Annotated in this window: 109 protein-coding genes, 3 tRNA genes and 1 riboswitch (2 of these 113 only partly in view); of the genes, 55 read left to right on the top strand and 57 right to left on the bottom strand. The window is 55.3% G+C overall.

What is annotated here, in order from left to right:
• The 3 genes from FDK21_RS03390 to FDK21_RS03380 form a co-directional block, all read left to right on the top strand.
• Positions 1 to 539, top strand: the 3' portion of a protein-coding gene (locus tag FDK21_RS03390; RefSeq protein WP_114009172.1) for a TetR/AcrR family transcriptional regulator. The gene continues 64 nt to the left of window position 1, outside the view; the window shows 539 of its 603 coding nt (coding positions 65-603); its start codon lies beyond the left edge, outside the window; its stop codon occupies positions 537 to 539.
• A 180-nt stretch (positions 540 to 719) separates the two neighbouring features.
• Positions 720 to 1925, top strand: a complete 1206-nt coding sequence (locus FDK21_RS03385; protein ID WP_114009173.1) for an efflux RND transporter periplasmic adaptor subunit — start codon at positions 720 to 722, stop codon at positions 1923 to 1925.
• An 11-nt stretch (positions 1926 to 1936) separates the two neighbouring features.
• Positions 1937 to 5041: an efflux RND transporter permease subunit gene (locus tag FDK21_RS03380; RefSeq protein WP_138147510.1), complete on the top strand. Its 3105-nt coding sequence runs from the start codon at positions 1937 to 1939 to the stop codon at positions 5039 to 5041.
• Between the two features lie 79 nt (positions 5042 to 5120).
• Here the strand turns inward: FDK21_RS03380 and FDK21_RS03375 are convergent, their stop codons facing one another.
• Positions 5121 to 6335 (bottom strand): ROK family transcriptional regulator, encoded by a 1215-nt coding sequence (locus FDK21_RS03375; protein ID WP_138147509.1) that lies wholly within the window; start codon positions 6333 to 6335, stop codon positions 5121 to 5123.
• A 651-nt stretch (positions 6336 to 6986) separates the two neighbouring features.
• On the opposite strand from FDK21_RS03375, the gene ptsP reads away from it, so the two are divergent.
• Genes ptsP through FDK21_RS03360 form a run of 3 tightly spaced genes read left to right on the top strand, consistent with a single transcriptional unit; the run spans position 6987 to position 12228 of the window.
• On the top strand, positions 6987 to 9458 hold the full coding sequence (ptsP, locus tag FDK21_RS03370; RefSeq protein WP_138147508.1) for a phosphoenolpyruvate--protein phosphotransferase: 2472 nt from the start codon (positions 6987 to 6989) through the stop codon (positions 9456 to 9458).
• 21 nt (positions 9459 to 9479) lie between these two features.
• Positions 9480 to 10433, top strand: a complete 954-nt coding sequence (pfkB, locus tag FDK21_RS03365; protein WP_138147507.1) for a 1-phosphofructokinase — start codon at positions 9480 to 9482, stop codon at positions 10431 to 10433.
• Between the two features lie 16 nt (positions 10434 to 10449).
• Positions 10450 to 12228, top strand: a complete 1779-nt coding sequence (locus FDK21_RS03360) for a PTS fructose-like transporter subunit IIB (RefSeq protein ID WP_138147506.1) — start codon at positions 10450 to 10452, stop codon at positions 12226 to 12228.
• Positions 12229 to 12318: 90 nt separating this feature from the next.
• Here FDK21_RS03360 and FDK21_RS03355 read toward each other — a convergent pair whose 3' ends face one another.
• From FDK21_RS03355 to FDK21_RS03335, 5 genes are all read right to left on the bottom strand, one after another.
• Positions 12319 to 12744, bottom strand: coding sequence for a universal stress protein (locus FDK21_RS03355; protein WP_138147505.1), 426 nt, complete (start codon positions 12742 to 12744; stop codon positions 12319 to 12321).
• A gap of 9 nt (positions 12745 to 12753) precedes the next feature.
• Positions 12754 to 14049: a TRAP transporter large permease subunit gene (locus FDK21_RS03350; protein ID WP_138147504.1), complete on the bottom strand. Its 1296-nt coding sequence runs from the start codon at positions 14047 to 14049 to the stop codon at positions 12754 to 12756.
• Complete coding sequence (locus FDK21_RS03345; RefSeq protein WP_138147503.1) at positions 14046 to 14573, bottom strand: TRAP transporter small permease; 528 nt, start codon at positions 14571 to 14573, stop codon at positions 14046 to 14048. The genes FDK21_RS03350 and FDK21_RS03345 overlap by 4 nt, the downstream gene beginning before the upstream one ends.
• A 91-nt stretch (positions 14574 to 14664) precedes the next feature.
• Entirely contained in the window at positions 14665 to 15636 is a 972-nt protein-coding gene (locus FDK21_RS03340; RefSeq protein ID WP_114009182.1) for a TRAP transporter substrate-binding protein, read from the bottom strand.
• A gap of 43 nt (positions 15637 to 15679) precedes the next feature.
• Positions 15680 to 16960: an FAD-binding oxidoreductase gene (locus FDK21_RS03335; protein ID WP_138147502.1), complete on the bottom strand. Its 1281-nt coding sequence runs from the start codon at positions 16958 to 16960 to the stop codon at positions 15680 to 15682.
• Positions 16961 to 17269: 309 nt separating this feature from the next.
• On the opposite strand from FDK21_RS03335, the gene FDK21_RS03330 reads away from it, so the two are divergent.
• From FDK21_RS03330 to FDK21_RS03320, 3 genes are all read left to right on the top strand, one after another.
• Positions 17270 to 17995, top strand: coding sequence for an aspartate/glutamate racemase family protein (locus FDK21_RS03330; protein WP_138147501.1), 726 nt, complete (start codon positions 17270 to 17272; stop codon positions 17993 to 17995).
• Between the two features lie 279 nt (positions 17996 to 18274).
• A complete protein-coding gene (locus tag FDK21_RS03325) occupies positions 18275 to 19291 on the top strand; it encodes a TRAP transporter substrate-binding protein (RefSeq protein WP_171021932.1) in 1017 nt (338 codons plus the stop codon).
• A 62-nt stretch (positions 19292 to 19353) separates the two neighbouring features.
• Positions 19354 to 21834 (top strand): EAL domain-containing protein, encoded by a 2481-nt coding sequence (locus tag FDK21_RS03320; protein WP_138147499.1) that lies wholly within the window; start codon positions 19354 to 19356, stop codon positions 21832 to 21834.
• 414 nt (positions 21835 to 22248) lie between these two features.
• On the opposite strand, the gene FDK21_RS03315 is transcribed toward FDK21_RS03320, so the two are convergent.
• The 10 genes from FDK21_RS03315 to FDK21_RS03270 all read right to left on the bottom strand — a co-directional run bounded on the left by FDK21_RS03315 (position 22249) and on the right by FDK21_RS03270 (position 35727).
• Entirely contained in the window at positions 22249 to 23895 is a 1647-nt protein-coding gene (locus FDK21_RS03315) for an ATP-binding protein (RefSeq protein ID WP_171021931.1), read from the bottom strand.
• A gap of 281 nt (positions 23896 to 24176) precedes the next feature.
• Positions 24177 to 24620 (bottom strand): response regulator, encoded by a 444-nt coding sequence (locus tag FDK21_RS03310; protein ID WP_157967616.1) that lies wholly within the window; start codon positions 24618 to 24620, stop codon positions 24177 to 24179.
• Positions 24621 to 24926: 306 nt separating this feature from the next.
• On the bottom strand, positions 24927 to 26081 hold the full coding sequence (locus tag FDK21_RS03305) for a hybrid sensor histidine kinase/response regulator (protein WP_138147498.1): 1155 nt from the start codon (positions 26079 to 26081) through the stop codon (positions 24927 to 24929).
• Positions 26074 to 26538, bottom strand: coding sequence for a response regulator (locus tag FDK21_RS03300; protein ID WP_114009190.1), 465 nt, complete (start codon positions 26536 to 26538; stop codon positions 26074 to 26076). Before FDK21_RS03300 ends, FDK21_RS03305 begins: the two co-directional genes overlap by 8 nt.
• Positions 26535 to 28775 (bottom strand): ATP-binding protein, encoded by a 2241-nt coding sequence (locus tag FDK21_RS03295; protein ID WP_171021930.1) that lies wholly within the window; start codon positions 28773 to 28775, stop codon positions 26535 to 26537. The genes FDK21_RS03300 and FDK21_RS03295 overlap by 4 nt, the downstream gene beginning before the upstream one ends.
• A gap of 637 nt (positions 28776 to 29412) precedes the next feature.
• Positions 29413 to 30183: an FCD domain-containing protein gene (locus tag FDK21_RS03290; protein WP_138147496.1), complete on the bottom strand. Its 771-nt coding sequence runs from the start codon at positions 30181 to 30183 to the stop codon at positions 29413 to 29415.
• Position 30184: 1 nt separating this feature from the next.
• A complete protein-coding gene (locus tag FDK21_RS03285; RefSeq protein ID WP_138147495.1) occupies positions 30185 to 31165 on the bottom strand; it encodes an oligopeptide/dipeptide ABC transporter ATP-binding protein in 981 nt (326 codons plus the stop codon).
• Positions 31158 to 33101, bottom strand: coding sequence for a dipeptide/oligopeptide/nickel ABC transporter permease/ATP-binding protein (locus FDK21_RS03280; protein WP_138147494.1), 1944 nt, complete (start codon positions 33099 to 33101; stop codon positions 31158 to 31160). The genes FDK21_RS03285 and FDK21_RS03280 overlap by 8 nt, the downstream gene beginning before the upstream one ends.
• Positions 33101 to 34045: an ABC transporter permease gene (locus FDK21_RS03275; RefSeq protein WP_138147493.1), complete on the bottom strand. Its 945-nt coding sequence runs from the start codon at positions 34043 to 34045 to the stop codon at positions 33101 to 33103. Before FDK21_RS03275 ends, FDK21_RS03280 begins: the two co-directional genes overlap by 1 nt.
• Before the next feature lie 125 nt (positions 34046 to 34170).
• On the bottom strand, positions 34171 to 35727 hold the full coding sequence (locus FDK21_RS03270; RefSeq protein WP_138147492.1) for an ABC transporter substrate-binding protein: 1557 nt from the start codon (positions 35725 to 35727) through the stop codon (positions 34171 to 34173).
• 156 nt (positions 35728 to 35883) lie between these two features.
• Here FDK21_RS03270 and FDK21_RS03265 point away from each other — a divergent pair, with 156 nt between their 5' ends.
• Together FDK21_RS03265 and FDK21_RS03260 are read left to right on the top strand one after the other, a co-directional pair.
• A complete protein-coding gene (locus tag FDK21_RS03265; RefSeq protein WP_138147491.1) occupies positions 35884 to 37125 on the top strand; it encodes a Zn-dependent hydrolase in 1242 nt (413 codons plus the stop codon).
• 13 nt (positions 37126 to 37138) lie between these two features.
• Positions 37139 to 38083, top strand: coding sequence for an acetamidase/formamidase family protein (locus tag FDK21_RS03260; protein ID WP_138147490.1), 945 nt, complete (start codon positions 37139 to 37141; stop codon positions 38081 to 38083).
• Between the two features lie 56 nt (positions 38084 to 38139).
• Here FDK21_RS03260 and FDK21_RS03255 read toward each other — a convergent pair whose 3' ends face one another.
• The 4 genes from FDK21_RS03255 to FDK21_RS03240 all read right to left on the bottom strand — a co-directional run bounded on the left by FDK21_RS03255 (position 38140) and on the right by FDK21_RS03240 (position 42620).
• Positions 38140 to 38328 (bottom strand): hypothetical protein, encoded by a 189-nt coding sequence (locus FDK21_RS03255; RefSeq protein ID WP_138147489.1) that lies wholly within the window; start codon positions 38326 to 38328, stop codon positions 38140 to 38142.
• Positions 38328 to 41063, bottom strand: coding sequence for a hypothetical protein (locus FDK21_RS03250; protein WP_138147488.1), 2736 nt, complete (start codon positions 41061 to 41063; stop codon positions 38328 to 38330). The genes FDK21_RS03255 and FDK21_RS03250 overlap by 1 nt, the downstream gene beginning before the upstream one ends.
• Before the next feature lie 159 nt (positions 41064 to 41222).
• On the bottom strand, positions 41223 to 41942 hold the full coding sequence (locus tag FDK21_RS03245) for an RDD family protein (RefSeq protein ID WP_138147932.1): 720 nt from the start codon (positions 41940 to 41942) through the stop codon (positions 41223 to 41225).
• A 12-nt stretch (positions 41943 to 41954) separates the two neighbouring features.
• A complete protein-coding gene (locus FDK21_RS03240; RefSeq protein WP_138147487.1) occupies positions 41955 to 42620 on the bottom strand; it encodes a hypothetical protein in 666 nt (221 codons plus the stop codon).
• A 399-nt stretch (positions 42621 to 43019) separates the two neighbouring features.
• Between FDK21_RS03240 and FDK21_RS03235 the strand changes: the two genes are divergently transcribed.
• Positions 43020 to 43928, top strand: coding sequence for an AraC family transcriptional regulator (locus tag FDK21_RS03235; RefSeq protein ID WP_138147486.1), 909 nt, complete (start codon positions 43020 to 43022; stop codon positions 43926 to 43928).
• Positions 43929 to 44036: 108 nt separating this feature from the next.
• Here the strand turns inward: FDK21_RS03235 and FDK21_RS03230 are convergent, their stop codons facing one another.
• Positions 44037 to 44669, bottom strand: coding sequence for a GntR family transcriptional regulator (locus FDK21_RS03230; RefSeq protein WP_171021929.1), 633 nt, complete (start codon positions 44667 to 44669; stop codon positions 44037 to 44039).
• 185 nt (positions 44670 to 44854) lie between these two features.
• Here FDK21_RS03230 and FDK21_RS03225 point away from each other — a divergent pair, with 185 nt between their 5' ends.
• The 6 genes from FDK21_RS03225 to FDK21_RS03200 all read left to right on the top strand — a co-directional run bounded on the left by FDK21_RS03225 (position 44855) and on the right by FDK21_RS03200 (position 50796).
• Positions 44855 to 45850 carry an NAD(P)-dependent oxidoreductase gene (locus tag FDK21_RS03225; RefSeq protein ID WP_171021928.1) on the top strand — a complete coding sequence of 332 codons (996 nt, stop codon included), beginning with the start codon at positions 44855 to 44857 and terminating at the stop codon, positions 45848 to 45850.
• 8 nt (positions 45851 to 45858) lie between these two features.
• Positions 45859 to 46536 carry an RraA family protein gene (locus tag FDK21_RS03220; protein WP_114009209.1) on the top strand — a complete coding sequence of 226 codons (678 nt, stop codon included), beginning with the start codon at positions 45859 to 45861 and terminating at the stop codon, positions 46534 to 46536.
• Positions 46537 to 46601: 65 nt separating this feature from the next.
• Complete coding sequence (locus FDK21_RS03215) at positions 46602 to 47567, top strand: tripartite tricarboxylate transporter substrate binding protein (RefSeq protein WP_114009210.1); 966 nt, start codon at positions 46602 to 46604, stop codon at positions 47565 to 47567.
• A gap of 8 nt (positions 47568 to 47575) precedes the next feature.
• On the top strand, positions 47576 to 48031 hold the full coding sequence (locus tag FDK21_RS03210; RefSeq protein ID WP_171021927.1) for a tripartite tricarboxylate transporter TctB family protein: 456 nt from the start codon (positions 47576 to 47578) through the stop codon (positions 48029 to 48031).
• A gap of 31 nt (positions 48032 to 48062) precedes the next feature.
• Positions 48063 to 49580 carry a tripartite tricarboxylate transporter permease gene (locus tag FDK21_RS03205; RefSeq protein ID WP_171021926.1) on the top strand — a complete coding sequence of 506 codons (1518 nt, stop codon included), beginning with the start codon at positions 48063 to 48065 and terminating at the stop codon, positions 49578 to 49580.
• A 298-nt stretch (positions 49581 to 49878) separates the two neighbouring features.
• Positions 49879 to 50796, top strand: a complete 918-nt coding sequence (locus tag FDK21_RS03200) for a DUF6268 family outer membrane beta-barrel protein (RefSeq protein ID WP_138147482.1) — start codon at positions 49879 to 49881, stop codon at positions 50794 to 50796.
• A gap of 37 nt (positions 50797 to 50833) precedes the next feature.
• Here FDK21_RS03200 and FDK21_RS03195 read toward each other — a convergent pair whose 3' ends face one another.
• Positions 50834 to 51469, bottom strand: coding sequence for a TetR/AcrR family transcriptional regulator (locus FDK21_RS03195; protein WP_171021925.1), 636 nt, complete (start codon positions 51467 to 51469; stop codon positions 50834 to 50836).
• Positions 51470 to 51680: 211 nt separating this feature from the next.
• Between FDK21_RS03195 and FDK21_RS03190 the strand changes: the two genes are divergently transcribed.
• The 3 genes from FDK21_RS03190 (at position 51681) to FDK21_RS03180 (ending at position 53997) form a co-directional block, all read left to right on the top strand.
• Complete coding sequence (locus tag FDK21_RS03190; protein WP_138147481.1) at positions 51681 to 52886, top strand: fumarylacetoacetate hydrolase family protein; 1206 nt, start codon at positions 51681 to 51683, stop codon at positions 52884 to 52886.
• A 189-nt stretch (positions 52887 to 53075) separates the two neighbouring features.
• A complete protein-coding gene (locus tag FDK21_RS03185) occupies positions 53076 to 53585 on the top strand; it encodes a DUF6653 family protein (protein ID WP_138147480.1) in 510 nt (169 codons plus the stop codon).
• A 22-nt stretch (positions 53586 to 53607) separates the two neighbouring features.
• Entirely contained in the window at positions 53608 to 53997 is a 390-nt protein-coding gene (locus FDK21_RS03180; RefSeq protein WP_138147479.1) for a hypothetical protein, read from the top strand.
• On the opposite strand, the gene FDK21_RS03175 is transcribed toward FDK21_RS03180, so the two are convergent.
• The 4 genes from FDK21_RS03175 to dapA all read right to left on the bottom strand — a co-directional run bounded on the left by FDK21_RS03175 (position 53976) and on the right by dapA (position 55830).
• Positions 53976 to 54052: transfer RNA gene (locus FDK21_RS03175), tRNA-Met, on the bottom strand. The two genes, FDK21_RS03180 and FDK21_RS03175, sit on opposite strands and share 22 nt — an antisense overlap.
• Positions 54053 to 54135: 83 nt before the next feature.
• Positions 54136 to 54212, bottom strand: a tRNA-Met gene (locus tag FDK21_RS03170).
• A gap of 240 nt (positions 54213 to 54452) precedes the next feature.
• Positions 54453 to 54935 (bottom strand): SsrA-binding protein SmpB, encoded by a 483-nt coding sequence (gene smpB / locus FDK21_RS03165; protein WP_114009217.1) that lies wholly within the window; start codon positions 54933 to 54935, stop codon positions 54453 to 54455.
• Positions 54936 to 54954: 19 nt separating this feature from the next.
• Positions 54955 to 55830, bottom strand: a complete 876-nt coding sequence (gene dapA, locus FDK21_RS03160) for a 4-hydroxy-tetrahydrodipicolinate synthase (RefSeq protein ID WP_114009218.1) — start codon at positions 55828 to 55830, stop codon at positions 54955 to 54957.
• A 273-nt stretch (positions 55831 to 56103) separates the two neighbouring features.
• On the opposite strand from dapA, the gene FDK21_RS03155 reads away from it, so the two are divergent.
• From FDK21_RS03155 to thiQ, 5 genes are all read left to right on the top strand, one after another.
• Positions 56104 to 58386 carry a lytic transglycosylase domain-containing protein gene (locus FDK21_RS03155; protein WP_114009219.1) on the top strand — a complete coding sequence of 761 codons (2283 nt, stop codon included), beginning with the start codon at positions 56104 to 56106 and terminating at the stop codon, positions 58384 to 58386.
• A gap of 129 nt (positions 58387 to 58515) precedes the next feature.
• Positions 58516 to 59655, top strand: coding sequence for an alpha/beta hydrolase (locus FDK21_RS03150; protein ID WP_171021924.1), 1140 nt, complete (start codon positions 58516 to 58518; stop codon positions 59653 to 59655).
• Between the two features lie 53 nt (positions 59656 to 59708).
• A riboswitch (TPP riboswitch) is annotated at positions 59709 to 59830 on the top strand.
• 152 nt (positions 59831 to 59982) lie between these two features.
• Entirely contained in the window at positions 59983 to 60993 is a 1011-nt protein-coding gene (thiB, locus tag FDK21_RS03145) for a thiamine ABC transporter substrate binding subunit (protein WP_138147477.1), read from the top strand.
• Positions 60965 to 62677, top strand: coding sequence for a thiamine/thiamine pyrophosphate ABC transporter permease ThiP (locus FDK21_RS03140; protein WP_138147476.1), 1713 nt, complete (start codon positions 60965 to 60967; stop codon positions 62675 to 62677). The genes thiB and FDK21_RS03140 overlap by 29 nt, the downstream gene beginning before the upstream one ends.
• The gene (gene thiQ / locus FDK21_RS03135) at positions 62664 to 63359 is read left to right on the top strand and encodes a thiamine ABC transporter ATP-binding protein (protein WP_138147475.1); all 696 of its coding nucleotides are present in this window, start codon (positions 62664 to 62666) and stop codon (positions 63357 to 63359) included. The genes FDK21_RS03140 and thiQ overlap by 14 nt, the downstream gene beginning before the upstream one ends.
• 78 nt (positions 63360 to 63437) lie before the next feature.
• On the opposite strand, the gene FDK21_RS03130 is transcribed toward thiQ, so the two are convergent.
• From FDK21_RS03130 to cutA, 8 genes are all read right to left on the bottom strand, one after another.
• Complete coding sequence (locus tag FDK21_RS03130) at positions 63438 to 64280, bottom strand: dipeptide ABC transporter ATP-binding protein (protein ID WP_114009223.1); 843 nt, start codon at positions 64278 to 64280, stop codon at positions 63438 to 63440.
• Positions 64277 to 65131: an ABC transporter ATP-binding protein gene (locus FDK21_RS03125; RefSeq protein ID WP_138147474.1), complete on the bottom strand. Its 855-nt coding sequence runs from the start codon at positions 65129 to 65131 to the stop codon at positions 64277 to 64279. Before FDK21_RS03125 ends, FDK21_RS03130 begins: the two co-directional genes overlap by 4 nt.
• A gap of 12 nt (positions 65132 to 65143) precedes the next feature.
• Complete coding sequence (locus tag FDK21_RS03120; RefSeq protein WP_138147473.1) at positions 65144 to 66049, bottom strand: ABC transporter permease subunit; 906 nt, start codon at positions 66047 to 66049, stop codon at positions 65144 to 65146.
• Positions 66050 to 66064: 15 nt separating this feature from the next.
• Positions 66065 to 67072: an ABC transporter permease subunit gene (locus FDK21_RS03115; RefSeq protein ID WP_114009226.1), complete on the bottom strand. Its 1008-nt coding sequence runs from the start codon at positions 67070 to 67072 to the stop codon at positions 66065 to 66067.
• Between the two features lie 224 nt (positions 67073 to 67296).
• On the bottom strand, positions 67297 to 68886 hold the full coding sequence (locus tag FDK21_RS03110; protein WP_114009227.1) for an ABC transporter substrate-binding protein: 1590 nt from the start codon (positions 68884 to 68886) through the stop codon (positions 67297 to 67299).
• A 283-nt stretch (positions 68887 to 69169) separates the two neighbouring features.
• Complete coding sequence (locus FDK21_RS03105; protein ID WP_138147472.1) at positions 69170 to 70981, bottom strand: aminopeptidase P family protein; 1812 nt, start codon at positions 70979 to 70981, stop codon at positions 69170 to 69172.
• An 89-nt stretch (positions 70982 to 71070) separates the two neighbouring features.
• Complete coding sequence (locus FDK21_RS03100) at positions 71071 to 72513, bottom strand: aldehyde dehydrogenase family protein (protein WP_138147471.1); 1443 nt, start codon at positions 72511 to 72513, stop codon at positions 71071 to 71073.
• 146 nt (positions 72514 to 72659) lie between these two features.
• Positions 72660 to 72992 (bottom strand): divalent-cation tolerance protein CutA, encoded by a 333-nt coding sequence (gene cutA / locus FDK21_RS03095; protein WP_138147470.1) that lies wholly within the window; start codon positions 72990 to 72992, stop codon positions 72660 to 72662.
• A 92-nt stretch (positions 72993 to 73084) separates the two neighbouring features.
• Between cutA and FDK21_RS03090 the strand changes: the two genes are divergently transcribed.
• From FDK21_RS03090 to FDK21_RS03080, 3 genes are all read left to right on the top strand, one after another.
• The gene (locus FDK21_RS03090) at positions 73085 to 73858 is read left to right on the top strand and encodes an NAD kinase (protein WP_114009231.1); all 774 of its coding nucleotides are present in this window, start codon (positions 73085 to 73087) and stop codon (positions 73856 to 73858) included.
• 156 nt (positions 73859 to 74014) lie between these two features.
• Positions 74015 to 74518 carry a response regulator gene (locus tag FDK21_RS03085; RefSeq protein ID WP_138147469.1) on the top strand — a complete coding sequence of 168 codons (504 nt, stop codon included), beginning with the start codon at positions 74015 to 74017 and terminating at the stop codon, positions 74516 to 74518.
• A gap of 81 nt (positions 74519 to 74599) precedes the next feature.
• On the top strand, positions 74600 to 75151 hold the full coding sequence (locus FDK21_RS03080) for an Hpt domain-containing protein (protein WP_171021923.1): 552 nt from the start codon (positions 74600 to 74602) through the stop codon (positions 75149 to 75151).
• A gap of 42 nt (positions 75152 to 75193) precedes the next feature.
• On the opposite strand, the gene FDK21_RS03075 is transcribed toward FDK21_RS03080, so the two are convergent.
• Positions 75194 to 76348: a DUF2336 domain-containing protein gene (locus FDK21_RS03075; protein WP_138147467.1), complete on the bottom strand. Its 1155-nt coding sequence runs from the start codon at positions 76346 to 76348 to the stop codon at positions 75194 to 75196.
• 259 nt (positions 76349 to 76607) lie between these two features.
• The gene (locus tag FDK21_RS03070) at positions 76608 to 77987 is read right to left on the bottom strand and encodes a hypothetical protein (protein ID WP_138147466.1); all 1380 of its coding nucleotides are present in this window, start codon (positions 77985 to 77987) and stop codon (positions 76608 to 76610) included.
• Positions 77988 to 78188: 201 nt separating this feature from the next.
• Between FDK21_RS03070 and FDK21_RS03065 the strand changes: the two genes are divergently transcribed.
• Both FDK21_RS03065 and FDK21_RS03060 read left to right on the top strand, forming a co-directional pair.
• Complete coding sequence (locus FDK21_RS03065; RefSeq protein WP_114009236.1) at positions 78189 to 78653, top strand: MaoC family dehydratase; 465 nt, start codon at positions 78189 to 78191, stop codon at positions 78651 to 78653.
• A 19-nt stretch (positions 78654 to 78672) separates the two neighbouring features.
• Entirely contained in the window at positions 78673 to 79548 is an 876-nt protein-coding gene (locus FDK21_RS03060) for a CoA ester lyase (protein ID WP_138147465.1), read from the top strand.
• Positions 79549 to 79716: 168 nt separating this feature from the next.
• Here FDK21_RS03060 and FDK21_RS03055 read toward each other — a convergent pair whose 3' ends face one another.
• On the bottom strand, positions 79717 to 80319 hold the full coding sequence (locus FDK21_RS03055) for a flavin reductase family protein (protein WP_138147464.1): 603 nt from the start codon (positions 80317 to 80319) through the stop codon (positions 79717 to 79719).
• Positions 80319 to 80891: a nitroreductase gene (locus FDK21_RS03050; protein WP_138147463.1), complete on the bottom strand. Its 573-nt coding sequence runs from the start codon at positions 80889 to 80891 to the stop codon at positions 80319 to 80321. The genes FDK21_RS03055 and FDK21_RS03050 overlap by 1 nt, the downstream gene beginning before the upstream one ends.
• Positions 80892 to 81221: 330 nt before the next feature.
• On the opposite strand from FDK21_RS03050, the gene FDK21_RS03045 reads away from it, so the two are divergent.
• Positions 81222 to 82442, top strand: a complete 1221-nt coding sequence (locus FDK21_RS03045; RefSeq protein WP_138147462.1) for a hypothetical protein — start codon at positions 81222 to 81224, stop codon at positions 82440 to 82442.
• Entirely contained in the window at positions 82439 to 82924 is a 486-nt protein-coding gene (locus FDK21_RS03040) for a hypothetical protein (protein WP_138147461.1), read from the top strand. Before FDK21_RS03045 ends, FDK21_RS03040 begins: the two co-directional genes overlap by 4 nt.
• Positions 82925 to 83088: 164 nt before the next feature.
• Here the strand turns inward: FDK21_RS03040 and thrS are convergent, their stop codons facing one another.
• From thrS to FDK21_RS03025, 3 genes are all read right to left on the bottom strand, one after another.
• Positions 83089 to 85044 carry a threonine--tRNA ligase gene (gene thrS / locus FDK21_RS03035; protein ID WP_138147460.1) on the bottom strand — a complete coding sequence of 652 codons (1956 nt, stop codon included), beginning with the start codon at positions 85042 to 85044 and terminating at the stop codon, positions 83089 to 83091.
• Between the two features lie 113 nt (positions 85045 to 85157).
• Positions 85158 to 85466: a membrane protein insertion efficiency factor YidD gene (gene yidD, locus FDK21_RS03030; protein WP_138147459.1), complete on the bottom strand. Its 309-nt coding sequence runs from the start codon at positions 85464 to 85466 to the stop codon at positions 85158 to 85160.
• A 28-nt stretch (positions 85467 to 85494) separates the two neighbouring features.
• Positions 85495 to 85935 (bottom strand): iron-sulfur cluster assembly scaffold protein, encoded by a 441-nt coding sequence (locus FDK21_RS03025; RefSeq protein ID WP_114009245.1) that lies wholly within the window; start codon positions 85933 to 85935, stop codon positions 85495 to 85497.
• A gap of 288 nt (positions 85936 to 86223) precedes the next feature.
• Between FDK21_RS03025 and folE the strand changes: the two genes are divergently transcribed.
• The 3 genes from folE to FDK21_RS03010 all read left to right on the top strand — a co-directional run bounded on the left by folE (position 86224) and on the right by FDK21_RS03010 (position 88641).
• The gene (gene folE / locus FDK21_RS03020) at positions 86224 to 86931 is read left to right on the top strand and encodes a GTP cyclohydrolase I FolE (RefSeq protein ID WP_245418409.1); all 708 of its coding nucleotides are present in this window, start codon (positions 86224 to 86226) and stop codon (positions 86929 to 86931) included.
• 134 nt (positions 86932 to 87065) lie between these two features.
• The gene (gene hisI, locus FDK21_RS03015) at positions 87066 to 87515 is read left to right on the top strand and encodes a phosphoribosyl-AMP cyclohydrolase (protein ID WP_138147458.1); all 450 of its coding nucleotides are present in this window, start codon (positions 87066 to 87068) and stop codon (positions 87513 to 87515) included.
• Between the two features lie 127 nt (positions 87516 to 87642).
• A complete protein-coding gene (locus FDK21_RS03010) occupies positions 87643 to 88641 on the top strand; it encodes a patatin-like phospholipase family protein (protein WP_138147457.1) in 999 nt (332 codons plus the stop codon).
• A gap of 138 nt (positions 88642 to 88779) precedes the next feature.
• On the opposite strand, the gene FDK21_RS03005 is transcribed toward FDK21_RS03010, so the two are convergent.
• Entirely contained in the window at positions 88780 to 89208 is a 429-nt protein-coding gene (locus tag FDK21_RS03005; protein WP_114009248.1) for a CBS domain-containing protein, read from the bottom strand.
• A 214-nt stretch (positions 89209 to 89422) separates the two neighbouring features.
• Positions 89423 to 90220: a rhomboid family intramembrane serine protease gene (locus FDK21_RS03000; RefSeq protein ID WP_138147456.1), complete on the bottom strand. Its 798-nt coding sequence runs from the start codon at positions 90218 to 90220 to the stop codon at positions 89423 to 89425.
• 511 nt (positions 90221 to 90731) lie between these two features.
• On the opposite strand from FDK21_RS03000, the gene FDK21_RS02995 reads away from it, so the two are divergent.
• From FDK21_RS02995 to FDK21_RS02985, 3 genes are all read left to right on the top strand, one after another.
• The gene (locus FDK21_RS02995) at positions 90732 to 91418 is read left to right on the top strand and encodes a PAS domain-containing protein (protein WP_114009251.1); all 687 of its coding nucleotides are present in this window, start codon (positions 90732 to 90734) and stop codon (positions 91416 to 91418) included.
• Positions 91419 to 91626: 208 nt separating this feature from the next.
• Positions 91627 to 92235, top strand: a complete 609-nt coding sequence (locus tag FDK21_RS02990; protein WP_114009688.1) for a PilZ domain-containing protein — start codon at positions 91627 to 91629, stop codon at positions 92233 to 92235.
• 630 nt (positions 92236 to 92865) lie between these two features.
• Positions 92866 to 93447, top strand: a complete 582-nt coding sequence (locus tag FDK21_RS02985; protein ID WP_245418410.1) for a transglutaminase-like cysteine peptidase — start codon at positions 92866 to 92868, stop codon at positions 93445 to 93447.
• Positions 93448 to 93587: 140 nt separating this feature from the next.
• Here FDK21_RS02985 and FDK21_RS02980 read toward each other — a convergent pair whose 3' ends face one another.
• Both FDK21_RS02980 and FDK21_RS02975 read right to left on the bottom strand, forming a co-directional pair.
• Positions 93588 to 94115, bottom strand: a complete 528-nt coding sequence (locus tag FDK21_RS02980) for a gamma carbonic anhydrase family protein (RefSeq protein WP_138147455.1) — start codon at positions 94113 to 94115, stop codon at positions 93588 to 93590.
• Positions 94116 to 94246: 131 nt separating this feature from the next.
• Entirely contained in the window at positions 94247 to 94588 is a 342-nt protein-coding gene (locus FDK21_RS02975; RefSeq protein WP_114009253.1) for a hypothetical protein, read from the bottom strand.
• A gap of 204 nt (positions 94589 to 94792) precedes the next feature.
• On the opposite strand from FDK21_RS02975, the gene FDK21_RS02970 reads away from it, so the two are divergent.
• The 5 genes from FDK21_RS02970 to FDK21_RS02950 all read left to right on the top strand — a co-directional run bounded on the left by FDK21_RS02970 (position 94793) and on the right by FDK21_RS02950 (position 97445).
• Positions 94793 to 94978, top strand: coding sequence for a hypothetical protein (locus tag FDK21_RS02970; RefSeq protein WP_138147454.1), 186 nt, complete (start codon positions 94793 to 94795; stop codon positions 94976 to 94978).
• Positions 94979 to 95155: 177 nt separating this feature from the next.
• A complete protein-coding gene (locus tag FDK21_RS02965) occupies positions 95156 to 95413 on the top strand; it encodes a type II toxin-antitoxin system HicA family toxin (RefSeq protein ID WP_138147453.1) in 258 nt (85 codons plus the stop codon).
• Positions 95414 to 95434: 21 nt separating this feature from the next.
• Positions 95435 to 95986, top strand: a complete 552-nt coding sequence (locus FDK21_RS02960) for a type II toxin-antitoxin system HicB family antitoxin (RefSeq protein WP_138147452.1) — start codon at positions 95435 to 95437, stop codon at positions 95984 to 95986.
• Positions 95983 to 96471 carry a hypothetical protein gene (locus FDK21_RS02955; RefSeq protein WP_138147451.1) on the top strand — a complete coding sequence of 163 codons (489 nt, stop codon included), beginning with the start codon at positions 95983 to 95985 and terminating at the stop codon, positions 96469 to 96471. Before FDK21_RS02960 ends, FDK21_RS02955 begins: the two co-directional genes overlap by 4 nt.
• Before the next feature lie 272 nt (positions 96472 to 96743).
• Entirely contained in the window at positions 96744 to 97445 is a 702-nt protein-coding gene (locus FDK21_RS02950) for a hypothetical protein (RefSeq protein WP_138147450.1), read from the top strand.
• Positions 97446 to 97522: 77 nt separating this feature from the next.
• Here FDK21_RS02950 and FDK21_RS02945 read toward each other — a convergent pair whose 3' ends face one another.
• Positions 97523 to 97738, bottom strand: coding sequence for a DUF3126 family protein (locus FDK21_RS02945; protein ID WP_138147449.1), 216 nt, complete (start codon positions 97736 to 97738; stop codon positions 97523 to 97525).
• A 212-nt stretch (positions 97739 to 97950) separates the two neighbouring features.
• Positions 97951 to 98775, bottom strand: a complete 825-nt coding sequence (cysE, locus tag FDK21_RS02940) for a serine O-acetyltransferase (protein ID WP_114009256.1) — start codon at positions 98773 to 98775, stop codon at positions 97951 to 97953.
• Between the two features lie 161 nt (positions 98776 to 98936).
• Here cysE and FDK21_RS02935 point away from each other — a divergent pair, with 161 nt between their 5' ends.
• Entirely contained in the window at positions 98937 to 99737 is an 801-nt protein-coding gene (locus FDK21_RS02935) for an enoyl-CoA hydratase (protein ID WP_138147448.1), read from the top strand.
• Positions 99738 to 99782: 45 nt separating this feature from the next.
• On the opposite strand, the gene FDK21_RS02930 is transcribed toward FDK21_RS02935, so the two are convergent.
• Positions 99783 to 100532 (bottom strand): alpha/beta hydrolase, encoded by a 750-nt coding sequence (locus tag FDK21_RS02930; RefSeq protein ID WP_138147447.1) that lies wholly within the window; start codon positions 100530 to 100532, stop codon positions 99783 to 99785.
• A 243-nt stretch (positions 100533 to 100775) separates the two neighbouring features.
• Between FDK21_RS02930 and FDK21_RS02925 the strand changes: the two genes are divergently transcribed.
• Together FDK21_RS02925 and FDK21_RS02920 are read left to right on the top strand one after the other, a co-directional pair.
• A complete protein-coding gene (locus FDK21_RS02925; RefSeq protein ID WP_114009690.1) occupies positions 100776 to 101009 on the top strand; it encodes a zinc-finger domain-containing protein in 234 nt (77 codons plus the stop codon).
• Positions 101010 to 101135: 126 nt separating this feature from the next.
• Positions 101136 to 102341: an FAD-dependent monooxygenase gene (locus FDK21_RS02920; protein WP_171021922.1), complete on the top strand. Its 1206-nt coding sequence runs from the start codon at positions 101136 to 101138 to the stop codon at positions 102339 to 102341.
• Positions 102342 to 102368: 27 nt separating this feature from the next.
• Here FDK21_RS02920 and FDK21_RS02915 read toward each other — a convergent pair whose 3' ends face one another.
• The 5 genes from FDK21_RS02915 to FDK21_RS02895 form a co-directional block, all read right to left on the bottom strand.
• Positions 102369 to 103085, bottom strand: a complete 717-nt coding sequence (locus FDK21_RS02915) for a YafY family protein (protein WP_138147445.1) — start codon at positions 103083 to 103085, stop codon at positions 102369 to 102371.
• Between the two features lie 57 nt (positions 103086 to 103142).
• Positions 103143 to 103532 (bottom strand): VOC family protein, encoded by a 390-nt coding sequence (locus tag FDK21_RS02910; protein WP_138147444.1) that lies wholly within the window; start codon positions 103530 to 103532, stop codon positions 103143 to 103145.
• Positions 103533 to 103688: 156 nt separating this feature from the next.
• Positions 103689 to 105248, bottom strand: a complete 1560-nt coding sequence (locus FDK21_RS02905) for a S8 family serine peptidase (RefSeq protein ID WP_138147443.1) — start codon at positions 105246 to 105248, stop codon at positions 103689 to 103691.
• 164 nt (positions 105249 to 105412) lie between these two features.
• On the bottom strand, positions 105413 to 106132 hold the full coding sequence (locus FDK21_RS02900; protein WP_138147442.1) for a hypothetical protein: 720 nt from the start codon (positions 106130 to 106132) through the stop codon (positions 105413 to 105415).
• A 17-nt stretch (positions 106133 to 106149) separates the two neighbouring features.
• Positions 106150 to 106719, bottom strand: coding sequence for a sigma-70 family RNA polymerase sigma factor (locus tag FDK21_RS02895; RefSeq protein WP_138147441.1), 570 nt, complete (start codon positions 106717 to 106719; stop codon positions 106150 to 106152).
• Between the two features lie 492 nt (positions 106720 to 107211).
• Here FDK21_RS02895 and FDK21_RS02890 point away from each other — a divergent pair, with 492 nt between their 5' ends.
• The 5 genes from FDK21_RS02890 to FDK21_RS02870 all read left to right on the top strand — a co-directional run bounded on the left by FDK21_RS02890 (position 107212) and on the right by FDK21_RS02870 (position 109543).
• Positions 107212 to 107541 carry a BA14K family protein gene (locus FDK21_RS02890; protein ID WP_210238664.1) on the top strand — a complete coding sequence of 110 codons (330 nt, stop codon included), beginning with the start codon at positions 107212 to 107214 and terminating at the stop codon, positions 107539 to 107541.
• A gap of 215 nt (positions 107542 to 107756) precedes the next feature.
• Positions 107757 to 107981, top strand: coding sequence for a hypothetical protein (locus FDK21_RS02885; RefSeq protein WP_114009266.1), 225 nt, complete (start codon positions 107757 to 107759; stop codon positions 107979 to 107981).
• Positions 107982 to 108095: 114 nt separating this feature from the next.
• Positions 108096 to 108455, top strand: coding sequence for a BA14K family protein (locus tag FDK21_RS02880; protein WP_138147440.1), 360 nt, complete (start codon positions 108096 to 108098; stop codon positions 108453 to 108455).
• 187 nt (positions 108456 to 108642) lie between these two features.
• Positions 108643 to 109050, top strand: a complete 408-nt coding sequence (locus FDK21_RS02875; protein ID WP_114009268.1) for a BA14K family protein — start codon at positions 108643 to 108645, stop codon at positions 109048 to 109050.
• 214 nt (positions 109051 to 109264) lie between these two features.
• Positions 109265 to 109543, top strand: coding sequence for a hypothetical protein (locus FDK21_RS02870; RefSeq protein WP_138147439.1), 279 nt, complete (start codon positions 109265 to 109267; stop codon positions 109541 to 109543).
• 120 nt (positions 109544 to 109663) lie between these two features.
• Here the strand turns inward: FDK21_RS02870 and FDK21_RS02865 are convergent, their stop codons facing one another.
• The 4 genes from FDK21_RS02865 to FDK21_RS02850 form a co-directional block, all read right to left on the bottom strand.
• Entirely contained in the window at positions 109664 to 111520 is a 1857-nt protein-coding gene (locus FDK21_RS02865) for an SLC13 family permease (RefSeq protein WP_138147438.1), read from the bottom strand.
• 241 nt (positions 111521 to 111761) lie between these two features.
• Positions 111762 to 111847, bottom strand: a tRNA-Leu gene (locus FDK21_RS02860).
• A gap of 205 nt (positions 111848 to 112052) precedes the next feature.
• A complete protein-coding gene (gene gpt / locus FDK21_RS02855; RefSeq protein ID WP_114009271.1) occupies positions 112053 to 112559 on the bottom strand; it encodes a xanthine phosphoribosyltransferase in 507 nt (168 codons plus the stop codon).
• 72 nt (positions 112560 to 112631) lie between these two features.
• Positions 112632 to 113396 carry a competence/damage-inducible protein A gene (locus FDK21_RS02850; RefSeq protein ID WP_138147437.1) on the bottom strand — a complete coding sequence of 255 codons (765 nt, stop codon included), beginning with the start codon at positions 113394 to 113396 and terminating at the stop codon, positions 112632 to 112634.
• Between the two features lie 267 nt (positions 113397 to 113663).
• On the opposite strand from FDK21_RS02850, the gene sfsA reads away from it, so the two are divergent.
• The 3 genes from sfsA to radC form a co-directional block, all read left to right on the top strand.
• Complete coding sequence (sfsA, locus tag FDK21_RS02845) at positions 113664 to 114365, top strand: DNA/RNA nuclease SfsA (protein WP_114009273.1); 702 nt, start codon at positions 113664 to 113666, stop codon at positions 114363 to 114365.
• Between the two features lie 98 nt (positions 114366 to 114463).
• A complete protein-coding gene (map, locus tag FDK21_RS02840; protein WP_114009274.1) occupies positions 114464 to 115300 on the top strand; it encodes a type I methionyl aminopeptidase in 837 nt (278 codons plus the stop codon).
• A 9-nt stretch (positions 115301 to 115309) separates the two neighbouring features.
• Positions 115310 to 115343, top strand: partial view of a DNA repair protein RadC gene (radC, locus tag FDK21_RS02835; RefSeq protein ID WP_114009275.1) — the beginning only. It continues 665 nt past the right edge of the window; the window shows 34 of its 699 coding nt (coding positions 1-34); it begins with the start codon at positions 115310 to 115312; its stop codon lies beyond the right edge, outside the window.

Below are 115343 nucleotides of genomic sequence, written 5' to 3'. Positions count from 1 at the left end.
TCGGCTTTGCTGCCGCACGGATCAACCGCATTGCCGAGCTGGCTTCGGTTTCAAAGCGCACCCTGTATAATCACTTTGAAAGCAAGGAAGCTCTGTTCGACGCGATCATCGACAAGCTGCTGGCCGATGCAAGATGCTTCCAAATTGCTGAACATGATCCCGAAACGTCAATCGAAAGCCAACTGCGCAAGACCGCAATGGCCTATTTACCCTTCATCGAAGACAGCAACCATCTGGCATTGGCCCGGGTGGTGACCTCCGAATTCATTCGCAACCCGAAAATGAGCCGCCGCCTGTTTGAGCGCGACCGGGTGCGACAAGGCCCCTTTACCAATCTCATCGCCGAGGCGATGCAGGCCGGAAAACTGAAACAAGCCGATGCGGGCTACGCCGCCACGCAATTTATGGCATCCATCAAGGCCTTTCTTTACTGGCCGCAATTGATGGCGGGCACAGACCTGCCCTCAGACGAGCAAATTAACAAGATCATTGACGACGCCGTGACAATGTTCATGGCCCTCTACAAACCGGACAAATGAAACAGCCTCTCTGATGGAAACAGGCCGTATGATCTCGGCGCTATCCAGCAGAAGCAAGCAACCAAGAACAAATGCAATAGACCGCGGGAACAGCCTCACAAAATGTCTGCTGTCTGGCTCCCAACCAACCACAGCAGCTTGGCCCGGCGTCTACCGAACAACCCTATGCGAGAACAAACAATGGCCCTTTCCTCACAGATACGCCGATTGATTCTTTCCGCCTCCGCCACCTCCATGCTGGCCTTGGCATTCCCAGCACTGGCCCAAGCTCCCGGCGGACAGCGGCCTCCGTCTCCGGTCACCATCCAGACCATCAAACTTGAAGACATTCCGCTCACCGTTACCCTGCCGGGTCGCGTCTCTGCGTCCCGCGAGGCCGAAGTTCGCCCGCAGGTGCAGGGGATTGTTACCAAGCGCCTGTTTGACGAAGACGATCTCGTGGCGGTCGGCGATCCACTCTATCAGATTGACCCGGCCACCTATGAAGCGCAGGTCAGCCGTGCAAAAGCCCAGTTGGCACAGGCCGAAGCCCAATTGGCTCTGGCCAAGGCTGAAGAGGCCCGCCAGAACCAGCTGCTTGAACGCAAATTGGTCAGCACGCAGGCCTTTGAGACCACCATTGCCAGCCGCAAATCGGCTGAAGCTCAGGTTCAGTCCGCTCAGGCCGAGTTGAAAAGCGCCCAGATCAACCTTGATCGCACCGTCATCAAGGCACCGCTCGCAGGCGTCATCGGCTTCTCACAGATCAACGAGGGCGCACTGGTTTCCAGTTCGTCAGCCTCTGCCATGGCCATCATCCGCACCGTCAATCCGGTGCATGTGGATGTAACCCAGTCCGCTGCAGAAATTCTGGCCTTCAGACGCGCCAACAAGGACAAAGACAGCAACAACCGTGAAGCCACCCTCATTCTGGCCGATGGATCAACCTACGAATTGAAGGGCCAGCTGGCCGCCGCCGACACGCAGGTCGATCAGGCGACCGGTGTTCTGACCCTGCGTATGGAATTTGCCAATCCTGATCGCTTGCTGATTCCGGGCATGTATGTCCGCGTCCGCCTGCAACAGGGCATGGTCAAACAGGGTGCGAAAGTGCCGCAAAAGGCTGTCATGCGCGACCGCCGGGGCCAGCCGATGGCTTGGGTCGTCAACAAGGACAATGTCATCGAGCCACGTCCGTTGACCGTCGTACAGGATCAGGGCAACCAATGGATCGTTTCCGAAGGGATTGTGGAAGGTGACCGCCTGATGGTGGATGGCTTTGCCAAAGCCCGTCCGGGTGCCACCGTTGCCCCTCAGGAAGCGGGAGCGGCTCCGGCAGCACCGCAGGCCGGAGCCCCCAAAGGGGCGCCCGAGGCTGATTCCGATGCCAAATCCAAGGCAGAATAAGGGAACCGAACATGGCACGTTTCTTCATTGACCGGCCCGTCTTTGCCTGGGTGATCTCGTTTCTGATCATGGGCATCGGCGTGCTTTCCATCTTCACTCTGCCGATATCGCAATATCCGCAGATCGCCTCGCCATCCGTCCGGGTGTCAGCCACCTATCCCGGCGCCTCCGCCGAGACGGTCGAAAGCACCGTGACCCAGATTCTCGAACAGCAGATGACGGGCCTTGATGGCTTGCGCTATATGTCCTCCAGTTCGTCTGCCAACGGTCAGGCCGAATTGACCATAACATTCGAGACAGGCACCGACCCTGACATTGCGCAGGTTCAGGTCCAGAACAAGGTCTCTCAGGCCGACCCTCTGCTGCCCGATGTCGTAAAGCGACAGGGTGTAAGCGTTCAGAAATCCTCCGCCGGCTTCCTGATGGTCATCGGTCTGATTTCCGAAGACGGCAAACTGGAACAGACAGACCTGTCCGACTATCTCAATTCCAACATTGTCGACGAAATCAGCCGTTTGGAAGGTGTTGGCTCGGTGCGCGTCTTTGGTGCGCCTTACGCCATGCGCATCTGGCTCGACCCGGCCAAGCTCAGAGCCTATGAACTGGCTCCATCGGATGTTCTCAATGCGGTGTCCGCTCAGAACGCCCAGATCACCGCCGGTCAGTTCGGCTCGCGCCCGGCCCCTGCTGGCCAGCAATTGAACGCCACCATCACGGCCCAGTCTCTGCTTCAGACCCCGGAAGATTTCGAACAGATCGTTCTACGAGCTGACGAAGATGGCGGTCTGGTGCTGCTGCGTGATGTTGCACGGGTCGAAATTGGTGCCCAGAATTACAGTGCAATCGCTCGCTACAATGCCCAGCCAGCCTCTGGTATGGCCGTTCAGCTGGCCTCCGGCGCCAACGCCCTGTCCACCGCCCGTCTGGTCAAGGAACGGATCGAAGAACTGTCCCAGTTCTTCCCCGAGGGCGTGACATACACCATTCCATACGACACCACTCCCTTCGTCGAGCTGTCGATCGAGGAAGTGGTCAAAACCTTGTTCGAGGCCATTGGCCTTGTCTTCCTGGTGATGCTGCTCTTCTTGCAGAATCTACGGGCCACCCTCATCCCCACCCTCGCTGTACCTGTCGTTCTGCTCGGCACATTCGGCGTGCTGGCCGCAGCTGGTTTCTCCATCAACGTTCTGACCATGCTGGCCATGGTGCTGGCCATTGGCCTGTTGGTGGATGATGCCATCGTCGTGGTGGAGAATGTGGAACGCATCATGGAAGAGGAAGGCCTATCCCCGCGCGACGCGACGCGCAAATCGATGGGACAGATTTCCGGCGCCCTGATCGGTATCGCGATGGTGCTCTCGGCGGTGTTTGTGCCAATGGCCTTCTTCGGCGGCTCCACCGGCGTCATCTACAAGCAGTTCTCCATCACCATCGTCTCGGCGATGTTCCTCTCGGTCGTGGTCGCCTTGACCCTGACGCCAGCCCTTTGCGCCACCATCCTCAAACCCGTCAAGCATGGTGCCAAGGATCGCGGTCTGACGGGCCTGTTCAACCGCGGCTTCAACGGCCTGACCAATGGTTATGCCAGCGCAGCAGGGCGGGTTGCCCGTCTTCCGGTGCTGTTTGTCATCATCTATCTGGGCCTGTCCAGCGGCATGGGTTGGCTGTTTGACAAAACCCCGACCGGCTTCTTGCCGGACGAGGATCAGGGCATCATGTTTGCCCTCATTCAAGCCCCTTCCGGCTCCACCGCAGAACATACGCTGGGTGTGGTCAAACAAGCCGAACAGCATTTTCTGGCGCAAGACAATGTCCAGTCGCTGTTCTCGGTTGTCGGCTTCTCGTTCGGTGGTTCGGGCCAGAATGCCGGCATGGCCTTCGTCCGGATGAAAGACTGGTCACTGCGTCCCGGTCCGCAAAATAGTGTGCAGGCCGAAGCAGGCAAAGCCTTTGGTGCCCTGATGCGGGTACAGGGGGCGATGGTCTTCCCGATCGTTCCCCCTGCCGTTATCGAGTTGGGCAACGCCTCGGGCTTTGACTTCTATCTGCAGGCTCGCGATGGCCAAAGCCATGAAGAATTGACCAATGCCCGCAACCAGTTGATGGGCATGGTATCCCAAAGCCCGCTGATCGGCTCGATCCGACCCAGCGGTCTGGAAGATGCCGCCCAATACAAGATCGACATCGACTGGCGGCGCGCCGGGGCGATGGGGGTTTCGGCTGCCGACGTATCCAACTTGCTGTCGGTTGCCTGGGCAGGTCGCTATGTCAACGACTTCCTTGATCGTGGCCGCATCAAGCGCGTCATCATTCAGGGTGAAGCCGATGCCCGTGCCACGCCGGAAAGCCTGAAAGACTGGCGTGTCCGCAATGCATCCGGTGGTTTCGTGCCATTCAACAACTTCTCCGATGGCAAATGGAATTTCGGGGCACAGGGGCTCTATCGCTACAATGGTGTGCCCGCTCTGCAGTTACAGGGCGCGCCAAAGCCGGACGTTTCGACCGGTGAGGCCATGGCGGAAGTCGAACGCCTTGCCGCGCAATTGCCACCGGGCTACCGCATTGCCTGGAACGGGCTGTCGCTCGAAGAACGCGAGTCGGGCGATCAGGCTCCACTGCTCTATGCCTTGTCTCTGGCGGTGGTGTTCCTGTCCCTTGCGGCGCTTTATGAGAGCTGGGCCATTCCGATGGCGGTCATTTTGGCCATGCCGCTGGGTGTGCTCGGTGCGTTGATTGCGGCCTATCTGGGCGGTCACGCCAATGACGTCTTCTTCCAGGTGGGTCTGTTGACCACCATCGGCCTCACCGGCAAGAACGCCATTCTGATCGTCGAATTTGCCCGAGACAGGCAACGACTGGGAGACACGGCACTCGCCGCTGCGGTGGAAGCAACCAAGCAGCGCTTCCGCCCGATCATCATGACGTCTCTCGCCTTCTCGCTTGGCGTCCTGCCACTCGTCATCTCGACGGGTGCAGGGGCTGCGGGCCGTCAGGCAATTGGGACGGGCGTGCTCGGCGGCATGATCGCGGCCACCATTCTGGTGGTCCTGTTCACGCCACTCTTCTATGTCCTGATCCGCAAGATCGCTCCCTTCAAGGAAGCCCCTGCGGATTAACAGCGACGCAATTTGGCACGAAAAAGGCCCTCTCCTTGATTGGAGGGGGCCTTTTTCATATCCGGATCAGGCCGAAGCCTCACATATGGGTCAGCAGCATATTCTGGTCGAGCAAATAGCGCACCAGCAGCGGCAGGCTTGCCGCCCCCAACGCCCGAGCCGGTGCACCGAGGCTGCCCTCAAGGATCACCGGTGTTGCAATGCCGCTCCAGCTTTTTTGCTCCTGCGCCAAGCGCACCTTGTCGATCAGCTTCTCGCGGATGTTGGCCGGCATCGTGCCGTCGATGATCACCACCTCGATATCAAGGATCGCGGTCGCATTGGCAATGGCCAACGCCAGATAATGGGCAGCCTTGTCGAGCCACTCTTCCAGCACATCACCCAACTCTGTCCAGTCAAATGAGCTTTGCTGCAACAGGGTCGGATCCAGCCCCCGCTCCTTGAGGATTGCCTCAAGGAAATAGAGCGAGGCATAATCGATCAGCTGTGCCTCTTCTGCTCCAGGTTCTGGCAGTGGCAGAGAGGCCAACGCCCCGGCATTGCGGGTGCGACCGGAATAGATCGAATTGTTGAGCGCTATGCCACCACCAACAAAGGTGCCGACAAAGATATAGAGAAAGTCACTGAACTCGATGCCGCGTCCGAAGGAAATCTCCGCGCCGCACGCCGCCGTCCCGTCATTCTGCGTGAAAGTTGGATATCCGGCGCGCTCCTCAAGCTGCTCGGCGAAATCAAAATCCTTCCAGACCGCCATCGTGCCTTCCGGTGCGCCAATTTTCTCTTCCCAGTCCCACAGATGGAAGGGCATCGCAATGCCGATCCCGGCAATCTTGTCGCGCCCCTCTTCCACGATCGCCTGTACCAGATCCTTGATCCCCTGCACAGCAAAGGCCAGCACCATGTCCGGCATCGGATAGCTATAGGTGATCTGGATTGCCCGAACAGTGGAGCCGACAAAATCTATCAGCACCAAATCGGCACTGCGTCGCCCCACCTTCAAACCAAAGGAATAGGCCCCTTCCGGATTGAGCGCCATCGGCACCGAAGGTTGCCCGACGCGCCCACGCACAGGGTCACCCTTAAGCAACAGGCCGTCCTTTTCCAGCTCGCGAATGATCACCGACACCGCCTGCGCCGAAAGACCGGAGCGTTTGGTAATTTCGGATTTTGCCAAGGCCCCATGGCGTTTGATCAGCGACAGCACGAGCCGTTCATTATAGGCCCTGACCTTGCGCTGGTTGAAGCCCCCTGCGGAGCCGCGGGTTCGGCCTGAACGGGATACCAATTTGACCATTCCTCCCGGCCTCAACCTGTGACGACATCAAACAGATGCCAGTGGGCCGTGTCTTTTTCATTGCAACGTCTCAAGTCTCTGAACGCACCGTCGATCGAACAAAGCATGTGCGATGCCGTCTCGACAGGCTTTTGGATATGATTCCAGCGACTTGAACAAGTCCCCCCAAATGCCCCGTCCGTGCTGAAAGACGACAAGCCGGGGCATGATAGGTCTGGATTTTTCCATAATCCATGAAACAGATCAAATAATTAAATTAAGAAGACTTATTGACCGACATTCTCCGGATAGATTCTCAAACCAGCTGACGCAAAGCGCACTCATTCGAGGCATATTTCTCATCCTGCGGCGAAAATCCCCCTAGCATCTGCGCTTCTACGCACAACAATTAACACTTTTTATGGATTTAATCCTCCGTAAAAACCGCTTTCATGGACGCGACTTATGGAGTTTTCATGACAAACCGACTTCTTTTTCCGTTGTATCGATGAAATTTTGATCAGAATCAAATATCAATTGCCTAATAAATCATATAAGTAGATTTATTATCCCGCCAGCCTGCAGACCTGCAAAACAGATCTTGCAAGGAAAGTGGCAGCGAAGAGGACAGCAGCCAGTAAGGCGCTCTTACGGGAACAATCGGAGGACAGCATGCAGTTCAAGGAATCAGCAATCGAGATCGGCGCCACGGCCGCAACCAAAGCCGAAGCCATCGCCAAGGTTGGTGCATTGCTGGTCAAGTCGGGCAATATCGAGCCGGGCTATATCGAGAGCATGATGGCCCGTGAAGAGGTCGCCAACACCTTCCTTGGCAATGGCATTGCCATCCCCCACGGCATTCCCAAAGACCGCGAGCTGATCCTTGAGACCGGCGTCGCCGTGCTCCAGCTGCCCGAAGGCGTTGAATGGAATGACGGCGGCTTGGCCCATCTGGTGGTCGGCATTGCCGCCAAAAGCGACGAACATCTGACCGTCCTCTCCAATTTGACCGATGTGCTTGGTGACCCCGAAGAAGCAGCCCGCCTTGCCCAGACCAAGGATGCAAGCGAAATCGCCATGCGCCTATCTGGAGGCAACGTCGTCAAAGCCGATGAGCCGACCGAAAGGCCAGAAGATTTCGACGAAGGCTTTGACTATACCATCACCAGCCCGCACGGCCTGCATGCCCGTCCGGCCACGGCCCTGATCGACCTTGCCAAAAGCTTTGACGCCAATATCCGCGTCCGCAACGGCATGAAGGCTGGCGACGCGAAAAGCCTGATCGGCCTTTTAAAGCTCGGCATTGATCACGGCTCAACCATCCGTGTCAGCGCCGAAGGGCCTGATGCCATCAAGGCGCTGGCCGCCATCCAGACCGCCTTTGAAAATGGACTTGAAGACGAAGAAGAAGCCGCAAGCGAAGCCTCCCCCGCTTCTATGGGTCCCCACCCTGTCGCGCAGTATCAAGGCACGGTGATTGCTGGCATTTCCGCCTCCCCCGGCATTGCAATCGGCCCGCTGAAGCATTTTCAGCGTGGGCGCATTGTTGTCGAGGAGAAAGCGGCCAATGACAGTGGTTCCGAGCAGGCTCGCCTTGATGCTGCGCTGACAGCGGCTCGCACCGAACTGTCCGAGCTCTATACCGACATGCTCAACAAATCCGGCGCTGGCAAAGCCGCCATCTTCAAGGCCCAGACCGAATTTCTCGACGATCCGGAAATGATCGCCGAAGTGCGCAAGCTGATCGACATGGGCCACAGTGCCGGTTGGTCCTGGCAGCAGATTTATCAAGAACATGCCGCTTCGCTGGCTGCTATGAAAGAGGAAATCCTCGCCGCCCGCGCGCTCGATCTGCGCGATGTGGGCCGTCGCCTCCTCAAGCTGCTGGCCGACAAGGTGGAAGACGATCCGGATCTGCCAGACAGCCCGGTCATCCTCATCGCCGACGACCTGACCCCGTCTGACACGGCAGGTCTTGACACCAAACTCGTTCTTGGCCTCTGCACGGCCTCGGGCGGTCCAACCTCCCACACTGCCATCATTGCGCGTTCCATGGACATTCCCGCCGTGGTTGGCGCTGGCAAGGACTGCCTGTCCCTTCAGGATGGCAACGACATCATTCTCGATGGCTCTTCGGGACTGCTCGTTGCCGCACCAACTGATGCGGATCACAAGGCCGCTGCAGAGGCCCAACACCTTCATGCCGCCCAGATCGAAGCCGAACGGCTGGCCTGCTACCAGCCAGCCATCATGCAAGATGGCAGCCGGGTGGAAGTGGTTGCCAATATCGGCAGCGTCGACGAGGCCTCTGCCGCCATCGAAGCGGGCGGCGAAGGCGTTGGCCTGCTGCGCACCGAATTCCAGTTCCTCCAGCGGGCGTCAGAGCCGAACGAAGACGAGCAATATGAAGCCCTCTGCGCCATGCTCAAAGCCATGGATGGGCTGCCAATAATTGTCCGCACACTGGATATTGGTGGCGATAAGGATGTGCCTTATCTGCGCATGCCCGAAGAAATGAACCCCTTCCTCGGCGTGCGCGGCATCCGCCTGTGCCTCTTGCAGGAAGAGCTGTTCCGCCGCCAATTGCGTGCCATTTTCCGAGCTTCGGCTCACGGCCCGCTGCGTCTGATGTATCCAATGATCGCGACGATTGACGAGTTACGGGCTGCCAAACGGATCACCGAAGAGGTCCGCATCGAGGTAGGGGCCGAGCCAATCGAAATCGGCATGATGATCGAAATCCCATCTGCCGTGATGATGGCAGAAGAACTGGCCCGTGAGGTCGACTTCTTCTCCATCGGCACCAACGATCTGACCCAATATGCCTTGGCCATGGACCGGATGCATCCGCAATTGGCGAAAATGGCCGACGGGCTCGACCCGGCTGTTCTGCGCCTGATCCGCAAAACCGTCGAAGCCGCAGATGCCGCCGGCATCTGGGTGGGTGCTTGTGGCGGCATTGCGGGCGATCCGCTCGGCGCCGACATCCTCACTGGCCTCGGCGTCAAGGAACTAAGCGTCAGCATCCCTGCGATTGCTGCGGTCAAGGCCCGCATTCGCTCCCGCTCGATGGCAGAAGCCCAATCGATTGCCTATCAGGCCCTAGGCTGCCACAGCGCCGCCGATGTCCGTAAGCTTGGCTGAGGAAAGCGGGAGGATCAAATCATGAGCAAGCATCCAACCATCGCAACCGTCACCCTCAATCCGGCGATTGATCAGACGGTCCAAATCCCAAACTTCGCCGCAGGCGACGTCAACCGCATTGCCGAACAGCAGCTCGATGCGGGCGGCAAGGGCGTTAATGTGGCGAGCTTCCTCTCCCATATGGGCCACGAAATCGCTGCCACGGGCATTTTGGGCGCTGACAATGCGGGCATTTTCGAGCAGCTCTTTGCCCGTCAGGCCATCGCCGATCACTTTGTCCGCCTGCCTGGTCTGACCCGCGTCAATATGAAGATCGTCGACGGGGTGAAACTCGAAATCACCGACATCAACGCGCCGGGCCTTGCCAACAGTCAAGCAGCCCTCGCCGAGCTTGAAGCCCAAATTGAGGCTTTGTGTGCGGCAGGTGTCGAGACCTTTGTGCTGGCTGGCAGTCTGCCTGCCGACCTGCCCGCCACCATCTATCGCGACCTGACCGAACACCTCAAAGCCAAGGGCAAAAAAGTCGCGCTTGACGCCAGCGGCCCGTCCTTCGCGGCGGCTTTGGAAGCCGGACCCGACATCATCAAGCCCAATATCAGCGAATTGGCCGAACTGGTTGGTCGCCCGCTTTCCTCCCCTCAAGAGGTGGTGGCAGCGGCCCGCGAAGCAACCGCAGGCAAGGTTGAACTGATCGCCGTCTCCATGGGCGAGCAAGGCGCCATCTTCATCAACAAGGATGAAGTGCTGCTGGCCCAGCCGCCAAAGGCCAACGTCAAAAGCACGGTCGGAGCAGGCGATGCCATGGTATCCGGCATCATTGATGCCCGGAGCAAGGGCTTTTCCCTCGCGGACCTTGGCCGTCTGGCAACAGGATTTTCTCTGGGAGCGCTCGGCGAAATCGGGCCGCATCTGCCCCCGCGTGACACAATCGAGGCCTTTGCCACGCAAGTGACCATTGAGCCTTTGGATTTTTGAGAGGAGACAAACGACAATGGCAAAGATTGTCGGTGTAACGGCCAATCGCGATAGCGAGCCACACACAAGAATGGCATCAGAAGCCCTGCGCATAGTCGCAGAGGATGCAGGCCATTCCATCAGCATCGAATGTCAGGGCCCGAACGGGGTCACCACCCCGCTCTCACAGGACCAGATCGACAGCGCGGATCTCGCCATCCTCGCCATCGACCAGAGCATTGATCAGACCCGCTTTGAGGGCCTGAAGACCACCATTACGACAACCAGTGCCGCGATCCGGAAGACCGAAGACATCCTCTCGGACGCACTGAAAATTGCCGGATTTCCGGCCCCAAACACGCGTGATTCGAAGCAGGAGGAAGCCGTGTCTACGTCAGAATCATCCAAAAAGCGCATTGTCGCTGTGACGTCATGCCCAACGGGCATCGCCCACACCTTCATGGCCGCTGACGCCCTCAAGAAAAAGGGCGCCGCTGAAGGCTATGACATCAAAGTCGAGACGCAAGGCTCCGTTGGCGCCAAAGACCAGCTGACCGCCGAAGACATCGCGGCCGCTGATCTGGTGATCATCTCTGCCGACACCCATGTCGACGAAAGCCGTTTTGCAGGCAAGCCGATTTATCGCACCTCGGTCGGCGCCTCGGTCAAGGATGCAAGCGCCGTCATCAAGGCAGCCTTTGCAGAAGCCGAAACCGCAGCCCCTGCTGCAGCCGGCAGCGAAGGCTCCATGCAGTCTGTCGCCGAAGCCAAGGCCGCCCTTCAGGCCAAACGCAGCGGCCCTTACAAGCATCTTCTGACCGGCGTGTCCTACATGCTGCCCGTCGTGGTGGCCGGTGGTCTGCTGATCGCCCTGTCCTTCGTCTTCGGCATCGAAGCCTTTAAAGAAGAAGGCACCCTTGCTGCCGCTCTGATGGCCATTGGTGGCGGCGCTGCCTTCAAATTGATGGTTCCGGTTCTGGCTGGCTTCATGGCCTATTCCATCGCCGACCGTCCCGGCCTCACCCCCGGCCTGATCGGTGGCCTGCTGGCCGTCAATCTTGGCGCAGGCTTCCTTGGCGGCATTCTGGCCGGTTTCCTTGCCGGTTATGTGGCCCTTTGGCTCAAAGACAATATCAAGCTGCCATCATCCCTTGAAGGCCTGATGCCAATCCTCATTCTGCCATTGCTCTCCACCGCGATTGTCGGCCTTCTGATGGTCTATGTCATCGGCGAACCGGTTCGTTACATCAACGAAAGCCTGACCGCCATGCTGCAGAGCATGGGTCAGACCAACGCAGTGCTGCTCGGTCTTGTCCTTGGTGCCATGATGGCCTTCGATATGGGTGGCCCGGTCAACAAAGCCGCCTATGCCTTCTCGGTTGGCCTGCTGACCAGCGACACCTTTGCCCCAATGGCTGCCGTCATGGCCGCTGGCATGACCCCTCCTCTGGGTTTGGCTCTGGCCACCGTTGTTGCCAAAAACCGCTTCACCGACGATGAGCGTGAAGCTGGCAAAGCCGCAGCCGTCCTTGGCCTCTCCTTCATCACTGAAGGCGCTATTCCTTACGCTGCAAAAGATCCACTGCGGGTGATCCCATCCATCATGATCGGCTCTGCGGTCACCGGCGCCCTGTCGATGTTCTTTGCCGCAGGCCTGCGTGCACCACACGGCGGAGCCTTCGTTCTGGCGATCCCGAATGCGGTCAGCAACCTGCCCATGTATATCCTCTCGATCGTCATCGGCACACTGATCACCACGGCCCTTCTGATTGCCTTGAAGCGTCCGATCAACGAAGCTGCTGTCCCTGCAGAATAAGTCGAAATCAGCAAACGACAAGCAAGAGAAAAGGCGCTCCGAGCATTCGGGGCGCCTTTTTGTTTGGATCGCAAGAAGCGGTGCGACAGACTAGCGGATGATCAGCAGGCTGCAGGGGGCATAGCGACAAATCTGCGCCGTCACAGGTCCGGTTACCCCAGCCAACGCATCGGGCTTTGAGGCATTGAGCACCAGATAGGCGCATTTCAGCTTCTCAGCCAGCAACAGGATCTGTTGATGCACTCCACCCTTGAGCACATGCTGAACGACTGTATCGCTATCAAGCCCGGCTTCTTTGACCAAATATTTCAGATCCTCTTTGACATGCTTGATCGTGTCCTTGATCACTTCTTCCATCAAATAGGGCTGGACATAGGTGTGAAAGCCATAAGCCAGCACGAAGCAGACATGCAGCTCGGCCCCCTTCAGGCGGGCCATCTCGTCGCCTTCCTTGAGCGCCTTGATGGCGCAATCACGATGCTCCAGATCAATCGCGACCAGAATGGTCCCTGCCATAGTGCCCTCCTATTTCAAAATCTCTGGCAGCCAGAGCGCCAGATCAGGGAACATCACCAGCAACACGACAAACAGGCACATCACGCAGAAGCTCGGGATCGAGGCCTTGGCGATGAAACCGATATCATGCCCGGTCATGCCTTGCAGCACGAACAGATTGAAGCCAATCGGCGGGGTGATCTGGGCCATCTCGACCACGATCATCAAATAGACCCCGAACCACAACATATCAAAGCCCGCCGCCCGCACCATCGGCTCGATCACCGCCATCGTCAGCACGATGGAGGAAATGCCATCAAGGAAGCAGCCAAGCAGAATGTAAAACAAAGTCAGGATGATGATCAGCGACAGAGGCGAAGGCTGCCATGCGGCGATGCCCTCAGCCAGCGCTTTCGGGATGCCCGTAAAGCCCATGGCAAGGGACAGAAAGCCCGACCCCATCAGAATGAACATGATCATCGTCGTCGTCCGCACCGAGCCCAACACAGACTCGCGGAACGTCTTTATCGACAAGGTCCGCTGAAACGCCGCCAGAATGAGCGATCCCAACACCCCAAGGGCTGCGGCTTCGGTTGCGGTAGCGATCCCCCCATAGATCGACCCAATCACAGACAGGATCAGCGCGATCACCGGCAACAGGCCGAGGAAAGCATCCATTTTTTCAGACCAGCTGGTCGACGGATCTTGCTTAACCAGCGAGGGATTGCGCAGACCCCAAAAGGCAATATAGCCCATGAACATCAAGGCCAGAGCCACGCCCGGGATCATTGCCGCCATGAACAGACGCGCAATGCTCTCATTGACCGTCACGCCATAAATGATCATTGAGATGGAAGGCGGGATCAACAGACCCAGCGTGCCAGCCCCGGCCAGCGAGCCGACGATCTGGGTTTCCGGATAGCCACGCTTGCGCAGCTCCGGGATCGCCATTTTACCGACGGTGGCAACGGTCGCAGCCGACGAGCCGGAAATGGCCGCAAAAATCGCCGAGGCCCCGACATTCACATGCAGCAGCCCACCGGGCAGACGCCGCATGAAGGGGGCAATGCCGCGAAACAGGGTTTCCGACAGGTTGGTGCGGAACAGAATTTCCCCCATCCAGATGAACAAAGGCAAGGCTGTCAATGTCCAGGAGGACTGCTCCCCCCAGATGGTCAGCGCCATTGCGTCCCCAATCGGGGCCGAGGTGAACAGAAACATGCCCAGTATGGCGGTGATCAGAAGAGACGCCCCCACCCAGACAGAAGTTCCCAGCAGGAAAAACAGGGCAAACAGGAAGATGGCAATGGAAAGCGCTTCGGTCATACCTCTTGCGGCCCTCCATCAGCCACCCGTTCCGGGTCGATTTCGCGATAGTTGAACAGGGCGATCATCAAGACATGAATGGTGGAAATAGCGAACAGGATCGAGCCGATCACCACAGGGGTCTGCGGGATCCACAACAGGATCGCATCCGCGCCCTCGCTACGCTCCCCATATTCATACGAATCCAGCATCAGACGAACCATGTAATAGGCGAGAAAACAGGCGACCGAGGCAATGACGAAATGCGCCCACAATTCAAAGCCACGCCGAGCGGCCCCGAAAAAGCGCTGGGTCATCAGGGTGACGCGAATATGCCCCTCACTTCGGAAGGTATAGGCCAGCGCCATAAAGGTGCTTGTCGCCATGACATAGCCCGCAACGTCGGACGCACCGCCCGCAAACAGGCCGATCTGTCTGGCAAGGATGCTATAGAGCACCAGACCGCACAGCAGAACGAGCAACAACCCGGCGCCCCATGCACCGATAAGATAGATCCGGTCCAGAAACCGGCTGATCTGAGCCATGATGGAAATCCTGAATTAAGACTGATTTCAGCAAGCCAAGGGCGACTGCAAAGCAAAACGGGAGAGCCAATAGGCCCTCCCATCCATTGTCTTACATGCCTTCATAGGCTTTCAGGATAGCCGCACCGGACTCCCCGGCCCGCTCAAGCCACTGGGCTTTCAACTCACTGCCCGCTTTTTCAAACGCCTTCATCATGTCTGGGCTTGCAGGGGCAACCATCATGCCTTTTTCCTTGAACTGTTCGATATACCAGCTGTCCAGCTCTTCGGATTTGGTCCAGCATTTGGCCTCGGCAGTGGCCGCCGCTTCCTTGACCGCGGCTTTGACGCTATCATCCAGACGCGCCCATGCCTTGCCATTGACGATGACCATGTTGCGCGGCAACCATGCTTTCACATCATAATAATATTTCACATGCTCCCAGAGCTTGCGGTCATAGCCGGTGGCGCCGGACGAAATCATCGACTGCGCAACACCGGTCGCAAAGGCCTGACTCAGTTCAGCCGCTTCAATTTTGGTTGGAGCCATGCCCAGACTCTCGGCAATTTTCGAGGTGGTGGCATTATAGGCACGGAACTTCAGGCCCTCCACATCCGCAGGAACCTTGGCTTCCTTGATGGAATAAAAACCCTGTGGTGGCCATGGGCAAGAATAGAGAAACTCGATACGTGCTTTGGCGAGAGTCTCGACCAGAGCCGGTTTGGAGGCCTCGTAGAGCTTTTTGGAATCAGCAAAAGAGGTCGCAAGGAATGGGATCGAGTCAATCTCATAGAGCGGATTCTCATTGCCCAAAGCCGAAATCAGACGCTCGCCAATCGGCACAAGACCCTTGCGGACGGCACCGAAAATCTCGGAGCCACCAAACAGGGCACCTGATGGATGGGTGGTAATTTCCAGCGCGCCACCGGTTTTCTCAGCCACATCTTTGGCAAACTCAGCAGCAGCCTCGGAATGGAAATTGGTCGCCGAATAAGCCAGTGCCATATCCCATTTTTCCGCTTGGGCAGACGCCCCCATCAGTGCAGTGCAAGCAACAGAAGCAAGAAGAAGTTTGACTTTCATGAAAATGTTCCCCTGATTATTGGAAGGTTATGATTGATGGTGATTATTGTTTTCTTGGACGAATGAACCGCTCTGGACGAAACGGTTCGGATTGCAGTTTATGCTCCCGACCTTCTATCTGGTCGGCTAGGATTCTGGCCGTTCCCGGACCGGTATTGACGCCAATATGCTGGTGGCCAAAGGCAAAATACAAGTCCTTTTGACCGGGAGCTGCCCCGATCACCGGTCGGCAATCGGGCATAGTGGGTCGGCATCCCATCCATGGCTCGTCAAGCTGCCGTTCGCCGAGCGTCACCGCCTGTCTGGCCGAGGCCTCGGCCAGCTCCAGTTGCGCAAAGTTCTTCTCGGCATCAATGTCTGCCAACTCAACGCCGGTGCAAAGCCGCAAGCCGCCGCGCATCGGTGCCAACACATAGCCCGCAGAGACATCATAGATCGGACGGCTCAGCTCTGTCACCTCGTCGGTCCCCTCACCACGCCCGGAACCGGAATAATGCATGTGATAGCCGCGCTCATAGCCCATCGGCACTTGGAAACCAAAGCGCGCCAAAAAGTCCTTCGACCATGGCCCCAGCGCGATCACCAGCTTGTCCGCGGAAAAGTGTTCTCCATCGCTCGCTTTGACGTGCCAACGATCGGCACTCTGTTCGATGGCTGCCAGATTGGCCTTTGCAAGGGTCCCGTCGCGCGTCACAAACAATTTGGCATAGGCCTGCACCAGAGCCGAAGGGTCGCGGATCGAGCGGGTATCGCGGATCCACACCCCTTGCTCGAAAATCGGCTTCAGACCCGGCTCCATCGCCGCGATATCACCCTTCTCCAGCATCTGCATATCAAGGCCAAAGCGCTGATAGGTTTGGCGCAGAAAGGCCGCATTGTTGAAATCCTTCATGCTGCGATAGAGGAACAACCAGCCATCATCTTGCACCAAATGCTGAGCCTCAGCCTCTTTGATCAGACGGGCATGCTCACTTCGGGACAATTCAATCAGATCAAACAAAGCCTTGGCTGTCCGCTCAAACGCCGAGGGTCGGGCATGCAACAAAAAGCGGATCGCCCAGCCGGTATTCTTGAGCATAAAGCCAAGTTTGTAGCGCATCGACGCAGATTGATTGAGCATCAATTTGGGCAATTGCTGCCACAGCATGGGGTTGTTGATCGGAACCAGTGAGGTTCGGGTGATGATGCCCGCATTGCCGTGCGAAGTCTCTAGCCCCGGCTCGCGCCGATCCAGCAGCGTGACCTTCATGCCCCGGCGCTGCAACTCCAACGCGATGGATGTGCCGACCATGCCGGCGCCACAAACAAGAACAGATTCTGTCATCACCGATGCTCCTTGACCAGAACAGTCGCAGGTTTGTGACAAAAACCCAAGATGCAATTTGTGGCGATTTGCCCAAAATTCCGTCAAAACTCCGCACTTACTATCGCTTTGCGGCAATTTGCCGGAACGACCTGCCAAGAGCCTAGGTAGTTCTCGCTAGAGATCTCCTATCAATTCCGAAACCGATGTCTGAGCGATTTTAGACTGGGGTCCGATCCGCCAGACAGGCAGGCTGTTGCATTTTCGTTGAAACAATCAAGCCAACATCATTATGTTATTGGTTGACGCGACAGAAAGCAGACCAAAGAAATGACCGACCCGACCCACACCACTGCGCCCTTTCTGGGAATCCTCATGCTCGATACCCGGTTCGAGCGCCCCTTGGGGGATGCAGGCAATCCGGCATCCTATCCCTTCCCGGCCCGACTGGCGATTGTTAAGGGCGCAGGAAGCCTTGAAATCGTCAGAGACGGCAAACCATCCGACGCCCATATTGAGGCATTCATTCAGACAGCCCGTCAGTTGGAGGCCGAAGGTGCAGCCGCCCTCACCTCAACCTGTGGCTTCCTGATCACCATACAGGACGAACTTGCCCGCGCCGTTACGATCCCCGTGCTTTTATCGGCTCTATGCTCCTATGCACGGATCAAGCGGCATCACCCTTCAGGGCGCATCGGCATTCTGACCGCCTCCAAAACGGCCCTCGGCGACACCGCCCTGTTGGCCGCAGGCATTAACAAGGATGACGTTGTGATTGAGGGGCTGGAACAATGCCAAGCATTCGCCAATGCGATTCTGCGTCCCAAAAGCCAACAGACGGGGCCCATCGACCGGCCTGCGATCGAACAAGAACTGATCGCCAAGGCACGCGGCATGATGGTCAAGCATCATGATCTTCAGGCCTTTTTGCTCGAATGCGGCAACCTGCCGCCCTACCAGCAGGCATTGCATCAGGCCACGGGCCTTCCGGTCTACTCGTTGCTGGACGCCGTCACCTGTCCAAGCTTTGCAGCTGGCTTGTTACGCCCAAAATAGAACACCCTTTTGTCAACCTCAACAATTCACGACCAACAAAGAAACCGAAATCAAAGCAGTCATCCATGTATATAAATACAAAACACGTCAATTAAGTTTTATACCACAGTGAATTAATCTCCGTTTAATCAAATCAATTAGAATTTTCATCAATATCCAAGTAAAGCACGAATTCTTCATTCTTAGCAGGCATAGTCGCGGTCAGATTTTGAAGCGCATTGGGGGCGTTTTGGCATGACCTGCTTAAGAGAAAGAAGTCTATTTGTTTCTGCCACACTTATGATGGTCTTGCTTGCAACGGGGACAACGCAAGCAGAAACACAAGAAACCAGAACCACGATCAACATCGCCAGCACTTTTCCGCGCGACATTCCAATTGCAGGAACCGTCAATACAGGCCTGTCAAAAAAGATCGATCGCCTGTCAGGCGGCACCTTTTCTGTTGCCTTTCACGAACCCAACGAGCTGGCGCCCGCCAAGGAAGTGATCTCTGCGGTGTCTGAGGGCAAGATTGATGGTGCCTGGTCCGGTGCAGGCTGGTTCTCCTCCAAGGACAGCGCCTTCAACTTTTTCTCCAGTGTCCCTTTTGGTCCCAGCATCAGCGAATATCTCGCCTGGCTTTATGAGGGGGGCGGTCTCGACCTCTCCCGTCAGATGTTTCACAAATACAACGTGCACAATGTGCCTTGTGGCATGATTTCCCCTGAAGCAGCAGGATGGTTTCCCAAGGAAATCCGCAATGTTGAGGACCTGTCAGGCCTTCGTATGCGGATTTTCGGGCTTGGCGCAATGGTCATGCAAAAGCTGGGTGTCGAAACTGTGCAACTGACATCCACCGACCTGATGACCGCGTTTGAATCGGGAGAAGTCGACGCTGCCGAATATTCTGCCCCGGCAATCGACCAACCACTCGGCTTTTCCAAATATGCCAAATTTTACTATTTTCCCGGCTGGCAGCAGCAGGCCACCCTGTTCATGCTGTTCATCAACAAGACCAGATGGGATGCCCTGCCAGATCAGCATAAGGCGATGATCGAAATCACCTGCGGTGATGTCATGCGCGGCATGATCGCCAAGAGTGAAGCGGTCCAATGGCGGGCAATGAACCAGTTGCGTATGGATGGTGTCATCTTCAAACGCTGGGAGCCGGAATTGCTTGTTGCCTTTGAAGATGCCTGGCTGGAAGTGGCCGCAGAGCAATCTGCCAACACTCCGAATTTTAAACGGGTCTATGACTCCTACATCGAATTTCGCAAAAATTATGCAATGTGGCGCCGGTTCAGCTTCCTGCAATAGGCCCCAAATGGCGCGCCCACATCGAATTACGACACGCTTTCATAAGGAGCGTCAGTTTGAAAATGAAAATTCATTCCATTGGTTCACGGCTCTTTCTGGCATTCGCTCTTGCGCTCGCCGTGGTGTTTTGTGGCGGCGTTTTCACATTCATGGAATTGAGAAAAACTGAACAGATCGCGCAGCTGGTAACCACCTCCATCGTACCAAAACGTCAGATATGGAACGACATCAAGGCGCTCAGCAATCAGCATTTTGTCCTGTCCAAACAACAACTGCAAACCAATGATTTCCGGGAGTTGGCGCGGATCAAGACTGCGATCAAGGAGACCGAACTCAGCCTGTTTGTGGAACAAGTTTCCCTGAGTAGCTTGGGCCTGACCAACAGGGAGAGCGACGATTACGATGCGTTTCAAAATCACATGCAAACCTATCTGATGGAAGCGGCGACCGCGCTCAACAAGTTGAATTCCGGGCAGTATAAAATCGCCTATTCCCGGTTTGACAAAACCGCAAAGACTTCGCTGAAACGGGCCCTCGCCAAGATCGAGTCGTCGATTGAGACCATCAACCGCGAACATGCGCAGGCCAACTTGGCCCATCGCGATTCCATCAACCAGTCCAAGCGCATGATGGTGATCAGTTTCATCCTCCTGCTCCTCACATTGATTGCCTTGCTGCGCTGGATTACCATCCGGATCAGCAATCCGCTGTTGAATCTGAGTTCGACATTGCGACGCCTCACGGAAGGCAACTATTTGACCCGCATTCCCGACTTTCCGGACAGAAAGGACGAAATCGGCGTCATCACCAATGCAACAAAAGCCTATCAGGAGGTTGCCCAGCGGCGGCTTGAATTGTCAAAAGTTGTCGAACGCGAAGCCAAGCGCCTCGATGCGGTGCTTTCCAACATGCCTGTCGGCCTGTGCATTTTTGATCAGAATTTCAGGATCATTCTGAAAAACCAGTCATTCAACGAGCTCTATGAGCTTGATCAGGCGGATGACCAAGCAAACCAGAAATACTGCGAACTGATCGGAGCAAAGATTCGGAAAAATCTCGATGGCGCCAGCGAGGAGATGTCCTGTCATGATCTCATCACCAAGGTGCGGTCCAACCAGTCGTTTGCCCACACCTGGCGCCTCGACAATGGTCGAGCGATTTCTGTGACCATCCAGAAAACCTCTGAAGGCTGGGTCTCGATCCACAAGGACATCACGGAGCGCCTGAATGCAGAGGCGAAGGTTCTGCATATGGCCCATCACGATTCCCTAACCGGCCTTTTCAATCGCAACCTATTTGCAGATACGCTGGAAAACGTCATCAGACGGGCCAAAGACGGTGAAGCCGCTTCCGTTATGGTGCTGGATCTCGACCGCTTCAAATCCATCAATGACACCCTCGGCCACAAGGCAGGCGATGAACTGCTGCAACAGGTCGCCATACGTTTGCAGAAAGTTTGCTCGCCGGGCGATCTGGTCTTCCGACTGGGCGGCGATGAGTTTGCCATCATCCACCACTCAAATGGCATTCATGCAAGCTCCAGGACGCTGGCAGAAGCCATTCTGGCAATTCTCGAAGAGAACTTCATTCTGGAAGGACAAACTGTCTCTGCCGCAGCCAGCATCGGCATAGCCATTGCGCCTGACCATTGTGAAACCACCGACGGCATCTACAAGGCGGCCGACATCGCGCTCTATCATGCCAAAAATATGGGCCGAAAGTGCTTTGCGATGTTCACCACCAAACTGGAAGAAGACATCCGGGCGAAAGAGTCGCTGGAAAAATACATGCTGGAAGCCTTCAACAAGTCTGAATTCCAGATGCAGTATCAACCGATCATCGACACAGATTCCGGCGAAGTGCGCTCCTTTGAAGCCTTGATGCGCTGGAACCCGATGGATGACACCGCGGTTTCCCCTGCCCTGTTCATTCCGTTGGCAGAAGAAAATGGCTTCATCAACACCCTTGGAGAATGGGCATTGGAAGAAGCGCTCAAAACAGCAGCCAACTGGCCAGACGACATCCGGGTAGCGGTCAATTTGTCGCCGATTCAGCTGAATGACGAGACGCTTTATGACACCGTCAGCAACCTGCTGAACAAGTATCAGGTGGAGCCGCAGCGTCTGGAGCTTGAAATCACTGAAACGGTTCTACTCGACGACAACGCAGCCAACATCAAGCTGCTCAAACGTCTGCATGATCTGGGAGTCCGTATTGCCCTTGATGACTTTGGTACCGGCTACTCCTCGCTGAGCTATTTGCGGATGTTCCCGTTCGACAAGATCAAGGTCGACCGTTCCTTTATCAAAGCCATGGGGAATGATGACAACTCTCTGGCCATTGTCCGGGCGATTGTCGGTCTGAGCCGTGAATTGGGCATTGACTGCACCGCAGAAGGGGTTGAGGACAAAAAGCGATTGAAAGCAATCGAGAGCGAAGGCTTCAGCGAAGTGCAGGGATTTGTCTTCAGCAAGGCCATGCACGCAGATGCCTTGATGGACTTTCTGGAAATGACCGAATATCGAGGCCGCATAGCCAGTTAACGCCAAACCGCCGAGCCCCCTTTTCGAGAATTCGAAACGGGGAGCCTTCTGCTTGACTTCGCCGACATGGGCACAGAGGCACTGGGGCAATGGACACAGGGGCGATGGACACAGGGGCGCTGGGGCTCACGACCTCGCTAATATCATTGGCAATCGAAGGTATCTCAAACACCATCTCACTGGTGTGACTGACCAGCTCTGCAGCTTCCTGCACGGCATTGGCGGCCAACGCAATATCACCAATCCGGCGAAAGAGGATTATCGCAGCCTCTCCCCCCAGCAGATTGATACACCGGACTATTTTCCAACTGGGCCTCACGCAGCCCATCATAAAAAGCGGCCCGACAGGAGACAAATCCTGTCGGGCCGCTTTTGCAAGATACGATCACATGCTTCTAGGACATGAAGGATGAATCAGGCCGCAATCGCTTCGCTGACGCAATTGCTCGCCGGTTGGTAGGACGCGACGGTAAAACGAATGCTGGTCTTGGCGCCCGGCATGGTCACAACCGAAATTTCCCCGCCATGATCCTCGACAATCTTTTTGCAGACGGCGAGCCCAATGCCTGTGCCTTGATATTCATCATCGTTATGAAGACGCGCAAACATCTCGAACACCTTGTTGTAATATCGCGGTTCAATGCCGATCCCATGATCGCTCACCAGAATTTCGACCATTCCATTGTGAAGCTCTGATGCAGAGATCCGGATCTTCGCCTTGTTGCTACCGGCAAACTTGACCGCATTGTCGATCAGATTGGAAAAGACTGTTTCGATCATATGTGTGTCCGCATAGATCTCGAGTTGCTCATCGATATCAAACGACACATGCGCGGATTTCAGTTCGTTTTCTTTCATGTCCAGCAGACTCTGCACCATCACATTGAGGCGGATTGGAAAGTGACTGAAATTCGGATTGCCATACTTGGTGTAGTTCTGGAAGGAATCGATCATGTTCCGCATCCGACTCGACGACCTTTGGAGTCGCGTCATGACATCCCTCGTTTCCGTCTCATTCATATCGGCGTCCAGATCGTCTCGTAAGAGTTCAACAAACCCTTCGATCCGTTTGAGCGGCGCTCTGAGATCATGGGCGACAATCGAAGAAAACCGCATCAGATCCTCATTCTTTGCCTGCAGCTTCCGACAAGCCTTCTCAAAGCCTTCACGCAACAGCTCTTCTGTCTCCGCGGAGGCTTGAGCCCGGTCCTTTTCGACCAGCAAGCGATGCGACATGCGACGGGCCGTGATCAATGCACGATGCTGTTCATTGCCCAGCGACCGCGTGACCAGATAAAGAAGCAGTGAAATCAGCATACCGATCACGCCAAACAGAAGCGGCAGGAAGCGTTCAGCTCTCGTCACGAAGGCCTGTGTGGCAGCAAAGGTCAGTGTCCACTGTTTGCCACCCATCTCGACCTGTCTGACGATGGTATCCAATCCTGACATTTCCACCTTGTCGGCGGTTGCCTGATCGCTGCCATAAATCCGATGGGACAGGCCATCAGAGCTGCGATCAAAAACCTCGAAATCAATCCCCTCTGCGGTGACCACGCCAAGTCCATCGAAGAAATCCAGCCCATCAATCGGGCTAAAGACAAAACCCTGAAGCTTCTGACGCCGCGCAGCCAATCCGTCCGCTGCGGTGCCCCTCTGGTAAACTGGCACAAACATAGTGAAACGGTTCCGACGGCCTGCCATGCTGCTGGTCTCGGCATTGCCAATGGCAAGCTTGCCACTGTCGCGCGCCCGAGCCATTGCCTCGCGGTAAGCCAGATTTGACCAGAGGTCAGACCCGACAGCAACCGCATCACCATCGGTGAAGGATGTAGCAAATCGTGTTGTGGTGAATTTTTGTGACAGGTTTACGGACTGTCCGGCTTTCTCAGCAAGCTTGTCACCCACTTCCCGGTCCACCGATTGGCCCGACGTCTGGCCAGCCAGAGCGCGTCCGGCCTCACTCGAACCAATCAGCCCGGCATAGCCATAACCCTCAACCCCTTTTTGCAGGTGGCTCGGGCTAAGCCCGTCAACAAATTGCAGCCAAACGTCACCGGTCATCGGGACCTGGCTTCGCAGCAAACCGGCTCCCGCCCAAAGTTTGGTTTCCTGGGCGTGCATTTTCATTTTGACAGCCAATTCAATATTGGCAGCATGCATCGCAAAGCGACGTTCAACGGCGGTCCAAAGCCACTGATGAAAGAACACACACGACGCGATGGTCGTTGCCATGGAGATCGCGAAAACGCCAAGCGCCACGCGACCGCCAGTTATCTTCTTTTGCCTGAGCTGTCTTAAACGATACATGGGCCTTGCCACCTCTGATCACGCGACGCAAGAAATCAGCTCATCAATTGCGTTTTTACTTTCGGCAGATTCTTGATTGCCGCGAAGAATTCCTCTGAAGTGAATGGTTTGACGATATAACCATCGCTGCCGACGTCAAACGACTCGAAGATATCGGACGGGTCGTCCGAAGCAGAGAACATCAACACAGGCACTTGACCATAGTCCGGGTGCGCCCTGATCTTCTGCAAGGCTTCGAAACCGTTGATCTTAGGCATATTGACATCCATCAGGATCAGGAAGGTTCTCTTTTCGATCCCCAGCTCGATCAACTCGTCAAGCGCTTCGAAAATTCGCTCGGGTTTCCGCTCGGAAACAAACCGGTTGACAATGCCCTCTTTGCGCAGCTTGCGCCGCGTCAGAAAAATCTCGTCAACATTATCATCCACCATGATTAACGTGGTTTCCGACACCTTTCGTGCTTCTGTTTGAACTGTCATGCCTAGCTCCATGAAATATTTATAGACGCAAACTTTCTTCAGCATCCATAATCAAGGAGAAAAATTTAATTTAGTCTAATAAACAAGCCTTTTGATTTTATATTTTCATTATCCTTACTTACTTTAATATTGAATAAAATTGTACAATTTTTGCCATTATAGAAAAATAGTATGATTTATAGCCACAATAACGCAATAATAAAAACAGTGAAATAAGAATGAGATTCATTACGACGGAAATGCGCATAACAAAATGCAAATCCGACTTGGTCTCAACTTTAATCTTCACAGAATATTACAGATTATCTATCCGGACAAAGCAATCTTCTGTTCGAACTGAACTATTTCCTGCGTCTCACTCACATCCGGCAGGACATTGTGCGCTGCCTGCAGCAGCGAGAAGGAGAAAGTCGACCCTTTGCCCTTTACTGACTGACACCAGATCTTGCCCCGATGCCGATCCAGAATCCGTCTACAGGTCGCCAGTCCCAGGCCGGTTCCGGCATACTCATCATCGCTATGCGCCCGATGAAATGGCTTGAAGATGGACACCAAATCCTCCTCATCCAAGCCGATGCCGTTATCCCTTATGTCGATCTGCCAAAAGTCGCCTTTCTGATGAGCATCAATATGGATCTGCGGTTTGTCTGCCTTGCAATATTTGATCGAATTGCCGATCAGATTTTGCAGCAACTGAACGATCTGTGGCGGGTCCGCGAGCACGGTTGGCAAAGGTGCATGGGTGATGTCTGCCCGACTTTCCTCAATGTCGAAATGCAGATTGTTAAGGGCATCCTGAAGCAGGTCTGCCAGACATGCCGATTGCAGAGGCCGGTCCGTATTGGAAGACTTGTTGTAAATCCGCAAGGTATCAATCAGTTCCGAGGCGCGTCGTGCCGACCGTTCGATGCGATCAGAAAACTCCTTCACCTCATCGTGACACTCTTCCTCTATTGCCTCCTGAATCAACTCATTCATCCCGCGAATGACATTGATCGGAGCTTTCAAATCATGCGCCAGCACGTTGGCGAAGGTTGCAAGATCGGCTTGATGATCATCGATTTTTCGCAACAACGCGACCCGCTCGACCGTATTGAGAATCACCCGCTGCAGCGCTGAACCGGTCAGATCGTTTTTCGAAAGATACTCCTGAGCGCCCCCCTTGATGGAGTCCGCTGCGATTTTCTCATTGCCTTGTCCGGTCAACATCACCACTGGCAGATGACTCTCGTGGACCTGCAACTCTTCCAACAGTTCCAGACCATTCCGTCCGGGCAGACTGAAGTCGAGCAAGATACAGTCGACACTAACAGACTGGCATTGGGCAATTGCCTCTCTGGCAGAGGCAACTTCAAAATAGCGATAGCGCGTGTCCCCACCCTGCTTCGTCAATAGACGCTTATATAAGTCGCGATCGTCTTCGCTATCATCGACAATCATCACGTTGAGTCGATTAGTCATTTTTGTCCACCCTCGGGAGCGCCGAAACCTCCAGCCAGAATTTCTTGATGCTCGCTATTGTGTTGACAAAGCCCTCCAATTCGATCGGCTTTGTGACATAGGAGTTTGCTCCCTTCTCGTAACAATCCCTGACATCCAGATAATTGTTCGACGTTGTCAGCACGACCACCGGAATGGACTTGAGATCTTCGTCAGACTTGATGATTTGCAAAATCTCCCGACCATCCATGCCTGGCATGTTGAGATCCAGCAGGATCAGCCCCGGCAGGATCTCCAGATCGTCCTCCTCGCCCACGGCCCCATATTTCAGAAAATCGAGTGCTTCGCGACCGGAAGAACAGCGCAGTATCGGATGTTTCACACTGCCTGTCCGCAGGAAGGCCCTTGAAGTTGCTTCAAAATCATCGTCGCTATCCTCGACAATCAGAACGGGCTGTACGGCACTATGCGCAATCATGCTGCCTCTCTTTCTGCGCAAGTCTTGGGGTCTGAGGAAGCGGACAAGGTGAAGAAGAATGTTGTACCCTTGCCCAACTCCGACTGAAGCCAAATCGATCCGCCATGCTGATGGATAATTTTTTCAACGAAGGTCAAACCAGCACCGGTTCCGTCGCTGAAGTCGTTTGAACTTTCCAATCGCTTGAACAGCTTGAAGACGGAATTGTGATAGGTCTCATCAATGCCGACGCCATTGTCACGCACGGAAAATATGCCTGTCTGCGGATCATAGCCGACGTCAACCAGCTTCTGATCCTTGTCATTATACTTTGCAGCATTGACAATCAGGTTGCGGAAGACCTCGGTGACGCGCACCTTGTCACACACCACTGTCGGCAGGTCGGATGAAATGGTCAGCTTGACATGGTCAGCCTCGAATCCATCCCGTGAAGTCATCTCGATATCAGCAAGAACTGCCGCCAGATCTGTCGGCTCGGTAACGGCATCCTGTTGTCCCAATCGTGAAAAATGAAGCAGGTCAGCCACGAGCCTCTCCATCCGTTTGGTCAGAAACTGCAGTCTGTCCAGCCGTTTCTTGCCATCACAGTCCAGCACGTCATCGTAATCCTCAAGAAGGAAGCTGGAATGATTGTGAATTGCCCTCAAGGGCTCTCGGAGATCATGAGCCGCAATATGCGCAAAGCTGTCAAGCTCCTGATTGGACCTGACCAGGCGAGCAATCAGGTCTTCGCGCTCTTCTTCCTGCCGCTTGCGTTCGGTGATGTCCCGCACCACAACAGTCAGCAGAAATCGCTCGGTGATATCAACACGCCGCATCGTCAACATGGCCGGAAAGGTTCGGCCACTCGCATGCAAACCGATCACCTCATATTCCGCATGTTCCTTTGAACCAGTCCAGAAACGATCCTCGCGCAACTCAACAAAACTGATTGGTTCTCCATCTTGGCTGAGGAGGATCTCTTCGGCACGCTTGCCAATCAACGTGTCCCGACTATAGCCAAATGTCGGCTCAGCGGCCCGGTTGGAGCCAATCACCACTTGTTCATCGTCGAAAGTGAGGATCGCATCCGCAACATTTTCCAGAACCGTAGCAGCTTTTGCCCGACTTTCATTAAGATCCAGCGCCATCCGCCTGGAAGCACGCGCCAGCGCACCGATTTCATCACGCATATAAACGGGCAGATCAGAGCCGAAATGCGACGCATCTTCACTTTGAAGCGCCATTGCAATTGCTTGCAGTGCCCGCGACATGCGCCGTGCCAGCGGCAGGGTTAGCAACGAGATCAATGCCACCAGAAAGAATGAGAAAAACAGGAACGACCGCAACGAGGCGATCACGGGAGCAAGCGCTTGTGCACGGCTGGTTGTCTGGGCGACTCCGACAAACACGTCAGGATTGCCGGGATTGACATTCAATTTGACAAAGTAACTAAGCGCATCCTCACTTTTGAAGCTGCCTTCGTCGCTTTCATAACCCTTGAAGTGGGCAACAAGCTCACTCGGCAAATAGCTTTGGTCTTCATGAAACTCAAACGAACCAAATTTGCTTAACGCGTCAATTTTCAAATAGTCGCCGTGATTGTTAATGGCATAGGCCACACGGGATGGCGTGCTGTTCTGGAGACCAAGCTGCATCAGTTTTTCATAATTCACATTGATCACAATCAGCCCGAACATCTGGCCGTCATCATCAAAGACCGGCACGATAGTCCGCAACGTCGGCGTCATGAGCGCATCAACCTTGCCATGCTCGCGATTATAGGTGACGTCAGAGAAATAGGTCTGTCCAGCTTGAAGACGAAGGCTTTCCTGAAAGTAGCGTTCGCCTTCCTTTTGTTGCAAATTCTGCTGGGTGACGACGTCGATACCATCATTGGTCTGATCCACACGCACCAGCTCACGCCCGCCGTCAGCGACGCCGATATAGCGCAATTGGGTATAGTGGCTTCTCGCTCTCAACAATGAGATGAAAATGGTTTCAAGGCGGCCACGCCAATGGGCGGTGGTGGATCCGTCCTTGGGGTCGACATCATTGTTACGAGTTGAAGCAATCAGCCCGGGAATGGGAGGCAGCTGGGAGATGATAAAAGCTTCATTTTGCAACTCTTTATAGATACCAGCAAACTTCTGCGCGACAATTCTGGTTTCTTCACGCAGGTTTCGGATTTCCGAATCCAGCACGATCTTGCGAGTGTAATTGTAGTAAAAAACACAAAGTAAAACGGCAAAAACCATCGCACTGGCACCAACAAAGATCGTCGTCTTTGTCGCCAGTGAAGGAGATGAAGAAAATTGTCGCCTCACCCCCGATATGAGCGAAATCGAATGCATTATGAGCCCCACTTAAAACCGGCATGCCCGATGAGTCAGGCGCCGTTACGCAAGTGCCTTCACGGGGCGAACCAAAACCCTCCAGCACCAACGTTATTATAGTATAACAACTTGTCGGGTTAATTTTGCGTGTAACAATCCTGCTTTGTCCTGCAACCTTTTCTTATCAATGCAGTATCGCCGTGCGAACCGCAAAGACTTCAATGAAGGCAAGCATAAAAATGCGATATAATTCAATCAGATACACGAATAGAGAATTATAGCGTCAACCAAGAAAGACAAAATGCAACCAGCAATATGCCCTGTCTTTCGATGATTATTTTCAGGGGAAACAGGCAAATCCCTTAGCTCATGGACCAGTTTTTCTGCCAACAACATGATTTCTTGGCAAGGGCCCACCGGTCCGCCCCCGCAGAATGGACCTGTCGATTTCGGCTCCAAGCATTTCTGATTGCTTCGCAGCTTCATCGATCGCCAAGAGAGCCTGACTGAATGCACAGCCAGTAACGTGCGGGGCCGGTTGACCGCGTTGCAAGTGGACCTAAGGCCTGATCAGAACAGCCCGCTCAAGCATGAAAGCCTCGGCATCGATCATGTGATCTCGCATAATCGAGCGGGCCTGCTCCTGATCACCAACTTTCAAAGCCCGTAACAATCGGACCTGATAGTTGATCCCCTGCTCGCGCAACCGCCAAGGTGTCGGCTCGGAATAGATCGCCCGACACTCCGTCTTGTCGGTCAGCAGGCTGAGAAGAAACCGGCAGACAAAACCGAGTAAAGAATTAGGAGAAGCTTTGGCAAGCTCCTTATGAAAATCCAGCTCGGCCAGCCGCTGTTTATATTCTTCATCCGCCGACTTTGGATCATCCTCATACAAATTGATCAGAGCCTGCAGGCGGCCAAACTGCTCGGCCGACAGACGACCGGCAACACTCGCCGCCAGCTCTGGCTCAAGCGTCTTGCGCAAGGCATAGATGTCTGCAATGGACGGTGGCTCGAACAGAAACAGATTGTCAAGAAACCGGATCGCATGATCCGTTTCGATCGCCGAGACAAAAACACCGCCCCCCGGACCGGTTTTTGTCGTGATCAGTCCCTGGAACTCAAGCAGCTTGAGCGCTTCCCTCGTGGTTCCTCGTGAAGCCCCCATCTGCTCCGGATCCACCCAGGCCGTGGGAACCCGATCGCTAACCTGAAGTCCCGACGTAACGATACGCTCACGAATCTGATCGGCGATCAGGTCGGGTCTTTTGCGCTTTTTCGAACCTGCCGAGACTGCATTGCTTGTTTCATGTTCTTCCTGAATCGACATGTCAACCTGCCAAAAATGGATGCAAGCATGCACTTCGATGGGTCTCTTCAGCCTTGTTATCATCAAGAATGGGGCGCACCGATTTGCACTGGTCGGATCTTCTGTCACATCTTGCATAGAATGCGCAACCCACCGGAGGGTGAAAAGGGTCTGGTAGTTCGGTGTTGGCGTCTTCCGAGATCAAGACCTTGCGCCCCGGAGCCGGAGCGGATTGCAACAACAGACGCGTATAGGGATGCCGTGGATTGCGGAAGACATCTTCCGTGCGACCGATTTCAACAAGAGATCCGAAATACATCACCATGACCCGATCACAAATGCTCTCAACGACCGACAGATCATGACTGATGAAGAGATAGGTCAGACCGAACTGGCGCTTGAGGTCATCCAGAATGTTGAGCACCTGCGCCTGCACGGACACGTCGAGCGCCGAAACCGGTTCATCCAGAACGATCAGCTCGGGATCGGCTGCCAGCGCACGGGCAATGCCGATCCGCTGGGCCTGTCCGCCTGAAAATTCGTGCGGATAGCGATCAAGAAATTCCGGGGCCAGATTAACCGCCTGCAGCAATTCCTCCAGACGCGCCTGCCGCATGGATCGATCCAAATCCCGCAACTGGATGAGCGGAGCTTCGAGAATCTGTCTGATGGTCTTTCTGGGATTGAGCGAGGCAACAGGATCCTGAAACACATACTGGATTTTCTGTGCCAGGCGTTTGTGGTCTTTCTTTGCCATGCCAGCAAGATCGGTTCCGGCGAAGGTAATGGTGCCACTGGTCGGCACATCGAGCCCGACGATCATCCGCGCCAACGTGGACTTGCCGCACCCGGATTCCCCGACAATGCCCAGCGTTTCCCCATCCGACACTTTGATATCAATCCCCTGGACGGCATGCACGGCGGGTTTCGGCTTGCCCAGAAGGCTCTTGCCACCACCGAACCGGCGCTCGACCTTGTCCAGATGCAACAGGGCTTCAGACATCGTTGCCTCCTTGGTTCATGGGATAGAGGCACCGCACGGCGCGGCCTGTTGCCAATGTCTTGAGAGCAATGTCTCCATGCCGACACGCATCCTGAACAGCCGGGCACCGATCCGCAAAGGCGCATCCGTCGGGAAGATTGTTCACAAGAGGCGGTCGTCCCTCGATGGCATCAAGGCGACGATCCGGCTGCCCCAGCACGGGCACGCAGGCAATCAGCTTGGCCGTGTAAGGATGGGCTGGCGCGTCGAGTATAGTCTTGGTCGGACCGGTTTCGACGATCTTGCCTGCATACATCACGGCAATACGGTCACAGATCGTTGAAACAACACCGAAATCGTGGGTGATGAAGAGAATGCCAACGTCACGCTCCTTGCGCAAGGCATCAAGCAGCGCCAGAATCTGGGCCTGCACGGTCACATCAAGGGCCGTTGTCGGCTCATCTGCAATGATCAGCTTGACCTCATTGGCCAGCGCCATGGCGATGCAAACCCGTTGACGCATCCCCCCCGACAGCTCGTGCGGGAAGGCATTCAATCGCTTGGCGGGATTGGGAATGCGAACAAGGGACAACAAATCCTCGGCCTTGGCCACCGCCTGCCTCTCATCCAGAGGCTGATGCGCCCTGATCGCCTCGACCAGCTGATCACCAACAGTGAAGAGCGGATGCAGGGTGGACAGGGGATCCTGAAACACATGACTGACCGCGGAGCCGCGCAACTGGCGGATTTCCTCATCGCTTTTGGACAGCAGATCCTCCCCTTCCAGAAGGGCGATCCCGTCCGTGATCCGCCCCGGAGGTGTCGGCACAAGTCCCATGACCGACATCGCCGTGACCGACTTACCCGAACCGGATTCCCCGACCAGCCCAAGACACTCGCCCTGCCGAACGGCCAGATCCACGCCACCGACCGCCTTGAAGATCTCACTGCCGATCTGGAACTCCGTCTTCAGCCCCTTGATATCAAGCGTGTCCTCAGCCGCGCTCTCAAAGCCAGAAGCCGCTTGGCGGGTGATCGCGGTGCGCATGACCGGACGGGTCAGAGCGCCGGACTTGAGACGCGGATCAAGGATGTCCCGCAACCCGTCCCCTAGCAGGTTGATGCTCATGACGACCACAAAGATCATCACGCCGGGAATGATCGACACATGCGGCGCCGTGAACAGGATCTTGCGCCCCTCGCCCAACATCGACCCCAAGTCGGCCTGTGGTGGTTGCGCACCAAGCCCCAAAAACGACAGCCCCGCCGTCTCGAGGATCATCCAACCGATTGTCGTCGACATGGTGATGATGATGACCGGCAAGACGTTGGGCAAGACTTCGCCGAACAGGATCCCCGCATGGGATTTCCCCGACAGGCGGGCTGCATCGACAAATTCCCGGCGGGACAGTCCCACCGTGATGCCGCGAATGTTGCGGGCAAAGAAGGGAATGTTGACAATGGCGATGGCATAGAGCGCATTCAGCAACCCCGGTCCGAGTGCGGCAACAATGGCAAGGGCGAGCAGGATATAGGGAAAGGCCATGATCATATCGATGCCGCGCATCATGATATTGTCGACACGCCCACCTGCATAACCGGCAACCAAACCAATCAGCGAGCCGACAAAGGCAGCGATGCAGGTCGCTGACACGCCAACAGCCAGACTGACACGGCTGCCCCAGATGAGGCGGGAGAGAATATCACGACCAAGCGCATCGGTTCCCAACCAGTGTCCTTCGGTCAGGATCGGCAACAGACGATCAGCCGGAGCTGTCGCATCGGGATTGGCCAGAGGCAGGATCGGGGCCGCAAGGCTGATCAGCACCACCAGCACCAGAATGCAAAGGCCGATCGATGCCAGCACATTGTTGCGCAACAGCTTGAATGCTGTTGGTCGTCCACCTTGGCGCTTGCTTGCTGCAGGCGCCTTGGAATTTGTTGCAGTCTCAGTCATCAGCGCAACCTCGGATCAAGCATGGACTGGATGACATCAACGACCAGATTGAACAGAACATAGGCCGTGGCAACCACCAACACCCCGCCCTGCACCAGCAACAAATCGCGCGTGGAAATGGCCTTGACCAGCATCGATCCGATGCCGGGCCATTGGAAAACGGTTTCGATATAGACGGCACCACCGAGCACGAAACCGGCCTGAATGCCGATCACGGGAATGACGCTGACCAACGCGGCCTTGAAGGCATGACGATAGATCACCCGTCTCTCAGAGATGCCTTTGGCCCGTGCAGTCCGGATATAGTCCTGCCGCAACACTTCCAGCATCGAGGTGCGGGTGAGACGGGCAATCACCCCGGTTGCCACCACCGCCAGCGTGAAGGCGGGCATCGCCAGATGGTGCATCAAATCGGCAAAATCCCCACCGCCATAGATCGCAAACATGCCGCTGGGCGGGAAAATCCGCCACTGCACGGCAAAAACGAAAATCAACAGAAGACCAAGCCAGAAGGACGGCATGGAAATACCGATCAGCACCGCAAAGGTCAGCACTTTGTCCGCCCATCCATATTGCCGGACCGCCGACACGATGCCCGCCAGCAACCCCAGCACCGAGCACAGAAGCAGTGCGGGGCCAGCAAGGATCAGGGTGGCGGAGAAACGCTCGAGCACCTCGTCAATGACCGGTCGATTGAGCGTGTAGGACCGTCCAAAGTCGCCCTGTAGCATGTTGCCCAGCCAGATCAGATATTGCTGAACCATCGGCTTGTCCAGCCCGAGATCCTGATTGAGCTTGGCGACATTCTCCGGCGTCGCAAACGACCCCAGAATGGCAAGGGCGGGATCACCGGGAATCATGGCCATGATCGCAAACACAATTACGGACAAGCCCAATATGACCGGAATGGCGGCAAGCAGCCGCTTGAAAATATATCCACCCATCGGCTGTCCTCCGTCACCAAGGCTGTCAAACATTCCGGTCGCTTTGGCAACCCTGCTCAAAGCGGCCGGAAAGATTTTGTAAGAAGCAGCCAGTCATGCGGGTGACTGGCTGCTGGAGCGTTGCCTCAAGGCTTGGAAACCTTGTGCAACATCAGGAAGAAGGATGGCTGCAGCTTGAAGTCTTTCACGGCGGCGCTCATCACGGCATTCTGCTTCCAGTTGGCCACAAAGACCCAAGGGGCATCTTCATAGACAATCTGCTGCATGTCCTTATACAGCTTGGCGCGTTCGGCCTGATCGGTCGACTGACGGGCCTTCTCCAGAAGCTCATCCACCTTCGGGTTGGAATAGTAACCGGAGTTGAACCCACCCTTATCAGGCCAGGCTTCGGTGCGTAGGGCAAGGAAAGGCAGCGTGTCCGGATCGTTGGTCATCCATGCCATCTCGGCCATGTCTGCCTTGCCTTCAAGGCCGGGATTGACCTTGCCAAGGAAGGTGTTCCACTCATAGGTCTCGATCTTGACCTTCATGCCAACCGCTTCGAGATCGGCCTGAATGGCGGTTCCCATGGCGGTGGGATCAAGCATACCGGACCCACCTTCGGTGACATAGAAGGTCAGCTCCTTGCCGTCATAGCCGGCTTCCTTGAGCATCGCCTTGGCTTTCTCAGGGTCATATGGATAAGGAGACAGACTTTCATCATAGGCCCAGGCAAAGGCAGGCGGTGTCGGCCCGGCCGCCACTTCGGCCGTCCCCTGCAGGATATTCTCGACAAGGGCGGTCTTGTTGATGGCATAGTTGGCTGCCTGACGGATTTCCTTGGTCGCAAATGGTCCTTCCTTGGCATTGAGGATCAGGAACCAGAGATGCGGACCGGCCTGCTCCTGAACGGCAAAGCGGGCGTCGTCGCGGAACTGGGTCAGATTGTCAGGTGGGACCTCGACCATCACATCGAGGCCACCGGCGAGCATTTCGGCCACACGGGTGTTGGCGTCCGTGATCGGGCGGAAGACCACGGCTTCAAGCGCCGGGGCACCATCCCAATAGTCGGCATTCTTCTCCAACACCACCTTGGCATTGGATTCCCATTCCGCAAATTTATAGGCACCGGTGCCAGCTGGATTGCGACCGACATCCTTGCCATGATCCATCACCGCTTTGGGAGAAATGATCAGGCCCGTCGGATAGGCCAGATTGGACAGGAAGGGCGCATAAGGGGCATTGAGATCGAACTTGACCGTCATCGCATCGACAACAGTGACCTCTTCAACCGCCGAGAAGAAGAAGGACAGCGGGAATGGACCGGTATCGTGATAGGGATGATCGTCCTTGAGCATCCTGTCAAAATTGAACTTGACCGCTTCGGCATCGAAGCTCGACCCGTCATGGAACTTGACCCCTTCGCGCAGCTTGAATGTGTAGCTCTTGCCATCATCAGAAATGGTCCAACTGGTTGCCAGAGATGGCTCCACTTCCAGTGTGCCGTCTTTGTAGCGGACCAACCCGTCATACATGTTCATCAAGATGCGAAAATCATTCACCGCCGTGTCCGCAGCAGGGTCCAAGGACTTCGGTTCGGCAATTTGTCCAACAATCAAAACATTGGGGGGCGTTTGGCTGTTGCCAGGTGAGGCAAATAATAATGAGGCCGCCGCCAGCGCGGCGGTTAGCAACCGTTTCATAGCATTCTCCCTCTCTATCGATCCTGATATTTAATCCTTATAATTGCATCTTTTTCAAGCATTGATTATGATAAATTGATATATGACATGTAATTGCTTATTATTTATGCATAAATTTGGCCTTTGCGTAAATCGCACTCAGGAAGGGAATAAGGAATGACCAACCATCGCGTTCACATAAGGTCCGAACGGTTGAAAAGTCTGCTGGGTGCGATCAACCAATTTGGGTTCAACGCCACAACCGGTGGATACAACCGCCCCGGTTTTTCCCATGCTGACAAACAGGTTCGGGACTGGTTTGCAACCCAGCTCACCAAGGATGGCTTGATGGTCACACAGGATGCGGCGGGCAATGTGTTTGGTCGACTGGGGCCGATTGATGCCCCTTGCATCATGGTTGGCTCGCACCTCGACACCGTGCCTGAAGGAGGAGCGTTTGACGGAGCACTCGGTGTTGCCATCGGTCTGGAATGCATCCGTTCCATCAAAGAAAAGGGCATCGCATTGCGTCACCCCATCGTTGTCGCGGCAACGTCAGACGAGGAAGGCCGGTTCGGCGGCATGCTTGGCTCACAGACGATCAGCGGCCAGCTCGCCCAGGGATGGGCCGAGGAAGCGGAAGATGCCGATGGTATCAAACTGACAGATGCCATGCGTCATCAGGGATATGATCCGGACGCCCTGCAGCTGTCCGCTTGGCCGTTCGGCAGTATCAAGGCCTTTCTGGAGCTTCATGTCGAACAAGGTCCGATGCTCGAAACTGCCACCCAGTCGATTGGGATCGTCGAAGGCGTTTCAGGGGTTCTGGTCTTGTCGATTGATCTGGACGGTGTCGCCAATCACTCGGGCACCACCCCCATGGAACTGCGATCCGATGCCTTTGCCGGACTGGCCCAGATAGCGGCAGGCATACCCGACATGATCCGCGAGATCGGCACCGATCAATCCCGCATCACCATCGGCAAGGTCGCAATCGAACCAAACTTCCCCCACACCATTCCCGGCCATGCCAGCTTCACCGTCATCATTCGCGATCTGTCGTCCGACGTGATGGGCTTGCTGCGCGCAAAGCTAACGGAGAATGTTGCCAAAGTCTGCGAGCAACATCGCCTGACCCATCGGATCGAGGAACGCAGCTACATTGCACCAACCCTGCTTGATCCGGCCCTTCGCACCACCTTTCTCACTGAGGCCAAAGCCCTCGGCCTTGAGCATCAGATCATGCCCTCGGGCGCCGGTCACGACGCCCAGACGATGCAGGCCTTCTGTCCATCGGGCCTGATCTTTGTGCCCAGCAAGGACGGCATCAGTCACGCGCCGGAAGAATGGACCGATTGGCCAGACATTGAAAAAGGCGCCCAATTGATGCTCAACACGATCCTGCAACTCGCCACCTGACCGGAGCTGCCCCATGTGCCAAGCCTGCCACTACACCATTCACGCGGCCCAGCATCATTTTGGCTGGGACAATCAAATCCCACCGGTCGCGCATGTCACTCCGGGTTCGCGGGTCCATCTGGCCTGTCAGGATGCGTCCGCGGGTCAGTTGCGCGCAACAAGTGGCCTTGATGATCTGATCGCAATGGATCCGACCAAAGCCAATCCGGTCACAGGCCCCCTCTATATCGAGGGCGCGGAACCGGGTGATATTCTCAAGGTGACTCTGGAAGACTTCACGCCTTCCGGTTTTGGCTGGACCGCAAACATTCCCGGTTTCGGATTGCTTGCCGATCAGTTTCCAAATCCAGCGCTTCATATCTGGTCCTATGATGCCAAAGGGCTAACACCTGCCCTCTTTGGCCCACATGCAAAAGTCCCGCTCAAGCCCTTTGCAGGCACAGTGGGCAATGCGCCCGCTGAACCGGGTTGCCATTCGGTCATTCCACCGCGTCGGATCGGGGGCAATCTTGACATTCGCGACCTTGCCAAAGGCTCGGAACTCTTCCTTCCGGTCGAGGTTGCCGGTGCGCTTTTCTCCATCGGCGACACCCATGCCGCACAAGGCGATGGCGAAGTGTGCGGCACCGCCATTGAAAGCCCGATGAATGTCACCTTGCGCCTTGATCTAATCAAACAGAGCCCACTTGCCATGCCGCGCTTCAGGACGACAGGCCCGGTAACCAATCACCTCGATACCAAGGGTTATGAGGTGACGACCGGCGTGGGTCCTGACTTGATGGCCGGGGCACGGGATGCGGTTGCAGGCATGATCGATCTTCTTTGTGCTGAGCATGGTCTGGCCGCTATCGACGCCTATTTGCTGGCCTCGGTCTGTGGTGATCTGCGAATATCCGAAATCGTCGACGCACCCAACTGGGTCGTATCCTTCTACTTTCCGCGCTGCGTCTTCGAATAGCGGGGCTTCCCAACGGACAAAATGCGAGATGCCAGACAGGGAAACCAAAGGAACGGCTACTTGGTCATCACAATGGCTTCAAGGCGCGCCTTGTCATCCTCGATCACCAACCCCGCCTGAGCTCGCTTGAGCGCTAGGGCGGCCTGCTCCTGTGCGGCTCGCCGGAAGGCATGGTCTCCAAGGCGACTGAGCGCCTTGATACAACAATCAGCGCAATGACAATCACCGTCACAGCAACCAGTCATCAACGCCCCTCCTCTATGCCCTTGAGGAATTTTTCCGTCATTGCCTTCATTTGGCGATCCGTCATCGTCGGAATGCGGTTCTTGACTTGCTTGGACCATTGATAGAGCGCCCGATTGGCAGCAAGAGAACGGCCACCGATTGCCTTGGACTCAATGACACGACTGAGCTTATAGCCCTTGGCCGCCTGTATGAGCTTTTCCTGCTGGGTCGCCATTTCCGGCAACTCCTCACGAAACTTGTTGGCCAGATCCTTTCGAAACCGCACCACATCCTTCTTCGCAAGGCTTTGCGTCGTGCCCTTTTCAAAAAGACGCGTCGGCTTGCCAACCTCGACCACATCATCACCGCGCAAGCTATGAGTAATCTTGCCTGACGGATCGAGCTTGTCGATCCGGCCCGATGTCTGGTTCATCACATCCTTGACATTGAGCCCTGTTTTGGACTGGAACGCGCCCGTGCCCTTGTCGCCCCCATAGGCATGGGCCTTGAGATCTTGCATTGTCAATTTTCCACCCGAAACCTTGTTGACGGCCTTGTCGTAATAGCGCGAGAAGAGCACCTCCGCTTCCTTGCCTTGCGCGGTGGCCGTGCCTTTGGGGGTAAAGTCGATATCGGACGCCCCGCCCCGATAGGTCATGCCTTTGCGCGCATGACTGCCGGTATTTTCAAAATGCGTCAAATGCCCCTTGAGATCAGGTCGATCCTTGTAAAGCTGTTTGACGGCCTGCTCTCTGGCGGCAAGATCAAGATCATGACGCACGGCGTCGCTCACCTTTTTGGCCTTATCTGTGAGATAGCGCGGATTCTTTTTCAGAGCTTCAATGCCAGCCTTGTATGTCTCACTGGTCGGATCAAGCCGCATATGGGGCGTGATCTTGCGGGCATCAAACTGGCCGCCAGCCTTGCCCAGCGTCTCATTAAGATTGCCAATCTTGCGGGCCGGATGGTTGGCTGGCAGCTTGGACAGCAGCTTCTTCTGCGTTTCTGTGCGGATCGCATCGGATGAACTGTTCCAGTTGCTCTTGCCTGTGGTCACCGCGACATCATCAGCGGTCCCCTTGACCGTCTTGGCCGCCCCGCGCATAGCCTTTGCTTTGGTTAGGGCACCAGCCGCCAGCTTGTTGAGAACGAAACCAACGGTGCCCTGATAAGCTCCCTCCTTGGCCCCTTCCCACAGAATAGACCCTGTGGTGCCTTCAGGATTACCAGCCTCTTTCAGAGCAGCATTATAGGTGTGCAGGGTTGCCATTGCGGCACCACGGGTCAGAACCGTGTCGAGGGTCATTGCTCCGGTCTCAACGATGAACTGCTTCATGGTATAGTCAACCTTGAAGGCGACATCTTCCTCCTGTTTGGCCACGATCCTGTTCCAGTCGCCCAGCACGCCATCCTTATCCGTTGCATCAATATCGCTCAGGTGATCCTGCATGTCCCTGAGGAAGCGAATGCGATGGAGATCTGTTTCTCCGCTGATCAGGGTTTCAATCCGGCCATCAAGCGCCCTTTTCTTGTCTGCCACCTCCTTGAGCACTTTCGGCTGCAACTTGCCTTGCTTTTTCGACGTCTGCCAGGCGTCATAGAGTGTCCTGACATCGTCGCTCTGCCCGCGATGGGACTGATCATCCAACCGCTTGATGGTGGCGCGACGCTCCTTTTCCTGCTGATAGAGGTTGCGCCCGATCCAGCCGCCATCCTCATCGCTCCAAACCTCACCATTTTCATTTTGGTCCCCATCCCTTGGGGGACGCGTCTGAGTCATGTCTCCTGAATTTTGATCATCGATGGAAGCAATGTCCCGTTCACTTTCTGGTGGAGGCAGAAAATCTCCCTTTTCTTCGGAATAGACCCATCCCTTTTCATCCCGCGCGCCTTCTTGCGGTTCGAACTCGGCGACTCCATCCTTTTCGCTATACCGCCAGCCCCGATCTTTGAAATCCTGTTGCCAAGCGTCAAACTGATCGATTGGTTCTGTCGTCGGGCTATCTGTGCGGGGGTGTTGCTCGTCATCAATCCCCTGTTGCTTCAAGGCATCTTCAAGGGCAATCGTGCCATTGCCACCAGACAAGGTCACCGGCTTGCGGTCGGGATCGTCACCATCCGGCTGATCATTGGCAACCAGCTCTTGTCGAGGCGGCTCCATTTCCTGCTGGATTGTTTCTGCGGTAATGGCCGGATCTGGCTTTGAAGCCATCGAAGGATCGAACTGATAGGTTGCTCTATAGCTCAAATGCCTTGCATCAGGATGGACCTGATAGCTTTTCCAGTTGCCGGTCAAATATGTAAAGCCCTCCTCAACCTTCATTTGATTGAGGATATGCCGCTCGCTCTGCTTGGTCATCAAGAGTGAGATGACGCCATTGGCAGAAAGTGATCCTGAAACGCTGCCTGCTTCCGATCCTTTGCCATACAGCCCATCCTGAATGTTGTTTCGACCATCACTCCATGTCCGGTCCGACATCGCATACCAGCCCTCAAGCTGCCCGTCGCGAATGACGCCTCGGGCGTCCTCAACCCATTGGGATCGAACATAGCCGCCCTCCTTGTCCGGATAGGCGGCAGTTCTGATGCAATGGACCCGAAAGCGGTCGCCGCGCACAAACAGCTTGTCACATCCCGACGATTTGGAGGTCTGATTGGGAAATGCGTCCCCTTTTGACCAATGCGTTTGGTTGCCATTGACCAGTTGCGTGCTTCCCTTGAGAAAATCCGCATCAAAATTTCTCGGATAAGACACCGTCTCCTGCGCCCTCGCACTGAAGCTGATACCAACGAAACAAAGCAGGAGGGCAAGGGACAAACAAAAGGTCGAGAGCCTTTTTTTTGTTGAATATGTCACGTCGTTCCCTCCCTGCTTTACCGCTATGCTCAATGGCGTTTCACCAGCCTAGTGCCTTCACAGATCCCACGCATCCCTGCCTTTCTTAATGCCCCAGGAGGATCGGAATTTGACCTTGTCGCCCTCTCCCGTTTCAGCCTCTGGCGCGCCATCGGCGCGATACACATAGGAGCCTTTGGCTGCCACCTTGGCTTTCCGGACAACGACTGTCTCGGCGATCCGGTCTCCAAGGCGCTGGTTGCGATCGGACCTTGCTATCAGGATGACCCCGACGAGATAGAAGAACAGCCCATCAATGAGGCGCAGGAAATTGCGGATGAACGCCTGACGCATAGAACAGGGCGAGCCATCGCTCGACACCACCTTGATACCCGTCACCAGCTTGCCAAATGACTGTCCATTGCGCCCCTCGGTGAGCATGAAATAGCCAAGCGAAGCAACAAAGCTCAGTCCCATCGTGACAAGGGCTGGTGTCCCTTCCAGAGAAAAGCCCTCTTGTGTGACCCCACCCACGTCTCCGGCCACCTGCATGCCAATGACATAGAAGATGATGAAGACGATGATCAGATCGACCAGATGAGCAACAAACCGCTTCCCCAATCCGACATAGTCCAGCGATGGGATGACAGCATGCCCCGGTTGGGCTTCCCGGCGGGACTGTGCGTCGGGTTCGCTTTGTTCAGGCGCTGCCCCGGACAGCTCAACCGCACCGCCGCATGCAGGGCAGAATTTGGCCTCCAGAGGCAACCGGGTGCCGCAATGGCTGCAAAATGACATGGTGTCCTCCCGTCATTCCAACTTGTCGTCATAAAAACGGATCGAATTGAAAATGGACCAGACAAACAGCTCATTGCGCTGCGACTGCGTTGCCTGCGTTAGAAAGCCAAAGCGATAGATCAGGTATTTTGTCTCGAAAAAGAAAGCAAATTCATGCAGCAGCTTGCCGCTTTTCTGGTCCGGATACTCGATGTGAAAAAACTCATAGGCATGGCCATCCTGCACATCCTCGAAATGATAGAGCAGACGCTGAGAGGCAATGGACGTATCGCGATAGGGCTCCGTCATGGCTTCAAGAGCGGAATAATCGGTCTTTGCGCCAAGAAAGACCCCCAAAAGCATCCCGATCGGTGGATCTTCGCCGCTTTTGGTGTCCTTTCCGACAAACAGAAGCGAGTAGCCATTGCTTTCTTCCATCAACTGGCCTTGCCAGAAGTCCGGAATCGCGAGGCGAAAACCAATCGGCTTCGTCCCATCCTGCGCAATGGAGGCGGGCAAGCCGATGGCACGACTGTCAGCCCAGCGATAAGCGAAGGGGGCATCATTCGGCAGACCGGAAGCATGGGAGGAATTGGTGGGCACAAGCAACAGCAAAGCAACACTTGTGACTATTGCCATACCGATCAAACGCATTGTCCATGACATGAACAACCCATTCACTTTACCACTTCCGCGCATATCTCGGCCCTCCCTTTCTAGGGTCTCGCCAAGGGACGCTCAGATTGTCAGAATTGCAGCTTCTTGGAATTTGGCCCCAACCCTTCTGCCGTCCCGATCCTGCCCCTTGATGATATCACGGCAGCCCATCGCAAAGCGTGAGAAAGTGCCTCACCAAGACATCTGTAGCAGTCTGCGATCAGGATCGACCACCGTCGCCGCGCCCTCTAAGATGCAAAAGGCCTTCAGGAGTCTGAGACCACTCAACATCGCCTCTTTTAAATTCAGCAAGGGATGTCAAGTAAGGCGACCACAAAGCCACTAGGCTGCGGACACTGGCAGGAACAACAAGGGCAAAGACCAGACGGCATGGTGCCTCTGCCTTCCCATTGAGGAATTAAGGTCGACGAAGGGAACGAGATGAAAACGAGCAGTGTGAATGACTATGAAGCCCGGCTGCTGCGGGTTTTGGAGCATATCGATTCCAACCTGACAGACCCGTCAAGTCTTGCAGACCTTGCCCGCATTGCGCATTTCTCCCCGTTCCATTTCCATCGCATCTTCAAGGGCATGACAGGAGAAACTGTCGGCGGCTATATCCGGCGACGGCGTCTGGAGGTGGCAGCGGAGCAATTGATCTGCGGCGATCATCCCGTCACGCTCCTCGCCTTTGATGCCGGGTTTGAAAATAGCGAGAGTTTCTCACGCGCCTTCAAGACCCATTTTGGCATGACCCCCAGCCAGTATCGTTGCACGGGCAAGTCGCCGATCACCTCGCGGGCGTTGAAAGCAGCCCGTTTGAGGATGCTGCACACGCAAGCCCGTGCACTTGCCCATTATATGAAAACAGAAGGAAGACGAACGATGTTTGACGTCGAAATTAAGAAACTGCCAGCAATTCACGTGGCCAGTTTGCGTCACATTGGACCCTACAACAAATGTGGCACAGCATTTGAAACGCTGTGCAAAACCGCAACCGAAGAAGGCCTGTTCAGACAGGACACAATGGCGATGTCGATCTGTTACGACGATCCCCATTCCGTCGATACCGAGAAACTGCGCTGTGACGTTTGCATCACTGTGCCAGAAGACACCAACGTGACAGATCCGATCAAACTGCAAACCATTCCGGCCGGGGATTATGCGGTGGCGGTTCACAAAGGCTCCTACGACACGCTTCAGGCTGCCTATGATTGGCTGTTCGGACAGTGGCTGCCTCAGTCAGGCCGCGAAGCAACCGATGAAAACTCGATTGAAGTCTATCTGACTGATCCCGCCGAAACCAAGCCGGAAGACAACCGCACCGAGATCCGTATCCCGCTGATCTGAGATTAAACACCCCTTGTGATGGGGTCCAAGACCCGCCGGGACGTCTCCTTTTGGGGATGCCCCGGCTGTGTCCGTTCTGGGGGGCAGACGCACCGGTATCGGCGCCGGTCAGCTCGATGACATCGCCTTTAAAAGACCAATACGCTGCATGCGTCCGCGGCGGATATGCCGGCGCGCAGCATCCTCGGCCGCCGTCGTGTTGCCGTCCTCGATCGCTTGATAGATCTCCTCATGATCCTGCAATGACCAGGTATTATAATCATAACGCCCCTGCGTGGTGCCGCGGATCATGCCAGCGGAAACCAGCAGAATCTCGGCGCTGCGCAGCAAATAGCGATTGCTGGCAATTCTGTATACACAACGATGGAATCGGTCGTTGATATCGAGAAAATCGGTCTCATCGGTGGCACCACGCCGCTGTTCATCCAGAATACCGCGCAATTCTATCAGATCTTCCGTCGTAGCCTTCTTCGCAGAGAGCTTGGCCGCAAGACACTCAACCGCCTCACGCATGTCATAGATTTCTTCGGCCCGCTCGATATCAATCTCGGCGACAAAAATCCGGCCACTGTCCACAGTCGACAGAAATCCCTCATTCAGCAGGCGGCGAATGGCCTCCCGAGCGGGGGTCCTGCTGACCTGAAACCGGTCACAGATATCAGCCTCGCTTACACGCTGGCCTGCGCTTAAGGCGCCATCTCTGAGCAATTCGCGCATTTTTGCATACACTTGATCGCTCAAAGGGAGGTCCGCAATGTCTTGCTGACTCCGCATGGGAAAAAATCTCCTACAATTTCAGTTGGATATTAGATATAGCCCGACGCTCTCAGATTGTAAATGTATTTAGTATTTGACTTCAACGCCATTTTTGTATACCAAAAAATCAATTGAGTTATTAAATGGATACAGCGGCGATGAGCTCTGAAATGCAAAAGAAAATATTGGTCACGCGAAACCGAATTGACAGTTCGGCGGTGGACCTGCTCAAGGAAAACGGCTTCGAATGCGTGTTTTCTCCGCCCTACGCCAAGCCTGAAGAGGTGGTAGAAACCGCCAAAGCCAACAATGTCTGCGCGATCATGGTCTCTCAGGGCAAAATCACGGATGCCGTGATCACGGCTTCTGGCGCTGTCGAGGTTATCGCCAAACACGGCAGCGGCGTGAACAACATCAATCTGGCCGCAGCCGAAAAACACAAAATCCCTGTATACAGAGCGGCCGGTGCCAACGCCCGCGCCGTAGCCGAACATGCCATCGCGCTTGTCATCGCGCTGCGCAAATCCCTGCCCTATCTGGATGATGCCACAAAGGGCGGCAATTGGCCCAAAGGCACTTTCATCGGCAAGGACTTCGCTGACACCAAACTGGGCCTGATCGGCTGTGGCGCAATCGGTCGCGAAGTGGCTGGGATGGCCATGGCGCTTGGCATGAAAGTGTCCGTTTTCGATCCTGCTTTGCTCGCCGATGGTGGCGCGTCCGGCCCTGAAGGGGCGACGGTTGTTGCTGATATCGAGACCATCGCAACCAACAGCGATGTCATCTCGCTGCATTGCCCGCTTGTTCCCGCGACCAAACATCTCATCAACCGCGCGTTTCTGGAAAAGATGCCATCCCATGCCGTAATTGTGAACACAGCACGCGGTGGCATGATCGACGAAGAGGCGCTGGCCGAAGCCTTGGAAAATGGCGTGATCGCAGGAGCTGGCATTGACAGTTTCGAGCAGGAACCGCCTGCCGCCGATGCCACGCTTTTCAAGGCTCCCAATCTGATCGCGACGCCGCATGCTGCCGGCCTCACCCCCGGTGCAGAACGCAACATGGCAACAATGGCAGCCCGTTTCATCATTGACCATTTTGAAGGTCGGGAAATTGATCCCGCCTTTCTGGCAACGTCCGCCGCACTCGGCGGTCTGCAAGAATAGGAGAGAACATGGCTGAAGGTTTCAGAATCAAGGAAAGTTGGGAGCGGGTTGATCCGGCCCTGATTGCCCGCGCGGCCAAACTGCCAGTGTCCAACATCAGCGACGTCATGAACCGCCATACCGGGGCCCCTGCCAGCATGCGTCCCCGGCATCGTCAGGGCGTTCTCGCAGGTCCCGCCCTGACGGTGAGTGTCCGTCCCGGTGACAATCTGATGCTGCACAAGGCTCTTGTCATGGCCCAGCCTGGCGACGTGATCGTTGTCGATGCCGGTGGCGCACTGGACAATGCCATCATGGGCGAGCTAATGCTCGCACGCGGCGTCGTATCCAAGATTGCCGGCGTGGCCATCTGGGGCGCAATTCGCGACCTCGACAGCATCAGCAAACAGGATGTCCCCGTTTTCTCGAGCGGCATCAGCCACCGTGGCCCATACAAGGACGGCCCGGGCGAAATCGGGCTTCCGATCGCGATTGGCAATATGACAGTCAATCCCGGCGATCTCATCGTCGGCGATTGGGATGGCCTTGTTTGCCTACCCAAGGAAAGCGCTGCAGAAATTCTCGACCGTGCTGACAAAAAGCACGCAGGCGAAGAACGTCAATATCAGACAACCATTGAAGGCAAATATAATGGCGACTGGATTGACAAGAACCTGAAAGAGCTCGGCTGCGAATTCATCGCATGATGTCCGAGATTTTCACGACAAACCAGACGATAGTCATCGAAATTCAATAGGGAGGAACCTGATCGATGTTTTTCAAACCCCTTAAAACGGCCGCGATTGTCTCGGCACTTGTGGCCACGGCAGTTCTGCCTGTCAAAGCCGCTGATTTCCCGTCCCGCGGCATCGAGTTTGTTGCCGGCTATGGTCCGGGCGGCGGACATGACACCATGTTGCGTTCCATGGCCAAGGTCATTCGGGAAACCAAACTTGTCGACGCATCCATCAACGTCGTTAACAAACCCGGCGGCGGCGGCGCCACCTCTCTTGGCTATCTGAGCAGCCACGAAGGGGACGGCCACTATCTAATGGCAGCGACCTCATCCTTCATCACCACCCCGCTGACGGCCGATGTTGGTCTGAACTACAAGGACTTCACTCCGATTGCCCGTCTGGGTATCGACCCAACCTTGCTCGTTGTTCCCGCCTCCTCCCCGATCAAGAGCCTTGATGACATCAAGACGTCCGGTCGCGTGCTCAATGTTGCAGGCGGCGGCCGTGGCCAGATCGAGCATATCGCCACGATCATGGTTTCCGAAGAGCTTGGCGTGAAACTCAACTTCATCCCGTTCCAGGGCGATGGAGAAGTGGCAAGTGCTCTGCTCGGCGGTCAGGTCGATTTTGCGATGATCAATCCGGGTGCTGTATCCGAGTTCATCAAGAGCAATCGCATGCGCGCCATTGCCATTTCGACCGAAGAGCGTGCTGAAATGTTCCCGGAAGTTCCAACCTTCAAGGAAAATGGCTACGATGTTGTTGCATCCGTCTTCCGCGGTGTGGTTGCAGCCAAAAACATCCCGGCAGAAGCCAAGGCCTATCTCTCCGAACTGGTTGAAAAACTGCAAAAAACTCCAGAATGGACCACTCAGTATCTGAAGCCAAACGGGATCATCCCCGGCTATCTGGATGCCGATGCCTTTGCTGCCTATCTGGAAAAAACCAATGGCGTCTATGAAACCAACCTGTCCAATCTTGGTCTTCTGAAAAAGAACTGATGGGCACCATGAAAACTGCAGAAATCACATTTCTGGCAATTCTGGCGGCTTTTGCCGCCAGTCTTGCGTTCGGATCGCTCGATCTCAAATATGCAGACGAGTTCTCCTTTGGTCCCGGCTTCGTCCCGCTGAATGTTGGTATCCTGATCTTTGTCTGCTGCGCAATTCAGGCCTTGCGAAGCTTTGCCAAAAGCCGGCAGGAAAAGGCCGAGACCGCGGACAGGCAGGATCAGGAGGCCAACTCTCCCAATGTGAGTGGTCTACTGATCACCGCGGCTATCATTGTTCTGGCAGTCGCTGCCATGGCACTGGGCTCTGTGCTCGCTCCCATCTTTGCAATGATTGTCCTGATGTCCTGGCGCGTCGCACGTCATCCGATCACATCCTCACTGTTTGTCGGTGCCACCACGACCGCCACCATCTATGTCATCTTTGCCATTTGGCTGAACCTGCCGGTGCTCTGAGCCGCAGCAAACAATTCACGGGACGAAACACATGCTGGATTCGTTATCTCAACTGATGATGGCGTTCAATCAGGTCGCCACGCCGGAAAACCTGCTCCTGATTTTTGTAGCAGGCTTGATTGGCACCCTTGTCGGGGCCCTGCCCGGCCTCGGGCCATCGGCGGGCATTGCACTGATGATGCCTCTGACCTTCGGAATGAACCCGATTTCAGGCCTCTCCTTGTTGACCGGTGTCTATATGGGCACCATGTATGGCGGGCGTCTGACGGCAATTCTCATCAACACCCCCGGCGATGCCCCCGCCATCGTGACGGCCATGGAAGGCTATCCGATGATGCTGAAGGGCAAGGGGGGGCAAGCGCTCGGCATCTCCGCGATTGCCTCTTTCGTTGGTGGCATTTTCGGTCTGTTGATGCTGATCTTCTTTGCACCAATCATCGCTGAATATGCCATCTTCCTTGGGCCACCAGAGTATTTTCTGCTCATGTTGCTTGGGCTTAGCATGATCATCGTGCTGGCCGGGTCCGATCCGCTCAAAGCCCTTCTGGCTACCCTTTTCGGCGTCTTGCTCAGCACCATCGGCAGCGACTATGTCTCGGGCAATGTGCGCTTCGCCGTCGTGCCAGAACTGATCGAAGGGGTGGACTTTGTTGCTGTCATCATCGGTCTGTTTGGCGTTGGCGAAGTGTTGGTCAATATCGAGGAACGCGTTAAATTGAATATGGGCAAACCCAAATTCAAATTTAGCGAATTCATCCCCGATCTGGCAGAACTCAAGCATATCAGCTTTCCAACCCTGCGCGGCTCGGTAATTGGCACAGGCATCGGCGTGTTGCCCGGAGCAGGCGCCACCATCGCCACCTTCATCGCCTATATCACCGAGAAGAAACTCTCCAAACAGCCGGACAAGTTCGGCAAAGGCGCGTCCGAAGGATTGGCCAGTCCCGAAGCGGCCAACAATGCAGCGGTTCCCGGTTCCCTCATTCCTCTGCTGACCCTTGGCATTCCCGGCTCGGGTGGCACCGCCATCATGCTCGGCGCTCTGATCATGTTTGGTCTCAACCCCGGTCCGATGCTGATGATCCAGTCGGCTGACATCGTGTGGGGCACCATCGCGGGCCTGACGATTGCCAACCTGTTCCTGCTGGGCTCCAACATCTTGCTGATCCCGGTCTTTGTGAACGCCCTGCGGCTGATTCAGAACCACCTCAATGCCATCGTCGTCGCCTTCTGTCTGGTGGGGGCCTTCTCCATCAACTATGGCACCTTCGATGTCTGGGTAACGATCGTCTTCGGTGCCATCGGCTATCTGATGAAACGCGCCAACTATCCAACCGGTCCGTTCATTCTGGCTCTGGTTCTGGCACCCTTGGCAGAAAACTATCTGCGCCAGTCGATCATGCTTGGACAAGGGTCATGGAGTATCTTTGTCAACAAACCGCTGACAATGACATTCACAATCCTGGTGTTGGGCGTTGTTGTCCTCGGTCTGGCCAAATCTCCGACCCAGAAGTTCATGAGCCGACGCCGGAACCGGGCCGCCAACTGACCTTTCAGTGAAGTGAAAGCAAGGAACAAGGTGTAACCTCGGCCGCTTCAGTTTGGAAGATTGAACGAAAATGCAACAATGCAGGCCAGTCCCCTGACTGGCCTGCATTTTTTTGTAAGCATGAAAAAGTCAAGCCTGATCTCACAAACATGAACACAGACAGCAAATCTCCTTCACTTCCCCGCTAAGCAATTGAAATTAAGGCGTTAAACTCCCTTGAATTACCAAGGGAACGCGAATGGATTCTTGGCGCAGAAGGCTTCATCTTCTGGCTTTGACCATCGATTAGGAGGCTTACTTGTCCAAATTTTCAAAGTCGCTTCAGACGGCTCTGTCCATGTTCATCCTGTGCCTGACAGCACCCACGGCCATTGCCCAGGAAGGGGCCCCGAAGCTTTCCTTCAGCACGAGCGTGGCTGTCATGGGATCCGGAAAATCGGAGCTGGGCAAGGGCAACAAACTGCAATGGTATCGCGGCAGCCTGGATGCTGCTTTAACATGGGCTCCTGAACCAAGAACATCATATGGAGCGGAATTCAGTTTGGGACGCACCCACTATGATTTCGATGCCAATGTTCTTGGCCGGAGCAAACTTGATGTTGATGAATTCAGCCTTTCCCTGCCCGTCAACATGCCTTTCATGGAGCGCGGCGGTCTGTTCTTCTCACCTCAACTCTCCTATTCGGGACAGTCAGGTGCTGAATTCGAGGACAGCATAACGTATGGCGCCATCGGCGCTGTGGCCTGGCAAATGTCACCCAACCTGTTGATCGGGCCGGGCGTCGGTGTCTTCAGCACATTTGAAGGCAGCGAAGACGACATCAGCCTCTTCCCGTTTCTGGTTTTGGATTGGAAATTTCATGACGACTGGTCCCTGTCGACAGGGGCGGGTTCGGTTGTCAGTCGTGGCCCGAACTTGCAATTGTCCTATCAGGCGAGCGATGCCCTCAAGTTTGGCGTGGAAGCCGGATATGAAAGCACGGAGTTCCGGCTCAACAAAAATCATCCGATTTCTGGTGGCATAGGCAAACAGAGCCATGTGCCGATTGCCTTCACAGCCAACTACAGCCCGCGGGAAAATCTGACCATCGCAGCCTCCGTTGGAGCCTCGCTGGGGGGGAACCTGCAGTTCAATGACAAGAACGGCAAAAAGGTCTATGACAAAGATTATGACATCACGCCGATCTTTGGCGTCAAGATGTCACTTGAATTCTAGTCGAAGAAGTGTGGCAGTGTGATGCTGCCACACTTCTTTAGGCTGTCTGGTGGCTTCTGAGATACGAGATCACCATTCGCACCACCTCTTCAGCGACAACGTCTATATATCCGGAATGACCATGGAGGACAGCGCGGTGGATGCTGCCCTCCACCGTCTCACGGATGACAAGTGCAGTGGCTGTGATGTTACGAATAGGAAGCTCGCTGGCCAGACGCTGAAACAGTCTTTGTTGTGCTGCGTCGATCTTTTCGGACATGGCGGCTCTGCTTTCCGCATTGACCGATACTGGCACGACTTCGGTCAGGACGCGATGCAACTCAGGCTCATTTTGGTGGAGGTCAACCGTTGCCCGAACCAGCCTGCGGATCGCATCGTCAAGCGGCAACGATTCCGCTTCTGCAAATGCCTTCTCCATGATGGCAGACGTCTCATGATGATGTCGACGCTGCAACTCCTCGATGATCTCATCGCGATTGGAGAAATATTGATACAGCGACCCAATGCTCATTCCGGCTCTTTCGGCAATGCGTGTCGTATTGGTGGCTTCATATCCGACGTCTGCCAGCAGCAACTGCGTACTCTCTAATACCGCTTCCACCATGACTTTTGCTCGCTCCTGTTTGGGGCGCCGGCGAACGGACGATTGAGATGGCGTTTTCTTGCTGTTCATCAGAGTGCTCCGTGCTCGGTAGAACATGAATGAGAGGCTACGTGCTTTATGATCAATTAAATTTTAGTCATATAAATCAAAAAGATAAGTCAATCATTGCGGTCAATCGAATGCGAATTAAAAATATGAGTGATTCTTCATATTATGGCACTGTCAGCCATTTTTCCAAGCCTCGTTTGGGGATATTTTGAAAATAGTGAAGGAATGCACTTTGAGATATTTCTATTACATTATTGTTGCAATCGCGGCCTGCTATGGGGCGTTATTCGTCGCCTTGCAATTGCCAATGGTGTCGCGCACCCAACCCATCGAGGCGGCGTTGCCGATCTCCCAGCTTGCAAATCCGGCTAAGGCCTTGACCTTTGCACGCGCCAATGTTGACGGCATGCCCCACATGCTGTTGGTCACCGAACTGACGGGGCAAGGAGCCAAGGCCATAGATCTCAGTGTGATGGCTGGGAGAGACCTCAATGATCCTTTTGATGCTCTGGACCATTTTGGACGACCGGCACTCGTCCAGATGGCTGATGCGCACCAGAAGACGGCCCAATCGTTCGATCAGACGCAGTTGCTTGCAGCTGTTCAAGGCTCCCGACATATTTCCTTTGGAACGAACTTTCTCGATCACGGAACAGAGGTGCACAACGAAACCCCGTTCTATTTTCCCCGCCTCACCGAACCAACTCCCTCCATATCCAGCCTGGCAATCGACCCCGAGCACCAGATGATTGATTATGAGGTGGAACTTTGCATGAGCTTTGACCGCCCCATCGCAAAGCTCGAAGATTTTGACGCGGCGCGGAAGCTGGTTTTCCTTTGCGGAGACTTCAGTGATCGCAAGGTGATGCTGGACGGAATGCCTGACAATGAAGAAACCCTCAGTGGCATTGGTTTTACGGATGCAAAGAGCTTGCCCGGTTTCTTCCCCACCGGCCCCTATATGGTGGTGCCAGATGACTGGCAGGCCTTCATTGCAAGCGAGGTGATTGGCACCAGCCTGAACGGCGAGCCTATGCAGTTGACCACTGGCAACATGATGATCGAGGACTTCCGCTCCATGACCGATATTGCCTTGAAGAGCGGATCAGAGACAAAATGGACTCATCACGGCAACCCGGTTGGCCTTCTGCCCACGGGGCGCATCGAGACCCAGCAAGTGCTTCTGTCCGGCACCACCGAAGGGGTGTTGTTTCGTCCCCCCAGCCTCAAAGCCAAGATCACCCTAGGTGCAAAATACGCCATGACAGGGCGTTTCTTGACCGGAATGTCGGGATTTCGATCAGTCGTCAATGACTCGATCAACGCCGCGATCACCGACAAGATCATGCTAATGCCCGGTGACAAGGTAAAGCACCATTCCAGTCGCCTTGGCATGATCGTCACAACAATCAAAAAGCGAAATTTGGACATGCCCTGACCCACTTGAGGCTATTCGATCTATCGTGATCCGCGATAAAATGGAAAAAGGTGTATCGGATTTCCCATCGAGTTTTGGGTACCAAACCGCCAGCCGAGAAGAATAGTCTTGAAAAGACACAATTTGATTGTAGCCAATTCGCTTACTTGGTTGCGGTTGAAAACCAGATTTTGGAGAAGGTAAGGCACAATGACACTCGAACGAAAAGTCGCGAATGTTTTTAGGCTTACAGATGAAAACTGGATGAAGCATTCCAACCCTTGGAGTGTCTGGACAAGATATTCTGTCCTCCCCATTATTGTATTGGCTTTTTGGAGTCGGGTCTGGATCGGTTGGTGGTGTTTGATCCCAGGGCTCGCATCCTTGTTTTGGATGTTTTTGAATCCCATCTTTTTTCCCAAACCAAAATCAACAAAGAACTGGGCCTCCAGATCGGTGCTGGGCGAAAGGGTTTATCTCAACAGGGACAGGATCGACATTCCGGAGATTCACAAAACTCCTCTTTACTCAATACTCAATACGATTTCTTCAATCGGTATGCTGATAGCAATCTGGTCGATCATCTACTATTCCATTTGGGGCGCAGTCCTTGGCGTCGCCTTGGCCTATCTGGGGAAAAGTTGGTACCTTGATCGAATGGTCTGGCTATATGAAATGATGAAGTCGGAAAGCGAAGAATACCAAAGTTGGGACTACTAGAACGCTCGCTCTGTTTTCCTTTGTGAACCTCACCCGCGAAAAGCGTAAGTCAACTGAGAACAAGAGAAAATTTGACTGCGCTATGTTGGCCAGCAACCGGGGCCACAAAACAAAGGCTGATGCCAGATACAACATCTCCAACCACGTCAATATAGTCTGCAATCCCAAACGCAAGGAAACACCCAAGGCCATATTGGCGCAGGGAGCACCAGAGCCTGAAGCATTCCGACCCGACATGGCCGAGCGCTATCGACAGGAAATCGATGGTTTGCTCAAGTCGCGCAATGGCGATATGGCAGGCAATCTGTCAGCTACAACAAATCGGGAGAAACCAGAGAGATTGAAGGATTTGCCGTCAGTCCTGCAAGAGCAACAAAAAACAGGACAAATTGGTTGCGGGGGCAGGATTTGAACCTGCGACCTTCAGGTTATGAGCCTGACGAGCTACCGGGCTGCTCCACCCCGCGCCAATGAAACACATCTGTGTTTCGCGCAATCCATGACAAACCGCCTGCCAGAAGGCAAGTCAAGAAACCGGAATTCTTGAAGTTGGTTGCGGGGGCAGGATTTGAACCTGCGACCTTCAGGTTATGAGCCTGACGAGCTACCGGGCTGCTCCACCCCGCGTCATGGAAGTGTCATCTTTATAGAGGCCTTCGCAGAATATGAAACCCCCAAATCCGGTTTTCCCCTTCTTTCCTCGAAGGGCTGGTTTGTTCTGCTTGCATAGCCTTTCAAAAGGTAAGAGAATCCGCGTCTTGCCTTTTCAGATGAAACCAAGGCGCATTCAGAACAGCAACTCGACAACGGTCAAGCGGACCAGACAAACCCAAAATCCGGGCCCCATTCCCGGATGGATGGCTGATCTTATCCCCGCTCACGCATCAAGCGGGCTTTGTCGCGCTGCCAGTCGCGCTTCTTGGCGTCCTGCCGCTTGTCATAGTCCTTCTTGCCCTTCGCCAGGGCTATCGCCAGCTTGGCAATACCCTTGTCATTGAAATAGAGCTTCAGCGGCACAATGGTCATCCCATCGCGCTGGACCCCTTGCAGCAATTTGGCGATTTCGCGTTTGTGCAACAGCAATTTGCGTGGACGGCGTGGTTCGTGGTTGAACCGATTGCCCTGATCATATTCGGGTATATTGGAATTGATCAGGACAATTTCACCATTTTCGTCTGACGCATAAGACTCGGCAATGTTGGCAACACCCAGCCGCAAGGACTTCACTTCCGTGCCCTTGAGCTGCAGCCCTGCCTCGATCACATCGCCGATCTCATAATTGTGTCGCGCTTTCCGATTCTCCGCGACAACACGGTTGTTCGGATCGCTTTTCTTCTTTTTCTGTGCCATGGCAACACAGATAAGCCCTTTAGATCAGACCTGCAACCTTCATTGCATCTTCAATCTCGGCTTTCACCTCTTCCTTGGCAGAGATCAGGGGCAGACGGATCTCATTTTCGATTTTCCCGAGCACCGACAGTGCATATTTGGCACCAGCCGGGCTTGGCTGGAGGAACATGGCGCGATGCAACGGGGACAAGAGGTCATGCAATTCCAGCGCGGTGGTCCAGTCCCCTTCCAGACAAGCCTCCTGGAATCGGCTGCACAGGCGCGGAGCCACGTTTGACGAGACCGAAATACAGCCCACACCACCCTGCGCGTTGTAACCAAGTGCGGTTGGATCCTCACCGGAAAGCTGGATGAAGTCCGGCCCCATCGCCAAACGCTGACGGGTGACGCGGGTAAGGTCTGCGGTTGCATCCTTGACACCAACGATATTCTCGCAATCCTCAAACAATCGCGCCATGGTCTCGACGCTCATGTCGATTACGGAGCGAGGCGGGATGTTATACATGATGATCGGCAAGGAAATCGCATCAGCAACTGCCTTGAAATGCAGATAGAGGCCATCCTGACAAGGCTTGTTATAATAAGGCGTTACCAACAGAACCCCATCGGCACCGGCTTTCTCGGCATGTTTGGCAAGATCGATCGCTTCCGTGGTCGAGTTAGAGCCCGCACCCGCAATCACGGGCACACGCCCATTTGCGACCTTGACGCAGGTTTCGACAACTTTCTTGTGCTCATCATGGCTAAGCGTTGGGGATTCTCCGGTGGTGCCCACCGGCACAAGACCATGCGTACCTTCAGTGATTTGCCAGTCGACAAAAGACTCAAAGGCCTTGTAGTCCACAGCGCCGTCACGAAAAGGGGTGATAAGAGCGGTGCAAGATCCTTTGAACATGCTGCGTTTCCTCTTTTTTGGTGGTCTGAATATTATTTTCAGCGCACCTTTTGTCATTTTAACTAAAAAATCCGGCAAATTGCCGAATTAACCGCCGTTTCCGGCAATTTGCCGTAAGCTTGGGCGCATAACACCACGATTTGGCCTGTCATGCAACAAAATCGAATCTGTCATCCCCGAAGGGATTTATTCATCATAATTTTGCAAGATTGATGTCCCAAAGAAAGATAAACCGATAAATATGAAAATTTTCAAGCAGGTATGCTCTCATCTATGCACAGAATTGCGCTAACGGCCTTAACACTGATCGCCCTGTCAGCCCAAAGCCTCGCCCAAAGTGCAGGTATCGCCCCGCCTTTGCCGCAGCCAAAGCCGGATGCAGCGCCAGTCGCGGCCCCTGTCGCGGCCCCCGTGCCGCCCCCTGTGCCGGCTCCACCTGCGGCTGGGTCGATCACCCCTGCTCCGGTCAATCTGACCCGTCAGACCGTCGAGCATCTGATCGACACCCATGGCATAGACAACGGCCAGCATCCCGAGAGCCTGTCGGTCCTGCCCAAGACCAAACCGGGTCTCACTCCGATTGCTGCCGCATCCCAGCCAGCAGCAACCAGCCAACCAGTCAAAGCGGCCTTGCCGAAGGTGGAACGCCATCGCACAGACATTGCCGCACAACGAGGCTCGCTTGAACAGGCCCTTGATGCGCTGTCGAAACGCAAGCCCAAGGTGGCTCTGGCGATTCACAAAGGCATGAAGCCTTCGCTTGACCGGGCAATCCTGACCTACATCCTGACCGTCGGCGCCTATCGCGATTTTCCTGCCTATGAGATCAAGTCCTTTTATGACCGCAAAACCAACTGGCCCAGTCGCAGCCTGACGGTGCGCAGGATCGAGGAAGCGCTCGCCCGCGAAACTCCGCCCGGCCCGGCCCTGTCTCGTGCCTTTGGCAACCAGATCCCGAAATCCACCAGTGCAGCCATTGAGGTGGCCATCGCCCATGCCCGTTCTGGCAAAGCCAAACAGGCGGCAAGGATCATTCGTCCAATCTGGCGCGGCGAAGGTTTGTCCGCCAAGCTTGAAAGCCGCATCCTGTCGAACCTACGCTCCGTGCTGGGCCGCGATGACCACTTCCACCGTGCCAGCTATTTGCTCTATCGCGAACGCGCCAATGGGGCAATCCGGATGAAAAAGCTGCTGACCAACGGCCAAAAACGTCTGGTCGACGCACGCGTGGCGGTCATCCGCAAAAAACGCAATGCCAGCAGCAAGTTAAGCGCGGTGCCGCGTTCGCTCCGCGCCGATCCGGGCTACATCTTTTCTTACATCCAGCATCTGCGCCGCAGCGGCAAGGTCACCAAAGCTGCCGATATGCTGATCAAGGCCCCGCGTGACCCCAAGAAGCTAATCAATCATCGTGAATGGTGGATTGAACGTCGTCTCCTGTCGCGCATCATGCTCAACAAGGGCGATGCCCGCCGTGCCTACAAGATTGCAGCCCGCCACACGGCCCAGTCTGGCAAGGATATCTCCGAGGCGGAGTTTCATGCGGGCTTCTTTGCTCTGCGTTATCTCAAGGACCACAAGACCGCAGCGGTGCATTTTGAAAAGAGCTGGAAACAGGCGAGCCGAGACCGGGACAAATCCCGCGGCCTCTATTGGCAGGGCCGCGCATGGGAAGCCGCTGGCAACCGGCAGGTAGCAGAGAAATTCTACAAAGCGGCCGCCAGTCCGGTTTATTATTATGGCCAGCTGGCGCTCGAAGAGCTTGGCCAGACACGGTTGCGCCTGTCCCATCCACCAGCCGCTAGCGCCGAGGTCAAGGCACGATTTGACCGGCGCGAACTGGTCAAAGCCATCAAGCGCCTGAAGGCAGTGGGTCACGGCAAACGCTCCGGTCCGCTCTTCCGCCATCTGGCCCGCGCCCTCGATGATCCGTCCGAAATCGCGCTCGCGCACCGTCTGGCCCAGAACTATGGCCTGCATCAATATGCCGTCCAGATCGGCAAGATTGCCCTTAGTCGTAACATGCCCGCCCACAAGATGGCCTTCCCGCTCAATGTTATTCCACGCTCGGCCAAGACCAATGGCGTCGACAAGGCCCTGATTTATGCCCTGACCAAGCAGGAAAGCGTCTTCAACATTCAGGCCGTCAGCCATGCCAACGCGCGCGGTTTGATGCAGATGCTGCCCGCCACAGCCAAAAGCACCGCACGAAAAGTCGGAGTGCGCTATTCTCGCGCCAAGCTGACAAGCGACCCCAAATATGCCGTGCGGCTGGGCAGCCATTTCCTCAAGGAGAATCTCGACCGCTTTGGCGGCTCCTACATCCTCACTTTCGCGGCCTACAATGCGGGCCCAGGCCGTCCACCCCAGTGGATCGAACGCTTTGGCGATCCGCGCACCAACCGGGTCAGCGCCATCGATTGGGTGGAACGAATTCCCTTCACCGAAACGCGGGACTATGTCATGAAGCTGATGGAGAATTTGCAGGTTTACGAGGCGCGAATCCATGATCGCCCGCTGGACATTTCCAAAGACCTGAAACGCGGCCAGCCATAGCGCGCAACGCGCGACACTGCTGCGGCCTCTGAGACTTTCTATCTCTTGGCAGCAGGCATGAGACAGGGTAAGACGAAAAGAGAGGCAGGTTGTTGTCATGACCTGCCTCCTTTTATGGGAGTGACAAGGATGAGCGACCCAATGCAGCCGATTGTAAGACGGTTTGAAATCACCGCTGGTGACGGACTGATCCTGCGAGGCGAAGTCTTTGGCGATCGCTTGTGGACGGGCACACCGGTCATTTGCCTGCCGGGCCTCACCCGCAACAGCCGGGACTTTCACCCCCTTGCGGAGCGTCTTGCCAGCGACCCGGACAATCCCCGCTTCGTGATGATCCTCAACAGCCGCGGACGTGGTCCGTCGGACTATGACAAGAATCCGGAGAATTACAACATTGTGGTCGAGGCCAATGACGCCCTTCATGCGCTGGCCGCAGCCGGACTGCATGAGGCCGTTTTCATCGGCACCTCGCGTGGCGGCCTTCTCACCATGGCCATTGCGGCCTTGCGCCCCACAGCCATTGCAGCAGCGGTGATGAATGATATCGGCCCGGTGATTGACGTCACGGGTCTGGCTCGCATCAAGACCTACCTCAATCGCGCCAAGCCGGTGGAGGACTGGGACGATGCAATCTCGTTCGTCAAGATTGCCAATTCCGGTCAGTTCGAAGCCCTGAGCGAAGAAAACTGGCAGCAAATGGCCCAAATGACTTTCCGCGATGACAATGGCAAGCCAGCCAGAGACTATGATATCGCCATTGCCAAGGCCATGAATGACGTTGATCTTTCAATTCCCTTGCCAGACGCCTGGCCACAATTCCTCGCCATGTCCCACGCGCCGGTTCTGGTGCTGCGCGGCGCGCATTCCGACATTCTGAAAGCTGAAACAGTCCGCCAGATGGTGGCCCGCCATCCCGATTGTCAGGCTCACGAAGTGCCGGGACAGGGGCACGCTCCGCTCTTCGTCAAAGACGAGCTCAACGATTTGGTTGCCACCTTCCTCGCCGAGGTGGACACAAAGCGCGCCGAGCGCACCCCATGTGCCAACCCGGCCTTCCAGACCGAAACCGAAATCACCTATCTCGAACATCCCAATCAGCCCGATGAGGACAAGATTCCCGAGGCCACGCCGGAAGAGACCCCGCCCCCAAGGGAGCTGACCGAGGAGGACATTCGCCGCGCCAAAGAGCAGAAACTACAGGATGTGCTCGACATTGCCAGCGAAATGGCAGCCATGGTCGAAGAAGAGAAATCCGCCTCCCACCGATAGCGGGAAATCGCACTTTGCTTGATTGTCTTCTCGACAATTTATCACTAGAATGCCGCACTGTCCCGGGGTGCTCGGATGTCTCAAAGTTGGACAATCCGAGCTGAGATGCACCATCGCGAACCCGTAGAACCTGATCCGGATCACACCGGCGTAGGAAGAGACGAAGCTTTTTCCAAAGCCTCCCTCCCCACGACCCAATCCGGTCAATCGCTTGGGCGTCTTGCCATCATCATCGTTGGCCGGGCGCCTCCCCCATTGTGACGGCCTGCGCGCTCGCGCAAATCCCTCACGCCCGTTGGAGACAACCCACCCGTTGGAGACAACCACATGAAGGCATTGACCCTTTCTCTCATCAGCGCCGCCCTCTTAGCGTCCACATCCTTTTCGGCAACCGCCGACGACAAGCCGACCCTCACCGTCTACGCCTATGATTCCTTTGTTGCCGAATGGGGCCCCGGCCCTGCCATCAAGAAAGGATTTGAAGAGACCTGCGGCTGCACGGTGACTTATGTCGCACCCGGGGATGCAACCGAGACCTTCAACCGCGTCCGCCTTGAAGGCAAGAACACCAAAGCCGACATTCTGGTTGGGCTGGACTCAAACCTTGTCGCCGATGCCGAGAAAAGCGGTTTGTTCGAGGCCCACGGCCTGACGACAGATCACCTCTCCCTGCCGATTGACTGGGATGCCTCCACCTATATGCCGTTTGACTGGGGCTATTTTGCCTTTGTCTATGACAGCAACAAAGTGGAAGACGCGCCCAAGAGCTTCGATGAGCTGCTGAATGCGCCCGAAGATCTCAAGATCCTCATTCAGGATCCACGCTCTTCCACCCCGGGTCTTGGATTGCTGCTCTGGATCAAGGATGTCTATGGCGACAAGGCCGGCGAAGTCTGGGCCAAGCTTGCCCCACGTATCGTCACCGTCACCAAGGGCTGGTCGGAGGCCTATGGCATGTTCCTTGAAGGGCAGGCCCAGATGGTGCTGAGCTATACCACGTCCCCGGCCTATCACATCTTGGCAGAAGAAAAGACCAACTATCACGCAGCAGCCTTTGCCGATGGTCACTATATGCAGGTTGAACTGGCCGCCATCACCAAAGCGAGCGCCCACAAGGACCTCGCCAAGAGCTTCCTTGCTTATCTGACTGGCCCGACCGCGCAAAAGGTCATTCCGACCACCAATTGGATGTATCCGGTGGCGCTTGACAAGGCCGAGTTGCCAGAAGCCTTTGGCACACTGGTCCAACCGGACAAAGCCCGCCTGATCGCACCCAAGGACGTCCCGTCGATCCGCCGCGAAGCACTGGATGAATGGCTCACGGCCCTCAGCCAATAATCTCTCCTTGATCTATGCATCGCCCGGACCACCGGGCGGTGCGTCCCACTGGAAAGGCAACAACGTGCAGCAGAAGGCGAAAAGCGGCATTTTCGGCTACGGCATCCCCGCCGCCTTTGCCTTTGCGTTCCCCATCGGGTTGGTCATTGCCAGCCTGATCGCCCTTTGGTCGGTCGCCAGTGACAGCCTGTCCGATGGCTCTCCGCTAACGGCTCTCATCGATCTTGCCTCGGAGCGCTATATTCGCCGCGCCATCTTCTTCACCCTGTTGCAAGCCACCCTTTCCGCCTTGCTCTCCACTTTGCTGGCCATCCCCTTGGCCCGTGCACTGGCCAGCCGTGATTTTCCAGGCAGAGGCGCGATCCTGTCCCTGTTCGGTGCCCCTTTCATTCTGCCGGTGATTGTCGCCATTCTCGGCCTGATCGCCATCTGGGGCCGCAATGGCCTGATGGCGAAAGCGTCCGCAGCGATCAGCCTGCCAGAGCTGCCTTTTTATGGCCTGTTCGGTATTCTGCTGGCGCATGTCTTTTTCAATCTGCCACTGGCAACCCGCATTCTGCTGCAAGGCTGGCTGACGATTCCGTCCGAGCATTGGCGTCTGGCCGCCCAATTGGGAATGAAGCACGCTCAGGTCGCTCGCCATATCGAGTGGCCGATGCTCCGCGAACGCCTGCCCGGCATATTCGCGCTCGTCTTTCTGCTCTGCGCCACCAGCTTCACGGTTGTGCTGGCGCTCGGTGGCGGCCCCAAGGCAACAACCATCGAGCTGGCCATCTATCAGGCCATCCGTTTTGAATTCGATCTTGAACGCGCCGCGATCCTTGCTTGCATTCAGATCCTGCTCTGCGCCGGATTAGCCTTGCTGTTCCGCACCATCACCAAAGACCATGACACGGGCCAAAGCCTTGGCGGTCTGATCAACCGACAAGACCGCACCAGCCCGCTTCTGCGTCTGCTCGATGGCATGGTGATTGCTCTGGCACTGGCCTTTCTGGCCTCCCCTTTGCTTGCAGCCTTTGGGCGCGGCGCGCTCAGCCTGATGGTGCATGGTGTGGATCTGGATGCCATATTGATGGCAAGCCTGCGCTCTGTTAGCGTTTCTCTGGGCGCTTGCACCATCATGCTGTTGATCAGCCTGCCGCTGGCGCAAATGTCGCTGCATCTCAAGGGCAAAGGACGGCGCATTGGCGAGCTGCCGGGCTTTGCCATCCTCGTTGCCCCACCCATTGCCTTGGGTGCCGGGCTGTTTGTCATGCTGCATCAACATATTTCGGTCGATGATCTGGCCCTGCCCCTCACCAGCCTGCTCAATGGCCTGCAAGCGGTCCCCTTCGCGCTCATAATCCTGTCTCCCGCCATGGCGCGGGTTGAGCGCGATTATGGCCGTCAGATCCTCCATCTCGGCATGGATCGCAGGGCCGCCATCCGGCTGGTTCATTGGCCACTCATGCGCCGGCCGTTGGGCCTCAGCCTTGGCATCGCCGCGGCCTTGTCGATGGGCGACCTCGGGGTCATCGCCCTGTTTGGCTCCCCTTCAGAGCCGACCTTGCCGCTTTATCTTTACCAGCAAATGGGCGCCTACCGCATGGATCAGGCCTATGGCTCCGGTCTGCTCTTGACCCTGTTTGCCTTTGCTGTCTTTCTCCTCTTTGACAAGGGACTTGGTGGCCGTGATCGAGATTAAAAAGCTACATATCGCGCTGGATGACTGGCAACTGACCGCAGATCTGTCGCTCGCACAGGGCCAGTTCTGCGCCCTGATCGGTCCGTCAGGTGCGGGCAAGAGCACCATCCTCAACGCCATTGCCGGCTTTTTGCCCATCGGGCCGGGACAGATCCGCATCAACGGGCAGGATCTTGCACCCCTGCCCCCTGCAGCACGCCCGGTCGCCATGTTGTTTCAGGAGCACAATCTCTTTGCCCATATGTCCATCGCAGACAATGTGGCCCTTGGCATCAATCCCTCGCTCAAACTGACGGTGGCTGAGCAAGGAGCCGTCGCCGAAGCACTCGATCAGGTCGGCCTCACGGACATGGGCAACCGCCTGCCCCGAGCCCTCTCCGGCGGCCAGCGCCAACGCGCCAGTCTCGCCCGCGCCATGCTGCGCAAAAAGGATGTTCTGCTACTTGACGAGCCCTTCGCGGCACTGGGACCAGCCCTGCGCAAGGAAATGCTGGCTTTGGTCGCGGATCTCTCCCGCCAGAATGGCCAGACCGTGATCATGGTCACCCACCATCCCGAAGACGCAAAAATCGCCTCCGACATCACCGCTTTGGTCGATGAAGGTCACATCGCCCAGTGCGGCCGGACCGATGCCGTCTTTGCGTCCCCTTGCGAGGCACTCAAGCGCTATCTTGGCCTATGAAATCCTGCAACAAGGCAAAGAAAAACCCGCCAGAGGATCAATCGGGCGGGTTTTTCTATTCTGACCAATACGCTCAGATCAGGCTCTGGCCTGTTTCTGAACGCGAGCACGGATATTCTCGATGCTGGTCTGCGGGGTCGCAGCCAGCAAGGTCTTGGTATAGTCATGCTGCGGGTCATTGAAGACCTGATCCCGCGTACCATGTTCGACAATCTCGCCGAAATACATCACCATCACCCGGTCAGCCAGATATTTGACCACCGATAGATCATGCGAGATGAACAGATAGGAGAGCTTGAACTCGTCCTGCAAATCCTTCAACAGGTTGAGGATCTGCGCCTGAATAGACAGATCAAGCGCTGATACCGGCTCATCAAGCACCAGAATTTTCGGGTTCAGCATCAAGGCACGGCCAATGGCGATGCGCTGGCGCTGACCACCGGAAAACATGTGCGGATAGCGACCGAAATGCTCTGGCTGCAGACCAACTTTGATCAGCATAGCCATGGCTTTTTCGCGTCGTTCATCCGCCGACATTTCCGGATGGTTGATCAGCAGCGGCTCTTCCAGAACGGCTCCGACTTTCTGGCGCGGATTGAGCGAGCCATAGGGATTCTGGAATACGATCTGAATGGTCCGGCGCATGTCTGCCGTGACCCGCTTATTCTCGATATTATACGACTTGCCCTGAATATTGAGTTCACCGGAAGTCTGGACATCGATCAGGGTCAGGATACGGGCCAGAGTCGACTTGCCGCAGCCCGATTCCCCGACCAGCGCCAGAGTTTCGCCTTCAAACAGGTCAAAGTCGATGCCCTTCAGCGCTTGCACGGTTTCGGTCTTGCCGAACATTCCGCCCTTGGAGACATAGTCTCGGGTGATGTTGCGCACATGCAGAATGGGAGTGGTCTGATCATTCATGATGCAAGCGTATCCTCTTTACTGAAGCCACTGGCAAAATCGCTCACCGTCGGCAGGCGGTCGCCATCGGCACGCTCTGGCAGGGCAGACAGCAGCGCCTTGGTGTAAGGATGCTTGGGGCTTTCAAACAGGTCGAGCACATTGGCCTCTTCCATCTGTTCACCATTATACTGCACCACAACCCGGTCGGCGGTTTCCGCCACCACACCCATATCGTGGGTGATCATGATCAGTCCCATATTGCTTTCGGTCTGAATGTCCATCAGCAAATCCAGAATCTGCTTCTGAATGGTCACATCCAGCGCCGTGGTCGGCTCGTCAGCAATCAAAAGCTTTGGATTGCAGGCAATGGCCATGGCAATCATCACGCGCTGGCACTGGCCACCGGACATTTGATGCGGGAAGCTCGACAGGCGTTTTTCAGGCGTCGGGATGCCAACCGATTCAAACAGTTCAATGGTGCGTTTTTTCGCTTCTTTCTTGTCCATGCCCAGATGGGTTCTGAGCACTTCGCCGATCTGAAAACCAACCGTAAAGCACGGATTGAGGCTGGCAATCGGCTCCTGGAAGATCATCGAAATGTCCTTGCCAATCACCTGCCGCCGTTCCTTTGGCGTCAGGGTTTTCAGATCACGACCATCAAAGGACATGACATCTGCATTGACGGTGGCGCTGTCGGGCAACAGGCCCATCGTGGCAAGCATGGCGACCGACTTGCCCGAACCGGACTCGCCAACAATCGCCAGCACTTCGCCTTTGCTGACCGTATAGTCCACGCCCTTCAAGGCCCGGAACGGCCCCGCGGCGGTATCAAACTCTACCGTCAGATTGCGGATTTCCAACAAACTCATGTGCAAATCCTCCTATGAACGCTTCAGTTTGGGGTCGAGCGCATCGCGCAACCCGTCACCGATGAGGTTAATTGCCAACACCGTCACCAGAATGGCAACGCCCGGGAAGGTCACAACCCACCAGGCACGCAAAATGAACTCGCGTGCTTCGGCCAGCATCGTGCCCCATTCCGGGGTTGGTGGCTGGGCACCGAGCCCAAGGAAGCCAAGGGCGGCAATGTCAAGAATGGCGTTCGAGAAGGACAAGGTGCCCTGCACGATCAGTGGTGCTGTACAGTTTGGCAAAATGGTCAGGAACATCAGCCGCAGATCGCGAGCCCCGGCCACACGCGCAGCCACCACATATTCCCGTTCCCGTTCGGCCATTACCGCAGCACGAGTCAGACGAACAAAATGCGGTTGGAAGACGATCGCAATGGCAATCATCGCATTGAGCAGGCCCGGCCCAAGCACCGCCACCATCACCAAAGCCAACAACAGGCTCGGAAAGGCAAGAATAATGTCCATGATGCGCATGATGACTGTATCGACCTTGCCGCCATAATAGCCGGCAATCACACCGACAAAAATACCACCCGTCAACGCGATGAACACGACGACCACGCCAACAAACAGCGAGAAGCGTGAGCCCATGATCAGCCGCGACAGGATATCACGCCCCACCGCATCCGTGCCCAGAAGGAACTGGCTTGAGCCCCCCTCCTGCCAGACCGGCGGCATCAAGAAGGCGTCACGATACTGGAAATTTGGATCATGCAGCACAAGAAGAGGAGCCAGCAAAGCAACCAGCGCCAGAAAAACAAAGACGCACAGCCCGATGACCGCGCCCCGGTTTTCGCTGAAATAGTACCAGAATTCCTTCAGCACCGCCTTGGTCGACTGGCGGGAAATGTCTTCTACTTTTGCAATATCAGTCATATGTCACACTCCCACCTAGTGATGTCTGATGCGCGGATTGATCAGGCCATAGAGCAGATCAACGATCAGGTTAACGCTCATCACCATTACGGCGATCATCAGCAAACCACCCTGCACGACCTGATAGTCGCGGCGGGAAATGGAATCGACCATCCACTTGCCGATACCCGGCCAAGAGAAAATGGTCTCGGTCAGAATAGCCCCAGCCAACAGCACGCCGACCTGCAGACCAATGGTCGTAACCACCGGAATGAGCGCGTTTCGCAAAGCATGCAGACCGATGACACGAAACTTGGTCAAGCCCTTGGCGCGCGCGGTGCGGACATAATCTTCGCCCAGCACTTCCAGCATCGCTGACCGGGTCTGACGCGCAATCACCGCCATCGGGATCGTCGCCAACACGAAGGATGGCAGGATCAAATGCGATGCAGCAGACTTGAATGCCCCTTCCTCGCCAGACAACAGCGAGTCAATCAGCATGAAGCCAGTGACCGGTTCAAAGAAGAACATCACCGAAATGCGGCCCGAAACCGGCGTCCATTGCAGAATGCCGGAAAACAGGATGATCATCAGCAGCGCCCACCAGAAGATCGGCATCGAATAGCCCACCAGAGCGGTCGTCATGACAGAATGATCAAAGAAAGAGCCACGCTTCACCGCAGCGATGACCCCGGCAGGAATGCCGATGGATACCGCGATGATGATCGCGACGAAAGACAGTTCCAACGTTGCGGGGAACAGGGCAAAGAACTCGTCCCATACCGGACGCCTTGTTGCCATCGACATTCCGAAATCGCCCTGGAACAGGCCGGTTACATAGTCGAAATACTGCATGATCACAGGTTTATCGAAACCAAAAGCGGCCTGCAGTTCAGCATAGCGCTCGGGCGAGATGCCCCGTTCGCCTGCCAGAAGCAGGATTGGATCACCCGGCAGCAGCCGAATGAAGAAGAATGCAACCAGTGTCACGCCGATAAAAGTCGGTATCAGCATCCCGACTCGACGCAAGAGAAAACCCAACATGAATGATGCCAGTCCGTTTGCTGAAAGAGTCAGTCGCCCTTTCAGTCATTTCAGCAGCCATCCCGCCACCTGCTTTTATTGTGCGGCTACCCGTCTTGTCGGCTATCCATTGTAGAACGGCGGGAAATTCGAACCACCCTTAGCGGATGCGGCCAGCGCAATCCATAGGTCCGATACAAAAAAGGGCAAAGGCGGACAAATCCGCCTTCACCTTTGACATCAGATTACTTGATATCCACACCGTAGAAGATGTGACCACCAAATGGATCGATCTTGAAGTCGACCACTTTTTTGCTGACCGGCTTGAAGACAACAGAGTGAGCAATGGTTGCCCATGGAGCTTCACGCTTGAAGACCAGCTGTGCTTCTTCATACAGCTTGGTGCGCTCTTCCATGTTCGAAGTCTGCTTGGCTTTGATCAGCAGATCGTCAAACTCTTTGTTGCACCATTTTGCACGGTTGGCGCCAGACTCAACAGCATCACAGCCGAGCAGCACATACATGAAGTTGTCCGGGTCACCATTGTCACCGGTCCAGCCGAGCAGAACGGTGTCATGCTCGCCAGCGGACGAACGCTTCAGATACTCGCCCCACTCGAAGGACACGATCTCGGCGTCAACACCAATGGCTTTCCAGTCAGCCTGGATCAGCTCGGCCATACGACGTGCATTCGGGTTGTAAGGACGCTGAACAGGCATGGCCCAGATGTTGGTTTTCAGATCGGACTTGCCAGCTTCCGCCAGAAGCTTCTTGGCTGCTTCCGGATCATATGGATCATCCTTGGTCGCTTCATTGTAGGACCACATGGTTGGCGGGATCGGGTTCTTGGCAGCAGCACCAGCACCAGCAAACACGGCATCCAGAATAGCCTGCTTGTTGATGGCCATGTTCAAAGCCTTGCGAACACGAACGTCCTGGAACTTTTCTTTCTGGTTGTTGTAAGCCAGATAGCCGACATTGAGGCCTTCCTGCTGCATCAGCTCGATGCTGTCATCCGCTTTCATTGCCTCGATGTCAGCCGGATTAGGATAAGGCATGACATGGCACTCGCCAGCTTTCATTTTCTGATAGCGAACGGATGCATCCGGTGTGATCGAGAAGATCAGGTTGTCGAGCGGTGCTTTACCAGCCCAATAACCAGGATGGGATTTGTAGCGGATCACGGCATCTTTCTGATAGGCAACCAGCTGGAAAGGACCGGTACCAACCGGCTTCTGGTCGAACATTTCAAGGTTGCCGCCTTTGGCGACCTGATCAGCATATTCTGCCGAATGGATCGACGCAAAGTCCATGGCCATGTTGGCGATGAATGGCGCTTCGACCTTGGAAAGCACGAATTTCACGGTGTTATCGTCAACTTTGACGATTTCCTTGATCAGGCTGTCCATCGACATGCCACCGAAATATTCGTAGGTGCCACCGGAAACCTTGTTGTAAGGATGGTTGGCATCTTTCTGACGCATGAAGGAGAAGATCACGTCATCGGCGTTGAAGTCGCGAGTTGGGGTGAATTCCTTGGTGGTGTGGAACTTCACGCCTTTGCGCAGATGGAAGGTATATTCCAGACCATCATCAGAAACGTCCCAGCTTTCAGCCAGACCCGGAACGATGTTGGTTGCGCCGCGCTCGAACTCCACCAGACGGTTGAAGACGTTTTTGGAGGACGCATCGAAGGTGGTGCCTGCCGTATACAGAGCCGGGGTAAAGCCCTCAGGGCTGCCCTCGGAACAGTAAACCAGGGTTTTTGCCTGCACACTGGTTGCCATAACAGCAGCCAAAGCAGTCGCAGCCAGAGCTTTGGTAAGCAACTTCATTGTTTGATCCCTCTCAAATCATTATCATTGTGATGTTGCTGCTGACGATATGCTGTTGGCGCTTCAATGCCGCAAACATATCTCGTCAGCCTCTCGATTGGGTACCGGAAGCAAGGCTCCCAGGCACCCGAAAACGGTACACCAAAGTCGAGTACAAACTCATCAGAAATGCAACGCTTTTATTCAGAATTTTTTGCCCAATTTGGCAAAGAATCTTTGCAAATGTTTCGCGACAGGAAAAATTTTGTCATCTTTGCCAAGGTGCACAAAAAAATCCTGTCGATCAGTGGCTGATTGGCTCAGTATTTTTGCGAAGCCAATCGCGGGCAAGATCCTCAACCAGATCACCCATCTCCGCCCGCACCCGCGCATGATAGGCATTCAGCCAGGCGATTTCATCGGCGTCCAGCAAAGCTGGGTCGATCAACTCGCGTGCAATGGGCACGAGGGTCAGATCCTGAAAGCCCATATACCCATTGTCCAGCCGGACAATCTCAACCAGATTTTCGATCCGGATGCCATAATGACCGGCTTCATAATAGCCCGGCTCATTGCTGACGATCATCCCGGGCACCAGATCAAAGGCGCTGACAGGTTTGGCGATCCGCTGCGGCCCTTCATGGACGCACAGAACATGCCCGACACCGTGCCCGGTGCCATGGTCATAATCCATTCCGTGTTGCCAAAGTGGCTGGCGGGCGATGACATCGATATGATGGCCGCGCGTGCCATCGGGGAAGGCCAGCATCGCCAGCCGGATATGGCCCTTGAGCACCAGACTGTAAGCCTTGCGCACCGCATCACTGACCGGAGCAAATGCCATGGTGCGGGTAGCATCGGTGGTGCCACAGTCAAACTGCCCGCCGCTATCGAGCAGGAAGATTGAGGTTTCCAGCAAGGGTTTGTTGCTGATCTCATCAACGCTGTAATGACACATGGCCCCGTTGGAATCCGCCGCTGCAATGGTGCGAAAACTTGGCTCACTGAAGCCTTGGAGTTTTTGGCGTTCCGCGAGAATATAGTCGACCACCTCTAGCTCCGTGATCGGCTCGCCCGCTTCGGCCCGTGGCACCACAGAGCCAGCAAGCCAGGCAAGCGTATGGATCCAGGCAACAGAATCACGTTTGCAGGCATCCGCCATACCGGCCAGTTCGGCCTTATTCTTCACTGCCTTGGCCAGCGCCACCGGGCCGCGTTCAAACTGCACAAACCCGCCTGCTGCTTCCACAGCGCGCACCGCGGCATAGGGCGCAAAGTCAGGATCAATCAGCACTTTCTGTCCGGCCGAGACAAGGCCTTCCAGCTCGGCCAGAAAGGCATCGGGCACAAGAAAGACAATGTCATCAAAACCCAACCCTTCAGTCCCATGCGGGAATTTCTGCTGATCGACAAACCAGCGCACCGACCCATCCGCCCCAACAATGGCAAAGGAATGGGGCACCGGGTTGTAAGGAACGTCGCCGCCCCGCGCATTCAACAGCCATGCAATGGCATCCGGTTGGGTTTCCACCAGCCAATCCACGCCCTTGTCCGCCAGAGCACGGCCAATCCGAACCCGTTTATCCAAGGAGGATTCGCCGGCAACCTGTTCCGACAGGCGACTGATGGCGGCCAGCGGCTTGGCGGGTTGATCGCGCCAGATGAGATCGACAAGATTGGTATCGACAACCGCTAGCTCGGCTCCGGCAGCTTGTGCCCCTGCGCTGAAGCGCTCCACCCAGCTTGCTGGCAGCAACATCGCATCATAGCCAACCGTCCATCCCTCAGCGGCATGTCCGGACAGCCATTGCTCGAGCGGCGCATCAATCAGATGCTCATAGCCAAACAGCTCGGATGAGGTCTGCTCACGGACCTGCACGCTGTAGCGTCCATCAACGAACAGCAAAGCCGCATCCGCAGTCACCAGCCCCAAACCCGCGGACCCGGTAAAGCCGGTCAGCCAGGCAAGGCGCTCGTCATGGGCTGCGCAATATTCCCCCTGATGGGCATCAAAGCGCGGCACGATATAGGCATCAAGTCCGCGTTCCTGCATCACCTGTCGCAGTTTGGCCAGCCGTTCACCAATGCTGGCCTCATCACCGATCGCAACTAGCATCGAATGGAATCTCCTGATTTGGAACCAAAAATCCCCCACCCAGACACAGCACCCCTGAAGATACCGGCCTGAATGGGGGACGTATCAGATCAACCTGCAAAATTGTAGGCGGTCTTCACCGTGGTGTAGAATTCGGCGGCGTAACGTCCCTGCTCGCGCGAGCCATAGGACGAGCCTTTGCGGCCACCGAATGGCACATGATAATCCACCCCGGCAGTTGGCAGATTGACCATCACCATGCCCGCCTGCGACAGGCGCTTGAAGTCACGCGCCATTTTCAGATTTTGCGTGCAGATACCGGACGACAAGCCGAATTCGGTATCATTGGCCAACGCCAGACCCTCGTCGAAATCATCAAACTTGATCACGCTGGCGCATGGACCAAAGATTTCCTCGCGGCTCACCCGCATCTGGTTGGTGGCATTGACGAACAAAGCCGGACGCTGATAATAGCCCTCCGTCTTGCCATTGACCTGCTCACCACCAATCACCTCGGCCCCCTCGCTGGCGGCAACAGCAACATAATCAAGGTTGCTATTGAGCTGAGACGAAGACGCTACCGGTCCAATCTGGGTTGCCGGGTCGAGTGCATCGCCGACCACCAGAGCGGACATTGCCGCCTGCAGCTTGTCAACAAAGGCATCATGAATGCCCGACTGGACAATCAACCGCGACGAAGCGGTGCAGCGCTGACCAGTGGAGAAAAAGGCACTGTTGAGGCAAGAGCCAACCGCAATGTCGAGATCGGCATCATTCATCACCACCATCGGGTTCTTGCCACCCATCTCGAGCTGAACCTTTTTCAGCCCACGTGCTGCCTCCACCGCGATGGAGCGCCCCACCGGCACAGACCCGGTGAAGGAAATGGCATCAATATCCGGATGAGCCAACATCGCATTGCCGACCACAGACCCGGACCCCATGACAAGGTTGATGACGCCATCTGGACATCCTGCCTCGGCAAGAATTTCAACCAGAGCATGGGAGCAGCCCGGTGTCAGGTCCGCAGGCTTCAACACCACTGTGTTGCCATAGCAAAGGGCTGGAGCGATCTTCCAGGCCGGAATGGCAATCGGAAAATTCCATGGGGTGATCAGACCAACGACACCCACCGGCTCGCGGGTCACTTCCACATCAATGTCCGGCCGCACAGAGGCCAGAAGATCACCAGCATTGCGCAGGGCTTCACCAGCAAAGAACTTGAAGATCTGGGCTGCCCGCACGGTCTCGCCGATGCCTTCGGCCAGCGTTTTGCCCTCTTCGCGTGACAACAGCGCACCAAGCTCTTCCTTGCGTGCCAGAATAGTGGCACCGACCCGTTCCAGCAGATCAGCGCGCACCTGTGGCGAGGCCATTGCCCAAGCAGGCAGCGCCTGCCGAGCAGCGGCAACTGCCATCTCAACTTCGGCCTCTCCGGCGCGAGCATAAAGACCAATCACCTCTGCAAGATTGGACGGGTTCCGATTTTCATTGAAATCGGCACCACCAATCCAGCGTCCCCCAATTAGATTCTCGAACACCTTATCCGTCATCTCGCCCTCTGCGTCTTTCTGTTGTGTATTTTTGGATACAATATACCTATCTCCGATATAAACATATTTGCTCTCCCCTGCAAAGCGCGAAACGGAAACACTTGAGGAATTTAACGGCGCCTGAATTCGGCATCCCCTGTACCGCCTCACCCATTGGTCTCGCCAGCCACCCAGCCAAGGAACCCCTCAAGCCCGTCAGTGACCGGCAGAACCACCAAAGCCGGCTCGTCATAGGGGTGCAACTCGGCATACAGGGATTTCAGCGGCTCAAGGCAGGCCCTTTGCGTCTTGGCCAGAAGCAGAATCTCGGACTCTTCCTCCATCACGCCCTGCCACCGATAGAGAGACAGCATGCCCGGCAACAAATTGACGCAGGCCACCAGACGCGCCTCCAGCATTGCCTTGGCCAGCTTTTTGGCCACCTCCAATGAAGGGCACGTGCCATAGACCATGACGATGTTGCTGTTTTTCTCACCCATTCCGAAGCTCTCCCAATTGGAAAATTGTTGCAACCATGCTACTTCACGAGGCGAAGCCTACCACACAGGCAGTTTAAAAACGGACCAATTCCATGTCACGGCCCTTCGAAAAGATCGCCTTTCTCTCCACACCAACGGAAGAAGCAGAAAGGGCACGCATGCGACTGGCCCACCGGTATGGTTCCGTGCCGCCTGCGGATGCGGATGTCATTGTCGCCCTTGGTGGTGATGGATTGATGTTGCAAACCCTGCATCGTCACATGAATTCCGGCATTCCTATCTATGGCATGAATTTCGGCTCCATCGGCTTTCTGATGAATGAATTCCGGGAAGATGATCTGCTGGACCATCTTCAAAAGGCCGAACCAAATGAAGTCCATCCACTGGCGATGAGGGCGACCGACTTCGACGGCAAGATCCATGAAGGACTAGCCATCAACGAAATTTCGGTTTTCCGCCAGACCGCACAAGCCGCCAAACTCGAAATTCACATCGATGGCAAGGTGCGAATGGAGGAACTGATCTGTGACGGCATTCTGGTCGCCACCCCCACGGGCAGCACAGCTTACAATCTCTCGGCCCACGGACCGATCCTGCCAATGGATTCGCCATTGCTGGCACTCACACCAATCAGCCCGTTTCGCCCCCGCCACTGGCGCGGCGCCCTGCTGCCCAATACGGCCGACGTGAAAATTGTCGTCAGGGAACCTGCCAAACGGCCACTGAGCGCCGTTGCCGACCATGTGGAATTCCGCTCGATTGTCGAGGTAGACATTCGCGAGGACGAGTCCAACACCTGCATCATTATGCTCGATCCGGAACAGGGTTGGGCAGAGCGTATCCTCACTGAACAGTTCCGCTACTGAGGCCTTTTGCCGTAAGGCACCATCGCGCAAGACATTGCCAACCTAAGGCTTCCTTAACAGACGCCGGTTAGACTGGGCAGAAGAAAGGGGCGCTCCCTTGATCTTGCAAGATGTGCCTTACAGAAACAGCGCTGTTCATAACCAAGATGTAAGTCTATGATCAATGTAGATCTGTCACAGCTCCGATTCCTGGTCATCGATGACAATGCCCATATGCGCCGCGTTGTCAGAACTTTGATCCACGGATATGGAGCGCGTGAAGTCACCGAAGCAGAAGACGGGGCGACTGGCCTGGAATTGTTTCAGACCAATCAGCCCGACATTGTAATCACCGATTGGTTCATGCCGATTTTTTCCGGCATCGAACTGACCCGCATGATGCGCAATCCGACGTCATCAGCCAACCCGACGGTGCCGATCATCATGTTGACGGGACATTCAGAGAAAAAGCGCGTGACCGAGGCGCGTGATGCAGGGGTAACAGAATTTTTGTGCAAACCGATTTCGGCCAACGCCCTCTATATTCGCGTGGCCTCCTGTCTGGTCAACCAACGCCCCTTCATCAAGGCGGCAGGCTATTACGGACCAGATCGCCGTCGATTTGCAAACCCGCTCTACAAGGGCAATGAAAGACGCAAAAGCGACGCCCACGCGGCATGATCACGCCGCCCCGCGCGGCGCCAACAATGAGCAAGCCCGACATCTTGAATGGACGGATGGGGCAAGCAGAGGACAGACCTGATGGTGGACTATGAGATCATCAAGCCCAAAGTCGATCTACGCAAGAAGATCAAAATCCTGCCGAACAATAGCGACTTTGATCCTGTCGCCAAGGCAGAACAGGCACTGCAACGCCTGTCAGTGAATTTTGGCACCTGGATGCAGGAAGAGGTCGAGAGGCTTCAAGCCGCCTGGCAGGATATCGAGGACAATGGCTATTCGGAAGACCGCCTGACCGCACTGTTCCGCTCCGGCCACGACCTGAAGGGTCAAGCCCACACGATGGGCTTCCCGATTGCCGGCAACATTGCCGGATCGATGTGCGATCTGATCGAGAAAATTGAAGACCGGGATCAGCTGCCAATGGACATGCTGCGCAAGCATGTGCAAGCCATCAAGGCCGTGGTCAAGGAAGACGCTCGTGCTGAGGACAATGCCATTGGCAAAGCGCTGGCGCAGGAACTGGCAGGCATCGCCGAAGATTGGATCGCCAAGATTGCTCCGGACAAGCTGGAAGACGGATCGCACTTTTCAGACAAGACCACCAAAAGCAAAAAGGCTGCCTCGGACTGAGCAGCCTTTTTGCTTTTGGTCTCATGTCTTTGTGCTTGGCACTCAAGCCGCGCTAATTTGCCTGAAGGCAAAGCGTTTCTCACGCGCTTCATCGCGGGCGATTTGCGTCGCAAAGCGGCGCAGCAACGCATGCAGATCGTCCATCTCGTCATCAACAAGACCGTTATAGTCATTCAGGATGCGATCCACCATCAAGCGAGCAAACCGCGCCCGAGAGGCCGCCGGATCGATTTCGCGCGACAGATCCCCATAAGCAACCAGCGCCGCATGGACGGCCGGAACAATCCGTTCTGCCAGCCCGGCCTTCCGGCAAAGCGCAAGAACAACCCCTTCACTGGGATCTTCGACACTGGCCAATATTCTCTTCTGGTCCAGATCGGTCAGGCTGACCATCGCGGCGATGAAAAGCTCCACATTGCCCATGCACAGACCACGGATCAGAATGTCGGCTGTCAATTGACCGGAGAGACGCAAATGCTCCACCAGCGCCAGCATCTCGGCCCTGTCCGCACAGCAAAAGGCCAGATCGACAGTCGCCTTGTCGCAGGCATCCTTGACCAGACTTTCCCGCCGCTCGCTGCTGACGAAACTCTTGACCAGCCCCAACTGCTCCAGAGCATCCCCCAGCTGAACAATCAGTGTCTGACGGATATCAACCGGCAACCCCGGCAAATCCAGCAACGCATTGCGCAACTCTGGCATTTGCCCAAACCGCTCAGCCAGCCGTCGCAAACTGAACACAGCCAATTGCGCACCGGGATTTGCCAGCATCGCGCGACAGGCTTCAGGGCCGGCAACCTCAGCCATCGCGGCTGACAATGACGGACTGATCGACGGCCGCGACGCAATGGCAAGCTGCATGGCGACACTGCCTTCAGCCACCAGATCCACCAACTCCCCATCCAGCAGAACGGGGGAACAGGCCACGACGGGCAACGCCACAGAATCGATATCCTGAATAAGAGAGAGAATGACCTGACGCGGCGCATGTGGCGACATCGCCAAAGCCTGACTGAGGGCCTCGCGTACCATCGGGGCGGGATCATCAAGCAGAATCGTCAGGGCCGTATCAGCAGCTTCTTTTTCGGATGGCTCCAGCGGCGAATAGAGATAGGCCCGCGCCAGCGCACTGGTCGCCTCCGCGCGCCGTTCCACAGGAGCGGTGTCCATCCAGGAGAGAAACTTGGCTACAATCATCCCGACTAGTCCCCGGCCAAAGGCCTACGCATCACTTCAAAGGAACAACCCGGCACCGCCGCAAAAGGCAGAATGCAAGGTCATCTGAATCGGGAAAGTATGTGGTGAAGTGTCTTTGCACGCCATGCACCAGTGGTCACACGCAGTCCCGAGCCTTACTCGGACTCATTGTGGCCCAGCAACTCTTAACGATCGGTTCACCATAAATGGAAAAGACAGAAGATCGATGGCATCCCGCCAACACCAACGCTGTGCTGGTTTAGCTATTCTTGGGTGTGTCCACGACACCTCTGTCCAGAAAAGCGGTGAGATCCAAAGCGCCAAAACGCCGACGCACCAAGTCCCGGCTCAGAATATCTTTCGACTGATCCCGTTCCCCGTTGGTCAAATCAAGGGGCTGGCGGTCCCGACTGGCCACCGGTTGCTGTGGCTTGGGCCGTGGCAAAGCGTTCCCCAGCGCTTCCACATAGGCATCAGCGGAAATCGGCTTTCGCTTGGGCAAGGGCATGGCAGCAGAAACCGGTTGGGTAACAGCCTGGTTTTCGATGGCTTCTGCTGCGCTCTGCGCTTTTGTTTCGCTGCTGGCCTTCAGGTTGCTGTCCGCCTCTGCCGCATAATCGGCAAAGACCCGGCTGACCCGCTCATTGATGGCGGATGAAGCTTTGTTGCTGGCGTCCAGCGCAAATCGCGACTGGGTTGCAACAGCGTCGTGGTCGGTCGAGGACCGATAGCTCATGCCATAACGGCTCGGCATTGCGTCTGTCCGTGCCTGGTCTGGATCAGAGAAGAACGCATCCGGCTTGGTCACATCCGCATTGGCAGCACTCGTTCGAGAGGCACGCGACGTTGCCGTTGAGGCAAGATTATCCCCTGCCAGATCAATCACCCCCGGTGCCAAGGCCGCCTGCTGGGTGACTGGCTGAACAGATTGAGCAGAAGGGTCACTTTGGGCAAAGCGGCTTTCCTGCATCGAGGCCTTCGGCTTGAACCAATTCCCCAGATTGAAGAAACGCGACAAGACGCTCTTTTTCTTCGGCTCCGCCCCGGTGAGATTCTCATAAACCTCGGAGACCGTTTTGGCCTCACCGCTGCGTTCAAAGAAAATGTTGCGGTTGGCAGCCGCCTGTTGCGGGAAGACCTTGTAGGCTTCGAGGTTGGGTTTGTCCTGCGCCAGCTCTACCAGCCGACCACCGCCCTGAGCCCCAAGAAAATGTGCAACATAAAGCTCACCGGAACTCGGGGTCCGATTGAGCCGCTCCGACAGGCTGGCCTCATTCTTCTGCGCCAAAGCCCCGGCCAGCATTGCCGAGGTTTTGGGATCGTTGCGCATTGCCAATATTTGCTGACGGACCTTCGGGTCCTGAACAACAAATTTCGAACCTGATTTGGTGATATGCTGTGCCGCATCACCAAAGCCGAGCCTTGGCCCGTCTTCCTTCATCGTCTGCAGCCAGGTTTGCTCAACAAACTGAAACAGGCCAGTCGCCGATGAAGTCGGCGCCTTGGCGGTCGCGTTCAGACCGCTCTCCCGTTTTGCTGTTTGCACAAGATAATCGAAGTTCGCACCGGTGGTGCGACTGGCCTCTTCAAAGGCCGCCCGAAATCTTGTTGGCATGTTGAGTGAAACCGAACTGGTCACTTCTCTCTCCAGATTGTGTGCAATTGCGCGCGTTTTGACCGATACCATCCGTCACAAAGACAGCGAGACTCACTCTGGTTACAATTCATTAACGAGTCTGACCTGACATGGTTAACGAATGTTTAACGAAAGAATAGGGTTGGCCAAGATTGCCCTTTTACGTAAACTGCCAAAAATCAAAAATTCCCTGAAGGAGGCCCCATGGCAGGTTGCTATTATGAAGAGCTGGAAGTTGGCAGATGCTTCCACCACGAGATGCGACGCACCGTCACCGAGATGGATAACATGCTCTTTTCCAACATGACGCTGAATGCCCAGCCACTGCATATTGATCGCCATTTCTGTGAAACACAAACCGAGTGGGGCCAACCTCTGGTCAACAGCCTCTTCACCCTCGGCCTGATGATTGGCATTTCGGTACAGGAAACAACGCTGGGGACAACCATAGGCAATCTGGGCATGACTGATGTCATCTTCCCGCACCCGCTCTTTCAGGGTGATACCGTGCGGGTCGAAACAGAGGTGAAGGACCGTCGGGAATCGAAGTCCCGTCCCACTGCAGGCATCGTCACCTTCGAACACCGTGCCTATAACCAGAGCGACAAGCTGGTGGCAAAATGCACCCGGCAGGCCTTTATGATGAAACGCCCGACCGAGCCTCAATGATTCACAAAAGGAGGGACCCATGCGCTCCTATCTGTTCGTGCCCGGAGACAGCCCAAGGAAAATGGAAAAGGCCCTGACCGCCGGGGCCGACGTGTTGCTGATTGATCTGGAAGATTCGGTCAGCCTCGCCCAGAAGGAAGCAGCCCGAAAGATCACGGGCACCTTCCTGAAGCAGCATATCCCAACCACGGACCGCCCCAGCCTCTATGTTCGCGTCAATGCCCTCGACACCGACCTGACCGACGACGACCTTGCCATGATCGTGCCTTGTCAGCCGGATGGCATCATGCTTCCCAAAAGTCAGTCGGGAAAATCAATCACCGCACTGGACGTCAAACTAAAGGCCGCCGAGGCGGTGGCTGGCGTCCCGCTAGACCGGATCAAGATTATACCGGTCGCCACCGAGACGGCGACTGCAATTTTCAATCTCGGCACCTATGGCGGCTCGAGCCCTCGCCTCTCAGCCATGACCTGGGGCGCGGAAGACCTCTCCGCAGACATTGGGGCGGAAAGCAACCGCGATGAAGCAGGAGCCTTCACCTCTCCCTTCAGACTGGTCCGAGACCTGTGCCTGATAGGCGCGGCCGCTGCTCAGGTCGACCCCGTGGACGGGGTCTATATCAACTTCCGCGACAGCGATGGTTTGCGGCAGGAATGCATCGAGGCAAGACGCGATGGTTTTGTCGGCAAGATGGCCATCCATCCGGCACAGGTGCCAATCATCAACGAGGTCTTCACCCCCGACGATACGGCAATTGAAAAGGCCCGCCGGATCGTTGAATCATTTTCTCAGGCAGGCGATGTAGGCGTCGTTGGCATTGACGGCGAAATGATCGACAGACCGCATTTGAGACGCGCCGAGACCACTTTAAGACGCGCCGGATTAATGAAATAAGTCAAATATTTACTGAGACTTTCGGAATCAAATCGACAGCCCGTTGAATCAATTTCCGAACCAGTTGAATCAGACTGACAGAAACTTGAATCAAAAACAAAAGGCGCCGGACTCTGTTTCTGAAGAAACGAGATCTGGCGCCTTTTTTAGGATGGCCGTGTGAGGCCTTCAGTCCTTTGGTCGCGAGAGGGAAAAGACCTCATTGACCGTGGCATAGTCCATGTAACCAAGACGGCTCAAAAGCTGCATGGACGGGGCATCAACCTTGCCGTCGACGAGCATCTCATCCTTGATATGAATCCCGATCACCTCGCCGATCACCATCTCATAGCTGCTATCGACGCCCTCATATTTATTGAGCCGCACCACCTCCAGCAAACGGCATTCGAGCGCCGCCGGAGCCTCCGCCACATAAGGTGCATCGATCAGTTGGCAGGGTGCCTCTGTGAGGCCCGCCAGCTCGAATTCACTCACGTCCGGGTCAACAGGGGCGGAACTCTTATTCATCACATCGCGCAGCTCATGGCTGACCATCGAGCAAGCAAAGACCCCTGTCTCCTCGATATTGGTCACCGAGTCCTTATGCCCTTGCGAGGAAAACATCACAAGATTGGGCTGAGTGGCAATGGCATTGAAGAAGCTGTAAGGCGCAAGGTTGGAAATTCCTGCCTTGCTTCTGGTGCTGATCCAGCCGATCGGTCGCGGCCCGACAAGAGCCTTGAAGGGATCATGCGGCAAGCCATGATCATTGGTGCGAGAATCGTAGAACACTATGGCCTCCAATGCGTAACGATGGCATCCAGATCCGGGCGCGCCCGGTCGGCCTGCTCACCATGATAGGTCCCAATGTGAATGAAACCGGCAATCTGCTCCTCACCTGCCAAACCGAGCTTGTCGCGCATTTTGTCATCGAAGGCATACCATTCAGTCAACCACTGGGCGGAAAATCCAAGAGCATGGGCCGCATGTACAAGATTCATGCAAACCGCCCCGGCAGACAAAAGCTGCTCGATCTGCGGCACCGGTGCGTCGGAACGCGCATCGGAGACAACAGCAATCACCATCGGCGCGCGCAGGAACCGTTCGCGCTCCACAGCCAGCCGACCTTCGTCCGCATCTGGGTCAATCTCCAACCACCGCTTCTCCAGAAAAACTCCGATTGTTTCACAAGCTTCCTGATCAAATCGGATGAAGCGCCACGGAACCAGCTTCTTGTGATCGGGCACACGCGCGGCAGCAGTCAACATCTGCTGCACCTGCTCTTCACGCGGTGCGGGCGCTTCAAGGAAGGCCGCAAGGACACTGCGACGCGTCAGCAGATGATCAAGCAAAGGATTGGTCATACGTAATTCTCCTTTAAGAACTACCCCATACCTAAGTAGCCCACGCTGCTGAAACCAGTAGCATTTGCTTTTTTGCCCAGAAATGACCACCTTTGCCATCTATCGCAGCGGGAAGACTAGGGTAGATTGGCAAGCAGGACTGCACGAGCCGATCAAGACAATCTCTGTGAAACAGAAGCATGATTCTACCGAGGCAGCAATTGCTCTGACCATCTTGCCAATGCTAAAGAAAACCAACCAATGCGATGAGTCGGACGCAAAGCGCACTGGCACCACCAGAACAGCCGCAGCGTCTCGACGAAACAGGATTTGGAAGGCAAGGACATACCAGTGAACAATCGGGACCTATTTTCTTGGACCGGAAAGATTGCCGCCCTGCTGCAATGGTTCCTCGTCGCCACCCTTGTGACCGCAGCACCATACTCGCCAGCACAGGCGCAATCCGCAGCCAAACCACTTAATCTTGGTGATATCATTCAGAAGAGCACCGCAGGCAACAGCGCCCCGCGTTCCTATCTGAAACTGCCGGAAACGGTTCCCGTGCCAGCAGCCAAACCCGCGATGAACCAACAGGAAGCGGCACCGGGCCAGATTGCCCCCGGCACGCTCAACAGCCAATCGACGGATCAAAACACCGCACAGGCACCCAACCAGACACCACAACAAGCAGAAGAAACGCCCGAACAACAAAACCAGTCGGCAACCGATCCGACTGTGCTACAGCCAATGCAGCAACAGAACAGCCCGGCTGAACCAGTGGCCCCGGTGATCGATGAGACCGGTGTCGCGACCCTGCAACTCACCGCTCTGCTGTCCGAACAGGGCGAAGTGCTGCAACGGGGTGTCAACTGGCGGATCTTTGCTGAAAAGCGTAACGCCAACGGCACGCTGCAAACCGTTCAGACACTGGATGGTGGCACAGTCACGGTCGAACTCAAAACCGGCAGCTACATTGTCTATGCCGGCTATGGCTATGCCAATCTGACCAAACGGATCACCCTGGAGCGCCCGGGATCCTACTCGGACAGTTTCATCCTTAATGCTGGCGCGGTGCGCCTGAATGCAGTCGCCTCAGGTGACATCCCCCTCGATAGCAGCATCCTGACCTTCGATATCTACACCCGCAACGACAGCAATGGCGGTGGCCAGCAACTGGTCGCCAAGAATGTTAAACCCGGCCATGTCGTCAAGATGAGTGAAGGCACCTATCACGTTGTCTCCAGCTATGGCTCATCCAACGCCATTGTCCGCGGCGACGTCCAGATCGAGTCTGGAAAGCTGATCAACGTAACGATGATCCACAATGCAGCCAAAGTCACCCTGCGGCTGGTATCCGAACCCGGTGGCGAGGCTTTGGCCAACACCATCTGGACGGTTTTGACACCGGGAGGCGATGTGGTCAAACAGGCCATTGGTGCCTTCCCGACCCTTGCTTTGTCAGCGGGCGACTATACGGCCATCGCAAAACAGAATGACGCGATATACAACCGCGACTTCTCCGTCGATCCCGGCCTTGATCGTGACATCGAGGTCTTGGCTGAAGCCCAATGAACTCCGAACCAGCGGCTCAAGACTTACCCGTCATCGGCATGGGCAAGTCCGAAGGCCCGCCGCCCCAAACATGGGGCGATCGGCTAAAGGCTTTGCTTTGGGCGGCGCATCCAGCCACATTTCCTGAAGGCCCTGAGCCTGGCCCGGCGACAGGACCGGAAAGTCACACCGTAGCCATGGCCTTTGATGCGAGCTTCGACGGCCTCAAAGTCACCTGCCATTTTGCCTATCACTTCGACCCGGCCTGCACGCTGTCTTTATTGATGGACACCGAAGAAGGCTATCATCTCTTCTGGTTTGAGCGCCGGGCCTACTGCCTCAAACACGCCTTCCAAGCGCTCTTCAATGCCTGCCAGCAGGCCGACATAACTGTTCCAGTGGCCGGCCTCCACCCTCGCGCCCAATGGCAGTCAAGCGCCCGCGATTGCGACTGCGTCCGAATCCCCGACGCAGGCGAACGCCACCCCTGCACACTGCCTTAAAGCGACAGGCGCCAATTGAATCAACATCTCAACAAACAGATTCATTCTTTCAAACAGCCAGCTCAACCTCTTGAAAGCACATAAAAAAGGACGGCACCCCAAGATGCCGCCCTTGTTGAATCAAAGTCGCAAGGACTTGAATCAGTTTCTGATAGACAAACAGCTTATTCAGCTGCTTCATGTGCCGCAGCATCGCGGGCGCGACGCAAATCCGGCGCGATGGCTTCATCGACCAGCGACGCAATCGCCTCATCCAGCGACATAGACGTCTGGTATTTGGAGCCAAGCCGACGGATCGACACACTTTTCTCTTCGGCTTCTTTCTTACCGCAGACCAACAAAGCCGGAACCTTCGCCAGCGAATGCTCGCGGACCTTGTAGTTGATCTTCTCGTTGCGCAGATCCAACTCGACATTCAGACCAGCGGCGGTGAGTTTTTCCTTCACCTCACGGGCATAGTCATCCGCATCTGACGTGATGGTCGCGACCACCACCTGCAACGGCGCCAGCCAAAGCGGGAAGTGACCGGCATAATGCTCGATCAGAATACCGCAGAAGCGTTCGAGCGAGCCGAACAGAGCACGGTGGATCATCACCGGAGCGACTTTGTTGCCATCGGTATCGATATAGAAGGCACCCAAACGACCCGGCAGATTGAGGTCAACCTGAACCGTACCGCACTGCCAATCACGACCGATGGCATCACGCAGCACATATTCGAGCTTGGGACCATAGAAAGCCCCCTCACCCGGATTGAGCGTCCAGTCCTGACCGGCTGCATTGACGGCCGTCTTCAGCGCCTCTTCCGCCGCATCCCAGACCGCATCAGAGCCAACGCGCTTTTCAGGACGGTCGGAGAATTTCACCCGGATATCCTCAAAGCCGAAGTCCTTGTAGATCGACATGATCTGCTCGTTCATATCGACGCAGACTTCGGTGATCTGATCTTCGGCGGAGAAGATATGGGCGTCATCCTGCGTGAAGTGACGCACGCGCATCATACCATGCAAGGCACCTGATGGCTCATAGCGATGCACCTTGCCAAACTCGGCAATCTTCAAGGGCAGGTCACGATAGGATTTGAGACCATTCTTGAAAATCTGCACGTGGCCCGGGCAGTTCATCGGCTTGCAGCAATAGGTCCGCTCGTCCGGCGTCTGGGTGGTGAACATGTTTTCACCGAACTTCTCCCAGTGACCGGACTGCTCCCACAGGGTCTTTTCCATCATGTCAGGGCTGTTGACTTCCTTATAGCCCCAGTCTTTCTGACGGCGACGCATATAGGCGATCAGATTCTGGAACAGGGTCCAGCCCTTTTCGTGCCAGAAGACCGATCCCGGAGCCTCTTCCTGAAAATGGAACAAGTCCATTTCACGACCCAACTTGCGGTGGTCACGCTTTTCAGCTTCTTCCAGACGGGTGAGATAGGCTTTCAGATCCTTCTCATTGGCCCAAGCGGTGCCATAGATGCGGCTCAGCATCGCATTGTTGGAATCACCGCGCCAATAGGCACCCGCCACCTTCATCAGTTTGAAGGCGGTGCCAATCTGGCCCGTGGAGGTCATGTGCGGCCCACGGCACAGATCAAGCCAGTCGCCCTGACGATAGATTTTCAGATCTTCGCCTTCGGGAATCGCGTCGACAAGCTCAACCTTGTAGCTTTCTCCCAAATCGGAGAAATGCTTCTTGGCTACATCACGGCTCCAGACTTCTTTGGTGAAAGGCGCATTGCGCTTGATGATCTCGGCCATTTTCAATTCAATGGCGACCAGATCTTCCGGCGTGAAAGGCTCTTCGCGGGCAAAGTCGTAATAAAAACCATTGTCGATAACCGGACCAATGGTGACCTGCGTGCCGGGGAACAATTCCTGCACGGCTTCGGCCATCACATGGGCGGCATCGTGACGGATCAGCTCAAGCGCAGCGTCATCCGTACGGGTCACAATCTCAATGGCCGCATCAGCGGTGATCGGATCGGCAAGATCCGTCAAGTCGCCATTCAGTTTCATGGCGACGGCCTTTTTGGCCAGAGATTTGGAAATACCCGCAGCGACATCGGCGCCGGTAATACCAGCTTCAACTTCGCGTACAGATCCATCGGGGAAAGTCAGATTGACCATAAGTGTCTCCTGCTCAACTCCTGCCTACGATGCAGGTAAGCGTTGCTGTTCATCATAATTCGATCAGTGTTTGACCCTGGTCAGGATGGGGACCGGTAATCGCGCTCACAATATCAATCAGAGCCACCCAGCTTGGTCGCCGGGTCGATATGATCGCCACCCCAAAGGCCATACCGCCATGGTTTATACCAGCATGCGCCATCAGGCAACAGCTCTGGCACCGGATCAAAGCCGCTATGTCCCCATGGATGACATCTCAGGATCCGCGCCAGTCCCATCCAGCCACCAGCCCAAAAGCCAAAGCGCCGAATGGCCTCTTCGGTATAATGGCTGCAAGTGGGCCCATAGCGGCATTGTCGCCCCATGAAGGGCGAGAGAAAAATCTGGTACAGCTTGATCAGCCCAATGGCGAGATACTTCATGCGTCATCCCGTGCCGCGCGTCGGTGGGTCAAGATGCCTCACCCACAGCTTCGATCTTGTCGACCGCTTCTTCCACCGCATCAAAAACCAACAGCATTGAAGCATGACGCGCTGGATAATCGCGCACCGGTTCGAGATATTTCAGATCGTCCCATTTGCCCTCAGGAGGGGAACCCTTTTCCTTCAGCATCGCTTGCATGGTCCGCCGCAAAGCGCGCATTTCCGCGCCATCAGCCCCAATGATCAACCGTCCGACCACCGAGGCCGCAGCCTGTCCCAATGCACACGCATTGACCATCTGGCCATAATCAACGATCTTGCCATTCTCCATCACCAGATCGACCTCGACGGTCGATCCACACAATTTGCTGTGTGCCTTGGCAGATGCCTGCGGCTCTGGCAACCGCTCCAATCTTGGAATATTCCCGGCAAATTCCAGAATTTTCTTGTTGTAAATCGCATCCAGCATAGCAAAATTTCACGTTTTTGAGGGGTCTATGGATCCAGAACTGGTCTTCCATCCTATAACGCCTATATGGGAAGCAAGACAAGAAAGTCACGCAACTTTGCACATCGTGGCCGCCAGAAGTGTGTTATGTTATAACATATCATGTGCGCATTGCTAAATTGCTGCTGACAAAAGTGGAAAAAAGTGCATGATGGCGCAGCTATCTTCAGACACCTTAAGGGATATTGAGGTGGTATGATAGTTGGTAGACAAACATCATGCCGGACAGAAAAGGCATGCAGGTCTGATATGGATATGATTGTCGATACCAAGGATAAAGAGCAGATCTCGAATTCGGGGCACGGAACGATCTTGAAAAAGAATATCAACCAGGAAAATCTGCATACCTTCCCCGGTGCTGAGCGCAGAGAAGATTGGGCCTTATGCGAACGACCCAGCCGGGAAGAAGCAGAAGCCGCTGTGCGCACCCTGATCCGCTGGATTGGTGACAATCCGGATCGTGAAGGGTTGACAGATACCCCGGCCCGGGTGGTCAAGGCCTATGAGGACCTGTATAGCGGCTATCGCCTCGATCCGGCCGCCCCTTTGGCGCGGGTTTTTGAAGAGGTCAATGGTTATCAAGACATGGTGCTGCTGCGCGATGTGGAATTCTCTTCCGCGTGCGAACATCACATGGTGCCTTTCGTCGGCAAGGCGCATGTCGCCTATTATCCGCGCAATGGCGTCGTTGGCCTGTCCAAGCTGGCCCGTGTGATTGACAGCTTTGCCCGCCGTCTCCAAACGCAGGAAAACTTGACCGCTCAGATCTTCGATACGATCCAGACAACGCTCAATCCGCTGGGCATCGCCTTGATGATCGAGGCGGAGCATATGTGCATGTCGATGCGTGGCGTCCAGAAGAAAGGCGTCTCCACCGTCACCACCCGCTTTACCGGCGTGTTCGAGGAAGACATTGCAAAACAGAACCGGTTTATGAAACTGGTGACCGATCGTTAGAGACCCCTCTGCCAGTATCGTTCCACGACCAAAAGGGGCCGCATCGCCCCTTTTCTTTTGCCCGAATTTTGCGTAGGCCAGATCAGACAAGACCAGACCGGACCGAGCCGAACCATCAAACAGGAAGCGTTTCCATGTGCCAGCCATTTTCATCCCAACAAGGCAAAGACAAGCAACAGATCGAACTGGGCCATGACTTTCTGCCAAAGTTTGACAAGGACGGCCTGATTGCCTGCATTGTGACCGATGCCGACAGCGGCGACGTGGTAATGTTCGCCTACATGAACGCCCAAAGCCTGCACCTGACTCTGGAAACAGCCGAGGCCCATTACTGGAGCCGATCTCGTCAGGAGCTTTGGCACAAGGGCGCGACCAGCGGCAACGTGCAGGACGTGATCGAACTCAGAACCGACTGTGATCAGGATGCCATCTGGATCAAGGTCCGCACCCGCGGCGCCACTGCCAATTGCCATCAGGGATACAAATCCTGCTTCTATCGCGCAGCCAGCCTCGAAAATGGCAAATCCAGCCTCACATTCCGTGAAGACAAGCCGCTTTTCGACCCTGAAAAAGTCTATAAATGACGCAGGGGATTCCTGATTTTCACACCGAGTTCACGCCAAAATCACCGCAAATTGCCCGTTAACCTCCTTATTGTTAGTGGTTTCTTGAACCCCTCCTTCTTAAAATAGCTCTCAGGAGGGCACGCCCATGCTGGCACAAGTGCTGGACATATTTGGCCGCAACGGCTCTGACTTGCAGGAACAGGACGTCGATCCTGCGTCCCCAAGACTATTTGCAGCACCGCTTGGCTTGGCACTGGGCGGCGGCGCAGCCAAAGGCTGGTCGCATATTGGCGTCCTGCGTGCTTTGGAAGAAGCCGGTATCCGGCCTGACATCATCGCAGGCACCTCGATTGGCGCAGTGGTTGGCGGCTGTTATCTGGCAGGCGAGCTGGATCGACTGGAAGAATTTGCCCGCAGCCTGACCAAGCGCCGCCTGCTCGGCCTGCTCGATGTATCCTTCTCGGGCAAAAGCCTCATCAGTGGCGCTCGCCTGACCAAACTGCTTCGCCGATATCTTGAGGACATCCAGATCGAGGATCTCGATCGCCCCTTTATGGCGGTTGCCACCGAATTGTCGACCGGCCACGAAATCTGGTTGCGCAAAGGCCATCTGGTCACTGCGATGCAGGCCTCCTATGCGCTTCCCGGCATATTCAATCCGGTCAATGTCAACGGCCGTCATCTGGTCGATGGCGCATTGGTCAATCCAGTGCCGGTTTCGCTGGCCCGTGCGATGGGAGCCCGCGTTGTCATCGCGGTCAACCTCAGCTCGGACACATTCGGGCGCGGCACCATCATCCCGCATGCCCATGATGAAGATGACCGCATTCAACCCCATCCCGACAACGACCCCATCACCCCGGCAAGCGGTCCCTTGGGCAGCATTCGCAACCTGATCTATGGCCGTGAGGCAGACAGCCAGAGCATTTCCTCCATCATGTTCGACGCCTACACGATCATTCAGGATCGGATCAGCCGGTCCCGTCTGGCTGGAGACCCACCAGACCTGACGATCAATCCGCGCCTGCATGAGATCGGAATGTTCGATTTTCAGCGCGCGGACGAGTCCATTCAGGCCGGCTATGACGCCGCCCTGCGCGCCATTCGCGAACTGTCAGATCTCTCTGATGACCTCAAGGCTTAGGAGCCTGGGAACAACGATAGGTAAGACAACAAAAAGGCAGGATCTCTCCTGCCTTCTCTTCTGTCAGAATATTGCAGTCCCGACTCTAGGTTTGTGTCCCGGATCAGGGGGCTTGGCTTGGAGCCTTGAGCGCCTTGATCAGGCGCTGGCAATATAGGCCCGCATTTCATCGGCCTCTTTTTCCGCTTCCAGAATACGCTGCTTGACCACATCGCCGATCGACACAAGCCCGACAACCTTGCCGCCCTCCATCACCGGCATGTGACGAAAGCGTCCCGACGTCATGTGGGCCATGACTGTGGCAATGGTGTCGCCTTCACGACAGGTCATGACTTTGTTGGTCATGTGGGCGCTTGCCGGATCAGCCAATATGCTGGCCCCATGGTCGCTCAACGCCCGCACAATATCGCGCTCGGACAGGATCCCCTGCAGGCTTTCCCCTTCCGAAATCAGGACGACGCCGATCTTTTCGTCACGCAACAGTTTGACGATGTCAGACAAGGGACAAGAAGGCGACTTTGAAAAAATGTCGCGCCCTTTCTGGTCAAGAATCTGTGAAATTGTCATGCTCTTTCCCCTCATGATATGGCATCTGCCCCGATGCGAGCCTGAGGCTTCTTTGCGGGATCTGGTTGTGTGTTTTTGAAAGTCTGCGACGAAATGCGCCAGAAGGCAAGCGTCTGGATGAAATTGAGTTATTACAAGCGCGTGAGCAAAAGAAAAGCGAGGATCGAACTCGATCCTCGCCGCTATGTTCCAATCCGTCAGATTGCCGCCAAACCTACTTGATCACCTTGAGATGATCAGGTTGTTTCTTGGGCGGATCTTTTTTCGGTCTTTTGGGTGGGCGTGAAAAGGGATCGAGATACGGGAATACCAGCAAACCGGACACAAAGCCCCCAAGATGGGCCTCCCAGGCAACCTGTCCGCCCCCACCCATTAGGCCAAAGACCAGATTGAGCACCAGCCAGATGCCAAGGAACATCATGGCCTGCTGATTGTGGCGCAGCTGTTTCAGCGTCAGACACGGCGAAGTGTGCCGGGATTGCAAGGCAGCAAAACCACCATAACCACGATTGAAGGCAAACCGCGCGGACGCTGCCATCGCACCAGACAGGACGGCCGACACACCGACCAGCGGCGACGAACTACCTAAATGCAGCACCAGATGCACCAAAGCGCCCGCAGCCGCAGTAATGATGAAGAAAAGCGCAAAATTGACCGTGCCGATGCGCCGCAACACCACCGTTGCAAAAGCCGCCATCCAGACCAGATTGAGAATCAAGTGCATCCAGCTGCCATGCAGAAAGGCATAGGTCACGAATGTCCAGATGTCCCCCGGGAACCCGCCGGGAAAATCGAAGGCCTGTCCTGCCTCACTATAGCGGATCGGCAAAAATGAAAAGCCCAGCAACAAATCCTGTCGCAACGCCGCGGAGAGTACGAAATCCTGCAGGCCATGCAGCACAATCATGATCGCGCCCAACACCATGATCGGCATTGGCAGGTTGAACATCGGTTCGCGCGGTGGCGGCATGCCATTGGGCATATGCCAATTGCCTCTTGGATTGAGTGCCATGGTCTTTCCTTGTCTTCAGCAGCCCGGATCTGATCGCGCCGGGTCCGTCTCACATCATGCTTTTTGGCATTTGGGGTGCCGTTCCAACTTATCATGCAGGAATTGGACCAACCCTGCCCTGTTCAGGTTTCAGGGACCAAGATTAGACAGAAAAGCGTTAACAGCGTGGCAAAGGCAAAAAGAAAGCCACCCGCCGGTCTCTCTGGACCAATCCGGATGGCTTGACGCCTCCTGAACTCCGTCAGGAAAGTTTGAAGAGCCGCGATGCGAAGACTGATAGGAGTCCGTCATACGCATCGTGGAAGCTGTTAAGATCTTGTTTACACTCCCGGCCAAGGGCGCGCAAGCGCAAGTCTTTGTTAACCTTAATTGCCAAGGCAAAGTCTTGCACGCTGCGCCGCGCCACTTGGCACGCCCTCTGCTTGGTAAGCGTTCATGACAAACAACGAAGCAGAGTCTGTATCAGCTTGAGACAAACCTGATCCCGACCCGCCCCAAAAAGAGAAACAAGATGAAACATCAGGTAACGCGTGATCTCTTCACCTATTGGGACAGCCTGCGAGGCGGCAGGCCAGCACCGGAGCGTAGCGACATCGATCCGGCCGAAATCCATCAGATTCTTGGTGACACATTCATTCTGGAATATGAGAATGAGGACCAGCTAACCTTCCGTCTGGCCGGTACCCGGCTATGCGGTTCCTTCTGTCGAGAGCTCAAGGGGCGGAGTTTTCTCGACATCTGGAGCCAGGAAGACATTGCCAGCGTCAGATTGCTACTGACCGCCGTGGCGGAAGACGAGGCCGCTGCTGTGATCGGCTTTGAGGGCAAGACAGAGCGCGACCAAACCCTCAACTTTGAAACAATCCTGCTGCCATTGCGTCATTTTGGCCAGACAAAGAGTCGCATTCTGGGCGCAGCAAGCCCGGTCGAGATGCCATACTGGGTTGGAATCTGGCCATTGACCGAGCTGAGCATTTCGTCCATGCGCCTGATCTGGCCCGATGAACGCCCGGCTTTCATGCGCCACTCACAAAAGGACTCCGCTCCCAAAGGGCGTCACGGCATTGCCCCTTCCACCCTTGCCATTCCGAACCCGGTGGCTGGCCGCCCGATGTCCCGACCCAATACCCGGTCAGCAGTACAGTCCGAACAGCGCTTTGGTCATCTTCGGGTCATTGAAGGGGGACGCAGCGAATAATTTTTGAAAGTTAACGCCGCAAATCACGGAAATTCACAGTGCAGAAAGGGGCTCAACACACGGATTGTTGGTCCCTTTTTTCTTTGCCTGCACAAATTGCAACGGATTACCAATCGGCACGGGAAGACTAGGGCTTTGTTAACTATAACCGGACTAGGATGGCTCTAGTACGTCCATGTTGTTTGTTTATGGCGAGAAAGCAGTCTTGATGTCGGCAATTCTCCAAAAATCTACCTTGCCTCGAGTGATCGAGCGCCGTCGCCACCAGCGTGTTAAGGTGAACCTGCTTGGCCGCTTTATGCTGGAGAACAAGACGGAATATCCCTGCCAGGTGATCAATATGTCCCCTGGTGGCGTTGCGCTGATCACCCCGATCCGTGGGGAAATCGGTGAACGGGTGATTGCTTATATCGACCATATTGGTCGGATCGAGGGGAAAATTGTACGCAAGATCGAAGGTGGTTTCGCAATCACCATCGACGCCACGTCGCGCAAACGCGACAAACTCGCCTCACAATTGACCTGGCTGGCCAATCGACACATTCTTGATCTACCAGAAGACCGCCGTCACGAACGTCGCACACCAAAGACACCCATTACGAAACTGATCACCGAGGACGGCGAAGAGCATATCTGTCGCGTTCTCGACCTGTCTCTGTCTGGTGCGGCCATCAAGACCAAGGTCCGCCCCCCTCTTGGCAAGCCAGTCAAGATCGGCAAGATCCGTGCCCGCGTGGTGCGCCACCTTGACGACGGGCTGGCGGTTGAATTTGCCGCTGTTCAGGACAGCAAGAATATCGACGACAATCTGCGTTGAATGTCCCCAACTCCGATCAAAGACTGGCCATCGGTCCACTGACCGGTGACGGCATCTTTATGGCCAAGACTTGAAAGCATGCGACACGGGATCAGCCAGACATATACTGCTTACCCAATGGCCAACCAGAAACTGCCCTTCACAGGCCGCTGAACACCAGCAGTGACATTCCCCATTCTTTTTTCGAAAAAATCAAAAAAAATTTTGCGCTTTTCAGAGCTGAAATTCGGCGACCATTGCCCAATCTTCGCATCATCGAGAGCCTGAAGCGCTAAAAAGGCCGCCCCATTTTCGGAGCAGCGCTACGGTCGGCCTGTGTTCGTTTCCCTTCGACACCGCCAACGCCCTCCCGCCGCCAACATCCTAATCTCACCATAACATAATGAAATACTTTGCTTTTCTCCGATCTCTACAATTTTAGAAAAAGCTGCTTCAATTTTTCGCCTAAATAGGTGAAAAACAAGATTGAATTTTATTCGAAGTAAATTCAAAAATTATTTAAAGTAAAATCAAAATAAAATCCATTGCTACTCAATTTTTATATTTATTTTATTCAAATATAACAACTGAAGTTTCAAGTATATAAAAATGGATACTCTATAAATCTCCCTACAACGACGGGAGATTACCATGAAGAAAAGCATCTGGGGATTTGCATTTCTTAGCGTAGCCATCATCACTCTTACCATGCCTGTTCAGGCGGCTCGCTACTCACCATTCATGTCCATCAAGGGCAAAACCTCTGCGCCAATTGGCCATGTCAATTTCTGCCGATCGAATCCGGTGGAATGCAACAAAAAGTTCCGGGTGGACCGCGCTGTCAAGCTTTCGCAATCCAACTGGGCGCAGCTCATCAGCATCAACGGCCATGTCAATCAGACAGTGCGTCCGGTAACCGATAGTGAACAATATCGCGAAGAAGAACTATGGACCTATCCAGCCGGTGCCGGCGATTGTGAAGATTATGCGCTGTTGAAACGCCGCATGCTGATCAATGCAGGCTGGCCAGAAACCGCTCTTCTCATCACCGTGGTGAAAGAAGTCAATGGCAATGGTCATGCCGTGCTGACCGTACGCACCGACCGCGGCGATCTTATTCTAGACAATCAGGATCCGCGCATCCTGCCATGGGACAAAACCCCATACCGCTATATCAAACGTCAGGCAGCTCTTCAGCCTTCTGCGTGGATCGCGATTGACGATCCAAGATAACCTTTCCTTGCGACAAGACAATCGCCTCAAGCAAGGAAGGACACCTCAAAGGAACCTGATCACAATCCCCATACCCGTCCAAACCGATCAGGTTTTTTGGGCCAGCCGCCCCCACGGCTGGCCCTTTTTTTCGTGCTCGATCAGAGCGGCTTGAGATTTTGGGCGAAAGCCTTCCAGTTCGCCACATAGCGGGCGGCAGAATCCATCAGTTTCGCGACCGCCTCTTCATCTAGCACCCGCACCACCTTGCCCGGCGCACCCATCACAAGGGAATTGTTCGGAATGACCTTGTCCTCGGTGATCAGGCAATTGGCACCGATCAGGCAATTCTTGCCAATCTTGACGCGATTGAGGATGGTCGAGCCCATACCGATCAGCGTGTTATCGCCGATGGTACAGCCATGCAAAATCACATTGTGACCAATCGTGCAGTCGGCACCAATTTCGACAGGGCAGCCGGGATCGGTGTGAAGGGTGCAATTTTCCTGCACATTGCTGCGCTCGCCAATGGTCAGTGGTTCATTGTCCCCACGCAACATTGCGCCAAACCAGACGCTGGCATCGCGCTTCATGATCACTTTGCCAATCAGATCTGCAGAAGGCGCCACCCAATAGGCTCCCTCTTCTGGCAGGTCTGGCTGAAATTCTCCCAACTGATACAGGGCCACGATAGTCGCCTTTCATTTCTAGAGCTTTGAAGTCATTGCCAATCAGGATACAGACTTCTCCGCATCATCGAAACCACGCTCTTTGGGCAAGCCGGCACATGCGCACAAGACGATGGCCGCACCATCCCCCGTCAGCTTATGACCCAGGCGGCCCCAAGAAAGGTGTTCATCAGCAACACACCCGAACAGGCGCTCCAGATACCGGCAATGGCCGAAGAGCCGAACAACCAGCCAATCGGCCGGTTTTCCAGCCGTCGTCCTCGCAAGGCATTGCGCATGATGATGAACGGTCCGGCAAAGGTACACATCACGACCGACGACAACACACCGGGAAAACTGCGCGCGGACACCCGGAAACCAGCCGGGCGCTGGGCAATCATTTGATAGAGCGTGGAGAGAATGCCAGCACAAACGAATCCGACACATGTCACATAGACCAACGCAAACACTTCCAGTCCACCGACAGTACTCATGACCCAAATCCTCACTGGGTCTTGGCGGCATCCCAAACAGCTGCACGCTCCCGACCCTTTTTGAAACAGTTTCAGGCGACAAATGGCGGAACACAGCCCCTCGCCCTTCAAATCGAACCATCCCGTGTCATGCTGGGACAGCCGATCTGTTATTGAGCAAGGCGATGCAAAGGACGTGCCGCAGCTCAGACGATAGCTGTTCACATGGCAGATTGCGGCATTTTTGAGACCACCGCCAAGCGCCTGCGCAAAAATGGGCATTGGGAACTATGGCCGGATTCCACCGATCCAATGTGGCAAGAACCTATCCGCTTGCCAGAGGAGCATGACAATCCGGATAAAAGCGTCGAAGTTCTGGCAATCGTCATTGGCGTGCATTTTGTGCCGTGAAGAAATTTGACGCACAACCATAACGTCAATTATTGTCTTCCCCATCGAAAGCGCGTGATGCCTGATGGCCGCGGACGCTTGGAACATCAAACTTATTTCAATAACCAAAAATACAACTTGAAAAATGTGTAACTAAACATTAGTTACAGTATGCTGTAATATGGTCTGGGGCATCCTATGGGAAAAACCGAAAAGCTACTTAGGAAGCTCACTGAGTGTAACGGGAACTTTGATTTCAAAGAGCTATGCACTCTGCTCCAACGATTGGGTTACGAGCTGAAAGAAAAAGGTCGCTCCTCGGGAAGCCGAATTGCTTTCTACAATGAAGAACGAGACCATATGATTTTGACGCATCGCCCGCACCCGGAAAAAGAGATAAAAGGCGGCGCGCTCGCTGATATCAAAGAGAAGCTAACCGAAGTTGGCTTCCTTTGATGATGTGATTGGGAGAATACGATGGCAAAGAACATTGTTGAACATAAGGGCTACGTTGGAGAAGTATTCTTCGACGATGGCACCCTACATGTTAAAGCGCTCCACTTGAGAGATGCGCTAATCGCCGAAGTAGAAGACGGAGACGTTCAGCACGCATTCCAAGAGCTGATTGATGATTATCTCGAACTTTGTGACGACCTCGGACGCAGCCCAAACAAGGCTTTCAGCGGTTCATTCAACGTGCGCGTCTCTGAAGACATTCACCGCACGGCAGCAACAAACGCTGCGAAACAAAACATTTCGATGAGCCAATATGTTGAACTGGCAATCCGTGAGAGATGCATCCGCGACTCCAACGACGATAGCTTTTCGCCAGCCGAGCTTTTCGCAGACTTCTTCCCACGAAGTGCGCTTAACAAGGAAATTCGAAAATTCTTCGCCAACTCGACCAGCTTCAGTGATGAAGCCTTTGAATATGAAACAATGAAAATCCCTCATAGCTCAAGCAATAAAGACAATGTTTATAAGCTGGCGAGTTATCAAAATAACAAGCCAAAGGTTTGCACATCATGAGTGATTTAGATTCAGCCAGCAACAAAGAGCCAAAATCTGGCGCAATCATTGAAGAGCTGGGTTTAGCGAACATCAATTTCAAGCATGCGAAACCCTCTGAAGGCGCGTCCTTAACTGAAGAAGGCGTTTCCTACGGGTTTACGCTTCAGGTAGACCATGTTGAAAAAGAGGAAAATGATGTATACCACTTTTTCTATAGCTTTTCAGTGGTGCAGGCCTACGAGGAAGAAGGCAAAGAACTCCCTCAACCTTTATTGACTATAACTGCAAATTACCACCTCTGCCTAAGGACCAACGAAAGCTCATCTCAAGATTTCCTTGAACTGCCAAAGAGAATTGGAGCAACGATCGTCTGGACGCAATTCCGTTGCCTAATTGATACAATCAGCGCTCAAATGAACAACAGGTTCCCGCGCCTGCCGGTCACACCCGATGAGATAGAAGTCGCAGACCAAGTCATAAAGTATTTCACTGAAGCAAACTAGATCTCAAAAAGCCCCGCCACCGAGCGGGGTTTTTCATTGCACTTCTATGTTTCATGTTGCGCAGCTTATCCCTTTTTGATTGAGTATCAGAGTACGAAAAGAGGTTATTATGAAAAAAGCCTGTTCAGTTCTTTTGGGCGCATGCTGTTGCTTTGCACCCCCCGCGCTCTCAAGATGGGGCGATTGGGTAAAGGTATGCTCGCGGACAGGACATGCGTGATTCATCCACGCCTGCACCGCATCTCAGCAGATCAATGGCAAAAAGGTAACAAATGGCACAGCCCCTGGAAGAGCATGGCTCCCCTCAACGCTGGATTTTCTTCTTTCTAGTATTCGGGCTGATTGGCATAACAATCCTGTTCATCATTAGCCGGGTGTTTCAGTATTCCGGCCCGGCCTTGGTCAATTCTCCCTACAGCACGGACAAGCGTCTGCTGGCTTTCGAACTCGGAGATATCCGCTTTTACATCCCGGAAAACACAATCCGTCACCCTGAGCAACGCAATGGTCAGCGGGTCAACAAGCTCGACCTGATCATGCTGTGGCCGGGCCTCGATGGCTTCGACCTCGACAATCAGGTCGCCTTTTACGATGTGTCGGAAAAGTCAAAGCTGATCTTCGTTTCACTCAGCCATCAGGACGAGGTGCTGTCGAGCTCGGACCGTCTGTATGCGGTCTACAGCCAGTATTTTGTTGGCGAGCCAATCAAGGCGGAGGGTGGGTTGATCGGCTTTGCCATGGCCCCGGATTCCAGCTTTGCCGGGGAAAGGATCTATTTCAAACCCGATGATCACAATCCCTTTGCCGCCCGCTGCATCACGCCGGTGGAGAAGAGTCCCACCTTCTGTCTGCGCGATCTTAAACTCAACGACACGACCCAGCTGACCTATCGGTTCCGACGCCCTCTACTGGCCGAGTGGCGTGCATTGGATGCAAAGATCAAACAGCGGGTCAGCGCCTTCATCCGCAAGTGAGATGAAAGGACGACACAAAAGAAAAGCCGCATGAGAAGCTCCCATGCGGCTTGATACCAACTCGAATGCGTTCGATTCTAGTCTTCGTCGAGATCGAATTCCAGAATGGCCATCGAGAAATTGTAGGACAGGTCACCATCTTCTTCATCACGGAAGAGAACACCGACAAACTCGTCTTCCACATACACTTCGGCAGAATCATCCTTGCGCGGCCGCACCCGAACCTCAAGGCTCGGAGACTGCAAGGTCGCACGCATGAATTTCTGAACTTTCGCCAATTCGGTCTTTTCCAAATTCGCCTCCTGCAATTGCTGACCCCGCCGGGCAGGGCCATGTCCATAGTCAAGGGGACCCTACCGGAGGAAGGGAAGACCCGAACATTGATTTTGGTTGACCGCTGATCTCGCACAGCGTCCGGGCAGAGTAAAGCCGCTTTCCACACCAATCTTGTCTTTTCGCCCCCATTGCACCGAATGGCCGCAGCGGAGACGATGTCAACTATGGATTACGGCGCCTCTTTGAGCAACTGGTTCATGCTGCGTGATGGTTCTGCGCATCCAGCCTGACCAACAACGCGGGCCGGGACGCCCGCAACGGTGCTGTTGGGTGGAACATCCTTGAGAACCACCGACCCGGCAGCAACCCGTGAGCAATGGCCAACCTCTATGTTGCCAAGCACCTTCGCGCCAGCCCCGATCAACACGCCATGACGGATCTTTGGATGACGATCGCCATCTTCCTTGCCCGTCCCGCCCAGCGTGACACCCTGCAGAATGGAAACATCATCCTCGATGACCGCCGTACCGCCAACCACCACGCCGGTAGCATGATCGAAAAAGATACCCTTGCCAAACGGCACCTTGGGGTGAATATCCACCTGAAACACCGCCGATGCGACACTCTGCAAATAAAGGGCAAAATCCTGCCGCCCCTGAGACCAAAGCCAATGGGCCAGCCGGTGGGTTTGGATGGCCTGAAAGCCCTTGAAATAGAGCAAGGGATCGATGAAGCGGTCACAGGCGGGATCGCGATCAACCACAGCGACAATGTCAGCCCGCATCGCTTCGCTGATCGAAGGATCGGAGGCATAGGCCTCACGATAGGCCTGACGAATGACTTCGGAATCCATGGCCGGATTGTGCAGACGATCCACCAGCCGGTGAATGACCGCATTTTCCAGTTTCCGGTGGCTCAGGATGGTCGAATAGATGAAGCTGCTCAGCACCGGCTCGGCGCGCACCACATCTTCGGCCTCTGCCCGCACCCGGTGCCAGACAGGATCGACCAGATCCAATTGGTCTTCGCTTCGCTTCACACTTGCTTCAGCCATGCTTCATCTGCCTCTTCTAAGCCTATGGAAGACTTTCAAACCCATTTCATTGTCGCTAGACATAATGAACAAAGAGATGCCCTGCAAGGTCTGCGACCCCAGTTTGGACTGCGCTCTTGCGGGATACCTACCAACTCCTTTTCAGCAAAGATACCATATTCATGAGCGACATCACAATTCACGACAAGATCCTTCTTGAGCGCTCCGGCCCCATCGGACGCATCGTCATCAACAACGAAGCCAAGCGCAACGCCATGTCACTCGATATGTGGCAGGCCATTCCCGGTGCGGTCAAAGCCCTCGATGATGATGCCGAGATACACGTGATTGTGATCATCGGGGCTGGCGATGTGGCCTTCATTTCCGGAGCGGATGTCACTGAGTTTGATGTGGTGCGCAAGGATACGGCATCGGCCACCCGCTACGACGACATCACCGCCGAGTGTTATCGCTCGGTGCGCAATGCCAAAAAGCCGACCATCGCGCTGGTCAAGGGTTTCTGCATGGGCGCCGGCCTTGGCCTCGCGGCGGCCTGTGATTTGCGCCTGTCCAATGAGAGCGGCAAGTTCGGCATTCCCGCCGGGCGCCTTGGCGTTGGCTATCCCACCAAAGCCATTGCCGACATCGTCAATATCGTTGGCCCGGCCAAGGCCAAGGAGCTTTATCTCACCGCCAAGGTGCTGGATGCCACCGAGGCCGACGCCATGGGGTTGCTGAATGAAATCTATGCGGATGAGGAATTTTCCGAAAAGGTCGAGAAATACTGCCTCAATGTCGCCCGTCTTGCCCCGTTGAGCGCTCAGTATCACAAGGCGGCCATCAATGCGGCCTTCGAACAGGTTGATCATCTGTCGATGGACGAGCTGCGCTCCATGGCAACCACCTGCCTCGACAGTGACGATTATGCCGAAGGCCTGCGAGCCTTTGCGGAAAAGCGCAAGCCCGTCTTTGTCGGCAAGTAACCAAACACCCTTCAAGCAGGCCGTCACCTGACATCGCGCCGAGGATCAATCCTCAGCAAAGAAAGCCAGCGCGGCCTGTTTGAACACCTTGTCCCCGACAGCCACCATATGGTCACGACCGGGAATGTCGACCGCCCGCGCATCTGGCAAGACGTCAGCCAGTTCCTGCGCAGATCCGGCAATCACGTCGCGTGTACCAACCGCCACCAATGCAGGCACAGACAAGGTAGACAGTTCCTCGACAGCGATTTTCTGCCGTGCTGACGCCATGCAAGCTGCCAGAGCCAGCCGGTCACTCCCGGTCTGATCGGCAAAATCACGAAATGCCTTGCCAGCCACATGCTTGATTGGCACACCGGGTTCCTCACGCAAGGCCTTGATGATTGGCGCCGGATCACCGGTGCCATGGATCATGCTACCGCCAAGACCACCAAACACCACCTTGCGCACCCGCTCGGGATATTTAAGGCTTAAGAAGGCCGAGATCCGCGCCCCCATCGAATAGCCAATCACAAAGGCGCTTTCCAGCCCCAGATGATCAAGAAGAGCCTTCGCATCCTCTGCCATGATCGGCGAGGTATACAGCTCCGGATCATACAGCTTTTCGCTCTCCCCATGGCCACGATTGTCAATGGCAATCACCCGATATCCCGCATCTGTCAGGGTCTTGACCCAACCGGGATTGACCCAGTTGACCATCTTGTTCGACCCGAAGCCGTGGATGAGCAGAACCGGTTCACCGACCCCTTCATCAAGATAGGAAAGCGTATATCCGTCTGACGTGAATTCTGGCATGGTAGGCTGGCATTCATTCTGTTGGTATCAAAAGGTGAAGCGCACAGAGCGCAAGACCCGTTCTTAGCAGGTTAACGCGAAAGAGCAACCATCCAAAGGAAGTGAAGCCCCCTTCCTCCTCCTTCCCCTTACCATGGCACAGGGAATCAGGGATAGTCCGAAGGATAAACGAGGCAAGACTAGGATTTGTCGTCAAGGAGCGCTATGGTCCTGCCACTGCGAGGAGAGAAGAAAGGCAAGTCAATGGCCGGTCAGACCATTCCCCATTTCAAGAATGACGATGGCGTGTCCACCATCGAAATCGGGGTGCGTGAGTTCCAATGCATGGGAGCAACGCCGCCACAGGACCATCCCCATGTCTATCTCGATATGGGCAAGGCGGACGAAATTGTCTGCCCCTATTGCTCAACCCTCTATAAATTCAATGACAAGCTGGCGCCGGGCAAAACCGTACCGGACGGCTGTCTACACAAATAGCCAATCCTGCCCCCCTAGCCAGTGGTCATGAGCAACCGCGCCATTTCAGCGGAGCCAGTTCCCCTTGGATCAAGTCCATCGGAGGTCGCTTGCATGTCGGGAACCGGCAGCGAGGGAAAGAACATCATGAGCGAGCATTTGCCAGTCATCGTTGTTGGAGCCGGCCCCGGAGGTCTCGCCACGGCGATAGCCTTGGCACACAAAAATATCCCGACCCTGTTGCTGGAGCGCAGCACCTTGCCCAATGAGGTCGGTGCTGGCCTGCAAATGTCCCCCAATGCCTCTGGTCTTTTGCAAAAGTGGGGCGTCTGGCAGATGCTGGACATGCAGGCAGTCACTCCAAACCGGATCCGTATTCAGTCGGGTGTGTCTGGCAATCAGTTGACCGAGATTTCCACCCGCGAGATTTCCAATCGCTATGGCGCTCCATACATGGTTGTGCACCGGGCCGATCTGCAAACCGCTCTCTATCAACGCGCCAGCCAGATGGACCTGATCGAAATCGTCGATGGCTGCGACATGCGCGAAGTCAGCGAAACCGAAGAATATGTCGCATTGCGCTGCGAACTTGCCAATGGCGAACAACGCCTCTTTCGCGGATCTGCCCTGATTGGCGCAGACGGCGTCTGGTCGCGCATCCGCAGTGATTATGTTGGATCCGGCGAGGCAGCCTATAGCGGCAAGACCGCATGGCGCACCACCCTGCCCATCCAGATGGCCCCGCCCAGCATCGATTGCGCCAATGTCGGCCTCTGGCTCGCCCCCAATGCCCATCTGGTCCATTATCCGATTGTTGGCGGCCACATGATGAACATCGTCGCCATCGTCAAGGATGATTGGAAAGAAGAGGGTTGGAATGTACCTGGCGATCCGCGCTGGCTCAACCAGCGCTTTGCCCGATGGCCCCGCGAAATCCGCGAGCTTCTGGCCGAGCGGGAAGACTGGCTCAAATGGGCGCTCTGTGGCCAAAATCCAAACCGGCCATGGACCAAAGGCAAGGTGGCGCTGATCGGGGATGCCGCCCACGCCATGCTGCCTTTCATGGCGCAAGGCGCGGCTATGGCGCTTGAAGATGCAGCCATTCTGGCCCGCGCCTTGAACGAGCTCGACGGCCCGATGGATGTCCGCCTCAAAGCCTATGAAAAGGCGCGCAAGGCACGGGTTTGTAAGGTCGTGGCCAAGGCTCGCCGCAATGGTGACATCTATCATCTCGATGGCCTGATGGCGACGGCACGCAACATGACCATGCGCCTGATGCCAAAACAGCGGCTTCTGAGCCAGTTTGACTGGATCTATCGCTGGACACCGGAAAGTGTCACATTCGACACCTGACCCATTGTCCCGGCAGCTTTATCAATATCAATGTCCGCCGCGCAGCTTTTCATCCGCCTGAGGCTGCTGCTGCTTGCGAAGAGCGACAAAATCCTTCAGTTCCTTGCCGGGTTCATGCGGGAAGTGCGCCTCGCACATACGCAAGGCTTCGATATGATCGACCCGAAAGGACCGGAAGCCCTCGCGCAGTTCACACCAAGCCAGCAAGGTCCAGACCTGCCCCCAGAAATAGAGCCCCAAAGGCCGCACCCGACGGGCTGAGCTCTTGCCCTCAAGACTGATATAATCCAGATCGAGATAGTGACGGTCCCGGCTCGCCCGCCGCAACTCATCAAGCAAGCCACGCTCCCGCTCACCGGTTCGAAACGACAAGGCATAGAGCTGCGTTTCATTGATCAGGCTGCGCATGCCTGCAGGAATGACCGCATCAATCTTGACCAGAGCTTCCGCTGCACCCTTGGCCAGATCCTCACTGGCCCATGTCTGAACCATCCGCGCCCCCAAAACCAGAGCGGTGACTTCATCGGCCGTGAAGGTCAGAGGCGGCATGTGATAGTCGCTCGACAGCAGATAACCGACCCCGGCCTCCCCCTCGATCGGTACCCCGCAGCCCTGCAAATGCGCCAGATCGCGATAGATGGTCCGCTTGGAGACTTCCAGCTGATCGGCAATGGCCTGCGCGGTCAGCAATCGCCCACCGCGCAAGGCTTGCACAATTTCAAACAAACGATCCGCCCGTCGCATGACAGTCTCCCCTTAAATTCAGGACGAGCCTAAAGCCAAGCAGACCGCCAGACAAGATCATGGCTGATGCAAACCAATCGGCGTGCCTTCACAATCGGCGAAGGTTGCAATATCCCCCATGTCACCGGGCAAAGACGATTTGGGCAACAGAATCTTGCCTCCCAAACCCTCGACACGTGACAAGGCACCATCAATGTCAGAGGTGTAGAGATAAACCAGAACACCGCCATTGGCTGGCAGGATGTTGACAGCAGGCGTAATCGCACCGGTCACTCCTGCGTCGCCCTCTTTTGGGAACATCGCAAACGGCTTGGCCTGATCCCCATCGCCCATGGTGTCACGGATAAGGGTGATCTGCAGCAAGTCCTCGAAAAACTTGACGGATTTCTCGAAATCGATGGCAGGAATGGAAAACCAGGTGGCGGCATTGATAGGAAGATTTGTCATCTCTCTCTCCAGTTTGATCGCGGCCTCATCGCCGCTTGAGACCCACCATAATGAAAGGCTGCTGACAGCATGGTGTCAGCAGCCTTTCATGTCTTTGCACTTTTCCAAGGCTTCTTCAGTTGGCCATTCTCAGTTCGCATTCTCAGTTGGCCATTCTCAGTTCGCTTGGGCCGACTGGGTAACGTTGGTTACGGCCTTGAAGGCGTCGAGCCGCCCAAAGCCGAAGTCCCGGTCGCGCCCCGTCTCGCCCAGATCCAGCGCCGAGCGCGCCAGACGCTCCTTGATGGCTCGCACAGCAAGGTCAGGTTCACGCCCCAGCATCAAGGCAACTGACCCGGAAATATAGGCTGTTGCCATCGATGTACCGGTTTGCAGTCCATACCCGTCCAGCCCGGCAGCCACCAGTACATCGACGCCAGGGGCAGCCAGTTCCACATGCGTTCCGCGATTGGCAAAATCATAAAGGCCATCATCCTCATCGGTGGCGGTCACCGCAATCACATTGTCATAAGCCGCCGGATAAGCTGCAGGCGCATCCGCCCCCTCATTGCCAGCCGCAGCCACCATGATGACACCTTTGGCATCTGCTGCGTCGACTGCAGCTGCCAGAAGAGAATCTTGCCGTCCCGCAAAGCTGAGATTGAGAATCTTGGCGCCATTGGCCACCGCCCAGTCGATGCCACGCACGATGTCGTAGCTGTCGCCCACCATGTGACCTGCCTCGTTGAACCGGAAAACCTGCGCCGACATCAAAGCCACGTCCCGCGCAACGCCTTTCATGCCCGATTGCGCAGCAATGATCGAGGCCACAGCCGTGCCGTGGTCGGCATTGAGTGTCGCGCCATCAGCCTCAGGGAAGGCCGAGAAAGACGCCGTCACCTGCCCACCAATCGCCGGATGATCAGCTCTGATGCCGCTATCGATCACCGCCAGCTTAACCCCTTCACCGCTTTCACCATCGGTCAAGCGGGTCAGTCCCATCTTGGCGAAGGCATATTGCAGCTCGGCAAAAGGATCAGCGCTTTCGACCTGATTGTCCGCGGATGGATAGTAGTAATAGTTGGGTTGAGCGCGGAAAACCCGCTCATCAGTCGCCATGCGCAACGCTTCCTGCGGCGACATGCTCTCCGGATAGGCTACTTTCAAAACCACCTGATCCAGCAGCGCGACCCGCGTCTGCTCAAGTCGCGTCAATCCATATTGCTCAAGAAAGGCTTCAACGGTGGCCTGAGTCAGACCGGATCGCAGGGTCACGACAAAATCCTTGTCACTCGACCAGGGTTTATCGCCAATGGAATAGATGCGCGGCTTGGCCCGCGCCACGCGCAGCACCTCAGGCAGCACAATGCGTGGATTGTAACGCGGTGGCTTGGGATTGCGCGCTTGCTGTGCCGGTCGTTTGGTCCGATTGGGCCGTTTCGTCACCTTGGGCCGCTTGGTGCGCACAGGTTTCTTGGTCTGTGGTGGCGGCGCGTCATAGACCGGAGCCTCGCGCTGACGCTGGCGTTCCCGCTCCCGCACCCCTTGAATGATGGTGATACCAAGCCCGATAGCCGGACCGATCAGATTGCTGCCGCCCCGGTCCCGGTGTTTGGGTTTGCGAACGCTCTCACTGTAATAGTCATTGGCGTGAGATGGCGCGACAAAGTCTGGGCTCAGCAACAACAGGCACCCTAGTCCCATACAGGTCAATGTTTGAAAAGCTGCTCGTTTCATTGTCTCTCCCCGATCGTTCGACAATAAACCACCAATTATCAAGATCAACGCTGCACCCGGTCTCTGGTAACGGGTCGCCGCCCTGTCTCATTGTCAGAAATTGCGATGGATAATAGCACAAAATGATGCGCAAGACTGCGCACCATCAAGCAAACGTGATCCGGTCACTGGCTAACCGAGGCAAATTTAACCAGATCCGTGCTGTCTTTCAGGGCCTTGAGCACCACCTCAGCACCGCCTTCTGGCAGCTTGGTGTTGGGTACTATCAGCTCGAAAAAACCGCCAGCCTTCGGCCCGGCAACGATCACGGCATGTTGAGATTTCAGAAGCTTGGCAACATCGGCCATGCTTGCCTCACTCTTGAAGGCGATGAGGAAGCGAGCGCCGGATTGCTGCGCGGCTTGCTCTGGTCCGGAGGCGGTTTTGAACTGACCGGGCGCAGAAGGAGCAGCGGGTGCTCCGGGGCCAGTCTGCACGAGAGCACCGATAATCACCCCTTGGGCGACGATCACCACGGCAGCGGCAGCGGCGGCCAGTTGCATGCCGGGGCTTGCGAAATTACCCAGAACGTCCTGAATACGCTGCCACACGCCTTTGGCTGCGGCCTGAACCGGCGCTTCCTTTGCTTCGAGCGCATCAATTCCGGCCATCAGACGGTCGAGCCCGCCGGGCATCGGCGCACCAAGGGCCGCATGCTGTTCGGCAATTGCCGTGTCTTCCTCGGCGATCAAATCCAACTGCATCCGCATCTCGGGGTTGGCCGCCAGATAGGCTTCCACCTGCTCTGATTCATGCGACTCCAACAGGCCTTTGGCATACCAAGGCAGGAGCTTTTCAATTTCCGGATCATAAGTCATGTCTTTGTCCTCAACACTGGTATCCATTGGTCACGCCTTGCCCCTCATGGCCAGCCCCGGTCGAGACCGGCTTTGCGCATGTGTTCGGACAGTTTCTTTCGAGCGTGAAACACCCGTGTCTTTACCGTATTTTCCGGAACCTCCAGGATCACGGCAATCTCCTTGATCGCCTTTTCCTGATAATAAACGAGATCAATCACTTCCCGATGCTCATCGCTGAGCTTGTTGATGCAGACCCGCAACGCTGCGGCCTTGTCCTGCTTCAGGGTCGTGACCTCCGGCGTGTCGCTGTCATCTTCCAGACCGGATGCATAATCGTCATCCAGCTCGGCGTCCGAGCGCTTGCGCAGAAGTGAGATGGCCTTGTTGCGTCCGATGGATATGATCCAGGACGAAACCTGACTGCGTCCTTCAAATCTGTCGGCAGCTCGCCAGACATCAATGAAGGTCTCGTTCACAAGTTCCTCTGCCACCGCCTCGCTTTTCACGAAACGCAGCAAATAACGATAAAGCCGAAGATGATGCCTCTGATACAGAAGCGCTATGGCTTTGCGATCATTGCGCGCAACCCCAGCCAGAAGCTCCAGGTCACGGGCATTTTCCGATCCAGACATGCGATCCTCGATTTCACTGTCATACCTGTGTCGTCTCACAGCGCAGTTTGGTTCAAAGAAATGAAAAATTCTTTGTCTCCCTGCACCTCCCTATTAATGGCACAGCTTTGGCGAAAACCCAACGGCTGCATGTTTGCAGCGTTGCGTCCATGTGACGGCGAGCTGCAAAGAGCATCCCGGCCGATCATCAATAGTGGATGAACATCTGACACCGCCCATTTATGGCTACTTCTCCCTCGATGCCCCTCTCACTCCCCCTTTCCTCCCGGTCCAAACCATTAGGAAAGCCTCATCTCAAGAAAGGATGGATATAAATTATTCAGCAAATTCAATGTCCTTTTAAAAACACCGAAAAAAATCCAAACTTTTTTGAACCCTTTTGCCTTTGGCCGCGACTGATGAGTATAGGCGGCGGAAAACACCGCCACACAGTTTCAAAAAAGCGACACACAAGACCTTCAGATCAGACACACACCCTTTCGGAGAGAAACCATGTTCAAGAAAACCATTATGACCATCGCCACCATCGCAACCGTAACCGCAGGCGCAACGGTCGCCCTGCCAACGGCGGAAGCAGAAGCCGCAGGCGGCCGTCGCGCAGCCTTTGCCTTCGGTGCCGTCGCTGGCTTGACCGTCGGAGCCATCGCAGCCAACCGCCATAACCACTCTTATCGCCACCATGCTCCGGCACCAGTCTATTACGGTCGCCCGGCACCCTGGACCCCAGCCTGGTATGATTACTGCTCTGCCCGCTACCGGTCCTTCAACCCGCATACCGGCTACTTCATCTCTTACGGTGGCCGTCAACGCTTCTGCCGCTAAAAGTGTAGGACCACGCGACATCCTTCCTTTTGACCTTCCCCTTGGGCTGCCTTTCCGGCAGCCCTTTTTTTGTGCCCCTTCCCGGCGCTCCTCCCCCCAAATAGGCCGCTGCAAACAATTGAACCAATTGGCCTTTCAGAGCGACCTACGAGAAAGGCCATATCCCAAGAAAAGACCATTCCATCCACCCCGAACCAGACAAGTCAGGATCCACCATGCCCCGTCAAACCAAATTCATTGCCTTCTTGGTGGCTATCGTTGGAGCCCTGATTTTCTCTTTGCCGGATCAGGCCTGCAAATTGTCAGGCGGCCGCAAACTCGCAGAAGCGGCAGGCGTCATTGTCGAGCGCAGCAGCACCAAAGTCACCCAACGCGCCTCTGCTCAGACTCAGCCCCAGTTGCACATCATCTTTCTCGAAAAGGCCGCGAAAAAAGTTTGAACCATTCCGGCCACCACTGCGTCGTATCAATGTGAGGGACGCAACGACGCAACAAAGAGCGCCGATCACGCAATTAAGCCAAAAGCAATTGTTTAACCTAAACGGAGAGAGACCATGTTTAAGAAAGCCATCACCACTTTTGCTCTGGTTGCCACACTCGCAACCGCCGCCACCTTTGCCGCCCCAACCACCGAAGCCGAAGCCCGCGGGCGTGGCGGAGCCTTAGTGGCAGGCGCCATTACCGGACTTGCCGTTGGCACCATCGCCCACGCCCGCCACCGTCACCATGGCCACCGCTATTACGGCCATCGTTATTATGGCCCGCGCTATCGCCCGCATCGCGCTCGCTATTATGGTCGTCCGGCCCCTTGGACCCGTGCCTGGTACCGCTACTGCTCCAGCAAGTATCGGTCGTTCAATCCGCGCACCGGTTACTTCACCTCCTATGGCGGTCGCAAACGGTTCTGCCGCTAAACGCCAAGCCTTCCCAAGACATCTCAAAGGCATTGTGCCGCCATGCGCTGTTGTGCATGGCGGCACAACCGCTTGAGGCAAACATCAAAATTATGTGATCACCGCACCCCATTTCCGCCACTTAAATCCGTATCCTGTCTGCATGGGCTATCGCACTGGTTGACATCCAAACCTCCAAGGAGCACCAATGATCAGACGAAATCTATCCATATATCTGCTAGTTGCTGCGATTCTCCCTGCGCTGATGATCACCGTTCCAACCTCGGACGCGCAGGCCAGAAGCCGCACAGGGGCTTTCGTTGCCGGCATTGTGATCGGCGCTGCTGGCGCTGCTGCGCTTTATCACCACAGCAACAAGCGTTGGAATCGTGCCCGCAACCACTATCACCGCACCTTTCGCAGAGGGTGCCACACCCATAATGGCGTGCGCCATTGCCACCGCGCCCGCTCCTATCGGGCCTCACCGGTTTATTCCGGGCGCCCCAGACCATGGACTCGGGCATGGTATCGCTATTGCTCCAACAAATACCGGTCTTTCAATCCACGGACTGGCTATTTCACCACCTATAGCGGCCGCAAGCGCTTTTGCCGGTAAGCTCCAGCAGCATATATCCTGAAACATGACAGACCCCCTTGCAGCTTATGCTTGGGGGTTTTTCATTGCATGATTGATGGACAGGGTCGGACATTTTGCCGACAAGCGGCTTTTCTTTCTGCCAAGGACCATGCATCATCGGCCGCACAGCAGGCAAAGTGCTTCCCGTGACGCCAACCACGCCTGCGCCGATCAGATCTGCAAGGAAAGACCCATGGACGCAGCCGCCTATTTCAGTTTCATCCTCACCGTCATGTTCAGCCCGCCGGGCATCGCCAATTTCGTGATCTGCACGATATTGCGCAACCGCCTCCATGCAAGCATTGCAGCGTTGGTGGCTGCCAGTGGCTTCATGTTTCTCAATCAGGCCTGGTTTGCCAAACAGGCGGTCAGCCATTACAGCCTGATGGCCATTCTTGCGGTGGTCGCCATGATGATCACCTCGCATCTGGCCTTCACCATTGGTGAGAAAATCCTTCGGGCAAAAAAATAGCCCGCTTTTTCAAGCGAGCCGCACAATAGAAAAAACCAGGGCACCGCGAGGTGTCCTGGTTTTTGATTTCTTTCCCGTTCAGGACCGATGCATTGCACCGGCCCCTTGTCGGCCAATCGATTAGAATGGCAGGAACATTGGGATTGCGACCAGCGATACAAGGAACGCCAGGATCTGCAGTGGCAGACCAACAATCGCAAAGTCAACGAAGCGATAGTTGCCTGGTTCCAGAACCAGCATGTTCACTGGGGAAGCAACCGGCGTAGCGAATGCGGTAGAAGCAGCAATCGCAACACCCATCATGATTGGGTATGGAGACACGCCCATGGCCTGTGCAGCACCAATCGCGATTGGAGCGAGCAGAACAGAGGTCGCGGTGTTGGAAATAACCTGAGAGAACAGGGAGGTGATGACGAAGATCGATGCCAGAAGGACATATGGACCACTATCACCAACCGCTGCCAGCAGCGTATTCACAACGAATTCCAGACCACCGGAAGACTTCAGAGCCGTTGCCATTGGCAACATACCGGCGATGAGAACCAGCGACTGCCAGTTGATAACCTTGTAGGTATCTTTGCCGTCCACGCATTTGGTCAGAACCATCAGCACGGAAGCCATCAGAATGGCGATAACAGAAGGCACCAGCTTGAAGACCAGCAGAGCCAGCATCAGAGCAACAACACCAACGGAAACCCATGCCAGATGTGGCTTGGCAACAACGTCTTCGATTTCTTCTGGCAGCGAAGCAACCAGGAAGTCTTTGGAGCGTTTGTTGAGGGTTTTGATGTTGTTCCAGTCACCAGCAACCAGCAGCTGATCGCCAAACTCGAGTTTGGTTTCAGCAAAGTTGCCTTCCAGCGGCTGACCACGACGCATGACGCCAACGGCACCAAGGTTGTGACGCTTACGGAAGTTGCTTTCTTTCAGGTTCTGACCAACCAGCTCGGAATTCTGGGTGACGATGAGGTCAGCCAGGCCGAGTTCACGAGCGGAAAGATGGAAGTCATCTTCGCTCTTAGGCATCAGGGTCAGGCCGAGTTCTTTCAGCTTGCCTTCGTCAATATCAGCAGCTTTCACACCATAGACCACATCGCCAGCAGCGAATGGGATAGCGGAATGTGCAGAAACCAGTTTGTTGCCATTTTTAGCCTGTTGCAGACCAAAGACGGAAACACCAAGCTGGGTACGCAGCAGAGCGTCTACAGCGGTTTTACCAACAAGACCGGAATTGTCGTTGATTTTCAGACGAACAGCGCGCTCTTCGATTTCATAACGCTGCAGGAAGGAAAGGATCGAGCCAGCTTTGACTTCTTCTTCGCCTTCGACAACGTCTTTACGACCAACTTTTTTCAGCAGCGCGCCGCCGAACAGTGCGAAGTAACCAACACCCAGTGCCAGAATGACCAGGCCGATTGGGGTGAAGGTGAAGAATTCGAAAGGCTCCAGACCAGCACGTTTCAGCTGGTCAGCTGCAACGATGTTTGGAGGGGTACCGATCAGGGTCAACATACCACCGATCAAAGCACCAAAGGACAGAGGCATCAGCACTTCCTGGCGCTTCATGTTTGCACGCTGTGCAAGACGGATAGCAACAGGAATGAAGATGGCCACGGCGCCCGTGGAGCTCATGAATGCGGAGATGATCGCAACAGCGGTCATCAGAAGCGCGATCAGCTTGATGCGTCCTGTACCGGCCCATTCAACGATCTTGTCGCCCATGGCGTAGGACACGCCGGTCTGAGCAAGACCTTCACCAACCAGGAACAAGCCACCGATAAGGAGAACAACGGTTGCCCCGAAGCCGGCCACGCCCTGTTTGGCGGAGATGATTGGTGCGCCACCGGTGATCTTGTGACCAAGTACCAGTGCGAAGATTACGAGAATAGCGACAAGGTCGAGACGGACTTTATCGCTGACGAACATAATGATGGCGATAGCCAACACAGCAAATACGTAGATTGTGTTCGGTTCCATGGCAGGCCCATTTGCATGTGAGTAGAAATTAGGCGGAATTTAGACAGCCACAGAATAGTCCAGCTACAACCAAGCTGCCACTAGCTTAAAGGCCCTGTTGCACCCGGTTTAAGCGTTGCAACCTCCGTAAAAAGGCCGACATTCGCCCCTTTTGCACCCAAACGGGCTGCAGTCGGAAACGGGTGCAACTGTTGCAAGGAGAAAGAAGGGAGCGGATAGCGAAAAGATCAGGAAATCCGCTTGGTGCGGGCACCGGGACTCGAACCCGGACGATCTAGGATCGAGGGATTTTAAGTCCCTTGCGTCTACCAATTCCGCCATGCCCGCAAATAAAGCTCGTTGATACGAGTCGGATCATTGCTAATGCGTAGTTTGGGCAATTGCAAGCAAGTGGATTACCGCGATCCACAAGCTCAGAAGGGGTCTAACGTTACAAATACACAAGAAAATGGGCACCCGAAGAAGCCTCGAATGCCCATGAAACAATTGTGAAACACTATTTTAACGTTCCAAATTCGCCAAACGACTCAGCCTAACCTTCATGTCCCTTGGCGATTGGAGCCTGAAATTGCAGCCCCATATCCCATGGGAAATAGATCCATGTGTCCTGCGAAACTTCAGTCACGAAGGTGTCGACCAGCGGTCGTCCCATCGGCTTGGCATAGACAGTTGCGAAGTGCGCTTTGGGCAGCATTGCGCGCACCACTTTGGCAGTTTTGCCCGTATCGACCAGATCGTCGATGATCAGCACGCCTTCGCCTTCCCCCCCATGAACATCGACCACAGACGGGTCGATGGGCTTGATCACATCCATCTCGCCCTGACTCTCATAGTCATGATAGGAAGCCACACAGACCGTATCGATCATCCGCACTCCGAGTTCACGGGCAATGATCGCGGCAGGCACCAAACCGCCACGGGTGATGCAGACAATCGCCTTCCATTCAGCGACGCCCTTCAAACGCCAGGCAAGGGCGCGGCAATCGCGGTGAAACTGTTCCCAATAGACGGGGAATGCATTGTTGGACGCTTCAGACATCGGATTTCAATCCTTCCAAGAGACAAGAGGGTTGCAGCCATCGACAGGCCCGGCAAGGCCCCGCCGGACGACCTAAAATTGCTTTTGTTGCTGGTCTTTGAGTTCTTCAATCAGCGCTTCGACGGCCAGTTTTGCAGCCATCAGCGCTTTCTGGTCCCGACTGCGCAGGACGATATTGGTCGCGAACAGATCATCACGGATATAGGGATAGGAGCCGATAACCACGCCGGGATGGGCCTTTTGCACCTCGCCCAGACGTCCGGCCACGATCCCCTCGCCCAATCCGGTATCGATTGTAACACTTTCGATCTGGCTGCCGGCTTCCAGAGTGGGCGCAATGGCATCCATCATGGCCTGCATGACAGAAGGGACGCCGGCCATCACATGCACATTGCCCAACCGGAAGCCCGGCGCACTGGAAACCTTGTTCTCGATCAGATCAGCCCCAAATGGGATTCGCGCCATGCGCTTGCGGGCGTCATTGAAATCGGCCCCGGGCATTTTGGCATAGTGAGCCTCAAGAATTGCCATCGCGCGCGGGTCGTGATCGATTCCCACACCAAAGGCTGCGGCCACCGCATCCGCAGTGATGTCATCATGGGTTGGCCCGATGCCGCCAGTTGTAAAGACATAATCATACTGCGCCCGCAGCGCGTTGACCGCATCAATGATCGCTTCCATATCGTCAGAGACGATCCGGACCTCTTTTAAATCGATGCCAAGCTGGGTGAGATAATCCGCAATGAAGCCGACATTCCGGTCTTTGGTGCGACCGGACAGGATCTCGTCCCCGATCACCAATATGGCGGCTGTCTTGATTTTTGCATCCATTGCCATAGATCCTCTATTGGAGCATGATCTGCTTGCACTGTGGCAACACAGCTCGCCAGTACGGTGCGTTTCGTACGGCACAGAGCCAGTCACAGGGCGCGTTGAATGCACTTCGCTTTAACCCATGCGCGCCTTTGCCACAAGATGCGGTTGATTCTCTCGCCCCAACTCTCAACAAATAGATAGGTTAGATTCGCCACAATGATCCGGCATGACCCTACCGCACCGCCAATCGCACGCAAACTCAGATCATAGCGCACTAGAAAAAAGATCATGTTATTCGAAAGCCCCCTCATATCCGGTCGCCTTATCCAGCGTTACAAGCGTTTCCTTGCCGATATCGAACTCGAAGATGGCTCGATCATCACCGCCCATTGCGCCAATCCCGGCTCGATGCTCGGCCTCAAGGATCCCGGCACGCGCGTCTGGCTGTCAAAATCGAACAACCCCAAGCGCAAGCTTGCCTATAGCTGGGAGCTGCTGCAGTTGGACGATGCAATGATCGGCATCAACACCGCCCTTCCCAATCGCATCGTCGAAGAAGCCATTCTGGCCGACAAGATCCCCGAGGTGAGCGGCTATCAGACCCTCAGGCGGGAAGTGAAATACGGCAAAAACAGCCGCATCGATCTGCTGCTCGAAGATCCGGACAAGGCCGACTGCTATGTGGAGGTGAAGAATGTCCACCTCCTGCGGCAAGCGGGGCTGGCAGAATTTCCGGATTCGGTCACCAAGCGAGGTGCCAAGCATCTGGTTGAATTGGGGGACATGGTCGAAGAAGGCAAGCGAGCTGTGATGCTCTATCTGGTCAATCGTACGGACTGTGATCGCTTTGCTCTTGCTGATGACATTGATCCTGCTTATGCCACGGCCTTCACTCAGGCCCGCGCCCGAGGTGTGGAAGCACTGGTTTATGCCTGTGATATTACGGAGCAGGGTATTCATCTCTCCCATGCCCTGTCCTTTGCCGATTGACAGAGAATACAAAAAGCGGAACATAGTCCCCAATCAGGGCTGAACGGCGATCAACATGTCTCAGCCAAACAAAGAAGACGACAAACGGAACCGACCCAATGGTAAATTATATTGCGGCCACCGATGGCCCAATGCGCAACACTGGTGACATCAGACTCTTTGGTGAAGAGGCTTTCGAAGGCATGCGTCGCGCCGGGCAATTGGCAGCCCGCGCCCTTGATGGCGTAGCAGAAATGATTGCCCCCGGCGTCACCACCCAAGCCATTGATGATTACATCCGCACCTTTTGCGAAGAAAACAATGCCCTGCCCGCAACCCTTAACTATCGTGGTTATACCAAATGCAGCTGCACTTCCATCAACCATGTGGTCTGCCATGGTATCCCCAATGACAAACCCCTGAAGGAAGGCGACATTGTCAATGTCGATGTCACCTATATTCTGGATGGCTGGCATGGAGACAGCTCACGCATGTATCCGGTCGGCCAGATCAAGCGGGCGGCTGAGCGGCTGATCGACGTCACCTATGAAGCACTGCAAATCGGCATCGCGACTGCCAAGCCCGGCAACACGACCGGTGACATTGGCGCCGCCATTCAGGAATTTGCTGAGCGGGAACGCTGCGGCGTCGTGCGCGATTTCTGCGGCCATGGCCTTGGACGCCTGTTTCACGATGCGCCCAACATCCTTCATTATGGTCGCAAGGGTGAAGGCGTGGAGCTGAAGCCCGGCATGATCTTTACCATTGAGCCGATGATCAATCTGGGAAAACCTCATGTGAAGGTGCTGAACGACGGCTGGACAGCGGTCACCCGCGACCGGTCCCTGTCGGCACAGTTCGAGCATTCCGTGGGCATCACCGACGATGGCTGCGAAATCTTCACCTTGTCGCCGGCAGGCTACGACAAGCCACCCTATCTGACGCCCAACAGCTAGGGAGAGCCGATGCGCGGTTTGAAGGATTCAGCAGGCACACCCC

Source organism: Cohaesibacter sp. CAU 1516, assembly GCF_005771485.1.
Classification (GTDB): domain Bacteria; phylum Pseudomonadota; class Alphaproteobacteria; order Rhizobiales; family Cohaesibacteraceae; genus Cohaesibacter; species Cohaesibacter intestini.
This window is presented reverse-complemented; position numbering and strand designations above follow the sequence as displayed.

Bases quoted from the DNA above. Each gene is read 5' to 3' on its own strand.
- FDK21_RS03325 (WP_171021932.1), top strand. From the start codon at position 18,275: ATGATGGTCTTGCTTGCAACGGGGACAACGCAAGCAGAAACACAAGAA.
- ptsP (WP_138147508.1), top strand. From the start codon at position 6,987: ATGCAGTTCAAGGAATCAGCAATCGAGATCGGCGCCACGGCCGCAACC.
- FDK21_RS02995 (WP_114009251.1), top strand. From the start codon at position 90,732: ATGAAACATCAGGTAACGCGTGATCTCTTCACCTATTGGGACAGCCTG.
- FDK21_RS03375 (WP_138147509.1), bottom strand. From the start codon at position 6,335: ATGGTCAAATTGGTATCCCGTTCAGGCCGAACCCGCGGCTCCGCAGGG.
- FDK21_RS03380 (WP_138147510.1), top strand. From the start codon at position 1,937: ATGGCACGTTTCTTCATTGACCGGCCCGTCTTTGCCTGGGTGATCTCG.
- FDK21_RS03060 (WP_138147465.1), top strand. From the start codon at position 78,673: ATGCGCTCCTATCTGTTCGTGCCCGGAGACAGCCCAAGGAAAATGGAA.
- FDK21_RS03265 (WP_138147491.1), top strand. From the start codon at position 35,884: ATGACCAACCATCGCGTTCACATAAGGTCCGAACGGTTGAAAAGTCTG.
- FDK21_RS03225 (WP_171021928.1), top strand. From the start codon at position 44,855: ATGCAAAAGAAAATATTGGTCACGCGAAACCGAATTGACAGTTCGGCG.
- FDK21_RS03050 (WP_138147463.1), bottom strand. From the start codon at position 80,891: ATGACCAATCCTTTGCTTGATCATCTGCTGACGCGTCGCAGTGTCCTT.
- FDK21_RS03125 (WP_138147474.1), bottom strand. From the start codon at position 65,131: ATGAGTTTGTTGGAAATCCGCAATCTGACGGTAGAGTTTGATACCGCC.
- FDK21_RS03110 (WP_114009227.1), bottom strand. From the start codon at position 68,886: ATGAAGTTGCTTACCAAAGCTCTGGCTGCGACTGCTTTGGCTGCTGTT.
- FDK21_RS03335 (WP_138147502.1), bottom strand. From the start codon at position 16,960: ATGACAGAATCTGTTCTTGTTTGTGGCGCCGGCATGGTCGGCACATCC.
- FDK21_RS03310 (WP_157967616.1), bottom strand. From the start codon at position 24,620: ATGACAGTTCAAACAGAAGCACGAAAGGTGTCGGAAACCACGTTAATC.
- FDK21_RS03205 (WP_171021926.1), top strand. From the start codon at position 48,063: ATGCTGGATTCGTTATCTCAACTGATGATGGCGTTCAATCAGGTCGCC.
- thiB (WP_138147477.1), top strand. From the start codon at position 59,983: ATGAAGGCATTGACCCTTTCTCTCATCAGCGCCGCCCTCTTAGCGTCC.
- FDK21_RS03040 (WP_138147461.1), top strand. From the start codon at position 82,439: ATGAACTCCGAACCAGCGGCTCAAGACTTACCCGTCATCGGCATGGGC.
- FDK21_RS03285 (WP_138147495.1), bottom strand. From the start codon at position 31,165: ATGTCTGAAGCCCTGTTGCATCTGGACAAGGTCGAGCGCCGGTTCGGT.
- FDK21_RS03340 (WP_114009182.1), bottom strand. From the start codon at position 15,636: ATGAAAGTCAAACTTCTTCTTGCTTCTGTTGCTTGCACTGCACTGATG.
- FDK21_RS02880 (WP_138147440.1), top strand. From the start codon at position 108,096: ATGTTTAAGAAAGCCATCACCACTTTTGCTCTGGTTGCCACACTCGCA.
- FDK21_RS02885 (WP_114009266.1), top strand. From the start codon at position 107,757: ATGCCCCGTCAAACCAAATTCATTGCCTTCTTGGTGGCTATCGTTGGA.
- smpB (WP_114009217.1), bottom strand. From the start codon at position 54,935: ATGGCACAGAAAAAGAAGAAAAGCGATCCGAACAACCGTGTTGTCGCG.
- FDK21_RS03120 (WP_138147473.1), bottom strand. From the start codon at position 66,049: ATGACTGATATTGCAAAAGTAGAAGACATTTCCCGCCAGTCGACCAAG.
- FDK21_RS03290 (WP_138147496.1), bottom strand. From the start codon at position 30,183: ATGTCGATTCAGGAAGAACATGAAACAAGCAATGCAGTCTCGGCAGGT.
- FDK21_RS03255 (WP_138147489.1), bottom strand. From the start codon at position 38,328: ATGACTGGTTGCTGTGACGGTGATTGTCATTGCGCTGATTGTTGTATC.
- FDK21_RS03360 (WP_138147506.1), top strand. From the start codon at position 10,450: ATGGCAAAGATTGTCGGTGTAACGGCCAATCGCGATAGCGAGCCACAC.
- hisI (WP_138147458.1), top strand. From the start codon at position 87,066: ATGTGCCAGCCATTTTCATCCCAACAAGGCAAAGACAAGCAACAGATC.
- FDK21_RS03320 (WP_138147499.1), top strand. From the start codon at position 19,354: ATGAAAATTCATTCCATTGGTTCACGGCTCTTTCTGGCATTCGCTCTT.
- FDK21_RS03295 (WP_171021930.1), bottom strand. From the start codon at position 28,775: ATGGTTTTTGCCGTTTTACTTTGTGTTTTTTACTACAATTACACTCGC.
- FDK21_RS03150 (WP_171021924.1), top strand. From the start codon at position 58,516: ATGAGCGACCCAATGCAGCCGATTGTAAGACGGTTTGAAATCACCGCT.
- FDK21_RS03100 (WP_138147471.1), bottom strand. From the start codon at position 72,513: ATGACGGATAAGGTGTTCGAGAATCTAATTGGGGGACGCTGGATTGGT.
- FDK21_RS03260 (WP_138147490.1), top strand. From the start codon at position 37,139: ATGTGCCAAGCCTGCCACTACACCATTCACGCGGCCCAGCATCATTTT.
- FDK21_RS03085 (WP_138147469.1), top strand. From the start codon at position 74,015: ATGATCAATGTAGATCTGTCACAGCTCCGATTCCTGGTCATCGATGAC.
- yidD (WP_138147459.1), bottom strand. From the start codon at position 85,466: ATGAAGTATCTCGCCATTGGGCTGATCAAGCTGTACCAGATTTTTCTC.
- FDK21_RS03280 (WP_138147494.1), bottom strand. From the start codon at position 33,101: ATGACTGAGACTGCAACAAATTCCAAGGCGCCTGCAGCAAGCAAGCGC.
- FDK21_RS03075 (WP_138147467.1), bottom strand. From the start codon at position 76,348: ATGATTGTAGCCAAGTTTCTCTCCTGGATGGACACCGCTCCTGTGGAA.
- pfkB (WP_138147507.1), top strand. From the start codon at position 9,480: ATGAGCAAGCATCCAACCATCGCAACCGTCACCCTCAATCCGGCGATT.
- FDK21_RS02905 (WP_138147443.1), bottom strand. From the start codon at position 105,248: ATGAAACGAGCAGCTTTTCAAACATTGACCTGTATGGGACTAGGGTGC.
- FDK21_RS02985 (WP_245418410.1), top strand. From the start codon at position 92,866: ATGAAGAAAAGCATCTGGGGATTTGCATTTCTTAGCGTAGCCATCATC.
- FDK21_RS03195 (WP_171021925.1), bottom strand. From the start codon at position 51,469: ATGAACAGCAAGAAAACGCCATCTCAATCGTCCGTTCGCCGGCGCCCC.
- FDK21_RS03115 (WP_114009226.1), bottom strand. From the start codon at position 67,072: ATGTTGGGTTTTCTCTTGCGTCGAGTCGGGATGCTGATACCGACTTTT.
- FDK21_RS02990 (WP_114009688.1), top strand. From the start codon at position 91,627: ATGTCGGCAATTCTCCAAAAATCTACCTTGCCTCGAGTGATCGAGCGC.
- FDK21_RS02895 (WP_138147441.1), bottom strand. From the start codon at position 106,719: ATGTCTGGATCGGAAAATGCCCGTGACCTGGAGCTTCTGGCTGGGGTT.
- FDK21_RS03010 (WP_138147457.1), top strand. From the start codon at position 87,643: ATGCTGGCACAAGTGCTGGACATATTTGGCCGCAACGGCTCTGACTTG.
- FDK21_RS03245 (WP_138147932.1), bottom strand. From the start codon at position 41,942: ATGTCATTTTGCAGCCATTGCGGCACCCGGTTGCCTCTGGAGGCCAAA.
- FDK21_RS03355 (WP_138147505.1), bottom strand. From the start codon at position 12,744: ATGGCAGGGACCATTCTGGTCGCGATTGATCTGGAGCATCGTGATTGC.
- FDK21_RS02900 (WP_138147442.1), bottom strand. From the start codon at position 106,132: ATGGATACCAGTGTTGAGGACAAAGACATGACTTATGATCCGGAAATT.
- FDK21_RS02850 (WP_138147437.1), bottom strand. From the start codon at position 113,396: ATGGCAATGGATGCAAAAATCAAGACAGCCGCCATATTGGTGATCGGG.
- FDK21_RS03385 (WP_114009173.1), top strand. From the start codon at position 720: ATGGCCCTTTCCTCACAGATACGCCGATTGATTCTTTCCGCCTCCGCC.
- FDK21_RS03005 (WP_114009248.1), bottom strand. From the start codon at position 89,208: ATGACAATTTCACAGATTCTTGACCAGAAAGGGCGCGACATTTTTTCA.
- FDK21_RS03155 (WP_114009219.1), top strand. From the start codon at position 56,104: ATGCACAGAATTGCGCTAACGGCCTTAACACTGATCGCCCTGTCAGCC.
- FDK21_RS03215 (WP_114009210.1), top strand. From the start codon at position 46,602: ATGTTTTTCAAACCCCTTAAAACGGCCGCGATTGTCTCGGCACTTGTG.
- FDK21_RS02875 (WP_114009268.1), top strand. From the start codon at position 108,643: ATGATCAGACGAAATCTATCCATATATCTGCTAGTTGCTGCGATTCTC.
- FDK21_RS02965 (WP_138147453.1), top strand. From the start codon at position 95,156: ATGGGAAAAACCGAAAAGCTACTTAGGAAGCTCACTGAGTGTAACGGG.
- FDK21_RS03025 (WP_114009245.1), bottom strand. From the start codon at position 85,935: ATGCTGGATGCGATTTACAACAAGAAAATTCTGGAATTTGCCGGGAAT.
- FDK21_RS03210 (WP_171021927.1), top strand. From the start codon at position 47,576: ATGAAAACTGCAGAAATCACATTTCTGGCAATTCTGGCGGCTTTTGCC.
- FDK21_RS03000 (WP_138147456.1), bottom strand. From the start codon at position 90,220: ATGGCACTCAATCCAAGAGGCAATTGGCATATGCCCAATGGCATGCCG.
- FDK21_RS02915 (WP_138147445.1), bottom strand. From the start codon at position 103,085: ATGCGACGGGCGGATCGTTTGTTTGAAATTGTGCAAGCCTTGCGCGGT.
- FDK21_RS03185 (WP_138147480.1), top strand. From the start codon at position 53,076: ATGACACTCGAACGAAAAGTCGCGAATGTTTTTAGGCTTACAGATGAA.
- FDK21_RS03275 (WP_138147493.1), bottom strand. From the start codon at position 34,045: ATGGGTGGATATATTTTCAAGCGGCTGCTTGCCGCCATTCCGGTCATA.
- map (WP_114009274.1), top strand. From the start codon at position 114,464: ATGGTAAATTATATTGCGGCCACCGATGGCCCAATGCGCAACACTGGT.
- FDK21_RS02935 (WP_138147448.1), top strand. From the start codon at position 98,937: ATGAGCGACATCACAATTCACGACAAGATCCTTCTTGAGCGCTCCGGC.
- FDK21_RS02910 (WP_138147444.1), bottom strand. From the start codon at position 103,532: ATGACAAATCTTCCTATCAATGCCGCCACCTGGTTTTCCATTCCTGCC.
- FDK21_RS02925 (WP_114009690.1), top strand. From the start codon at position 100,776: ATGGCCGGTCAGACCATTCCCCATTTCAAGAATGACGATGGCGTGTCC.
- FDK21_RS03130 (WP_114009223.1), bottom strand. From the start codon at position 64,280: ATGAATGATCAGACCACTCCCATTCTGCATGTGCGCAACATCACCCGA.
- FDK21_RS03065 (WP_114009236.1), top strand. From the start codon at position 78,189: ATGGCAGGTTGCTATTATGAAGAGCTGGAAGTTGGCAGATGCTTCCAC.
- FDK21_RS02955 (WP_138147451.1), top strand. From the start codon at position 95,983: ATGAGTGATTTAGATTCAGCCAGCAACAAAGAGCCAAAATCTGGCGCA.
- FDK21_RS02890 (WP_210238664.1), top strand. From the start codon at position 107,212: ATGTTCAAGAAAACCATTATGACCATCGCCACCATCGCAACCGTAACC.
- sfsA (WP_114009273.1), top strand. From the start codon at position 113,664: ATGTTATTCGAAAGCCCCCTCATATCCGGTCGCCTTATCCAGCGTTAC.
- thrS (WP_138147460.1), bottom strand. From the start codon at position 85,044: ATGGTCAATCTGACTTTCCCCGATGGATCTGTACGCGAAGTTGAAGCT.
- FDK21_RS03080 (WP_171021923.1), top strand. From the start codon at position 74,600: ATGGTGGACTATGAGATCATCAAGCCCAAAGTCGATCTACGCAAGAAG.
- FDK21_RS02865 (WP_138147438.1), bottom strand. From the start codon at position 111,520: ATGGAACCGAACACAATCTACGTATTTGCTGTGTTGGCTATCGCCATC.
- FDK21_RS02920 (WP_171021922.1), top strand. From the start codon at position 101,136: ATGAGCGAGCATTTGCCAGTCATCGTTGTTGGAGCCGGCCCCGGAGGT.
- FDK21_RS02975 (WP_114009253.1), bottom strand. From the start codon at position 94,588: ATGAGTACTGTCGGTGGACTGGAAGTGTTTGCGTTGGTCTATGTGACA.
- FDK21_RS03140 (WP_138147476.1), top strand. From the start codon at position 60,965: ATGAATGGCTCACGGCCCTCAGCCAATAATCTCTCCTTGATCTATGCA.
- FDK21_RS02870 (WP_138147439.1), top strand. From the start codon at position 109,265: ATGGACGCAGCCGCCTATTTCAGTTTCATCCTCACCGTCATGTTCAGC.
- cutA (WP_138147470.1), bottom strand. From the start codon at position 72,992: ATGGGTGAGAAAAACAGCAACATCGTCATGGTCTATGGCACGTGCCCT.
- cysE (WP_114009256.1), bottom strand. From the start codon at position 98,775: ATGGCTGAAGCAAGTGTGAAGCGAAGCGAAGACCAATTGGATCTGGTC.
- FDK21_RS03220 (WP_114009209.1), top strand. From the start codon at position 45,859: ATGGCTGAAGGTTTCAGAATCAAGGAAAGTTGGGAGCGGGTTGATCCG.
- FDK21_RS03345 (WP_138147503.1), bottom strand. From the start codon at position 14,573: ATGGCTCAGATCAGCCGGTTTCTGGACCGGATCTATCTTATCGGTGCA.
- dapA (WP_114009218.1), bottom strand. From the start codon at position 55,830: ATGTTCAAAGGATCTTGCACCGCTCTTATCACCCCTTTTCGTGACGGC.
- FDK21_RS02930 (WP_138147447.1), bottom strand. From the start codon at position 100,532: ATGCCAGAATTCACGTCAGACGGATATACGCTTTCCTATCTTGATGAA.
- folE (WP_245418409.1), top strand. From the start codon at position 86,224: ATGGATATGATTGTCGATACCAAGGATAAAGAGCAGATCTCGAATTCG.
- FDK21_RS03105 (WP_138147472.1), bottom strand. From the start codon at position 70,981: ATGCTAGTTGCGATCGGTGATGAGGCCAGCATTGGTGAACGGCTGGCC.
- FDK21_RS03330 (WP_138147501.1), top strand. From the start codon at position 17,270: ATGACCGACCCGACCCACACCACTGCGCCCTTTCTGGGAATCCTCATG.
- FDK21_RS03235 (WP_138147486.1), top strand. From the start codon at position 43,020: ATGAAAACGAGCAGTGTGAATGACTATGAAGCCCGGCTGCTGCGGGTT.
- FDK21_RS03270 (WP_138147492.1), bottom strand. From the start codon at position 35,727: ATGAAACGGTTGCTAACCGCCGCGCTGGCGGCGGCCTCATTATTATTT.
- FDK21_RS02950 (WP_138147450.1), top strand. From the start codon at position 96,744: ATGGCACAGCCCCTGGAAGAGCATGGCTCCCCTCAACGCTGGATTTTC.
- FDK21_RS03090 (WP_114009231.1), top strand. From the start codon at position 73,085: ATGTCACGGCCCTTCGAAAAGATCGCCTTTCTCTCCACACCAACGGAA.
- FDK21_RS02970 (WP_138147454.1), top strand. From the start codon at position 94,793: ATGGCAGATTGCGGCATTTTTGAGACCACCGCCAAGCGCCTGCGCAAA.
- gpt (WP_114009271.1), bottom strand. From the start codon at position 112,559: ATGTCTGAAGCGTCCAACAATGCATTCCCCGTCTATTGGGAACAGTTT.
- FDK21_RS03350 (WP_138147504.1), bottom strand. From the start codon at position 14,049: ATGACCGAAGCGCTTTCCATTGCCATCTTCCTGTTTGCCCTGTTTTTC.
- FDK21_RS03300 (WP_114009190.1), bottom strand. From the start codon at position 26,538: ATGATTGCGCATAGTGCCGTACAGCCCGTTCTGATTGTCGAGGATAGC.
- FDK21_RS03315 (WP_171021931.1), bottom strand. From the start codon at position 23,895: ATGACCGGTGACGTTTGGCTGCAATTTGTTGACGGGCTTAGCCCGAGC.
- FDK21_RS02960 (WP_138147452.1), top strand. From the start codon at position 95,435: ATGGCAAAGAACATTGTTGAACATAAGGGCTACGTTGGAGAAGTATTC.
- FDK21_RS03240 (WP_138147487.1), bottom strand. From the start codon at position 42,620: ATGCGCGGAAGTGGTAAAGTGAATGGGTTGTTCATGTCATGGACAATG.
- FDK21_RS03305 (WP_138147498.1), bottom strand. From the start codon at position 26,081: ATGACTAATCGACTCAACGTGATGATTGTCGATGATAGCGAAGACGAT.